Origin of the sequence: Tenacibaculum ovolyticum DSM 18103, from assembly GCF_000430545.1 — a bacterium.
Taxonomy (GTDB): domain Bacteria; phylum Bacteroidota; class Bacteroidia; order Flavobacteriales; family Flavobacteriaceae; genus Polaribacter; species Polaribacter ovolyticus.
On record NZ_KE387163.1, the window covers coordinates 173014 to 288356 of the forward strand.

The 115343-nt window shown below is 28.8% G+C and carries 103 protein-coding genes (2 of these 103 only partly in view); 44 read left to right on the forward strand and 59 right to left on the reverse strand.

What is annotated here, in order from left to right:
* From H518_RS0110740 to H518_RS0110780, 9 genes are all read left to right on the forward strand, one after another.
* Window positions 1–3306, forward strand: partial view of an ABC transporter permease/M1 family aminopeptidase gene (locus tag H518_RS0110740; RefSeq protein WP_028889053.1) — the 3' portion only. The gene continues 255 nt to the left of window position 1, outside the view; the window shows 3306 of its 3561 coding nt (coding positions 256–3561); its start codon lies beyond the left edge, outside the window; it ends in the stop codon at window positions 3304–3306.
* Window positions 3307–3508: 202 nt separating this feature from the next.
* Window positions 3509–4636, forward strand: coding sequence for a methionine aminotransferase (locus H518_RS0110745; protein ID WP_028889054.1), 1128 nt, complete (start codon window positions 3509–3511; stop codon window positions 4634–4636).
* 132 nt (window positions 4637–4768) lie between these two features.
* Complete coding sequence (locus tag H518_RS21290) at window positions 4769–4909, forward strand: hypothetical protein (RefSeq protein WP_169720517.1); 141 nt, start codon at window positions 4769–4771, stop codon at window positions 4907–4909.
* Between the two features lie 195 nt (window positions 4910–5104).
* Window positions 5105–5509: a MerC domain-containing protein gene (locus tag H518_RS0110755; protein WP_028889055.1), complete on the forward strand. Its 405-nt coding sequence runs from the start codon at window positions 5105–5107 to the stop codon at window positions 5507–5509.
* Window positions 5499–6164 (forward strand): GTP cyclohydrolase I FolE, encoded by a 666-nt coding sequence (gene folE, locus H518_RS0110760; protein ID WP_028889056.1) that lies wholly within the window; start codon window positions 5499–5501, stop codon window positions 6162–6164. The genes H518_RS0110755 and folE overlap by 11 nt, the downstream gene beginning before the upstream one ends.
* Before the next feature lie 2 nt (window positions 6165–6166).
* Entirely contained in the window at window positions 6167–6640 is a 474-nt protein-coding gene (locus H518_RS0110765; RefSeq protein WP_043706862.1) for a hypothetical protein, read from the forward strand.
* Window positions 6640–7137 carry a hypothetical protein gene (locus H518_RS0110770; RefSeq protein WP_028889058.1) on the forward strand — a complete coding sequence of 166 codons (498 nt, stop codon included), beginning with the start codon at window positions 6640–6642 and terminating at the stop codon, window positions 7135–7137. Before H518_RS0110765 ends, H518_RS0110770 begins: the two co-directional genes overlap by 1 nt.
* A 27-nt stretch (window positions 7138–7164) precedes the next feature.
* Window positions 7165–8364, forward strand: a complete 1200-nt coding sequence (locus tag H518_RS0110775; RefSeq protein WP_028889059.1) for a GTP-binding protein — start codon at window positions 7165–7167, stop codon at window positions 8362–8364.
* A 172-nt stretch (window positions 8365–8536) separates the two neighbouring features.
* Complete coding sequence (locus H518_RS0110780; RefSeq protein ID WP_028889060.1) at window positions 8537–9013, forward strand: nucleoside 2-deoxyribosyltransferase domain-containing protein; 477 nt, start codon at window positions 8537–8539, stop codon at window positions 9011–9013.
* Between the two features lie 559 nt (window positions 9014–9572).
* Here the strand turns inward: H518_RS0110780 and H518_RS0110785 are convergent.
* The 21 genes from H518_RS0110785 to H518_RS0110880 all read right to left on the reverse strand — a co-directional run bounded on the left by H518_RS0110785 (window position 9573) and on the right by H518_RS0110880 (window position 29582).
* Window positions 9573–9971: a hypothetical protein gene (locus H518_RS0110785; protein ID WP_028889061.1), complete on the reverse strand. Its 399-nt coding sequence runs from the start codon at window positions 9969–9971 to the stop codon at window positions 9573–9575.
* Window positions 9972–10152: 181 nt separating this feature from the next.
* Window positions 10153–10296 (reverse strand): hypothetical protein, encoded by a 144-nt coding sequence (locus H518_RS21090; protein ID WP_155995207.1) that lies wholly within the window; start codon window positions 10294–10296, stop codon window positions 10153–10155.
* 116 nt (window positions 10297–10412) lie between these two features.
* A complete protein-coding gene (locus H518_RS0110795) occupies window positions 10413–10850 on the reverse strand; it encodes a hypothetical protein (protein ID WP_028889062.1) in 438 nt (145 codons plus the stop codon).
* Window positions 10850–11494 carry a D-Ala-D-Ala carboxypeptidase family metallohydrolase gene (locus tag H518_RS0110800; protein ID WP_028889063.1) on the reverse strand — a complete coding sequence of 215 codons (645 nt, stop codon included), beginning with the start codon at window positions 11492–11494 and terminating at the stop codon, window positions 10850–10852. Before H518_RS0110800 ends, H518_RS0110795 begins: the two co-directional genes overlap by 1 nt.
* Before the next feature lie 2 nt (window positions 11495–11496).
* Entirely contained in the window at window positions 11497–11700 is a 204-nt protein-coding gene (locus H518_RS0110805) for a hypothetical protein (protein ID WP_028889064.1), read from the reverse strand.
* Window positions 11700–12125, reverse strand: a complete 426-nt coding sequence (locus H518_RS0110810) for a hypothetical protein (protein WP_028889065.1) — start codon at window positions 12123–12125, stop codon at window positions 11700–11702. The genes H518_RS0110805 and H518_RS0110810 overlap by 1 nt, the downstream gene beginning before the upstream one ends.
* Window position 12126: 1 nt before the next feature.
* On the reverse strand, window positions 12127–12294 hold the full coding sequence (locus H518_RS21230; protein WP_162143110.1) for a hypothetical protein: 168 nt from the start codon (window positions 12292–12294) through the stop codon (window positions 12127–12129).
* A 1-nt stretch (window position 12295) separates the two neighbouring features.
* Window positions 12296–13090 carry a hypothetical protein gene (locus H518_RS0110820; protein ID WP_028889066.1) on the reverse strand — a complete coding sequence of 265 codons (795 nt, stop codon included), beginning with the start codon at window positions 13088–13090 and terminating at the stop codon, window positions 12296–12298.
* Window positions 13091–13103: 13 nt separating this feature from the next.
* A complete protein-coding gene (locus tag H518_RS0110825) occupies window positions 13104–13862 on the reverse strand; it encodes a hypothetical protein (RefSeq protein ID WP_028889067.1) in 759 nt (252 codons plus the stop codon).
* A gap of 95 nt (window positions 13863–13957) precedes the next feature.
* A complete protein-coding gene (locus H518_RS0110830) occupies window positions 13958–15136 on the reverse strand; it encodes a rolling circle replication-associated protein (RefSeq protein WP_028889068.1) in 1179 nt (392 codons plus the stop codon).
* Between the two features lie 106 nt (window positions 15137–15242).
* Entirely contained in the window at window positions 15243–15488 is a 246-nt protein-coding gene (locus H518_RS0110835; protein ID WP_028889069.1) for a hypothetical protein, read from the reverse strand.
* Entirely contained in the window at window positions 15478–15696 is a 219-nt protein-coding gene (locus tag H518_RS21095; protein WP_155995208.1) for a hypothetical protein, read from the reverse strand. The genes H518_RS0110835 and H518_RS21095 overlap by 11 nt, the downstream gene beginning before the upstream one ends.
* Window positions 15697–16033: 337 nt before the next feature.
* Entirely contained in the window at window positions 16034–16597 is a 564-nt protein-coding gene (locus H518_RS0110840; RefSeq protein ID WP_028889070.1) for a hypothetical protein, read from the reverse strand.
* A 770-nt stretch (window positions 16598–17367) separates the two neighbouring features.
* Window positions 17368–17661 (reverse strand): hypothetical protein, encoded by a 294-nt coding sequence (locus H518_RS0110845; protein WP_028889071.1) that lies wholly within the window; start codon window positions 17659–17661, stop codon window positions 17368–17370.
* 69 nt (window positions 17662–17730) lie between these two features.
* On the reverse strand, window positions 17731–19665 hold the full coding sequence (drmB, locus tag H518_RS0110850) for a DUF1998 domain-containing protein (protein WP_028889072.1): 1935 nt from the start codon (window positions 19663–19665) through the stop codon (window positions 17731–17733).
* On the reverse strand, window positions 19665–23297 hold the full coding sequence (locus H518_RS0110855) for a helicase-related protein (RefSeq protein ID WP_028889073.1): 3633 nt from the start codon (window positions 23295–23297) through the stop codon (window positions 19665–19667). Before H518_RS0110855 ends, drmB begins: the two co-directional genes overlap by 1 nt.
* Window positions 23290–25737, reverse strand: coding sequence for a hypothetical protein (locus H518_RS0110860; protein WP_028889074.1), 2448 nt, complete (start codon window positions 25735–25737; stop codon window positions 23290–23292). Before H518_RS0110860 ends, H518_RS0110855 begins: the two co-directional genes overlap by 8 nt.
* Window positions 25738–26289: 552 nt before the next feature.
* Window positions 26290–27405, reverse strand: a complete 1116-nt coding sequence (locus tag H518_RS0110865) for an L-dopachrome tautomerase-related protein (protein WP_081411180.1) — start codon at window positions 27403–27405, stop codon at window positions 26290–26292.
* A 16-nt stretch (window positions 27406–27421) separates the two neighbouring features.
* Window positions 27422–28435 carry a zinc-binding alcohol dehydrogenase family protein gene (locus tag H518_RS0110870; RefSeq protein ID WP_028889076.1) on the reverse strand — a complete coding sequence of 338 codons (1014 nt, stop codon included), beginning with the start codon at window positions 28433–28435 and terminating at the stop codon, window positions 27422–27424.
* A 14-nt stretch (window positions 28436–28449) separates the two neighbouring features.
* Window positions 28450–29235: a glycine betaine ABC transporter substrate-binding protein gene (locus H518_RS0110875; protein ID WP_028889077.1), complete on the reverse strand. Its 786-nt coding sequence runs from the start codon at window positions 29233–29235 to the stop codon at window positions 28450–28452.
* 56 nt (window positions 29236–29291) lie between these two features.
* Window positions 29292–29582, reverse strand: a complete 291-nt coding sequence (locus tag H518_RS0110880; RefSeq protein ID WP_028889078.1) for a putative quinol monooxygenase — start codon at window positions 29580–29582, stop codon at window positions 29292–29294.
* 283 nt (window positions 29583–29865) lie between these two features.
* On the opposite strand from H518_RS0110880, the gene H518_RS0110885 reads away from it, so the two are divergent.
* On the forward strand, window positions 29866–30753 hold the full coding sequence (locus H518_RS0110885) for an AraC family transcriptional regulator (protein ID WP_028889079.1): 888 nt from the start codon (window positions 29866–29868) through the stop codon (window positions 30751–30753).
* Window positions 30754–30837: 84 nt separating this feature from the next.
* Here H518_RS0110885 and H518_RS0110890 read toward each other — a convergent pair whose 3' ends face one another.
* Together H518_RS0110890 and H518_RS20525 are read right to left on the reverse strand one after the other, a co-directional pair.
* Window positions 30838–31437 (reverse strand): DUF6642 family protein, encoded by a 600-nt coding sequence (locus tag H518_RS0110890; protein ID WP_028889080.1) that lies wholly within the window; start codon window positions 31435–31437, stop codon window positions 30838–30840.
* A 169-nt stretch (window positions 31438–31606) separates the two neighbouring features.
* The gene (locus H518_RS20525) at window positions 31607–34702 is read right to left on the reverse strand and encodes an FAD-dependent oxidoreductase (RefSeq protein ID WP_051263740.1); all 3096 of its coding nucleotides are present in this window, start codon (window positions 34700–34702) and stop codon (window positions 31607–31609) included.
* 557 nt (window positions 34703–35259) lie between these two features.
* Between H518_RS20525 and H518_RS0110905 the strand changes: the two genes are divergently transcribed.
* Both H518_RS0110905 and H518_RS0110910 read left to right on the forward strand, forming a co-directional pair.
* Window positions 35260–36459, forward strand: coding sequence for a multidrug effflux MFS transporter (locus tag H518_RS0110905; protein ID WP_028889081.1), 1200 nt, complete (start codon window positions 35260–35262; stop codon window positions 36457–36459).
* Window positions 36460–36462: 3 nt separating this feature from the next.
* Window positions 36463–37158, forward strand: a complete 696-nt coding sequence (locus H518_RS0110910) for a pseudouridine synthase (RefSeq protein WP_028889082.1) — start codon at window positions 36463–36465, stop codon at window positions 37156–37158.
* 63 nt (window positions 37159–37221) lie between these two features.
* Here the strand turns inward: H518_RS0110910 and H518_RS0110915 are convergent, their stop codons facing one another.
* The 5 genes from H518_RS0110915 to glmM form a co-directional block, all read right to left on the reverse strand.
* Window positions 37222–37701: an Lrp/AsnC family transcriptional regulator gene (locus H518_RS0110915; protein WP_028889083.1), complete on the reverse strand. Its 480-nt coding sequence runs from the start codon at window positions 37699–37701 to the stop codon at window positions 37222–37224.
* A gap of 88 nt (window positions 37702–37789) precedes the next feature.
* A complete protein-coding gene (locus tag H518_RS0110920) occupies window positions 37790–38836 on the reverse strand; it encodes a M14 family metallopeptidase (RefSeq protein ID WP_028889084.1) in 1047 nt (348 codons plus the stop codon).
* Between the two features lie 2 nt (window positions 38837–38838).
* A complete protein-coding gene (locus tag H518_RS0110925; protein WP_028889085.1) occupies window positions 38839–40308 on the reverse strand; it encodes an aminotransferase class V-fold PLP-dependent enzyme in 1470 nt (489 codons plus the stop codon).
* Between the two features lie 90 nt (window positions 40309–40398).
* Window positions 40399–41217, reverse strand: coding sequence for a hypothetical protein (locus H518_RS0110930; protein WP_407635133.1), 819 nt, complete (start codon window positions 41215–41217; stop codon window positions 40399–40401).
* A gap of 32 nt (window positions 41218–41249) precedes the next feature.
* On the reverse strand, window positions 41250–42641 hold the full coding sequence (gene glmM / locus H518_RS0110935) for a phosphoglucosamine mutase (RefSeq protein ID WP_028889087.1): 1392 nt from the start codon (window positions 42639–42641) through the stop codon (window positions 41250–41252).
* A gap of 601 nt (window positions 42642–43242) precedes the next feature.
* On the opposite strand from glmM, the gene H518_RS0110940 reads away from it, so the two are divergent.
* Together H518_RS0110940 and H518_RS0110945 are read left to right on the forward strand one after the other, a co-directional pair.
* Window positions 43243–43770 (forward strand): hypothetical protein, encoded by a 528-nt coding sequence (locus tag H518_RS0110940; RefSeq protein ID WP_028889088.1) that lies wholly within the window; start codon window positions 43243–43245, stop codon window positions 43768–43770.
* Entirely contained in the window at window positions 43770–44495 is a 726-nt protein-coding gene (locus H518_RS0110945; protein WP_028889089.1) for a CPBP family intramembrane glutamic endopeptidase, read from the forward strand. Before H518_RS0110940 ends, H518_RS0110945 begins: the two co-directional genes overlap by 1 nt.
* Before the next feature lie 222 nt (window positions 44496–44717).
* Here H518_RS0110945 and rpsA read toward each other — a convergent pair whose 3' ends face one another.
* The 10 genes from rpsA to H518_RS0110995 form a co-directional block, all read right to left on the reverse strand.
* Window positions 44718–46493 (reverse strand): 30S ribosomal protein S1, encoded by a 1776-nt coding sequence (gene rpsA / locus H518_RS0110950; RefSeq protein WP_028889090.1) that lies wholly within the window; start codon window positions 46491–46493, stop codon window positions 44718–44720.
* Window positions 46494–46687: 194 nt separating this feature from the next.
* On the reverse strand, window positions 46688–47764 hold the full coding sequence (locus tag H518_RS0110955) for an NADH:flavin oxidoreductase (protein ID WP_028889091.1): 1077 nt from the start codon (window positions 47762–47764) through the stop codon (window positions 46688–46690).
* A gap of 181 nt (window positions 47765–47945) precedes the next feature.
* Entirely contained in the window at window positions 47946–49526 is a 1581-nt protein-coding gene (locus tag H518_RS0110960) for a GMC oxidoreductase (RefSeq protein WP_028889092.1), read from the reverse strand.
* A 125-nt stretch (window positions 49527–49651) separates the two neighbouring features.
* On the reverse strand, window positions 49652–50308 hold the full coding sequence (locus H518_RS0110965) for a sterol desaturase family protein (protein WP_028889093.1): 657 nt from the start codon (window positions 50306–50308) through the stop codon (window positions 49652–49654).
* Complete coding sequence (locus tag H518_RS0110970) at window positions 50309–50800, reverse strand: hypothetical protein (RefSeq protein WP_028889094.1); 492 nt, start codon at window positions 50798–50800, stop codon at window positions 50309–50311.
* Between the two features lie 75 nt (window positions 50801–50875).
* Entirely contained in the window at window positions 50876–51490 is a 615-nt protein-coding gene (locus tag H518_RS0110975) for an IMPACT family protein (protein ID WP_155995209.1), read from the reverse strand.
* Window positions 51490–52353 (reverse strand): EamA family transporter, encoded by an 864-nt coding sequence (locus tag H518_RS0110980; protein ID WP_028889096.1) that lies wholly within the window; start codon window positions 52351–52353, stop codon window positions 51490–51492. The genes H518_RS0110975 and H518_RS0110980 overlap by 1 nt, the downstream gene beginning before the upstream one ends.
* Before the next feature lies 1 nt (window position 52354).
* Complete coding sequence (locus tag H518_RS0110985) at window positions 52355–52963, reverse strand: HAD-IA family hydrolase (RefSeq protein WP_028889097.1); 609 nt, start codon at window positions 52961–52963, stop codon at window positions 52355–52357.
* On the reverse strand, window positions 52956–54047 hold the full coding sequence (gene ribD / locus H518_RS0110990) for a bifunctional diaminohydroxyphosphoribosylaminopyrimidine deaminase/5-amino-6-(5-phosphoribosylamino)uracil reductase RibD (protein WP_028889098.1): 1092 nt from the start codon (window positions 54045–54047) through the stop codon (window positions 52956–52958). Before ribD ends, H518_RS0110985 begins: the two co-directional genes overlap by 8 nt.
* A gap of 5 nt (window positions 54048–54052) precedes the next feature.
* The gene (locus H518_RS0110995) at window positions 54053–54514 is read right to left on the reverse strand and encodes an NDR1/HIN1-like protein (protein ID WP_028889099.1); all 462 of its coding nucleotides are present in this window, start codon (window positions 54512–54514) and stop codon (window positions 54053–54055) included.
* A gap of 50 nt (window positions 54515–54564) precedes the next feature.
* Here H518_RS0110995 and H518_RS0111000 point away from each other — a divergent pair, with 50 nt between their 5' ends.
* From H518_RS0111000 to prmC, 3 genes are read left to right on the forward strand one after another with little or no spacing between them, the layout of a single operon-like run.
* The gene (locus H518_RS0111000; RefSeq protein WP_028889100.1) at window positions 54565–55056 is read left to right on the forward strand and encodes a GNAT family N-acetyltransferase; all 492 of its coding nucleotides are present in this window, start codon (window positions 54565–54567) and stop codon (window positions 55054–55056) included.
* Window positions 55057–55075: 19 nt separating this feature from the next.
* Complete coding sequence (locus H518_RS0111005) at window positions 55076–55909, forward strand: hypothetical protein (protein WP_028889101.1); 834 nt, start codon at window positions 55076–55078, stop codon at window positions 55907–55909.
* Between the two features lie 14 nt (window positions 55910–55923).
* Window positions 55924–56850 carry a peptide chain release factor N(5)-glutamine methyltransferase gene (prmC, locus tag H518_RS0111010; RefSeq protein ID WP_028889102.1) on the forward strand — a complete coding sequence of 309 codons (927 nt, stop codon included), beginning with the start codon at window positions 55924–55926 and terminating at the stop codon, window positions 56848–56850.
* A gap of 124 nt (window positions 56851–56974) precedes the next feature.
* Here the strand turns inward: prmC and H518_RS19710 are convergent, their stop codons facing one another.
* The 3 genes from H518_RS19710 to pdxR form a co-directional block, all read right to left on the reverse strand.
* Window positions 56975–58666 carry a flavin monoamine oxidase family protein gene (locus tag H518_RS19710; protein WP_051263741.1) on the reverse strand — a complete coding sequence of 564 codons (1692 nt, stop codon included), beginning with the start codon at window positions 58664–58666 and terminating at the stop codon, window positions 56975–56977.
* Between the two features lie 77 nt (window positions 58667–58743).
* On the reverse strand, window positions 58744–59994 hold the full coding sequence (locus H518_RS0111020; RefSeq protein ID WP_028889103.1) for a peroxidase, FMP-type: 1251 nt from the start codon (window positions 59992–59994) through the stop codon (window positions 58744–58746).
* A gap of 593 nt (window positions 59995–60587) precedes the next feature.
* Complete coding sequence (gene pdxR, locus H518_RS19715) at window positions 60588–62069, reverse strand: MocR-like pyridoxine biosynthesis transcription factor PdxR (RefSeq protein WP_051263742.1); 1482 nt, start codon at window positions 62067–62069, stop codon at window positions 60588–60590.
* Between the two features lie 158 nt (window positions 62070–62227).
* Here pdxR and H518_RS0111030 point away from each other — a divergent pair, with 158 nt between their 5' ends.
* The 14 genes from H518_RS0111030 (at window position 62228) to H518_RS0111095 (ending at window position 76694) form a co-directional block, all read left to right on the forward strand.
* A complete protein-coding gene (locus tag H518_RS0111030) occupies window positions 62228–62746 on the forward strand; it encodes a DinB family protein (RefSeq protein ID WP_028889104.1) in 519 nt (172 codons plus the stop codon).
* Window positions 62746–63036: a DUF1272 domain-containing protein gene (locus tag H518_RS0111035; RefSeq protein WP_028889105.1), complete on the forward strand. Its 291-nt coding sequence runs from the start codon at window positions 62746–62748 to the stop codon at window positions 63034–63036. The genes H518_RS0111030 and H518_RS0111035 overlap by 1 nt, the downstream gene beginning before the upstream one ends.
* The gene (locus tag H518_RS0111040; protein ID WP_028889106.1) at window positions 63037–63552 is read left to right on the forward strand and encodes a GNAT family N-acetyltransferase; all 516 of its coding nucleotides are present in this window, start codon (window positions 63037–63039) and stop codon (window positions 63550–63552) included.
* Window positions 63553–63554: 2 nt separating this feature from the next.
* Entirely contained in the window at window positions 63555–64214 is a 660-nt protein-coding gene (locus tag H518_RS0111045; RefSeq protein WP_028889107.1) for a pyridoxamine 5'-phosphate oxidase family protein, read from the forward strand.
* A 45-nt stretch (window positions 64215–64259) separates the two neighbouring features.
* Entirely contained in the window at window positions 64260–64730 is a 471-nt protein-coding gene (locus H518_RS19720; RefSeq protein WP_051263743.1) for a CAP domain-containing protein, read from the forward strand.
* A gap of 208 nt (window positions 64731–64938) precedes the next feature.
* Window positions 64939–65844, forward strand: coding sequence for an ATP-grasp domain-containing protein (locus H518_RS0111055; protein ID WP_028889108.1), 906 nt, complete (start codon window positions 64939–64941; stop codon window positions 65842–65844).
* Complete coding sequence (locus H518_RS0111060; protein WP_028889109.1) at window positions 65834–66523, forward strand: hypothetical protein; 690 nt, start codon at window positions 65834–65836, stop codon at window positions 66521–66523. Before H518_RS0111055 ends, H518_RS0111060 begins: the two co-directional genes overlap by 11 nt.
* Window positions 66524–66525: 2 nt before the next feature.
* On the forward strand, window positions 66526–67707 hold the full coding sequence (locus tag H518_RS0111065) for a class I SAM-dependent methyltransferase (RefSeq protein ID WP_028889110.1): 1182 nt from the start codon (window positions 66526–66528) through the stop codon (window positions 67705–67707).
* A 159-nt stretch (window positions 67708–67866) separates the two neighbouring features.
* A complete protein-coding gene (gene fdhD, locus H518_RS0111070) occupies window positions 67867–68670 on the forward strand; it encodes a formate dehydrogenase accessory sulfurtransferase FdhD (protein ID WP_043706865.1) in 804 nt (267 codons plus the stop codon).
* Window positions 68660–70954: an FdhF/YdeP family oxidoreductase gene (locus H518_RS0111075; protein ID WP_028889112.1), complete on the forward strand. Its 2295-nt coding sequence runs from the start codon at window positions 68660–68662 to the stop codon at window positions 70952–70954. The genes fdhD and H518_RS0111075 overlap by 11 nt, the downstream gene beginning before the upstream one ends.
* A 55-nt stretch (window positions 70955–71009) precedes the next feature.
* Window positions 71010–71639, forward strand: coding sequence for an SPOR domain-containing protein (locus H518_RS20530; protein ID WP_028889113.1), 630 nt, complete (start codon window positions 71010–71012; stop codon window positions 71637–71639).
* A gap of 57 nt (window positions 71640–71696) precedes the next feature.
* A complete protein-coding gene (locus H518_RS0111085) occupies window positions 71697–73166 on the forward strand; it encodes a hypothetical protein (protein WP_043706866.1) in 1470 nt (489 codons plus the stop codon).
* A gap of 6 nt (window positions 73167–73172) precedes the next feature.
* Window positions 73173–74849, forward strand: coding sequence for an RluA family pseudouridine synthase (locus H518_RS0111090; protein ID WP_205618011.1), 1677 nt, complete (start codon window positions 73173–73175; stop codon window positions 74847–74849).
* A gap of 138 nt (window positions 74850–74987) precedes the next feature.
* On the forward strand, window positions 74988–76694 hold the full coding sequence (locus tag H518_RS0111095) for a helix-turn-helix transcriptional regulator (RefSeq protein WP_028889116.1): 1707 nt from the start codon (window positions 74988–74990) through the stop codon (window positions 76692–76694).
* A 21-nt stretch (window positions 76695–76715) separates the two neighbouring features.
* Here H518_RS0111095 and H518_RS0111100 read toward each other — a convergent pair whose 3' ends face one another.
* Window positions 76716–76901 carry a hypothetical protein gene (locus tag H518_RS0111100; RefSeq protein ID WP_028889117.1) on the reverse strand — a complete coding sequence of 62 codons (186 nt, stop codon included), beginning with the start codon at window positions 76899–76901 and terminating at the stop codon, window positions 76716–76718.
* Window positions 76902–77264: 363 nt separating this feature from the next.
* Between H518_RS0111100 and H518_RS0111105 the strand changes: the two genes are divergently transcribed.
* The 3 genes from H518_RS0111105 (at window position 77265) to H518_RS21100 (ending at window position 79068) form a co-directional block, all read left to right on the forward strand.
* A complete protein-coding gene (locus tag H518_RS0111105) occupies window positions 77265–77486 on the forward strand; it encodes a hypothetical protein (RefSeq protein WP_028889118.1) in 222 nt (73 codons plus the stop codon).
* 74 nt (window positions 77487–77560) lie between these two features.
* Window positions 77561–78796 carry a radical SAM protein gene (locus tag H518_RS0111110; protein ID WP_081411181.1) on the forward strand — a complete coding sequence of 412 codons (1236 nt, stop codon included), beginning with the start codon at window positions 77561–77563 and terminating at the stop codon, window positions 78794–78796.
* A gap of 107 nt (window positions 78797–78903) precedes the next feature.
* Window positions 78904–79068 (forward strand): hypothetical protein, encoded by a 165-nt coding sequence (locus tag H518_RS21100; protein WP_155995210.1) that lies wholly within the window; start codon window positions 78904–78906, stop codon window positions 79066–79068.
* A gap of 76 nt (window positions 79069–79144) precedes the next feature.
* On the opposite strand, the gene lon is transcribed toward H518_RS21100, so the two are convergent.
* Window positions 79145–81619 (reverse strand): endopeptidase La, encoded by a 2475-nt coding sequence (gene lon, locus H518_RS0111120; protein WP_028889120.1) that lies wholly within the window; start codon window positions 81617–81619, stop codon window positions 79145–79147.
* 205 nt (window positions 81620–81824) lie between these two features.
* On the opposite strand from lon, the gene H518_RS0111125 reads away from it, so the two are divergent.
* The 5 genes from H518_RS0111125 (at window position 81825) to H518_RS0111145 (ending at window position 89156) form a co-directional block, all read left to right on the forward strand.
* A complete protein-coding gene (locus H518_RS0111125) occupies window positions 81825–82502 on the forward strand; it encodes a tetratricopeptide repeat protein (protein WP_028889121.1) in 678 nt (225 codons plus the stop codon).
* Window positions 82503–82507: 5 nt separating this feature from the next.
* Complete coding sequence (locus H518_RS0111130; RefSeq protein WP_043706868.1) at window positions 82508–83035, forward strand: YfiT family bacillithiol transferase; 528 nt, start codon at window positions 82508–82510, stop codon at window positions 83033–83035.
* 226 nt (window positions 83036–83261) lie between these two features.
* Window positions 83262–84053, forward strand: coding sequence for a carboxypeptidase-like regulatory domain-containing protein (locus tag H518_RS0111135; RefSeq protein ID WP_028889123.1), 792 nt, complete (start codon window positions 83262–83264; stop codon window positions 84051–84053).
* 103 nt (window positions 84054–84156) lie between these two features.
* On the forward strand, window positions 84157–87858 hold the full coding sequence (gene purL, locus H518_RS0111140; RefSeq protein ID WP_028889124.1) for a phosphoribosylformylglycinamidine synthase: 3702 nt from the start codon (window positions 84157–84159) through the stop codon (window positions 87856–87858).
* 89 nt (window positions 87859–87947) lie between these two features.
* Window positions 87948–89156 (forward strand): threonine/serine exporter family protein, encoded by a 1209-nt coding sequence (locus H518_RS0111145; RefSeq protein ID WP_028889125.1) that lies wholly within the window; start codon window positions 87948–87950, stop codon window positions 89154–89156.
* An 86-nt stretch (window positions 89157–89242) separates the two neighbouring features.
* Here H518_RS0111145 and H518_RS0111150 read toward each other — a convergent pair whose 3' ends face one another.
* On the reverse strand, window positions 89243–89668 hold the full coding sequence (locus H518_RS0111150; protein WP_028889126.1) for a MarR family winged helix-turn-helix transcriptional regulator: 426 nt from the start codon (window positions 89666–89668) through the stop codon (window positions 89243–89245).
* 80 nt (window positions 89669–89748) lie between these two features.
* Here H518_RS0111150 and H518_RS19730 point away from each other — a divergent pair, with 80 nt between their 5' ends.
* Complete coding sequence (locus H518_RS19730; protein ID WP_051263744.1) at window positions 89749–90474, forward strand: DMT family transporter; 726 nt, start codon at window positions 89749–89751, stop codon at window positions 90472–90474.
* Between the two features lie 437 nt (window positions 90475–90911).
* A complete protein-coding gene (locus tag H518_RS0111160) occupies window positions 90912–92330 on the forward strand; it encodes a cytochrome P450 (RefSeq protein WP_028889127.1) in 1419 nt (472 codons plus the stop codon).
* Here H518_RS0111160 and H518_RS0111165 read toward each other — a convergent pair.
* The 6 genes from H518_RS0111165 to H518_RS0111190 all read right to left on the reverse strand — a co-directional run bounded on the left by H518_RS0111165 (window position 92327) and on the right by H518_RS0111190 (window position 101478).
* Window positions 92327–93571: an Hsp70 family protein gene (locus H518_RS0111165; protein WP_028889128.1), complete on the reverse strand. Its 1245-nt coding sequence runs from the start codon at window positions 93569–93571 to the stop codon at window positions 92327–92329. The genes H518_RS0111160 and H518_RS0111165 overlap by 4 nt on opposite strands.
* A gap of 137 nt (window positions 93572–93708) precedes the next feature.
* On the reverse strand, window positions 93709–94455 hold the full coding sequence (locus tag H518_RS0111170; protein WP_028889129.1) for a head GIN domain-containing protein: 747 nt from the start codon (window positions 94453–94455) through the stop codon (window positions 93709–93711).
* 86 nt (window positions 94456–94541) lie between these two features.
* The gene (locus H518_RS0111175) at window positions 94542–96956 is read right to left on the reverse strand and encodes an ABC transporter permease (protein WP_028889130.1); all 2415 of its coding nucleotides are present in this window, start codon (window positions 96954–96956) and stop codon (window positions 94542–94544) included.
* A gap of 2 nt (window positions 96957–96958) precedes the next feature.
* Window positions 96959–99379 carry an ABC transporter permease gene (locus H518_RS0111180; protein ID WP_028889131.1) on the reverse strand — a complete coding sequence of 807 codons (2421 nt, stop codon included), beginning with the start codon at window positions 99377–99379 and terminating at the stop codon, window positions 96959–96961.
* Window positions 99380–99404: 25 nt separating this feature from the next.
* Window positions 99405–100106: an ABC transporter ATP-binding protein gene (locus H518_RS0111185; RefSeq protein ID WP_028889132.1), complete on the reverse strand. Its 702-nt coding sequence runs from the start codon at window positions 100104–100106 to the stop codon at window positions 99405–99407.
* A gap of 127 nt (window positions 100107–100233) precedes the next feature.
* Window positions 100234–101478 (reverse strand): efflux RND transporter periplasmic adaptor subunit, encoded by a 1245-nt coding sequence (locus H518_RS0111190; RefSeq protein WP_028889133.1) that lies wholly within the window; start codon window positions 101476–101478, stop codon window positions 100234–100236.
* Window positions 101479–101642: 164 nt separating this feature from the next.
* On the opposite strand from H518_RS0111190, the gene H518_RS0111195 reads away from it, so the two are divergent.
* The 3 genes from H518_RS0111195 (at window position 101643) to H518_RS0111205 (ending at window position 105347) form a co-directional block, all read left to right on the forward strand.
* Window positions 101643–103013, forward strand: a complete 1371-nt coding sequence (locus tag H518_RS0111195; RefSeq protein WP_028889134.1) for a sigma-54-dependent transcriptional regulator — start codon at window positions 101643–101645, stop codon at window positions 103011–103013.
* Entirely contained in the window at window positions 103014–104333 is a 1320-nt protein-coding gene (locus H518_RS0111200; protein ID WP_028889135.1) for a sensor histidine kinase, read from the forward strand. It begins immediately after the preceding gene.
* Window positions 104334–104915: 582 nt separating this feature from the next.
* Entirely contained in the window at window positions 104916–105347 is a 432-nt protein-coding gene (locus H518_RS0111205) for a helix-turn-helix domain-containing protein (protein ID WP_051263745.1), read from the forward strand.
* 225 nt (window positions 105348–105572) lie between these two features.
* On the opposite strand, the gene fabG is transcribed toward H518_RS0111205, so the two are convergent.
* The 9 genes from fabG to H518_RS0111250 all read right to left on the reverse strand — a co-directional run.
* The gene (fabG, locus tag H518_RS0111210; RefSeq protein ID WP_028889137.1) at window positions 105573–106319 is read right to left on the reverse strand and encodes a 3-oxoacyl-[acyl-carrier-protein] reductase; all 747 of its coding nucleotides are present in this window, start codon (window positions 106317–106319) and stop codon (window positions 105573–105575) included.
* A 93-nt stretch (window positions 106320–106412) separates the two neighbouring features.
* Window positions 106413–109382 carry a M16 family metallopeptidase gene (locus H518_RS0111215; protein ID WP_028889138.1) on the reverse strand — a complete coding sequence of 990 codons (2970 nt, stop codon included), beginning with the start codon at window positions 109380–109382 and terminating at the stop codon, window positions 106413–106415.
* 97 nt (window positions 109383–109479) lie between these two features.
* Window positions 109480–110352 (reverse strand): succinate--CoA ligase subunit alpha, encoded by an 873-nt coding sequence (gene sucD, locus H518_RS0111220; RefSeq protein ID WP_028889139.1) that lies wholly within the window; start codon window positions 110350–110352, stop codon window positions 109480–109482.
* 65 nt (window positions 110353–110417) lie between these two features.
* Complete coding sequence (locus H518_RS0111225) at window positions 110418–111344, reverse strand: UDP-3-O-(3-hydroxymyristoyl)glucosamine N-acyltransferase (protein ID WP_028889140.1); 927 nt, start codon at window positions 111342–111344, stop codon at window positions 110418–110420.
* Window positions 111345–111346: 2 nt separating this feature from the next.
* Window positions 111347–111913: an elongation factor P gene (efp, locus tag H518_RS0111230; protein WP_028889141.1), complete on the reverse strand. Its 567-nt coding sequence runs from the start codon at window positions 111911–111913 to the stop codon at window positions 111347–111349.
* Window positions 111914–111980: 67 nt separating this feature from the next.
* Window positions 111981–112766 (reverse strand): acyl-ACP--UDP-N-acetylglucosamine O-acyltransferase, encoded by a 786-nt coding sequence (lpxA, locus tag H518_RS0111235; protein WP_028889142.1) that lies wholly within the window; start codon window positions 112764–112766, stop codon window positions 111981–111983.
* A gap of 4 nt (window positions 112767–112770) precedes the next feature.
* Entirely contained in the window at window positions 112771–114162 is a 1392-nt protein-coding gene (locus H518_RS0111240; protein WP_028889143.1) for a bifunctional UDP-3-O-[3-hydroxymyristoyl] N-acetylglucosamine deacetylase/3-hydroxyacyl-ACP dehydratase, read from the reverse strand.
* Window positions 114155–115195 carry a UDP-3-O-(3-hydroxymyristoyl)glucosamine N-acyltransferase gene (gene lpxD / locus H518_RS0111245; protein WP_028889144.1) on the reverse strand — a complete coding sequence of 347 codons (1041 nt, stop codon included), beginning with the start codon at window positions 115193–115195 and terminating at the stop codon, window positions 114155–114157. Before lpxD ends, H518_RS0111240 begins: the two co-directional genes overlap by 8 nt.
* 56 nt (window positions 115196–115251) lie before the next feature.
* Window positions 115252–115343, reverse strand: the 3' portion of a protein-coding gene (locus H518_RS0111250) for an HD domain-containing protein (protein ID WP_043706871.1). 1159 nt of this gene lie beyond the right edge of the window; 92 of the gene's 1251 nt are visible here — the last part of the coding sequence; its start codon lies off the right edge, out of view; its stop codon occupies window positions 115252–115254.

The following is a 115343-nucleotide window of genomic DNA, read 5'->3' on the forward strand; positions in this document are numbered from 1 at the left end:
ATTTATAGCGCGTCTATTAAAAAAAGCCACTATTTTTGGAGTCGTTTTTTAGGTACGTTTATATTTAGTGTTTTAGCATTTTCGCCTTTTTTAGTTGGGTATATTTTTGGGAATTATTTTTCTGATTTAGATCCAGAAAGGTTGGCCAATTTTCAATTAATAACTTACCTACAACCTTGGTTATATATCGTATTGCCAAATGTATTTATTTGTGCTACCATTGTATTTTCTGTAAGTATTTTAACAAAAAATAGTATTGCAACCTATGCAAGTGCTGTGTTTATTTACATGTTGTACTTTATAAGTGCTATTTATTTAAACTCACCGTTATTAGCACAATCTGTACCTGCTTCACCAGAAAGCATGGCAATAGCAGCTGTGGCAGATTCTTTTGGTGTTGCTGCTTTTTTTGAACAGACTCAATATTGGACTCCTTTTCAAAAAAACACACAATTACTCTCTTTTTCAGGGTTATTTTTATTGAACAGGCTTGTATGGATTTTAATTTCTATAGGAATCTTATTTACTACTTATCGAGTATTCTCATTTCGTAAAACTATCAAAAAGATAAAGAAAGCACCAAAACAAAAAATAGCTAAAATTAAAACACTAATATATAAACCAGTAGTTGCCTTACACAATTTTAAAGCACAATTATTGGCATTTTATGCACTACTAAAGTTAGAATTGAAAAATATTTTTAAGAGTTTACCTTTTATTGTAGTGTTAATTATGTGGTTGTTTATAGTGTTTTCTGAATTATTTTCTACGGTAATTGGTGGTGGTGAATACGGTGTTAGCACTTATCCTTTTACCAATCAATTAATTGATTTATTCTTAGATCAGTTAACTCTTTTTAGTCTGATACTCATCATTTTTTATAGTGCAGAGATTGTTTGGAGAGAACGTGATTTAAATTTTAATATTATTATAGATGCAACACCAGTAAAAAATAGTGTCTTCTTTCTATCAAAATTTACAGCATTATTAGCATTGCCTATAATTTTAATTACAACGGGTATTATAATGTGTATGGTATTTCAAGTAAGTTTAAACTATACGAATTTTGAATTTAGCTTATATGCTTCTTTATATTATCATTATGGTATGCAATTACTTGTGTTTTGTATGATTTCCTTTTTTATAAACAGTTTAGCAAAAAGTAAATATATAGGAATGGGAATTTTTGGTTTCATTGTATTGCTAAGCTTAAAATCGCGTATGCTTGGTCTAGAACATCCATTAACAAGTCTTGGGTTTTTACCAAGAATAAAATTTAATAATATGGATGGTTTTAATGGTGTTTCAAACCTATTTAATCATTTAGTAATATATTGGTTAGCCTTGGGTTTACTACTAACTGTTTTATCCTTTAAAATTTGGAATAGGGGGTTAGTTGCTAGTTTTTCTGTTAAACTTAAGCAATTAACTTTAAATTTTACTAGCGCCCAAAAGTATGTTACATTAATACTAGTTGCATTTTTTTTAAGTGCAGGTAGTTTGGTTTATTACAATACAAACATTGTTTCTAAGTATGAAACAACGAATGATCAATTAGATTTTAGTGAAAACTATGAACGAAAATTTAAAAAATATGATAGCATAGAAAGATTATATCCAATTTCTAAAAAAACAAATGTAGATTTTTATCCATCAAAACGAATGTATACTGTATCTGCTGATTATGTATTAAAAAATAAAAGCAAACAACCATTATCTGAGTTATTTATAACAGAAAGAGTTTCATTACAAAATATTACGATAGAGAATGCTCAATTAGTAATGCACGACACCGTATACGGAACGTATTTGTTTAAGTACGATACACCATTACAACCAAATGATTCAATAAAATATAGCTTTAAATTAAAGAAAGAAGTAAAAGGTTATGAAACAGATAGATCAATTGTAAACAATGGTACATATATTAATCGTTTTGGGAATTTCGATCCTATTTTAGGATATACTACGGGTTTAGAAATTACCAATAGATCTGAAAGAAAAAGAAGAAATTTACCGAAACGAATTGAAGAAGATAATTCTGAAACTCATATTTTATTAGAAGATGTAAAACATGAAAAAATAAAGTTTGAAACTGTTATATCAACAGCTAATGATCAAACAGCTATTAGTTCTGGTGAACTATTAAAAGAATGGTCTAAAAATAACCGGAATTATTATCATTATAAATCTAAGAATAAGATTTTACCAGAAGTCGGTTATTTTTCAGCAAAATACAGTACAAGAAAAATAAATTATAAAGGAATTTCAATTGAACAATATTACGATGCTAATCACTATTTTAATATTAATGATATTGAAAACAGTGTAAAACAAACATTAGATTATTGTCAAGAAAATTTCGGGAAATATAACTTTAACCACGTAAGAATTGCAGAAGTGCCTGCACATTGGCCATTTGGAGGTTTTGCACATCCTGGTGTTATAAGTATGGTAGAAGACCGATTGTATTTAACAAATGTAAGTGATGATGAAACGTTTAATGTGGTTGCTAAAAGAGTGGTTCATGAAGTAGCACACCAATGGTGGGGACATACTTTATCTGCCAAACCTGTTGCTGGCGCTTCTTTATTAGTTGAAGGTTTTGCAAAATATACAGAAGCTGTTATACTAGAAAAAATGTACGGAAAAAGAGTGCTGTATACCTTAACTGAAAATGCAAGAAATAGATATTTTAGAGGTAGATCTTTTGCAAGCTCTGTTGAACAACCAGTTTATAAAGTAGACGGACAAAGTTATATTGCTTACGGTAAGGCGCTTACTGTTATGTTGGGATTAAGAGATTTAATTGGGGAGAATAAGGTAAATAAGGTAATGAAAACAATAACTACAAAATACAGATCAATTAATAAGTTAGCAGTAACTTCTGTTGAGTTATTAGACGAATTTTATAAAATAACACCAGTAAAACAACATACTTTAATTAATGATTGGTTTAAAAAATTAATTACGTACGATTTAGGAATAACGAAAAGTTCTTATAAGAAATTAGCAAACGGAACCTATGAAATTACAGCAAAAGTAAAAGCAAAACGTTTTGAAACATTGGTAAACGGAGAAATAAAAGAAATATCAATAAATGAATCTATTAAAATAGGCGTTTTCACAAAACATCCATCTACTGTAAAAGCTACGGATTCAATTTTATATTATAACTCAAATAAGCTTACCAAGGAGCTTACAGAACTAAAGATAATTGTAAAGGAGAAACCTAGCTATATTGCTATTGATCCATTCGGAACAAGATTGGATGAAAATTTAGTTGATAATTTGATGGAATTATAAAAGGTACTTTAGTAAATTAAATATCTAAAAAAGGCTTAGATAGTAACTATAGCGAGCATCAAATATCTTTAGATGCTCGCTATTTTTATGCTTATAAATAAAGTGTTTTTAGATAAATGAAGCGTTGATACTAAATATAATAAGTATACACATTTGTTTATTACAACCAATATAGTATTTTCGTACAAACCGATTTTTAACAATGTCAAAGTTACCAAACACAACTGCTAGTATATTTTCTGTAATGTCGCAATTAGCGCAAAAACATAATGCGATTAATTTATCACAAGGATTTCCTAATTTCCCTGTAGATGAGCGATTGTTGCAAATTTCAAATCGTTTATTAACAACAAATGTTCATCAATATACACCCATGGCAGGGTTGCCTTCATTATTAGACAAAATAGCTTCATTAACTCAAAAAAACTACCAACGAAAAGTTAATACTTCATCTGAAATATTAATTACAGCAGGTGCAACACAAGGTATTTATACTACGATTAATACTTTTATTACTTATAACGATGAAGTTATAATTTTAGATCCGAGTTATGATAGTTATGAGCCTTCTGTTTTAGTAGCAGGAGGAAAGCCAGTACGTGTTTCTTTAAATGATGATTATTCACCCAATTTTAACCGAATAGAAGCGGCAATAACATCAAAAACGAAACTGATAATTATTAATAATCCGCATAACCCTACTGGTAAAATTTGGAAAGAGGAAGAATTTCAAGCTTTAGAAACGATCTTAGATAAGCATTCAAATATCTTATTATTAAGTGATGAAGTTTATGAATACATATCGTTTAAACATCCGCATATTTCTATAAATAGCAGACCTAAATTGATTGATAAAACAATTATAGCTTCTTCTTTCGGAAAATCATTGCATGTTACTGGTTGGAAAGTTGGTTATTTAATTGCTCCAGAAAGCTTAATGAATGAAATTAAAAAGGTACATCAATTTTTAGTTTTTAGTATCAATAGTTTTTCGCAACATGTTATTTCTGAGTATTTAGATATTGTTGATTTTAGCAAAATTGCAACAATGTACGAACGTAAAAGAGCTTTGTTTCAAGATATTCTTAAAAACAGTCGATTTGAATTATTACAGTCTGAAGGAACCTATTTTCAAATTGCAAGTTATAAAGAAATCAGTGCTAAAAGTGATACTGAATTTGCTAAAGATTTAATTACAAAACACAATGTTGCTGCAATTCCTATATCTGTTTTTTATAAAGATGCAACCGATAAACAAATGCTTCGTTTTTGTTTTGCCAAAACTGATGAAACTTTAATTGCTGCGGCTGAAAAATTAACTAAAATATAAAAACGCTCTTATAGGGTAACATTCCGTATAAAATTAAGACACTCACCTTAATTTTCTGTAAATTACGGAATGCCATAACTATTTATTTGCTAAACAAAATATATTTATCATACTATTTAAAATCAAATAATCATGATAGAAGTTAAAGCAATTAAACCAGGGCCAAAGCCTAAGAAAAAAGATGGTACTCTTGATCGAAGAAGAAGAGATAACAAGAATACTCCAGGTAACAAACCTCCGTTAAAACCTAGTAAATCAACTACTAATGAGTAATCTACTCTAAAGCCTTCTTTAATTTATTATTCAGGAATGTTTAGCATACATTCCTGAATAATAAATGCTTTACGTTTTATGCTATTTTCAAGAAACGTTATCTTTCATAGTAGTCTTATTAAATAATACGCAACAAAGTTGCATTAGTGAATATTTTAATTAATTTTGCAACTCAGTTGTATTAATGGAATTATAATGATATTCACAAATCAAAAATCAGATAATTTAGGAGTTCTAACAAGCACATTATGCTTAATACATTGCATTGCCACTCCTTTTATTTTTATAGTACAAAGCTGCTCTATAACTTGCTGCGATAGCGCACCTGCTTGGTGGAGTTTTTTTGACTATTTCTTTTTAGCAATCTCGGTAATAGCCATTTATTATTCTACACAAACAACCGACATTAAATGGATGAAACCATCATTATGGATAAGTTGGTCTCTTTTATTTTTAATCATAGTAAATGAAAAAGTTGCATGGGTATCATTACATGAAAGCTTTGTCTATTTCCCTGCACTTTCATTGATAATCTTACATCAATACAATAAAAAATATTGTAAGTGTAACATAACAAAATGCTGTACAAATGAACAATAAAGAAGAAATTGAAATAATAGGGGATCATCATTATTCAAAAAGTATAAAAACCCCATTACGTGCTGATGCATTTGATAAATCTAATGATGAAAAGATTAAAAATATAGAGCATCATTTTAAAATGATAATGCATGAAATGGGACTAGATTTAACAGATGATAGTTTATCAGGTACTCCATATCGAGTAGCAAAAATGTATGCTAAAGAATTGTTTTATGGTTTAAACCCTGCTAACAAGCCAAAACTGTCAACATTTCAAAATAAATATGGATATAAAAAAATGTTAGTTGAACAGAATATTACCATTGATTCTGCTTGCGAACATCATTTTTTACCAATAACAGGATTTGCTCACGTGGCATACGTTCCTAAAGACAAAGTTATTGGACTATCTAAAATTAATCGATTGGTTGATTATTATGCACGTCGCCCACAGGTACAAGAAAGGTTAGTGCTGCAAATTTTAAACGATTTACAAGATGTTTTAGATACAAAAGATGTTATCGTCTCTGTAACAGCCAAACATCTTTGTGTTTCTTCTAGAGGCATAAAAGATCAAAGCAGCTTTACGACAACTTTAGAATATGGAGGATGCTTCTCAGAAACAGCAACTCGTAATGAATTTTTAAAAATAATAACACAACAAAAATTATAAAAATGATATTAAAAAAGGAAGTATTAAACGCACAAGAAAAATGGGGAGAAGGAGTTGTTAAAATTGGTTCTTTAAAAGATAAAACAGTAGAATGTGAGTCTTTTACAACTGAATTTCTTAAAAACCTATATTCTTTTGATTACGGACCAGTTTTATTTAAACCTACTAAGTGTGAAATAGAACAATTTAGGCCTACCCAATCAAAAGCTTTGTCATATTTTATTGCAGGCGAAAATAGGGCTTGTAATGAAGATAAAGGATTTGCACTTCAACCTTGGACAAAAGTAAGGTTTGAAAATTCAAATCTAATCTTAGAAGAAAACCGAGCAATCGCCATGGGTAATTACTTTTTTACCGATTTAAGTGGTAATGAAGCAAAAGTTGAATATACATTTGGCTACAAGCTAATTGCTGGAGAATTAAAAATAGATTTACATCATTCTTCATTTCCATACACTATAAATACCGCAGTGTAATGCAAAAGCATCTTTATTTTTTGTGTCCTACCGATTGCTTAGAATCTGTTATTAACAATACTTTTAAGCATGAAAATTATTTTTACACCTCGCTTGGAAATTCTTTTGTGGCTGAAAATAAAACAATTGAGTCGCTAAGTGAGGTAATTATAGAACATAATATTAAAGAAATATCTTTTGTGTTATCTAATAACAATCATATTATTAATGATGCATTGGGAGCGCAAGATTTTTTAAGAATAAAAGGACTAACTAGATTATACCGTCAAATTAAAAAACAAAAAGAACATTCAGATATGTTATGGAAAACAGACTATAATCAATTTATAATTCTTTCTTATTATTTAAATAAAAAAATAAATGAGTTACAATTAAAGTTAACAAATTTATCAAAAAGGCCTATTAAAATAGGAGGGAAGATATATAATAAGCATACCAATTCATTTACGAATATATATGCTGATTTAATTTGTTTACAAAAACATCATTTAAATTAAATAACACCATTTTTATCTATTAATAGAATGAAAAAATTACCTGTAACTGTATTAAGTGGTTTTCTAGGAGCCGGAAAAACAACATTACTAAATCATATATTACATAATAAAGAAGGCTTAAAAGTAGCTGTGATTGTAAATGATATGAGTGAAGTGAATATTGATGCTCAATTCATTGAAAATGAAAATGCACTCTCTAGAACTGAAGAAAAACTAGTAGAAATGTCTAACGGATGTATTTGCTGTACACTTCGTGAAGATCTTATGGTAGAGGTAGAAAAACTAGCATTACAGAACAAATTTGATTATCTTTTAATAGAAAGTACTGGTATAAGTGAGCCAGTACCAGTAGCGCAAACGTTTACTTTTGAAAGTGAGGATGGTAAAATAGATTTAAGCCGATTTAGTTATATAGATAATATGATAACAGTGGTTGATGCTTTTAACTTCTTAAAAGATTTTTCGAGTTCAGATTATTTAGCGACAAGAGAGCTTACTAATATTGATGGTGATGATAGAACTATTGTAAATTTATTAACCGATCAAATTGAATTTGCAAACGTTATTATAATTAATAAAATTGATTTAGTAACCAATGAACAAGTAGCAGAACTGCGAGCTATTATTAAAAAGTTAAACCCTGAAGCTCGAATTATTTCGACTAAAAATTCTAAAATTAAACTAGAAAATGTGTTAAACACAGGGTTATTTAATTATGAAAAAGCAGAAGCTTCTGCTGGTTGGATAAAAGAACTGGAAAACGAACACGTGCCTGAAACCGAAGAGTTTGGTATAAGTTCTTTTGTTTATAAAAGTAAAAAACCATTTCACCCTGAGCGTTTTTTAAACTATCTAAATCAAAGTTTTCCTCAAAATGTTATTAGGAGCAAAGGGCTGTTTTGGTTGGCTTCAAGATCTAATCAAGCAATATCATGGAGTTCAGCAGGTGGTTCTTGTAAAGCAGATCCGGCTGGAGTTTGGTGGGCATCTATGCCATTTCAAGAAAGAATTAATTACGCTTCTTTTAATGATAACAAAGACGGTATTGAGTCGGATTGGGATGTTCTTTTTGGTGATCGAAAAATAGAGTTAGTCTTTATTGGTCAACTTTTAAATAAAGAGAAAATGATCATTGAATTGAATGAATGTTTACTTACCAATAAAGAAATTCAGTTATGGAAAGATAAATCTTTTTCACAGGCTGATAAATGGCCAATTGCTATATAAAATAGGGCACTTATAAAAGTAAAATATTTTAAACTCTTGTTTAGTAATATTTTAAATGGTATTTCACAGGCGTTTTTGAATTATAATAATGCAAAAATAAAGATTATTTTGTTTATTTAGTAAGTAAGTGTATATTTGTGTTATAAATACGCAAAACATACATTTACTTAATATGGAAGAGATTAAACCGCCGAATAATATAGGGATAACTAAGAATTTAAGTGTTTTTTTAGCAGGTAGTATTGAAATGGATAAAGCTGAAAATTGGCAGCATACAATTATTCAACATTTTAATAAAGAAACAATTACATTTTACAATCCTAGAAGAGACAGTTGGGATGCCACTTGGAAACAAGAGATTAAGAATCCTAAATTTAAGGAGCAAGTAGTATGGGAATTAGATGCATTGGAGCAATCTGATATAATTGTAATGTATTTTGATCCTTTAACTAAATCTCCAATCTCATTATTAGAACTCGGGCTTTATGCTAAAAGTAAAAAAATGATAGTTTGTTGTCCTGAAGGTTTCTGGAGAAAAGGAAATGTAGATATTATATGTGAACGTTACGAAATACAGCAAGTACAAAACTTAAATGCTTTAATCAACTGTATAAAAGTTAGTCTTAATAATAATGCAAATGATTCTTAGTTGAGTTTGAACCATTAAAGATAAAGAAATAGAGGACGTATTTAAGTACAATAAAAATATGTAAAAAGTATTTTATTTTTTACTTTACAAAAAACTCTATTTAACATAATATTAATTATGAAACAAATAAAAAACGCTACTCAAAAAAGAATGCGCTTTCATCAATGCCTTATAAACCAATGCTTATAGTACAATTTTAAGGGTCAGAATTTCAATGAACTTGATTAATATTAAGGCAAACATAATGTTTTTTTTTTGATTCCTAAAATATAGCTTTAAATCACTCTTGTACATTCTTCGGAAATGAAGAACCAAATTTCCATCGCAGATGGGTTACTTTTCTTTTAATTGCAAATTTCCTTTTTTCCGAAAAAAAGAAAGCAAAACCGCGCTATCTTTCAGCATAAAGTTTTCCTTAACTTTATTCGAGCTAAAACAGTTATTACTTAAATAGTTTAGTGATTTGCTTTTTTTGGGCAAAAAAAAAGCCTCTGAGTTTAGAGGCTTTTTAATTTATTTTTTCTTACTACATAATTTCTAGGTTTTAATTATTACAATTTTAAGCCTCAGGTCTTGGCGGTGGCATCATTGGTGGAACTGGCTCAACATCTTTAAAAACAGAAACAAATTCATCACCGATATGCGTTAATTTCAATCCATTAAAATGCACAGAACCAACTGGCAAAGGTGTAACTAACTTATTAAAGAGTATGTTTTCAAATTTGTTTGAAGTTCTAAAATTTAGACCGACAAAATCACTAGTACCATCTGAGTAGTCCACAACAGCTTGAAGAAACATATTACCCTCTGTTAACAAATTTACACAAGCTAAAGTACCTAGTAAATATTGGTTAGGTTTTAACATATTTTGTACATCTCCTAGACCAGTTGCACGAAAAAATGAGAAAGGCTCTACCTTAAAAGTAGTACCATTTAATTCAATTATTTTACTTGACATTATTTATTGTTTTTATTTGCAATTCTTTGACACAACTCCGTTGGTAAATAGAAATTATTTTCTGATTTATATTTTATTTTATTTATTAGAAGTAACACGATAAGTATCAGAATTAAAATTAAAAACAAGAAACAAAATATTGAAAACATTATCAAAAGAGCTGTAATTACATTCATTGCTATTAGTTTTTACGTTCGTTTTTACTTCTTTTATATTTATACATCTCAGCAATAGCAAGGAATACAACGTATACCACCATTGGTAAAGGGGTATTTTCAACAACACTACCAACGACCCCAACGGATGCGGTAAAACTGTTTATCATTAGATTATTCATTTATTTATATATATTTGGGGTTAAAATTTAAAAAATATGACGGGAGCAACTTTTATAATTATAATATCTGTAATAACAATAACTATAACATTCATTTTAGGGTTCTATTTAGGAAAGATATCGGGAGCTAAAGAACGCAAGTGAGCCAATTCATGAGGCTCTAACTCAGCATTTAACCAACCAAATAAATCAATCTCATGACCATTACTGAAAATAGAATCATCAGTCCAAACACCTAACTCATGCCAATACATTCTTTGACCAAAAGCATTGTAAACCTTAGAAAAATTTGAAGAAGAAACACCTTGTAATAAATCATATATCTTTTCTTCATCAGTACCTGGTCTACCCATTGAATTATACAAACCCTCAGCGACACTCTTTGCTTCTACATCAGTATAAGTCGAACCACTTTCAGACAAATTCTTATAAATTGTCTCCGTTTTTCTTTTAAAATAATCAAAAGCAAATCTTACAACAACAACTAAAAGCAATATAACACCCCCATAAAAGAGGGCATTATTTTTTAAAAATTGTTTCATTATTTTCTGTCTTTAAATTTAAAGAATAGACCGACCGCAGAGAGTACAACTCCTATTATACCTAGCACCACCGTCGTACTTATAGACATGGATTTTTTTTTTAATTCTGAATCTTCCGACCCAGTCCAAAAATAATACCCACCTCCTACTTTTGCATCTCTTACATCAATATGGATAAAACCATCTTTTTCATAGATACCAAAGGCATTAACTCCAGCAGCTCGCAAACGTTTGTACAATTCGTTCTTTTCTTCTAATGCGGTTTTTAGTAATTCAACCAAACCAACACCTTTTAAATCTAAGGCTTTAGCATAAAAATGTTGACTATCACCTGAACGACCTTTGTGAATTTCCCAACGATAACTTCTAAAAGAAGAAGTAACTGTAATTGGTTTACCGAGTACATCTCTTAAGATTTGAAAAGCTTTAATTACTCGGTTGTCTATGGGGATATAAGCGAATAAATTCTTTTCTTCTTGAGTTACAAAACTTGACTTTCTTAGTTCACCTAGTGTTAGATTTTTTGTTATTTGACGACTGTCATCAAAACGAATAGGTGTATTTGTCGGATGCGCGAAATAATGCTTTTGTACATACTTACCGTATGATTCTTGGTAAGGTGATTTATTAAGTATTTCAGACATAATTATTCTGTTTTAAGTTCATCACTAGGCGCATCTTTTACACCCCATATCTTTTTACGTTCTACTTCAAAAGCTTGTAAATGTCTCATTGAAGCTGAAAAGGTTTCCATACCTCGTTCCATCTTTAAACCAAAGCTTAAAACCCTTGAAACATATTTACCCGCTGATAAGATTGCTTTTGTAAAACCTACTTTCTTTTTCAACATTATCTTCTAGTTTTAAATTGCTTGGAATTCTTTGCTCTTTGCTTCAAGGCATCACTGTTTAAATGCCCACAATAACCGCCATTTTTAGACTTGGTCGAAATAGTAATATTATGCTTCTTCAAATAAGCTTTACCCTCTTTAACATTATAATAAGCGTATTCTTTTCGCTCTAAAAATGTAACAGTATTAAAGATTTTAAACTTCAACCAAATAGCACCGCCATCTTTATCAACAATAGGACTCGCACCGTGCTGAAATCCACTAACCTTTATTAACTGACCTAGTGTATTAACAAACCAACCACTAACAGCGAAAGCACCATTTAAAGGTCTAACCGTACCTTTATCACTTGTAAACCCCTTTGAATCAAATTTGCTTAAAGAAGCACCACCATATTTCTTACCTTTTTTATATCTGAAAGCCATATTAAAATTTATTTGTTTTAGGTCTATTACTCAAATAAGAATAAATAAACACGATTAATACTAGAGGCAACGCAAACCAACCGTAAACTGGAATACCCAACCATTTTTTTGTTAAGAAAGCTTTAGCTTTTAGCCAAAATTCTTTCATTTTCTCTTTAAATTTTTCCACTTTATTTCTTCTTTAATTTTTTCCAAATCCATCTTAAACCTAGACCAACTGCAACAATAATTACAACTACTATAACCACGTACCAAGGTGATTTATAAATATCGTCCGCATTGCCATTTTTATCAGTTCCTAGATATTCACTATCAGTTGGCAATAGTACATGCGGAGCAACAGTAGTTGTAGTTATCGTTTGAGGTATCTTTGATGGTTTTACAGATGTAACAACATGTTTAGGAGATTTAGCCGAATAAACCATAGATGGTGAATTAGGTATAAAACTATGTGTAAAACGTACGTTTTTATAAGATGTAATACCCGATGTACGAATATTAAAAACCACCGAATTCATATCAAACAAACCAGAGTAAGATTGTCTAAACTCGTTTAAATATTCAGTTAACAATTCAAACATTAAAATAGAACGTTTGCGACTATTAGTTGAACTTTGTGTTTTAGCTACATTCTTTCTATACTGACTATCAGCAACTATATATTTATCAAAAGCGGTTAAATCTGATGTTCGCAACTGATTACCTTTTAGATATTTTTTTACGCCATAATCAATGATAGTTTTAACTTCATTCCTTGTACGTGTTTCTACAGTACTCCACTTGTCGGGCCCTATACCTAAAGAATTCAAAATTTTTGAAGCCCCCGGAACAAAAGAATTCAAAGTACTATAAGCTGACTCCTCAAAAGTTGTACCACCGCTAATAGAAGAAATAGGTGTACTCCATGCGGGATTCAAACCGCCACCTCCATAAGGTTCACGGATATTTAAATCGTATTTTATCATATAAAAAGGGGGTTTAATATGGTGTGTTAACCATGTAATACTTAATATCTTTTCTAGGCTCAGACTCATCTTCAAAAGTCACCGAATCAAGGTTTCGAACATCTAAGACAATACATTTTAAAAAACCATAAATTGGATCTTCTGTCTTATCATAACCAATTACACCATGGTCATCAATAGCCTTGTGTTTTAAAGATTCAGCATCTAAAATCTGCTTTTTTCCATTTCTTTTGATTTCTATTTCTGTAGGGATACTATCAATAGGGATGATAATAAACTGACCATCAACAAAAGAAACCTCTTCCTCATTTCGGTCAGCATTATATGTTTTTTCAGAAATAACATAAGGGAATGGAGAATCATTTAAACCTCCAAATATTAACATTGAAGAATCTTGAATACTAGAAAGAGAAGATAAACCAATATCAACCGTATCATTTTGAGCTAAAGCAATTTCACCACCGTAAGCAACATCAATTACAGCTTGCTCAATAACATCTACTGGTTGATTAGCTGCATTAGAGCCTTCTTTTACAGAAAAAATCTTAATAGCTCTACCAGTTGTTAAAGCTTCTATTTTATTCTGAGCCTCTAAAACCATACCTACAGATAAAGGATTAAATAATTTTTGATCGTCCACATCTTGACGACTAATCTCAACTTTAAGTAAAGCATCTGGAGATACATTTTTAAGTAAAACTAATTGAGGCTCATTGCCTATTTTTACTTGATGTTTTAAGGATTTCAAACCACTTAAATCTGTTTTTTTCATTTTAATGTATTTAAATTATTGTTTTAATTCTGATACAAAAATGTGATAAACAGCGTTTTTACTGTAGACGTAGCGTCCACTGTATTTAAAAGTTTTTACAGGGGTGCAAAAATGTCAAATTGATTTGCTTTGTATGGGTCGTAAGTAGTTAGCAATTGTTTTTCTTTCTTAATACGCTGTCTTTCTTCGCTAGTAGCTTTTTTACGAAGATTTGAAGCCTTTAAAGATTCCTCGATAGTTTCATGCGTTTTAACACGTATAAAAGGCTTAGAAATGATTTTTTTAGGTTTTATAAGGTTATTCATTAAAAAGAAATGCTTTTTAACTTCATTCCAGACGTTTAATGCCTCAGTAGATAAAACTTTATAAGTTTTACCTACAAAATGGGCGAAAAAGTCCTCAGCAACAACATTTTTAAAATGGTGTGTTCTCAGCAAATCATTAATTGCATAAAATGAAGCGTGACCCTCACTAGTTCTTGGATAGTCTAGTAGTTTTGTTGCATTAGCACACCCCCAAATAGCACCAAGTATAGGACGTTTGTTAAACTCCGCTTTAGTCATATACTTTAATAAATAGTTCGAAGCACTATTTTTGTCTTTTAAAGCATGAACATCAGTAGTATTAGGATTTTTATTACCATGCTTTTCAGCATAGGTATCTAAATAACCAAGTTTATCAATTTGTTTATTCCACAATTTACGATGGATAGTATGATGCAAATATCTATCAATGACTATATGAAAATGAATATTACCATTTTTTTGAGGTTCTGCCTTCCAAACATAATGTTTCACATCATATGTTTTCTGTAAATTTTCAAGATATCGGGTCAAACACTTTCTTAAATCAGTATCAGAATGTACTTGTTTTGATGGTAAGGTAAGCGTTACAAAAGCTAAGTATTGCTTACTTTTCTTTTTCAAAGATTTATCTTTTGATAAGGTAATCATAGAAACAAGGCATTCAATAGCCTTTTTAGCTTTTTTTTGTTGTGGTTTGCTCATTAGTCCTAGCTGCTTTAAAGTCTTTCCTTTTTTAGACATAACCATACGCTGACAATCGTACTTAAATTCATACTTTTTAACGTACTCTAAATAATCAGAAACTTTATGTTTGGTTTTATTTAGTTTTTTTAAAGAATTACCAAAAGCAGTTTTAATGTTTTGCTTTAATACTGATGTATCACCATTACGTTTAAAGCTTAAATAGGATACGTCAAAGAATTGCGTTATCCCATCGTTTTTTAAGACAAAGGTACAAGGAGCGTTCATAGGGATTTAAAGGGCTACGTTGAAATTTTCGATTTTACCGTTATGTTTTGCCAAGCCAATAAAAAAGAGGAGCTTCACTCCTCTCTAGCACAGCTATGGCAAGTTTTTAACTGAATAATTCGAGTTGATTAGTTGGTATTAAGGGTTTTACCTCTTTTTCTGCAAGTTGATTGTAAGGGAGTAACATTCTATCTATTGACCGAGGTTCTACAAACAATATCCTTTCAGATATATAAACCTTAGCCTGATAAACTGAATAAATATTGTTAGTATCATCTTTTAAAAGAATATCAATTTGCTCTTTTATAAGTTCTTGCCTTGCTGCGTAGGTTATGGGGTTCTTAGCTGACATAAATACCTAGCATTTTAGATTCAATATCCTCTAATTGAAGAATAGCTAAAGCACAACGACAATCTCTTAAAAGTGTTATATCCTCCTTAACAAGAATTAACCTACAATGTAAAGTAACAATAGAGCAATGCCTATCTGTAAAATTATAAGAAACCCTTTCCTCTAAACACTCTATTTCATTTTTTAATACTTGTATTGAATATTTCATGATTTAGCGGTTTAAGAAGTGAGTAATGAAGTAGTTGTAATCTATTACGAGAACCGTAACAAGTCCGATAAGTGCCAACAAAAAAAGCACTATGAAAGTTTTAAACTTTTTCATAATGCTCTATATTTTTAATTTATAAACTAATACGTAATCTGGTAGCAAGAAAGGAGAAGAATCCTTTAACCTTGTACATTTTACCATACCACCAAAAGAACCTAAATACTGGTACTGAGTTAAGCACGGTGAGCCCATTCGGACTTTAACAAACTTTTGTCCAATTTTTAAAGTGTTGACACGCACTGATAATACTGGCTTTGATAAAGACATAAATTTTTATTTATGTCATTGATACGCTGCCCTTTTTTTTATGAACTAATTTTAAAGAAGATTCTTTATAGATAGTTGATATATCACCTTTTTTCAAGTCTGATAATTTTTGATAAATAATAGTTAAAACTTGCAGATAGCCATTTAAACGAGATACAGAATTATAATCTTTTAATTTCTTCAAGGCTCTTATAAGATGTTGAGCCGAATCCTGAACAAGATTAAGTAATGTGTAAACAGCAGAAAACTTGATACAAGCATCTCCTCTACTTTGGTAAGAGTGGAAAAATTTTAAACGCTCTAAATAAGCATCAAGTGTTTGATGAACATTTAAACATTGTCGTTCATTCAATTTGAAATAATTTTCTAAGTAAACGGAATACAACTCTTTTTGAAGAGTGTTTATAACACGTATATTATCCACAATATACGAACTTATTTTACGAACATAATCTTCAGCTTTTCGCTTGTTTGTAAACTCTAACCTTTGACCTACATCAAATAATATATAGTAAGGATGTGAAGCTTTAGGAGTGTTCTCTTTTTTATAAACTGGTAATAACAATTTTTTCATTTGCAATAATTTTTATCACAAAGAAATTCTTTTTTTTAAGCATTTTTAGAAATAAACAAAAATCAAACATTTTGTAAACTTTTTGTTTGATTATTCTTGTAAATCAGTGAATATGGGTCACTCTATTTAACTCTCTATTAATTATAGTACAAATATAATATATAAGTAAAACGGCGAATAGAACTTTTTCTGTTCTATTTTACATAGATGCAGATATAGCGCCTTTAGGTCTATATCGTCAGCATGTTTCATTAATACTCGTAAGCTATAATTCTATATGGAGTTTATATTGAGCGACAGTCGAAATATTAAATATCCCAGAATGTTCTGAATTCTTAAGAAACTCTATTAATTGGGGCATTTAGCATTTGTTTTGGGCTTTCGTGAGAAATTCATATTCTGTATTTGAATATGCGATTCTCAATAAACATCGTAACTATACATTTGTAGCCATAATTAGACGTGGAGTTTATACAGAGCTTTTGTCGAAGTATAAAATTGCCTCTTGCCAAAATCGCTCGGATTGCTTTTTAAAATTTAAAAGCTGAAAAAAGCTTTTATTTTTAAACACAATTTGCCAACGCTTACAACCGCATAAAAGCTAACATTTCGTTTGGTATTATATTCTCGTTTTTGAAGATGATTCCGTTTATATTTTTTTCAGGAGCTTTTCGTTTAGCTATGCGCAACAGTACAAAATTACTCTGACGAGATAATTTCTGTACACTTGCTAACTTTGTAGTTCTAATTTAGCTTTTCATCATTTTGCGCTATCTTTTTAGTATATCAATCATATTATCTAAAGCATATTTACTTAATTCAGGAATTGCATTTGTAGATATTTTAATCTCCCAATTAGATAAACTAGGAACTAAACTGACTTCATTATCTAATATTAAAATTAAAGCGATAAACAAGTTATCTTTTAATTCTCCTAATTCTTCCTTTAATATTTTAATACTGCGTTGTGTAGTATCTAAATAAATGGATTTAAGGTGTATTTGATTATCTCCAATTAAATAATCAACTCCTACCCTACCGTTTTGTTTTTTCGAAATTTTCATTTGAGCTTTATTAAGCTCTGATTTAATAAATTTTTATTTAAAGTACCCATCCGTTAACAAAGTTTTATTTTAAACATCTTTAAAATAACCATAATCTTTATCAATTAAAATTCTTCTATCTAAATAACAATTAAACATCTCACAAGATGTTTCTGGCAACAAAGCGCAACTGAAACAAGCAGAAAGATTCAAATTACTTACACCTTGTCCATTGGTATGATAACATATTGGATCAGTTGCACAATCTTTTGCTCTTATTATAGCTGAGTTTATTAATTTGCCAATTTTATTATCATCACATATTGAAGTTAAACCTCCATAGCTTCCTTCAGAACCTGCAATAGTATAAATTAGAATACCATTCATTTTTAATTCATTATCTATGTACAAACGTTCTTGAATAGAAGTCGCTGGATAACCACACAAATACTCTAATTCTTTTATTATGAGATGAGAAAAAGTATGCAATAGGATGTATTTAGATGTTACATCTAATGAATCATTAAAATTTGAATCTAAATTATTATGATTCTCAATTATTTTAGATGTTCGTTCTTGTATTAAAGGATTAGATTTTATCCAATTCATTAATTTATTATCATCAAAATCAAAAAAAATGCCTTCACCATAACTTTCAATTGCAGGTAAATATTTTACGTTTAAACCTTTATTAGAGGTGAATTTTTTTATTATAATTTCTTTATTACTGTCTTCAATTTCATCATCTTTTAAAAAAGAGTCCGTTGAAATTGGTTCTTGTCTAGTGTATGAAGTTTGTACTGAAGTAAACTTTATTTTATCCATTCTGAAAATGGATTTTATTAAGCTATTTTGAAAATATGTGTCATCTATTTTTTCAAAAACTAATTCGTCTTTTCTATCTGACTTTTCATTATCTATGATAAATTTATATTCATCATATCTATATTCATTTTCTGATTGAGATAAAATAAAATCCTTTTCGTTAAATTTATTATCTATGAGGTTTTGAATAATACTCGAATCAATTTCTATATTTTTATATCTTTTTAGGTTTTTAGATATTTGTAAAGAATTTCCTCCATCGTCATATTCGTCCTTTATTAAATCAATAGTGAATTTATTTAATTCATCATTTGCTGGAATATATATACTTGATAATATGTTTGGGTAATAAACGCTATTACTTGACCTAATTACAGGTTTAAATAAAATATCGCTTTTAGAAGTATTAGGAAATAATTCCTGAATTTTAATTCTTAAATTGAATAAACCAGATAAAGTTGTGAAATTTAATTGTTCACCTTTCTTATTTTTTGCTATTATCCAAATTCCTTTTAAATCATCTAATTTATCAGAAGTTTTATATTCTAACACTAAATCACCAGGTACTTGAATTTTAGATAATGATAGAGTGTCATCTAAATTTTCATTTTCGGTACTATTCGATTCTTTCGTTTGTCCTTTTTTTAACATAGACCATTTATCCCAAGGAATATCAGCAATATCACCATTTGGTGCTGTTAAAATAAAACGAACTTGTTCTAAATCAAAAAATCTTCTAGCTTTTTTTCCTTTATCCCTATTTTTAGCATAGCAACTATGGCACTTTGGTGGATGGAAATATTCTTTGTGATTTGTATCTACATCATTTTTCCAATTTGAAAACCATTCATCAATTTTATCAAATTTATGGCAATTATTACAATAAAACCATTCAGGGAAATATTTTGCAGAAAGTACTTTATATTCATTTCCTCTGGGTAATCTATAACCTTGCTCTAAATCGTTTATAGGAATTCTAATAAGATTTTCTAATTCTTGAAAATACTTACTTACGCGGTTTTTAAACCTTTTGTCTTTGATTATATTATGTTCTTCAAATTTTTCGTTTACCTTCTCAAAAAAAGGCCATTCATTAAAAGGTTTAATTATAATTGAACCGTCTCTTGTCTCTATAATTGAGCCTACTCCTCCATAAGCACTTATTGCTTTTCTTGTTTGTATTTGTTCAAATTGGCCCATTATCTATTCGTTATTTTTATTATGCTATTAGTATCAATTTCTCTCATAGACATCATTAAACTCCATTCATCCAAATCTGATATTTTCTTAATCAATATTCTATAAGTTAATTCTCCTTCTTTTTCCTTCCATTTATCTACTAAATATTCTAGTTTTGATAACGCATATTTAAGTTGCTTTTTATTTTTTATTCTATTCGTTATGAATTCTTTTAATTCTTGATAATCTCCATCAAAATCTTTTGCTTGTTTATCTTCAAATAAACCTAATTTATGTCTAACAAAACAAACTAACAGACTTGCTAAAACTTTATCCAATGAAATTTCAGTAAAAGGCGTTACACTTAATGGTTCAACATATTTATAATAAGCTGTGTTAAAAGGAACATAGTTTTCGAAATATGATTTGTCTCTAGACCTATTTGCATCTAACAAGTTAATTACTATTCCTTGTACTTTCCTTCCTACACGACTTGAAGCTTGTATGTATTCTGCAACATTTTTAGGTTGTCCATTCATTAACATAACATTTAATCTTTCAATATCAATACCTACAGAAAACATATTGGATGCTAAAACCAAATCAACACTATTTTGAACGAAAGTCCAACCATCTTTGGCTATTAAATCAAATGGTTGTTCTAATTCATTAAGTAAATTTTTAATAGAATTACTTTCTATTCTACTCGTTAATTCTTTCGTTCTGCTAGAAAGTCCAAAATAATTAAATCCATAAGTTTGTTTATCAAACTTATATCTATTATGTAATAATTTTAAAAAATCTGTAATTTCTGCTGGAACTTTATTATAAATTTTACCCACATCACGAAGACTGTTATAAAACGAAACTATTGTCCAAAAGTTATTTTCGTGTTTTTTTATATCTTCTAAACTTAAATTCTCCTTTTCTCTAAAAAATTTAAAAAGTTTAACACGTGCTAAAAGCAAATTACCTAAAATTCTAATTTGAGAATTTAATGCTGTTTTACCTGTTGGCATAAAGCCAATGTGCTTTCTCTTACTGTCTTTAGAAACATAGGAAAAGAAATTATCATCATAAGTTGCTCCCATTGGAGGAAAAATATTTAATTCTCTATTTCCATAAAGCATTGCAACTTGATGTTTTGTATTTCTTGTTGTTGCTGTAGATGCAATGATTTTAGGTTTTCTATTTCCTTTTGTAGAAAGTAATTCGACAATAGATTCATAAAGCCCTGTTATAGAACCTAAAGGACCACTCAATAAATGTAATTCATCTTGAATAATTAAATCTGGTGGTAATTTGGGATTATTTAAGGGGATTGAATTAAATAATCTGTGTCCTTCTTTTCTATGAGATAACATTGCAAATTTGTCTACTGTTGCAAAAAGTAATGTTGGTGGATTATTGTAGATTTTATCATCTACAAAGTAAATTGGTAATTCATCATTAAACGCACAACTTTCATTAATACATTTTGTTGAAAAACTTGAAGCACTAGCTGTATATCCTAATTGATAATAACCTATTTTATTTTTTGAAACTAAATTGCATCCACACCAAGAACAATTTGATATTGGAAAAGAATTAACTTTTTTATAATCTCCTGCCTTCTTGTTATTTAATTTTATAATTTCATCAGATATTCTTTTGTGAATTATTTTAGCGTCTTTAAAATTATTAGGAGTTGTTGATGCTCCAACCCACATACCAATTGAAACTTTAGTATTTCCGAAATAATAAGCATTATTTATGTCAAATTGTTGTCTTAAAAAATCTAGAGATAGTATTAATTTTGTTGCTCTTTCAAATTGTTGAGCAGTCAATAATCTTAATGTATAGCGCATAATTACGGAAACACCATCAGCATTCGATTTATTTATAATTCTTCTGCTTATTATAGAAAAAGCAGTTAAAGCTAAATAGGCTTCTGTTTTTCCTCCTCCAGTTGGAAACCAAAGTAAATCTACAACTTCATTTCTATCGTCTGATTTCTCATTAATAATAGATTCAATATTTAATAGAAAAAAGGCAAGTTGAAAAGGACGATATTTTAAAGGTTTTGGTTTTTCAGAATTAAATTTTTCCCAATCGTTAAAATTTTCAAAAAAGTTTAAACTATTGTAATCAATGTCAGAATTTAAATCTAAATACTCAACACCTTTATCCCCGAAAATATTTTTATTAGAAATAAGCATTTGAATATACATTGCTGTATTTGCTATTAAAAAAGATTTGTAAGCAATTTCATTATTTGCTAGAAAGTCAATGTTTTTTATTAGCCTATCATAAGTGTTCTTTTGGTTATTTATAATTGTGTTTAGTGATTCTTTGTAATTACTTTTTGCTTTGGTTGGTTCTTGTTTTGTCTTTATCCAGTTTTGGTATTCATTAGCAAAAAGTTTCAACTTTTCAATAATAGTGTTTTTGTCAAGTTCACTCCAAATTGAAAGTTTTTTTAATTCTGTTATATCTTTTAAATCCTCTGGAAAATCTTTTCTAAAACTGTTGCTATAATTTTTAATATCTACTTCTGGCAAAAAAGTAGTCTTTAGTTCTGTTGGTTTTTTGGAGTTATCCCAATTAACAGCACAACCGTGACCAATTGCAAATGATTTTTCTTCTCTATATTGAAAATTAATTAAATTAAGTTCTTCATCAAAAGGGTTTGTTTCAGATAATTGTTTGTAAGGCTTAAAAATAGTTCCATTGATAACAATTTCACCTTGAAAAATAGCTTTTGTATTTAGCTTCTCGTTGCTAAAAGAAAACTTCTTTTTAGAATGCTGTTCACAATTTGCCATTAAAATCTTTATGAATTTACCATAATCAGTTTCATAAATTTTTTTGTAGTAACAAGTTAGAATTTTCTTGTTTTCATCATCTTGTTCTAAAGCATATTCTTTAGATTCATCTAGGTTAATTTCATTTAAATTTATAGTTTTTACTAGAGGTTTTTGTTTTACTCTTTTCCATAACCTTCCTAATAATAATTCTAAACCATTATAAGCTTTAGATTTCAATAACACCTTATTATTCTCTTCCGCAAAATGTTTTTTTAAGTTATAAAGATTAACAGTCTTAAAAAATGAACTTTTTGGATTTAAAAACATAAAACCATTTTCAAAAAATAACAAATCATTTAATGAATAATAATTATGTTTAGTAAATAATTCAAAATCACTTAAACTAATTTCTACTTTTGCTTCTTCTTTTGTTATCTGCTTATATTTTGCGAAATTGAAAGTTACATTTATACTTTCAGTTTCTTTTGGAACACAAAATGTTAAGCCAAAATTTGTTGGAAAATATTGGTTTGCTTCAGAATATTCTTTTTCAGCTTCAACATTTGATTTTTTATTGGAATCCTCATAGTCGATTTCAATAGTTTCATCATCAGATATTAAATTTTCTAAAATTTCTTCTTTTGCATCTTCAATTTCTACATTAGCATCGTTTTCTTGTTTTTCTCCAATAGATAATTCAGCCTCTCGTTCTGGAAATATAATTCCAGAAAAATATCTATTTAATGGATAATCCGATATAATTTCTTCTTCTGAATTAGAAACAAAAACATCAGAACCTGGACCAATAAGGTTATTTTGAATTGTATCTCTAAATATTAATCTTGGCTCTTCTAAATATTTACTCATCTTCTATTAATGTCTTTTTAACTACTTTTTTTTCTTGTATTGTTTCTGTTAATTTATTTAGAATATCTGTTGATATTTTTTTCAAAGAGTCACTAATTTCTGATTTATTAGAAGCAATATAATCTAATAAATCATTACCTAAAAGCCTCCCTGCTTGTTGTCTAATTGAATGGTCTTTTTTTGAGTATAAAACAAATTTATCAAACTCTTTATAAATTAATTCATTTGTGAAATTATTTTTCTCACAAAAATTTCTTATAAACTCTAACGTTTTTATCCTTGGGAATCTAGTTTGAGAATTATCTAAAAAATATAATCTAAAAGTATTATAATGGATTTTATATTCTTTATTAAATATTTTTTCATACAACCCCTCACAACCATTAAATTTTAAGGCTAAATGATTTAAAGTTTTCTTCCAACTATCAGAATAAAAATCAAAAGAATTCAATAAGTTTTCAGTATCAAAAATCTTTAAAATTCGCTTAAATTCATTTGGATTTGTGTTTTGATAAAATCGAATAATTGAGCCTTCATAAATTTCTCCTATTGATGTTTTTATTAAGTCTTTATTTTCAATTAAAAAGACACCTTTTGTTGAATCAAACTTATCAAATGAACCGTCAGAAAACTTTATCTCATAAATTACTTTTTCTTTTGGTAAATCGATGCTTTCATAAGGATTATTTTTAAAACTTTCACTCTCTAAATCAAATTTAAAAACATCATTTAATTCTCTTTTCTTTATTTCATTAGCTGAAATAAAATCTGTTTTAACGAATTTTAATCTGTCTTGATGCGTTAATCTTTTCTTTTCTTCAATATGATAACTATTTAAAATGTTTTCATAAGAAATCTCATCTATATTGTTATAACATAAAACTTCGCACTTACCATTTATTGATTTTAGTTTATTAAATAGTTCCTTGTTATTCAAATATGGTATTATAATTTTTTTGCTTTTAGAGTTTTTAGAATCATTTAACCACTTATCTAAATATTCTTTTTTAGAATCAATTCTTTTATCACTTATTAATACAATATTGTTTATTCTTTCTCTCTTAATTTGATTATTTACAGCATCATAATTTTTCTTTTCAACAAAGAGGTATAGATTTATTTCACTTTTTGATTGCTCTTTTATATAACCCCATTTCAAGTTTTTGTTTTCTATAACTTTTGCTATTTCTGTAAACTTAGACAATATCCTACGTAAATATTCATTTATTATATTTGAATTATAAATGTTATTATTATAAAACAAAGCATTTAATTCATCTTCAAATTTTTCACTTTTAAAAAAACTATCTAACCTATCAATATACTCTTGATAAACACCTTTTGATAAATTTGAATTAACTAAAATCATTCGAAAATAAAAGTTAGTATACTTCATTAAAAATGAAAGATTAACCTCACATTCATTTTTAATTAAATCAATTTCTTTTTTGAATTCAATAAATTTAGAATATAATAGGTCATTTGAAATATTAATCTTTTTTGGTAGATTAATCTCTTCATTATTAGCTAATTTCACTTCATAATTTGACCATAACCATTCTGTAAATTCATTTGGAGTATCAGGTTTTTCCGTACCAATTAAAATAATATTATTTACTTTTCCTTGATATTTAGCTTCGTGTAAAATAGATTCAAAATTTTGCAAATATTTTGAATCTCCAATCACTATGACTTCATCAAAATGATGATTAGAATTTAATAGGTGATTTTGAGCAGTTTTAAAAGTATTGCAACACTCTACAAGATAATTTAAAAAAGGTAAATCATTTCTTATTTTTCCATTCCTATTCGTATATCTAATAGGCAATTGTTTACTTTCTTTGAAGAATTTTTTATCAGCAATTACTAAAGTTTTGTTTTTGAAATCTGTTATAAAAGGAAATTTATCTCCAAAATTTTCTAATAAAAAAACAGAATAATCATCAATATTTTTAGCAGTATTTCTACCATTTAATAAATTTGGATTTAATTTAGTGTAGTTTCTTCCTTTTAAAGCAAAGTTATTTATATGCTCATTCTTTCCAGGGAACTTTAGGTTTATTTTTGTTATAGTATCGTTAACACTTTTGATTTCACAAACTCTCATTTTATTTTGAAACTTGCAGTATATTAAATCTCCTTTATCTAATTTGGGTTTTTCTTTTTCATAACTAAAATAGTTTTGAAATAATTTAATAAAAACTAAAGATTGAAAAATTGAACTAAATAAATTATCTCTATAACCATCTTTTGGTATATTTATAAATAAATCTTTTTTGTCCTTATCATTAAGTATGTACTTGTTTACTAAGTGATAAAGAACAAAGTCAAAAGTTGTATAGTCAATAAATTTTTCTTTATTAATTTGAAATTCATCAAATAAATAACTGTTTATCTCTTTAGAGATAATGTTCAAGTAGTCTTGAATATGATTTATCATTAAGTTCGCAATTTTCTTTAATAATAGGTACAACTCAAATATAATAACTTTAATATTTAGTTTTTTACGGAATTCCGTAATTAATTAAAAAATCGAGAGAACAATCTCATTCCATACACATTCCCACTTCACTCCTATCGTCGTTTCGGGCAAAGCGTATTCCATTACATTTTTAAAGAAAATTTTGAGAAGAAAAAAATGAAATAACTATTGGTATATATAATTTCGCTTTTACCAAAGCAAAGTAACATAACACAGAACATTATAGTACAAATGTATTTCATACATTAGATAGCTAAAATGATATTATGTTAAATATCCCACGTGATTAGTTTTCATAAGAAACCTTAGTACTTAGGTCATTAAATATTCGTATTTCTACTTCTCATTTAATTTTTAATATTCTGTACAATTTGCTGTCGTTGTAATTTATTTTAAACACAATTATCCATTACTTACCAAAGGCTAAAAAAAATCAAACTCTCAACAAAAAAATTAAATTATATTGTTGAGAGTTATTTGGATATTTTTTTTGATAATTATTATTTATTATCACCTAAAAGAAACTCCATTTACAATTGGTTTAAATCTAAAAATATAAAACGGTTTTGTAGATAAATCTTTGCCATTATTAAAAATAGCGCCTTTGTTTACTTGTGCTGCAGAAACGTACATATAACCATCTACATGATTATAACTTACACCATCTGGCCAAACCATATTTTTATCTTTAGTCATAGTTTTCACTCTTTTATCTTTTGCTAAAATTACAACTACACTTTTAGTCTCTAAAGCAGTGAGATAAATGTTCCCTGCTATATCTATACTCATTCCCCCATTGTTTGGTTTTTCAGAATAGGTTTCAATTTTACTATCTAATTCTGCTTCAGTAAAAACTTCGTTTACTAAATCTATTGTTTTAATTCTGTAAATTTTTGTTCCGTTTAGTGGGCCATAATAAATGTATTCAAAATTAGCATCGGCAGTAATACCATCATTACCAACTAATAGATTTTTACCATTTACTGCTAAATGCTTTCCTTCAATTATTGTAGGCGCGTTTTCTGGTAATGTACTACGTGTACCTTCTAACAAACGACGCGTTTTGCCGGTTTTCATATTTACAATAATAAAAGCAGCACGAGTACCATCTCCTCCATTACCAATACCTTCATCAGCTATAATAAAATAACCATTTTTGGTATCTACAACCATATCGTTTGGTTGTGATTCCTTTGGCACTGATGATTTTGGTAAATAATAGATACGCTCCAATGTGTTGGTATGTGTATTCCAACCCACAATTTTTGGTGTTACATTATTGCGCTGTGCCATATCTAACATCCATACGATTCCGTTTTTATCATTTCTAATTCCTAGAACATTACTTAAATAATTATCGTCTGTATCTCTTGGTGTATTCCATGCTTTATTAGGAAACGGTTTGCTTTCTTTGGATTTAGCATCCATAATCATTACTCTGTTTTCTGGTGCAAAAAAAGGATGATGACTATATACTAAATTACCAGAGTTTGTAAATGTAATATTACCAACTGCCTGATTTGTTGTTGCAAATATTTCAGCTTCAGTTATAGAATTTTGTGCATTTGTATTATTTATATAAAATAACACAATGGTTACAGCTACTAATACTTTTTGTATGCTCATTATATACGTGTTAAGGTTAGAATAAAATAACTGTTTTACCTATAGATTTACTTGACTCTTGTAGCTCATGCGCCTTTTTTAAATTCTCAACAGAAAACCCTTCAATAATTGTTGATAAAGTTGATTTTAAAGTACCATTGTCTAATAAATTTGCAACATTATTTAAAATTTCATGTTGTCTATCCATATCATCGGTGTTAAACATAGAACGTGTGTACATTAATTCCCAAGAAAAAGTAACACTCTTAGATTTCATAATATTTAAATCTAAAGGCTTAGTGCTAGCTGTAATAGAAACAATATGTCCTTGTGGTTTAATAATTTCTGCTGCTGTTTCCCAATACCCCTCTAAGTCTACAAAATCTAAAATGTAATTAACCTGAGGGTGCCCTATTTTTTCTAATTCTTCCTTTAAATGATGATGATTCACTACAAAATCAGCACCCAAATCTTTACACCACTGTATAGAGTCTGGTCTAGAAGCTGTTGCTATTACTGTTAGATTTCCAATTTTTTTGGCTAATTGGATAGCAATTGAACCTACTCCACCTGCACCTGCTAAAATTAAAACAGTTTTCCCTTTATCTGTTTCAGGATTTATTTTAATCCTATCAAATAATGCTTCATATGCGGTTAAACTAGTAAGTGGCATAGCTGCAGCTGCAGCAATTGAAAGATTTTTTGGTTTATGTCCAACAATACGCTCGTCAACTAATTGAAACTCTGCATTACTTCCACTTCTAGTAATATCACCAGCATAGTACACAGCATCTCCTACTTTAAATCTAGAGGTTTTTTCTCCTACTGCTTCTACAATTCCAACAGCATCCCATCCAATAACCTTTGGCATGTCTAAAACTTTATCGTTAGCTGCAGTTTGTCTTATTTTAAAATCTACTGGGTTAACAGAGTTTGCTTGTACTTTTACTAATAAATCAAATTCTTTAGGAGTTGGTTTTTCAGTTTCAAATATTATAAAACTGTTTTGTTCTTTTATTGGTAATGACTGTTTAAATCCTATTGCTTTCATTGTATTCAATATTTTTAATTGCGGTTGTTTAACCATTTTTTTGTTACTTCATCTATATTTTTACCTTCACGAGACACTTTGTAATCTAATTCTGCTATGATATCGTTGGTAAATTGTAAACTATCTAATTCTTCTAATTGTGCTTTTGTAAATAAATTTTCTTTGTCTCTACGTAATAATAAAACAGCTTTATCTACAGTACCTAAAAGTTCTTTTGGCTCTTTAAGTTCTCTAATATTATGCCTATAATGTAAAAATTGAGGTTTCCAAAGCGGAACAACTATCCACTCTTTATTTGCAACAGCATTCTCAAAAGTACTAAAGCAATTTTCTTCTGTACCGATATGAAATCTATAGCCTGCATGATTAAGTTTATAATCTTTCATCATCTGAATAGAAAAACGAGTGATTCCTGCTCCTGAATTTATCCCTTGAATGTTTTTATTCATTTTAGAAATTACACTTGGTTTTAGTAAATCTATAATTTCTGAAACCTCTTCTTCTGGAACATAATCTGGAACACCCCAAAGAGCATATGGTTTGTAATGTAATCCGAGTTCTAATAAAGGAACTTCTTTCTCAACATTACTTTTATATATTCCATGACTAGAAGGTAACCAGGCAGAAGCTAACATAGTTATTTCACCTGTATTTAAACGTTCAAAATTTTCTTGGTGTGGTGCATAAGATCGTTTTACATTAAACCCCATTTTTACTAATGTATTAGTAACTAAAGATGCTGCTATGCGATGAAAAGATAAATTGGTTACACCAAGAGTGATTTTTTTATTTGATTTCATGACTATTTAATATTGAAAAGAATAATTTATTAAAAATGAATGTATTCTTATAGTTATTAACCAATTACAGTCATTTCGTTTAGTGCAAACTCTTCAACAGCCCCATCAGTAACTTTTAAGTATTCCGCCAAATGCTCATTATTCATGTGTACTTGCCACAACTCTTTACTTTCCCAGTTTTCATGGAATAAAAAAAGATTAGGGTTTTCATTATCTTGATGTAAATCGTAATTAATACATCCTTTTTCTGATCGAGTAATAGAAATTAATTTTAGTAATTCTGATTTTACAAATTCCCTTTTTTCTTCTTTTGCTACTATTTTCGCTACAATTGTTAATCTGTTCATATATAATTTATTTTAAAAAAATGTTTTTATAACTAAATAAAGTTCTACAACTACTTTTTACTTTCTTAAATTCAAAAACTTTAATAATAGTTAAGAACAAGGATTCATTGTAATAAATAGAGTTGTTTTTTTATTACACTACAAAGTTACAAGTACAATACAGTACTTTTTAGGTACAAAAAAAGGATAGTTATGTATATTTAAAGGTTTACAGATAGAATTCTTGCTAAAACAATTCATTTTTATCTAAATTTGTATTGTTATATTTATAAAAAACACAATAATGCAAGTACTAGAAGCGTATAAACCTTTTGAAATACAAGAAATAGAATTAAGAGAATGGAAACAAAGACCTGTTAAGAATAATTTTTTTGAATTGGTTTTAATTAAAGATGGAGAAGGTACACAATGTATAAATTATAATGATTATACGTATGGTAAAGATAGTATATTCTTATTACCGCCTTTAAAATGCCATTCGTTTAGTATAGAAAAGTCTACAAAATTTGTGTTTTTAAAATTTACAGATTCATTTTTTAAAAACATAAATAATGTTTCAATAAATAGAAACGAATGGTTTAAAGAGGCTTCTTATATTTTATCCAATTACAATCAATTACCTGGAGATATTATTAAGAATGATGTTGATAGAAATCATCTTGAGAGCTTAATAGAGATAATTTTAAAAGAGTCTAGAAATTATGGAAATGAATCTATTTCCTTAATTACTAGTTTAATGACAAGTATTTTGGAATTATTAATTAGAAATATTAAAAAAGGAACTTATTTTGAAGTACCAAAAAACAATTCAGATGATAGAATTACAAGAATTCTAACATACATTAATGAAAACATCAATAAAACCGAACTATTAAAGATTGAAAATTTGGCTGATGTTTTTATGATGTCACCAACTTATGTAAGTGAATTTTTTAAGAAACAGGTTAGCATGTCGTTACGTGAATATATTATTAAAGCAAAACTGAAATTAGTAGAAATACGTTTGTTAAATTCTGATTATACATTAACACAAATTGCAGACGATTTGGGTTTTACAGATGTAAGTCATCTTTCAAAAACCTTTAAACGCTATACAGGAGTATCTATACGTGAGTTTAAAAATAATGGAGAATATATGCTTTTAAAACGTAGTGTATGTGCTGCAGGCTAATTAAAATTTACAGTCCTACAATCTTAATCTAAGAATTAAACCTACACGAATTAGACTTTATCTTTACATCAATAAAGTCTTATTTTAATAATACAATCTAAAATCAAGTAGTTTACATACTTTATAATATTTTTGATGTAACTCTTCTACAACATCTAACATATTTTCATCTTCTTTAAATAAGTTAAAGAAAGCGATATCTAAATTTGAACTAGTAATTCCATTAAAGGCATTACCATAACCAGAAATAGCTTTTGCACCCGTAATATCTAAAAAATATTGTGCTTCTTCTTCATCTAAATCTAACACTTTTGCATTTGAAAAATGTAAAATCTTTCCACTTAATCTTCCTTCAAAAATTTCTGCAATTTCTTGTAAACTATAATAATAGTCGTTTAAACAAATACTGTTTGCTTCACCTGTTATAACCATGTATATTATTTCATAGTCATTAAAATTATGATCATCTAAAAGCAATGCATTTAAAATATCTTCTAAACCTTCAATAGTGTCGCATGTTTTATAAATACTAGCCACTCCATATTGCATGGTTAATTGCGTTAGTTTTTTTTGTGTTTCGGTAACTTCGTTAGTTTCTATATCATGAACACCTTCTAAACAGTAGATAAAATAATCTGTATCTATAAATTGTTCTTGAGGTATTTTCTGTTTTTTATTTAACAAATTTCAGGATTTATGCAAAGTATATAAATCACAAAAATAAGATAAGTCTTTTATTATTTAACAAATAATATATTTATTAGTGCTTCACTCCTATTGTTCTTATGAAACAATTATAAACGTAAATTGGGACCCGAAGGTCCCAATTATTTATATTAAAATTAATAGATTACTACTCTACTTCAGATAAAATATGTTGAAGTACAGTTTGTTCCCATTCTAAAAAGTAATCTGAAGGAATCCAACTAGGGCGTTGTAAATTATAACGATGAAGCATTACTTTTTCTGCTTCACAAAAAGCACCTTCAACCCAACCTTGTTGATCTGAATAGGCTTCTCCTACAATAAAAACACGCTCATTGGCTTGTGGTTGTCTTATTTCTGGCATTTTATCAGCTACTACAAAACCTGATTTCCAAGCATGATATCCACCTCCATAAGGATCATGGCTCCAATCTTTATATGCTGAAGTATAAGGTGCTGGTATGTTTTCATTTCCATGCATTTCTTTTACTTCTTTCATTACTTCTGCAACCATACTTTGCGTTGCAGCTGGCACTTCTTTTTCTAAATATTCTTGAAGTCGTTTTCTTCGAGTAGCTGTAGCTAATAAGTAATTTGTAGGTTTCGTTTCAAACAACGCATCATTTTCCATTGCTTTCCAAAAAGAAACAGTTCTCATGTCATTATAACTCGCTAAAAATAAAGAATGATTGTTAGCGTCTGTTCCGAAATAATAACATTGTCTCATTGGTAAATCTGTTACTGATGGCGATTGATATTTAGCAGGATCTATTGGCCACCAAGGATTTTCGAAACCTAATAGTATTTTTAAAGCAGGCTCATTCATTACCGATTTAATATTATGATGTAATGCTTTACTTTCTGTTTCATAAGGATTAAACAAGAAGTTACTTTGATCTAGTAATTCTAATGACCTACGTGGCATTCCTAAAATAATATCATCTGCATACGCAACCCATTGGTTGGCTTCGTTACGTACTTGATAGTTATGTTTTTCTCCTGTTGCTACATTTTCAAAAATAAGCTTGTATTTTCTTGTTGTAGGATCACTTGCTGTAGTTTTTTCAAAATTTACCAATACATTGTTTGGTTTTATAGTTCCACCAGCATTTACAAAATTACTAGCGGTAACTTTTAACACTTTATCAAAACCACCTTCAATGGTATTATAAGTTACATCATCATCTGAAAAATCACCTACCATATACGGAAAAGCTTCCGCAGCATTCCAGTTTATGGTATTCGAATAATATCCTCCAGCATTTGCTAAAAATTCATAACATTCTTGCGAGCTTCTATCTTTTAATAAGTTCCAGAATCCTATTTCATAAACATATTTATTATAAAAAGGCCCCTCAAATCTATAAATTAAATCACGTTTTACACGTCTCCATTCTGCTTGTGGATCTGCACTAGCTTTTATAGCTTCAATACTTTCTCCATCGGCTATTAAAACACTATCTATAATATCATTAAATATAAAATTAGCAGATTTACCTTGGTATTCTTCTGCTACATCATACCTTGTTTCAAACCCTGGAACATCATAGTCTTTTGCATGATAGCGCTGTTTTCTTAAATAAATCAACTGATTATCAGAACTCCCCATTTCAAAAGGAATCGCATTTAACAAACCTTCTTCTTCATATTTATTTATAAGACCATTGATAATTGCTTGAGTAGTCATATAGCGCATTCCGCCTAACTCAGCAGTAACTTCCATACCTGGCAATTCAACAGAATCTAAACGACCACAAATTCGATCACTAGCTTCAAAAATATTTACCTTCAAATTTAAAGGATCTCCATTTGAATCTACACCAGTTCTTAATCGATAACCTGAATACAATCCTGAAGCTCCTGCTCCAACAATTGCTACATCTAAATCTAATCCTGGTTCTGGAGTGCTTGTAAACTTTTTATGCCCCTTACGGATTGGTTTTGTAGTTTTTGTTGTAGAACTTCTAAGTAATTGTTTTTTAAGATCTTTTTTATGTAAATGTGGTGCATAAGTATCAAAAGGAAACTTCCAATCAATTGTCATGTATTCTAAAAAGTAACGATCTTCTTCAGAAACAGTACCCAATAACATTTTAGAAATTAAGTCTCCAAGTGTAGGTATAAATTTGGCAGCCCAACCAGCAGTATATACTACTATATTTTTATTATTACTGATAGTATTTGGTAAGTAATCTAATAATATTTCATTTTTAGATTGTGATATAGCTACCATACATGTTGAAAGCAATGAAGGTTTTGGTTCAAGACCTGGCATGTGATTTTTTACCCAATCAGTAGTATAGCCAATATTCTTTAAATCTGGTTCATGTGTGCTTTCAGATGGGTGATCTATAATTTCATCGGCTACAGCATTTGCTACGCGAACATAACCTGGATTTGACCAAGGAACTTCATTAAATCCATAATACAATCCTGTTTCATTATTTTCATACACATAATAGGTAGTTCCTATTTCTGCTATGGTTGGATCTAATATTTTATAATATGATGAAGACATCGTCCAAATATCAATACCAACTTTTAACCCAAAATGACTTACCAAATCATTTACATATGGTCCTGGAGTTAATGCCAGTTTTTCGGCCTTATAACTAATTATTTCATCAGAATTTTGCGTGCTTTTAGTAGTAATAATAATGTCATCATTTGGTAAAGATTCAATATCTGTTACCGCTGTAAATTCTTTTAAGACTACATTATTGTTTTTTCTTAATTCAGCAAGCATAAACTCTTGCGTCGCATCAATATCTAAGATTCCGCCATCTGCCTGAAAGAATCCCTCGTAATCACTTGGTAGATCTTTAAAGTTAAAACGATCCATAATTTGCTCACCACTTTTAAACTGATCGTATGGAATACCCAATTCATCCATTACTTTGATGGCATCATTAATACCTCCTTCTGATGAGTTTAGCTCTGGATCACCAAACCACAAAGCTCCTACTTGTTCTAATAATTCTTTGTTAGCTGCATCATTAAAAGCTAACCATTGGTCTTTTGCTCTTAATGCTAATTGCGCCATAGGAACAGTATCGTACTGTACTCTAAATTGGCGCGATTTTCCTGAAGAACTAACTTCTTCGTTTACAAATTTAAACTGTTCTACTACAAGTATACGTTTTGTACTGTCTTGTTTACTTAAGTGATAGGCTGAAGACAATCCTATTGGACCTCCACCAACTACGATAACATCAAATAGTTGTTCTTTTGTTTGGTTTTTCATTTGTTTTTGGTTGTTTATAAATATATTACGTGTATAATATTTAGAGTTTAGTTAGCTCTCTATTGTTAAATTTAACACTTCAGAATTCATTGGTTTTATTAATTATCCCTCTCTTTTATAGGCTCATTATTTTTTAAATTGAATTACTAATTTTTTAATGATATCCACCTTAGTTAGATTTTCAACTCTAGCAACTGATAATTAATCACAAATTGATGTTACAATTTAAGCAGTTAAAAGCAAAAGAAATTAAAAAAAACCATAAAATAAGTATGGTAAAACCATACTTTTACATCGTATAAATACTTATTTTACAATTACTTAACAAAACATTAAGTAATAGTAAACTCTAGTTGATTTTGTAAGATTATTGTAGAATAAAAAGATATATCTCTACAATAAAAACGTATAAATTGGATGTAAATAATTACTCAAAAAAATTAAGACCATTTTCTTTTAACATAATATTACTTCTTTAATAATTATTTAACTTTTCTATGAATATATTCTATGTTAGAAGCAATCATAAAGCAAAATCTTAAGAGTACATTTGCAAAATGCAAAAAAACAATTCAAAATTAGAATTTATAGTACTAATGGCAGCATTAATGTCGTTAGTAGCTTTGTCTATCGATGCGTTATTACCAGCGATAAAACAGATAGGAATTAGTATTAATACTAAACAAAACTCTAGTAATAATCAGTTATTAGTAACAATGATATTCTTAGGCTTAGGGTTTGGTCAGCTTATTTCAGGACCTTTATCTGATAGTTTAGGTAGAAAACCTGTAATTTACTTCGGTTTTATCATTTTTGTAATCGCTAGTCTTATTTGTGTTAATGCAACGAGTATAGAAATGATGGTTTTTGGTAGAATATTACAAGGCATCGGTTTGTCAGCTCCTAGAACTATTAGTATTGCTATGGTAAGAGATAGTTTTGAAGGTAACTATATGGCAAAAATAATGTCGTTTATTGTTGTTATTTTTATACTGGTTCCTGTTGTGGCACCTGCTATTGGTAAATTAATGTTAGATGCCTATGGATGGAAATTTATATTTTACAGTCAATTAGTTTTTGGTTTCTTAGTAATGTTATGGCTATGGAAACGTCAACCTGAAACCTTAAAAAAAGAGAATACTACAAAACTCTCATTTAATCTCTTTATAGAAGGAACAAAAGAGTTTTTAAAACATAAACAAGCAATTGTATTTACATTAATATCTGGTTTTATAACAGGCTCTTTTATGGTGTATTTAAGTGCTTCACAACAAATTTTTCAGGTACAGTATAATTTGGTTGAAGAATTCCCTTACATTTTTGCAGGTTTAGCTATTTCTGTTGGGTTTGCTACTTTTTTAAATGGAACCTTTGTAATGAAATATGGAATGTTAAAGTTAATTTCTACTTTCTTAATAGTTTTCACTCTTATTCCTATTATTTATATCATTTTATTTTACGGTAAAGAAAACCCAAATATAAATGTGCTTTTATCATTTTTTGCATTACAGTTTTTTGCAATTGGCTTTCTATTTGGAAATTTGAGAGCTTTAGCAATGCAACCAGTTGGTCATATTGCTGGAGTTGGTGCAGCTATAAATGGTTTTGTATCTACGATTATGGCTGTTCCGATAGCTACATTTATTGGTAAATATGTTGTAACTACTACCTTACCACTTTTTGTTGGTTTTTTAGTTTGTGGAATAATATCTTTAATTCTACTTAATTTTATAAAATTTAAAGCAGTCAAAAATTAAATTATGAGCCTTACTATTCTTTTTGAAGATGACTATGTAATTTGTGTATCAAAACCCAATAATGTAGTTGTACACCACGCACATCATTCACGAAATGTTTCTGATGAGGACTCTTTGTTGCAATTATTATTTAAACAATTAAATCATAAATTTTATCCGATACATCGTTTAGATAGAAAAACATCTGGAATTATGTTATTAGCAAAAGAAACTAAATATGTGTCTAAATTTCAAGAGCTATTTACTAATAATGAGATTCAAAAAACTTATTTTGGAATTGTAAGAGGGCATTCTCCAGAGTCTAAAATTATAGATTCACCTGTAAAAGGAAGAGATGCTGATGTTTACAAAGAGGCTGAAACACATTTAAAAACAGTTCATAAAATCATTTTAGATATTCCTGTAAAACCTTATGATACATCAAGATATAGTTTAGTGGAAATGAAACCTACAACTGGTAGATTACATCAGTTACGTATTCATATGAACAAAATAAGTCATCCTCTTATAGGTGATCCAAAATATGGTGATAAAAACCATAATGTAATGTTTCAAGAAAACTTTAATTGTGAAAATATGTTTTTACATGCGCATTCACTTGATTTTATACATCCGTTTTCAAATAAAAAACTATTAATAAAAAGCAATTTTCCAGATGATTGGAATACTCTTTTTAAGAAATTTGAATGGAATATTTAAAATAAGTACAAAAAAAAGAGGTTGATAATATCAACCTCTTTTTTTTGTAATAAAATATATTAATTATATTTCTTTAAAAATAGCGTGCATTAAACGTTTCTTATCGTTAATACTTTCTTCTAAAGAAATCATCGTTTCAGTACGATTAACACCATTAATATCATCAATTAAATAAATAATATCTTTTGCATCATTAGTGCTCTTTGCTCTTACCTTACAAAAGATATTGTATTTACCAGCTGTAACGTATGCTACTGTTACATTTGGTATTAAACGTAAACTATCTAAAACGTGTTGAGTCATAGATGTTTTCTCTAAATACACACCGATATGAGCTATAAAAGTATATCCCATTTTATCATAGTTCAACGTTAATGTTGACCCCTGGATTATACCTTCATCTTCCATTTTTTTGACACGAACATGTATAGTACCAGCAGATACTAACAGTTTTTTTGCAATGTCTGTAAATGGGGTACGCGCATTTTCAATTAAAATGTCTAAAATTTGATGATCAATCTCATCTAGTACAAACTTCTTCATTCTTTTATTTTCTTCAAGTAATATTGCTAAAATATGATTTTTTTCTAATTTTTGAAGGGTTTTATTAATAAATATTCAGTTTTTTAGATTATTTGTTAAATTCTTTATGAGCTAAGTATTCAGATAAATCGCCTTCTTTTTCCTTAGTTAAAATCAGTGCAAATTTACTATTTTCTAATTTCTCAACATACTGATATGCTACATCTTTTTCATTATTTTTTGCTCTATAAATAACGTCATAGAAGTTCTTGATATTGTTTGGAATAGATAAATAATCTGAGTAATTTTTGAAGTTTTTTGATGTTGATATATGATAAATCCCCTGTAATAGCGCGTAGAAATTGTATTTTCTTACCAATTCACGTTCGTAATCATTCGGATAATGACCTGCTTCTATTAAAACGGTATTGTATCCTAGCTTCTGAAAATTATCTCCGGTGGCTGTTGGATAAAATTCATCAGTATAACGACCAATATAATTTGGTATTAATTGCTGCAATAATGCGTTCATTGATACAATCACATCCATCGTTTCTTTACGACCACTTGTAATTTTACGTGTTTCTTCTTCAGAAGGTGCTAAAAATGAAATAGTAGCAGGGTTTTTGGTACCTTCTACTCCAAAAATAGTTCTTTGATCATGTAAGTTAAAACAGAAATCTGGTTTAAACGCATCTAATGTTTTTCGTAATAATTTACTCTCTTTTGCACTTAAATCAACAGCATCTCTGTTTAAATCAACTCCATTAGCATTTATACGAGTATAAGCCTCTGCCCCATCAGGATTTAACATCGGGATAATTGTAATAGTACAATTATTTAAAATTGAACTAACAATGTCGTTATCTGCATATTGTTTTATAAAATTTAAAAAATCAAATACAGCTTTAGTACCAGTGCTTTCATTACCATGCATTTGACTCCAAATAAGTATTCTCTTTTTTCCTTTACCTAACTTCAGTTTATAAATTTCTCTATCTTCTTCAGATAAACCTATTACCTCAGAGCTAATATTTGACTCTAAATTATCATAAAGAGGCTTTATATCTTTTAAAGTAATATACCTACCAACTATTTTTTCTTCTTTAATTTTAGAATAATCATTTTCTAAAAAAATGGTATTTAATAAACTCATATTTATAGGGTAAACCAGTCAGCTATTAATTCTCTTTCAATAGGTTCAGATGAAATATGTACATAGTCATTTTTAATCATATAATATTTATAATCTTTCGACCATTCTTCAATATTATCGGTTAATGTTTTTAATGAATTACAAATAAACTGTATTTCTTTGTCTGTAACAGTTGGGTGTACAGATAAACGAACCCAACCTGGTTTATCAGTGTTACAACCTTCAGAAATTTGATCTTTTATTCTTGTTGATGTACTTAAATCAACATTTAATAAGAAATGCCCATAAGTTCCAGCACAAGAACAGCCTCCTCTTGTTTGAATTCCGAAACGATCATTTAATAACTTAACAACTAAGTTAAAATGGTATTTTTCATAATAAAAAGAAAAAATACTCAATCGATCTTTATGATTTGGAGCCAATATTTTTACGCCCTCAAGATTTTCTAAACAATTAAAAATAATTGGATTAATTTCATCTTCACGTTGTTTCATCTTATCAGTACCCATTTGGTTTTTTAACTGAATAGATAATGCAATTTTTATAGTTTGTAAAAAAGCAGGTGTTCCTCCATCTTCACGAGTTTCAACATCATCAAAATAATCATGACCTCCCCAAGGGTTTGTATAACTTACCGTACCTCCGCCTGGGTTATCAGGAATCATGTTTTTATATAATTTTTTATTAAAAATTAAAACACCAGAGCTTCCTGGACCTCCTAAAAATTTATGTGGCGAAAAGAAAATAGCATCTAAATATTCATCTTCTTTTTCTGGATGCATGTTCATATCTACATAAGGGGCTGAACAAGCAAAATCTACAAAACATAAACCACCATATTTATGAATTAATGAGGCTACTTTATGATAATCTGTTTTGATACCTGTTACATTAGATCCTGCAACGATTGAAGCAATTTTTATAGGTCTATCTAAATATTTTTTTATCGTTTTTTCAAACATATCTAAACAAACTAATCCAGCTTCATTACATGGTACTACAGCAACATCAGCAATCGTTTCTATCCATGAAGTTTGATTAGAGTGATGCTCCATATGACTCACAAAAACGATAGGACGCTTTTCTTCTGGAATTTCTGTATGCTCTTTTAAATTTTCAGAAACCTTTAAGCCTAAAATTCGTTGAAATTTGTTTACAACACCAGTCATTCCAGAGCCTTCTGTTATTAAGATATCATCTTTTGATGCATTAACATGGTTTTTAATGATGTTACGTGCTTCATGATATGCTAATGTCATAGCAGCTCCTGATGTTGAAGTTTCGGTATGTGTATTTGCTACAAATGGACCAAATTTATTTAACAACTGATTTTCTATTGGCATGTATAATCTACCACTTGCGGTCCAATCGGTATATACCATTTTTTGTTCACCATATGGCGATTGATATGTTTGATTAACTCCAACAATGTTTTTTTTAAACGTATCAAAATACTGTTCTAAATTTATCATCTGGTATTGTTTATGTAGTCTAAAATTAAAATTATACAAAGAAGTATGCTAAAATATTTATAATATAAACTTATTTCTAATTGCTGTTTATTATAGCCTAAATTTACCTCCTATTAAAATAGTGTTTTCAAAAAAGTAAAAACTTTGTGATGCACTATCAGCAGGACTAACTGACGTTTTAATATCTGGCATATATATATACCCTCCTTTAAGATCTGCTTGTACAAAAAAGTGCTTCAAAAAAGTAATATTTACCCCAGCTCCAATAGAAGCTCCATAACCTGATAAATGAAAGTCATCATGTCTTTCTTTTCCTAACAAAGAAGTATTTGTTCTTGGGTATAAAACACCAACACCTACTCCTTCTGTAAGGTTTATTTGTAAGTCTTCTAAATTTAACCCAAACCAATGACTTACATCATCAAAACGTTTTAATTCTACATTTACATAGTTCAAACCATCAGTATGTTCAAATCGTAAAAAATCGGCTGCTAAATTAATATTTTCGTTATTGTAAGTACCGTCGTATTTAGGATTACCTACATTAATATTACCTTTAATATTAACATCTTGATCGGCAATCATAACATATTTCATGTGATCTACTCCAATAGAAATAGTATAATTTTCTTTAAAAAAATACCCAATTCTATAATTTGTTTGAGGAATCGTTACTCTTCCTGGATGAAAATAATCTTTAAATGAAAATTTTGTTTGTCTATCTTGTGCTTTTACATTCGATAACGTAAAATCATAATTATCTCCTTTAAAACGGATATCAGAATCGGTGTAACTCGCCCAGTTCCATCCCCAATACACGAAAAATTTTCCTTTATTGGTAACTTTCTTTTTTTGAACTTCGTTCTCTTGTTCCTGTCCTACCATTATTGATGTTGCTAACAACAACATTAATAAACTGATTGCTCTTACTTTCAATTTTCTTACTTTATTATTTGTTCAATTTCTGTTATAAATCGTTCTGCAAGTGTATCTGCACTTTCTTGACTTGTACTTTCTGTATAAATTCTAATAATTGGTTCGGTATTCGATTTACGTAAATGTACCCACTCATTTTCAAAATCAATTTTCACACCATCAATCATATTAACATCTTCGTCTTTATATTTAGAAGCCATTGTTTCTAAAATTTCATCAACATTTATTTGAGGTGTTAATTGTATTTTATTTTTGCTCATAAAATAACTAGGATAAGAATCTCTTAATTCTTTACAAGACATTTTTTTACGTGCTAGGTGAGATAAAAATAAAGCAACTCCTACTAAAGAATCACGACCATAATGAGAATCCGGATAAATAATACCTCCATTTCCTTCTCCGCCAATTACAGTATCAGTATCTTTCATCATTTGTACTACATTAACTTCTCCTACTGCAGAAGCTGTATAAGTACCACCATGTTTTTCTGTTACATCACGTAATGCTCTTGATGATGATAAGTTAGAAACGGTGTTTCCTCCTCCTAATCTCCCTAATACGTAATCTGCACAAGCAACTAAAGTGTATTCTTCACCAAACATAGAACCATCTTCAGATATTAAAGCCAAGCGATCAACATCTGGATCAACAACAATACCTAAATCAGCTTTCTTCTTTACTACTAATTTAGAAATATCTGTTAAATTTTCTTTTAAAGGTTCAGGGTTATGAGGAAATTGTCCATTTGGCTCACAATATAATTCTACACATTTAACACCTAACTCTTTTAATAATGCAGGAATAAAAATTCCACCTGTAGAATTAACACCATCAACAACTACTTTAAATTTAGCTTTTTTAATAGCTTTTACATCTACTAAATCTAACTTTAAAACTTCTTTAATGTGTTTTTTTAAATATTTCTTATTTTTTCTATAACTTCCTAAATCATCAACTTCTGCAAACTCAAAATTTTCATTGTCTGCTAATTCTAAAATTTCTTCACCATCAGTTCCATTTAAAAATTCTCCTTTTTCATTTAATAATTTTAAAGCATTCCATTGTTTAGGATTATGAGAAGCTGTTAAAATAATTCCTCCATTTGCTTTTTCTAGTGGTACTGCAACTTCAACTGTAGGTGTTGTAGATAAACCTAAATCAATTACGTTAATACCTAAACCAACTAAAGTATTTGCTACCAAATTACTTATCATTTTACCAGAAATACGAGCATCTCTACCAATAACTACTTTTATCTTTTTTGCTTCTGGATTTCTTTTTTTTATGAAAGCTCCGTAGGCTGCTGCAAATTTAACAGCATCAACAGGTGTAAGGTTTTCACCTGTGTTACCTCCTATTGTTCCTCTTATTCCTGAAATAGATTTTATAAGTGTCATAGTGTGTTCTAAATTTTAATACAAATATAATGGTAATAAAGAAATTAATGGTGTATCGCCATAATTTTAACTGTAACATTAGTTACATTAAGCGTATAAAAAAAACGTTAAATGTACATTTAACGTTTTCTTATTTATTTATAAAGTTTTAACTTTATTTTACATACCTAAAAATTACTTTTTTGAACTCTTTACCCATTCTTAAATTCAAAATGGATTATATTATAACCTTTAGTAAATTCTTTAATAAAGTCTTTGTGCTGGGTTTCTTTTTGCCCAAATAATTCTATTACAATCTACAAATTGATAATAAAAATCTTTTTTTTAATTTAATAGTTACATTATCAGGGCCTTGATACATCTCTTAAATATAAGTTCCTTAACATAGTGTGTTTTAACTCATGAAATTATTTACAAGTACTTGTTGAGTAGTTTATGCCATAATTAATTGTTTAGTATTTAAAAAGTTGGATAAGAAATCTTGTGAAACTTTTTTGAGTTATTAGGCTTAAAAGCTCAATTGTAACATGTTTTTTCATAGAACAAACATATTCTTATAGAAATAAAAGACTAAAAACATATATTTGTATCAAAAAAAAATATGGAAAAAGATTTAATTAAAAACAACTTCCTATGCAATTTCTGTAAGGAAAGTATTGAAGAGAGTATCGCTTATTGTTCAAATTGTGGGCATCCCAAAAATGGAACTAGCAAAGAAATAGCTCAGTTTTTTGCAAAAAGAGCAATGCAAAAAAGTAAAAATATTGATAGTGATAAAAAAATTAAATCAGCAAAGAACACCTTGTTTGTTCTTTGTGGAATAATGGTTGTTTTTGGTTTATTCTCATACTATACTACAAATGATATTCTAGAATTAAGTATTGTTCTTTTTGTTGCCTTAATCTACTTATTGTTAGCTTTTTGGTCTGATAAAAAACCTTTTATAGCTTTATTGTCTGGTCTCTTATTGTATTTAACTTTAATAATAATTTCAGCCGTTTTTGATCCAATATCATTAGTTAAAGGCTTTATTTGGAAAATAATAATAATTTCATACTTAGGAAAAGGACTGTACTCTGCTTTTTATTCACGGAAAAATGATAATAGTAATATTGAAATACAAAAATAATGATTCAATGTAAAAATTGTAAAATTGTTTTTGATTCAAAAATCAATTTTTGTTCTACTTGTGGTGCAGAAATAACCTCAAAAAAAAGTACAACTTTAGATACTATTATAGCCTTTTATATAACAATTATTGTTTTTATAGGCATTTCTTATTATGTATTTAAAGCATATGATAATAGTTTTTGGAGTGAGGTTCTTATTGAAAGTATATTTATTATAATAGTAGTTGGCTACAGTATTTTTGATTTAAAAAACATAACCCCTTTATATAAGCTACCAAAAATTAATAAATGGTATTTAAACCTTTTTATTTTATTTACAATAATAAACGCTTTTATTGTTTACTATATTACAGGTTTTATTAACACCCTAACAAATAATTTTTCTAATAATTATTATGAGGATTATTTATATTTAGAAAACCCATTATTATGGTCTATTATATTTATTGCAATATTGCCTCCAATATTTGAAGAACTTGCTTTTAGAGGTTTTTTATTTAATTTGCTAAATAAAATAGTTTCAAAAAAATCGACAATAATTGCAACGTCCTTTTTATTTGCACTTGTTCATTTTTCATTTATATCTCTAATATGGATATTTCCTTTTGGGCTTTTTTTAGGTTATTTAAGATCAAAATACAAAAGTCTATGGATACCAATGATTATCCATTTTATTCATAATTTTATTATTCTAATGATTGATTACACTGTTTTCAACATGTAATAACTTAATATTAAGATGATAGATCACCATATAAAACTGTTTTGGGTAGTGTCATAATTTATACATGAAATTTTTATGGATATATTTATATTAATCAAATAATGGATATTATTATTTAAATAATTCTTATTGGGATGTACACTATTTTTTTTAAGGAAATATTTATTAAAATAAAAAAACCGCTACTTACGTAGCGGTTTTAAAATTTATGATTTCAGGAGATTATTTTCCTTCCATTTTTCTTTTTAATTCAGCTAATCCACCAATATCTCCTAAAGTAGTTTTTTCTACATCAGCAGCTTTTTTAGCAGCAACTTTAATGTTTCTCTTTTCTTCTTCTCTAAAGATAGAAGTATGAGAAGCAACAATTCTACGGTATTCTTTACTAAATTCAGTTACGATGAACTGTACAGTATCACCTTTTTCTAATTTAGTACCGTCTTCTTTCTCTAAGAAACGAGTTGGAGCAAATGCTTCGATTTCATCAGTAAAAGTTACTGTTGCACCTTTATCATTTTTCTCTTTAATCGTACCTTCGTGAGTAGAACCGATTGCATACGTAGCTTCATGAGCATCCCAAGGGTTATCTTGAGTTTGCTTGTGACCTAAGTTTAACTTTCTGTTCTCAACATCTAATTCTAATACTTGAACATCTAATTTATCACCAACAGTTACGAAATCTGATGGGTGCTTAATTTTCTTAGTCCAAGATAAGTCAGAGATATATACTAATCCGTCAATTCCTTCTTCTAACTCTACGAATACACCAAAGTTAGTGTAGTTACGTACAGTACCAGAGTGAGTTGAACCTACAGGGTACTTAGTAGTAATGTCAGTCCATGGATCTGGGTGTAATTGCTTCATACCTAATGACATCTTACGATCTTCACGATCTAATGTTAAGATTTGAGCTTCTACTTCGTCACCAACTTTTACGAAATCTTGAGCAGAACGTAAGTGAGTAGACCAAGACATTTCAGAAACGTGAATTAATCCTTCAACACCTTCTTCAACTTCTACGAATGCACCATAATCAGCTAAAACAACAACTTTTCCTTTTACTTTATCTCCAACTTTTAAGTCAGTATTTAAAGCTTCCCAAGGATGAGCAGATAATTGTTTTAAACCTAATTGAATTCTAGATTTGTTATCATCAAAGTCTAAAATTACAACGTTTAATTTCTGATCTAATTCAACAACCTCATTTGGATGGTTAATACGAGACCAAGATAAATCAGTAATGTGTACTAATCCGTCAACACCACCTAAATCAACAAAGACACCATAAGAAGTAATGTTTTTAACAACACCTTCTAATACTTGTCCTTTTTCTAATTGACCGATGATTTCACGTTTTTGATCTTCTAAATCAGCTTCAATTAACGCTTTATGAGATACTACTACGTTTTTAAATTCGTGGTTGATTTTCACAACTTTGAATTCCATAGTTTTTTCTACATACTGATCGTAGTCTCTAATAGGCTTCACATCAATTTGAGAACCTGGTAAGAATGCTTCAATACCAAATACATCAACGATCATACCTCCACGAGTTCTACACTTAACAAAACCGTTAACGATTTCACCAGTTTCGTGTGCATTGTTAACACGTTCCCATGCTTTAATTACACGCGCTTTTTTGTGAGATAATACTAATTGACCAGAAGCATCTTCTCTTTTGTCAACTAATACCTCTACTGTATCACCAACAGCTAAACCTGGGTTATAACGAAATTCGTTTAAAGAAATTACTCCTTCTGATTTAGAGTTAATATCAATAATCGCATCTCTTTCAGTAATTCTTGTAACTAAACCTTCGATTACATCACGTTCGTTAACGAAACCTACTGTACCTTCTAAAGCTTGTTCGAATTCTTTTAATTTAGATTCATCAACTTCATCAATACCTTCTTCGTATTTATGCCAATTAAATGTTGCTAAAAATTCTGCTGGATTTACTGTTACTGCCTCAGCAGCTGTGTTTTTTTCTTCAGACATGTCTGAACTAATTTTTGTATCTTTTTGTTAGCCAGATTATTAACAACACTAACGCAAAGAGAAATTAAACTTATATAAATTTGTTTTCTGCCTTTTATAAATCTGTTCTCGTAAAAAGGCGTGCAAATTTACGCTTTTTTATTTAAAGAACCTATAAAGCTTATGATTTTAAGTAAGTTGAATATTTAAAACAGTTAATTTTCTACAAAATTATCCCAACGTTTTAAATACTTTATAAACTTTTCACTTAAACCTTCTTTTTTTAGTTGAGTTTCAGATACTGGTGTTTTAATTGGGGTGAAATTGGGGTTATCAATAACTAACTTAGGAAAGTTATGATGTAATATAGCTGAAGTACCTATAGAAACAAAATCGACTCCAGCTTCTAAAATTTTTTGAACATCTAACCCATTGCTTATTTTTCCAGCAACAGTCCATTTTACATTTTTAAAATCTAAGTTTTTAAAATGTTCTAATAAGGTCATATTTTGATATTTCTCATCATATGGTAATTTAAAGCAATCCCATAAAGAGATATCTAAAAAATCAATATTTTCTCTATCTATTAGCTGTTTACAAACCCATTTAACTTCTTCAATATCCATTCCAAACCTTTCTGGAGACAAGCGCACTCCAAGTAAAAATGATTTTCCACACTTCGCTCTAATAGTATCTACTATTTCAAATAACAAACGAGCTCTATTTTCTAACGAACCTCCATATTCATCAGTTCTTTTATTTATTTCTGAACTTAAAAACTGCGTTAAAATATAACCATGAGCTCCATGAATTTCAACACCATCGTAACCACATTTTTTAGCACGAACAGCTGCAGCTATAAAATCATCTCTTAGCTGCTTCACTTCTACTACAGAAAGAGCTCGTGCATTATTTTCACTATTATTAGAAGGGCAAACAGGCTTTTGATCTAATAATTCGGAAGGAGAACGCATTCCTGCATGATGTAATTGAACTACAGCCAAACTTCCTTCTTTTTTAATAGCTGTTGTTAATCTTATATGTCCTTCATTTAAGCTATCATTAAAAATACCTAACTGTCTTGAAAACCCTTTTCCTACTTCCTGAACATGAGAGGCACAGGTCATAACAAAACCAAAACCTCCTTTAGCTCTCATTGTTAACCATTTCAACTCTTCATCAGATAACTCTCCATTCTCATAGCTTTGTGTATTAGTTAATGGGGCAAGCATAAATCTATTTTTCATTATAGATCCACAAGAGAAAGTAACTTTTGAATTTGATTTTATCATAGTCTAATATTTAACAGAAAAACAGATAAGAATTTAAAAAAGTGCTATTTTTCAATGAACAAAACTAATTTAATAAAGTTTAAAAATCTAACTAAATTTTATTTAACAGCGCTACTTTTATAATAATTATAACTGCATGCTGGTAACATACTTTATTAGTTTGTTATCTTTATTACCCAATCTAATTTAATTCACTTTTCGCAGGTATTTGGTCCATTGCTCGCTCTGCAATTGCTGTTATTGATAAAGAAGGATTTACTCCTGGGTTTGCTGAAATCATAGAGCCATCAATAACATATAAGTTTTGGTACCCGAATACTTTATTATTTTTATCTATTACTCCTTCTGAAGCATTTCCCCCCATTACCGCACCTCCTAAAACATGTGCCGTTGAAGGAATACCAGCAATTGTTTCTAACGCAAATGAAGTACCTACTCCGTTTATTGCTTTACTATATTCATCTACAAGCTTACGTGATTCTTTTATAAATGGGCTCGGTTTTTTTCCTGTGCTAACTTTTGAGCTCATAAAACCAAAAAAATTTCTCTTAAACAATAGTGTACTATCTAAAGTTTGCATAAAAAGAAGTACCACTGTTTTTTTTGCCCAACTATTCGTTACATAAATTTTAAAATATTTCATGGGTGATTTCACTAAAGACACAAATATCATTGCTAATCGAGAGAATACATTATTGTTCGTAACATAAGGCAAATGAAAAAATTTCCATGCGTTAGAGCCTTCTGCGTATCTAACTATTTCTAAATGACTATTCTCATCGGAATCTAAAATACTACCTATAGCTACACCTTTCGAGTAGTTTTTGTCTTTTTCGAGACTAGATACACTTATCAATGTTTCATTGTTAGTTCTTATATCCTGCCCTATTTTACTAGAAATATTCGGTAATGAGCTTTCTTTTAGTTTTAGCAAAAGTTTTATAGTACCTAATACACCACCTGAAAAAATAACAGCAGTACTTTTAATTTTATTTTTCTTTGTAAAGAATTTTGTGCTAGTTTTTAGTGCTATTTCGTAACCGGTAGCTCCATCTTTGGTATTTATAGGTTTTACATCATACACCTCATTCTCTGCTATTATTTCCGCTCCGTATTTTTGTGCTAAATACAAATAGTTTTTATCTAAAGTATTTTTAGAATTATTTCTACAGCCGGTCATACAGGCACCACAGAAGTTACAACCAGTTCTTTCAGGTCCCAAGCCGTTAAAATAAGGATCTGGTTTTGTTACATTTTCTTCTCCAAAATACACTGCTACGTTAGTTGCATCAAATTTATTTTTGATGTTTAGTTTTTGAGCAATTTTTTTTAAACCTAAATCTGCATCAAATAATTTAGGGTTTTTTGCTGCTCCAAGCATTTTTAGAGCTTCGTTATAATAAGGTGTTAATTCATTCTCCCAATCATTTAGTTTACTCCAGCTACCTGTTTTAAAAAAAGTTGATTTAGGTATTGGTAGTGTGTTAGCATATACTAAAGATCCACCGCCAACACCAGTCCCTGAAACTATTGCAATATGCCTAAAAATGGTTAATTTCATGATGCCGAAGAAACGCAAACTAGGCATCCAAAGCCACTTTCTAAAATTCCAGTTTGTTTTAGGGAAATCTTTTGGCTTAAACCATTTTCCTTTTTCGATAACTAAAACCTTATAACCTTTTTTTGATAACCGCAAAGCACTAACTGAACCTCCAAAGCCACTTCCTACGATAACATAATCATATTCCTTTTTTAAATTCACCTATAACCATTTTAAGAATCTAGTTAAAAACAGATAACATTCGATAGCAAGTTAAAAGAATTTACAGTAGGAATCAAGTTGTTTTATTTTCAATATAAATTGAATTAAAGTAGTTACTTATACAATTATGCTTCTTTTGTTTCCGTTTTAAAGACCTTATCCCATAAGGTCGTATAAAATCCATAATTTTTATTATTTAGCTCATGGTGTTCTTTATGAAAAGCATTCGTTGTAAAAATTAAAAAGAATCGCCTGCTTTTTTTTACATTTAAGTGTGTGATTACACCATAAAACCAATTGAAAATCAAAAAGAATATAAAACTATAAAGGTTAAAAGAAAATAAGATAGTTATTGTAGTTAGTAACAGCCCAAAAAATATAGATTCCCAAGGAGACATGTAATACAAACTAACAATATTAAATTTAACTGAATGTTCATGATGCTTAGCATGAATGTTTTTCAAGTAACTAACTGTATGTGAAAGCCAGTGTAATAGGTACATTAAAAAATCCATTAACAAAAAAACTGCTATAAACGATACTAAAAAGTTATTATTAGAAAATACAATTATTCCTTTATACCATAATAAGTAACCAGGAATGGCTATTAAAATATTTATGCCTAATGTTAGTAAAGAATAAAAAAACTCTTTTTTAGATGTGATTGTTTGGTGTTTGAATATATTATCCCAAATTTCACTTATAATTATATTTAATATGTAAGAGGCTGTATTAGCTGCTATCAATAAGGTGAAAAATATAAAAGGCTCTTTGAGATTCATTTAATTAAGAGTATTCTTTTTTTTAATACCATATATTTTTAATAAGCTAACTAAATCTTTTTTTATTTTATAAACTTCAGCTTTAGGAGTATCTTTTTTCACAATAATTGTAAACTTAGATGCTAAATCTCCTTTAAAATGTTCTTCAGTTCTTATATTAATATTTTGAGTAGCTATTGAGTTCGATTTAAAAATCACTTCAATAGTTTTGTTTTCTTTTTCATCATTCACAACAATTTTCAAAAATTCGTGAGTATCTAATAAATAAGCTGTTGAACATAATTTATAAGCTGTGCAAAATTGTATAAACTTAATTACTTTCTTTTTTTTAAACTCAACTTCATGAAACAAATAATTGTAATTTGTTTTTTCATTATTAAACTTATACAAGTCAATTCTATTATTCAAACACTTGTATGTTTCTTCTTTAGTTTGCCCTGAACAGGTTAAGTAAGTTCCTAATAAAAATAAAGCAATAAATAGCTTCTTCATAATTGATTGTTTTTAATACTATTGATTAAACATTGACGAATCTACACAATCATATGTTAAATTAAAAGCTAAATTTCATTCAACCACTTTAATCTCAACTTTAAAAAGATTATCAAAAATATCGAATATTGTTTGTGCATCTTTTTTACGAACTGCAATAGTGTATTGACAATCCATTTCTAATTTTTGTGCAATAATATTTAAGTTTCGCTCTTTAACAACACGTTGTACTTTGTTCATCATATCGTAACCAAAAGATAAAACATATTCAACATCAATTGTTTTCTCTTTAATATCAGAAGCTTCTAAAGCATATTGAGCAGAAGTACGATAGGCGTTTATCAATCCTCCTACTCCTAGTTTTGTTCCACCAAAGTAACGTACCGAAACAATTAAAATATTGGTAACATCAAAAGCTTGAATTTGTCCGTAAATAGGCATTCCAGCTGAATTACTAGGTTCACCATCGTCATTTGCTCGAAATCGAATTTTATCGGTACCAAATTGCCATGCATAACAAAAATGACGGGCAGAATGATGCTTCTTTTTTAAAACCTCTATCGCCTCTTTAACATCTTCTTCTGTAAATACAGGAAAAGCGTAACCAAAAAATTTACTATTTCTATCTTTAAATAATGTTTCTTCTGAAGGAACATCAATTGTTTTATATGTGTCTTTTATTTCACTCATTATGCCGAAGCTACTAATAAAATACTAATTATTGCTAAACCTATACCAATCCAATTCTTTTTAATCAATTTTTCTTTAAATAATAACAAACCAAAAACAGTAGTTAAAATAACAACAGATACATTGTTAATAGTAAATAATGTTGAGCTTTCTAAGCCTTCTGTTTGTAAGGCTTTTAATAAAAACTCCATTGAATAATAATTAGGAACTCCCAGTACGATTCCTCCTACAATATTTTTCCATTCAAAATTAACCTTCCCTTTAATTATTTGAATTATCATAAAAGAGAACCCCAAAACAAAAGCACATCCAAAAATAGTAGCTAAAAACATAGGGACAGCTCCATTAGAAACATAAGTAGTTTCTACATATTTTAACCCTGTATCAATACAGCCAGACCCTAAGAATAATAACAACGGAAATAGTAAGTTTTTTAATTTAACGGGGGTTACATCACTCTTTGCTGATGATAAATACACGGCTATTAACGCCATTAAAATTCCAATAACTTTTACAAATCCAACACTTTCATTATATACAATAATTCCAAAAATAATTGGAATAACAACCGACATCTTCCCTGCAACCGAAGCGACTGAAAGTCCATTTCTTTGAGCTGTAATACCCATAATATTAAATCCCGTGATGAATAAAAAACCTAAACAAAAAGCTCCTAAAAACCAAGATTGCTCTGGTATTTCTGTAACAGCCAAAGAAATATTAGATGTAAATAAACCAAAAGATAGTGCAATAGCATAGTTTACTACAATTGCTTGCTGGGTATTAATCTTAAAGATGTCAAATAACTTAAAAATTACAAATAATAAACTTGACACTAAGACACTTAATATTAAATATATCACGCTAAAATTCTTGTCTTTTTAATAAATCAACTACATCTTCTTCTCCTGGAACTAAATTCCACACGTGTATATCTAATGCTTTTGCAGCATCAGTATTTTCTTTTAAATCATCAACAAAAATTGTTTCAGAAGCTTTTAAATTATTTTCACTCAATACAAATTCATAAATATTCGTATTTGGTTTTCTAAAATTTATTTCATGAGATAAATAAAATTGCTCAAAACAGTTTTTAAATTCACCATATAAATCAGCTCCCCAATTATTCTGAATCCAAGAAATGTGTAAATCGTTAGTATTACTTAATAAAAACAACCTGTAATTACCTGAAGCAGCCAATTCTTTTAAAAATTTTAATCGGTGCTTTGGAAAATCTAATAAAATAGCGTTCCAAGCATTTATTAAGTCTTCACTACTTAATTGCGGAAACTTAGTTTTATAAAAACCTACAAACGCATCAGTAGTAATTAAACCCATTTCATATTTATAATAGGTTTCGATCATGTCTTGAGAAACATTTGTTACTCCTAACTTCGCTAATTCTTTATAAGTTGCTTCTTTATCTAAATTGATGAAAATATCACCAAAATCGAAAATAATATTCTTAATCATTTATATATGTTTTTAATACATCACCTTCGATGTTTTCTTCCTTTTCTAATTTACCTTTTAAAACAGGCGCTACTACTCCACTACCAAACACTGTTTTACCTACAAAAATTTTAGCTTCATCCCATAAATTAGCATCCACAAATGTTTGTAATGTTTGCGTACCTCCTTCAATAATTACCGATTGAACACTATGTTTTTGTAATATTTCACAAATTTGTTCCGCTACGCGGGATGAAAAATCTATTTGCTCAAAAAATTGTTCTAGATGGAGTTTATCATGAGCGGAGTCAAAAGGCTCTAACTGAGAATCATTTATTAATTCCTGACTATTATTTCTTTTTTCAGTTATAACAATTGTTTTTACACTTTTATCTAAAACAGTTGCATTTTCTGGAATCCGTAGGTTTTTATCTAATACAATTCTAATAGGATTATTTCCTGTCCAATTACGAACTGTTAGTGATGGGTTATCAGCGATTACCGTATTTGTACCTACTAAAATGGCATGTTCTTCACTTCGCCATTTATGAACCAGTTGTTGCGAATATTTATTCGAAATCCAAACAGGTTTTTGCTCGTTTTTTGTTAGCGGAGCTACATATCCATCAGTAGTTTCTGCCCATTTAAGTATAATATAAGGACGTTTTTTATTTTGAACAGTAAAAAAACGTTTATGATGCTTTTTACATTCATTTTCAAGAACCCCCACTACTACGTTTATTCCTGCTTTTTTTAAACGCTCAATTCCTTTACCTGCAACCAAGCTATTTGTATCTACGCAACCAATTACAACGTTTGGTATATTATTCTTTACAATTAAATCGGCACATGGTGGTGTTTTACCAAAATGTGAGCAAGGTTCTAATGTTACATAAATTGTTGCTTGCTTTAATAACTCTTTATCTTTTACTGAATTTATAGCATTTACTTCTGCATGACTACCACCGTAAGGATTTGTATAACCTTCTCCTATAATTTTATCGTCGTATACAACAACAGCTCCTACAGAAGGGTTCGGACGCGCAGTTCCAATACCATTACTAGCTAATTCTAAACAGCGTTTTATATATTTTTCGTGACTCAAAGGAATTACAATTTAATTTTAATATCTTCAGTTTTATCAATAGCATATACGTCAGAAAAACCTAAAACTTTATATTTTAAATCTCCTTTAAACTGAACTTTAACACTTTTATTTAAAATTGAGTTAATTAAGCCTCCTAAAAAACCATTTTTATTGTTACCAAATATTTTATTGGCTGGTATTGCTACTTTTAAAGGAATGCTAAATTCTTTACGAGCAGGAACTTTAAATTCTTCTGATGAAACTTGCGCAACTTCTACTCCATTTACAATTACCTTAATTTCGTCTGTAGCTAGTTTACCTCCAATATCATTCGGATTTTTAAAAAAGGCATTTGCTTTTAATCGAACAGTATCTAACGCTACAGATATAATTTTAACATCATCAACTTTTATAAATATTGGCTTCTTTTTTACAGAACAGCTAACAATAAATAACACAGCGATAAAAAACATTAAATTCTTCATATAGATTCTTATTTTTTAGGTAATTTGCGATACAAAAATAAGGTATTCCTATGACTACTTCTGATTTTATTATTCGAGAAATAAAACCTAGTGATAATGAGCAATTAGCACAGGTTATAAGAACTGTTCTTATTGAATTTGGTGCTCCTAAAGTTGGTACTGCTTATGAAGATAAAGCTACCGATGAAATGTTTGAAACTTACCTAGAACAAAACACTGCTTATTTTGTAATTGAGCATCAAAACAAAGTAGTTGGTGGTGTTGGTTTCGCTAGTTTAGACGGATCTGAGGGTAACGTTTGTGAACTTCAAAAAATGTATTTCTTACCGATTACTAGAGGAAAAGGATTGGGAAGTAAATTAATTAATTTTTGTTTAACAAAAGCAAAAGAACAAGGTTATAAACAGTGTTATTTAGAAACCATGCCTTACATGGATGCTGCACGAGCTTTATATGCAAAAAACGGATTCATAAACTTAGATAAACCAATGGGAAATACAGGGCATTACTCTTGTAATGTTTGGATGCTTAAAGATTTATAGAACATCAAAAAAAAATTAAATGAAGATTGAAAAAGTAAAAAATTATAATATAAAATTATTAGCAATTTTAGGAACAATTGGTGTCCTTTTTTTAGTTGTTGCCTTAATTTCATTTATAGCAATTGCAATTAATGAGTACAGTAGATATAATTATAACGAACCTGAAACCGGAATTTTATCCGATGAAAAAATTAAAAAACTTCAAAAAGAAAACAAACGAGAGCAAGTTATCTCTTATGAAACACCAATACTTATTGATACTTTAAATTTAAACTACATAATCCCTGTCTCTCATAAAACTTTAGATGAGAAAGAGGATATAACTGAAATTTTGAATGCTTTTTCAAGTTCTGATTCTGGAGAATTTCTAAAAAAAGATGAAAGGTATTCAAAGAGGTTTTACGGTGAATTTAATAATATTATTGTTTTTAATGCTAAAAAAAAGACAAATAATAAATTATTTAATGATCGAATAAATTTTGATAATATAAAAACTGAATATTTTAAAAATGACATACTAATTTTAGTAAAAGCATCTGAAAAAGATACTTTTAAAGATGGTGTGATAAATTTAAAGGATTTTAGCTCTTTGTATGTTTACTCCTTAAATGAAAAAAGAATGAGAAAGATTGGATTAAAAGGAATGAATGTTCATAATTTTAAGTTTATCAATAAAACTAAAGATTTATTAATAGAGTTTGGGGTTGACAAAAACAAAGATGGATTTTATGATAATTATAACGAACCTGTTCTAATTAAGAAATATGACTTTAAAAACGATAAACTAATTGAAGTAATTGATGAAAAAATTAAATCTGATTTGCAAAAATCATTAGAAGGCTCTAAACAATAAAGAAACTCTTAATGATGACACTTAAACAATACAAAATAACCTTTTCAAAACAACTCTCTACTATTTACCCTCAAACAGAAATAGATACTTTTTTCTATTATTTAATTGAGGAGTATTTAAGCTTGCAACGAATTGATTTAATAATGCAGCCTGATTTTGAAATAACTTCTGAAAAGGAACTACTTTTTAATAACGCTGTAAAAAGACTTCAAAAAGAAGAACCGATACAATACATTATAGGAAATACTGAATTTTATGGATTTCCTTTTTTAGTTAATGAAAACACTTTAATTCCAAGGCCAGAAACCGAAGAATTAGTAGAGTGGATTTTGAACGAAGTGAACTCTGTAGAAAAAACAAACATACTTGATATTGGAACAGGAACTGGTTGTATTCCTATCTCATTAAAAAAGAACTTACCTAATGCGAATATTTCTGCAATTGATGTATCTAAAAATGCTTTAGAAACGGCAACAGAAAATGCAAAATTAAACAATGTTACAATTAATTTCATTGAACAAGACATTTTAAAAACAACTAGTTTAAACGTTGTTACGAGTAAAACAAAGGCCTTTTCTACAGAAAAAGAGAGTACTTCACCGAAAACTCCTCATAATGACGTTAAATTTGATGTAATTGTTTCCAATCCACCTTATGTTAGAGAATTAGAAAAAGCTGAAATCAAAAATAATGTTTTAGAAAACGAACCACACTTAGCGTTGTTTGTTGAGGATGGCAATCCACTTATCTTTTATGATAAAATTGCTGACTTATCAAAAAATCATCTTACTAAGAACGGGTATTTATTTTTTGAAATCAATCAATACTTAGGAAAAGAAACTGTTGATATGTTAAAGGATAAAGGTTTTACAAATATTGAATTACGTAAAGATTTTTCAGGTAATGATCGAATGATTAAAGCTTCATTAATAAGTATATAATCAAATCACTCTTCTATTCAATTTAAATAGAAAATAAAAAAACATAAAACCTTCTCATTTTGAGAAGGTTTTATGTTTTTACTTCAAATTACATAATAAATTTGCAACCAACTTGTGATATTTTTTACTCCGTAGGAGGAACCAAAATACAAGCTGAATGATTTTCTGTAATAGATCCTAATCCGTAATTATACTTTAACATTTTTTCAGAAGATCGAAGTGAACCATTTACCCATCCTTGCATATCAGACCAAGTTTCATTACATGTAAAAATATCTTCATTATGTAATGGTTTCGTCATTCTAGAAATAACTTCTCTATCATTAGTATTAAGCCCCCATTGATGATATGCATGAGGAAAATCATTTTCCCCGTCCCATGAACGGTAACTCGTTAATACAGGTTCAGGAACATAATGTGTGTTAAACAAACTTTTAATTTGTTTTATGGCTTCTACTACTACTTTTTTTGAAGCAGGAAATAGGGTTTGTGGTTTTTTAGAATGTTCTTTTTGCAAAGGGCTGTCAAATTTCTCACCTACATTTTGTAATCCTTGCCAGAAAATAGTATTCGTAAAATCACAATAAATAGTTAATGCTGCTGGCTTACCGTTATCTGGAGCTCCAGGTTCTGTTTGTACTGTATAAAAGGGATAAATAGAATTAATAGGTAAATCAGCAAATGAAGGACCTGCTAATACTAAAGGTTGCCCTGTAGAACCGTCTGCCCACCAAGGTCTATCAAAATAAAGATTGATTTTTAGCAAACTCATAGGTTGAATAGAATTAATATCTTTCCAAAATGTTCTTGAATTTTTATTAAGATTCATCAATGGAGAGGCTGCAAATAACAAAGACATCGCTTTACTTGGAATTGCAAGAATAACTTGTTTGGCATCCATAATAGATGTCTTAGTATCTTGCTCGAAAACGTATGCAGAATTACCTTTTTCAGCGATACTTAAATTTACTTTATAAGCTCCTTTTTTACCATTAACCGTATTTACATTGATTCCTGTATGAATCACACCTCCTAGCTTAGTTACTTCATCTTCTAGTTTACGTATTAAGGAACTAAACCCACGTTTTAAAGTAAAATATTGTGGATTTTCTGGAAAGTCTTCCAAAATTTGCCAAGCTGCACCAGCATTTGGTAATCCTTGAAAAGGACCACGAAAACCAAGTACTTCGGTTAACATCATAAGGCATTCTTCTGAATATCCCATGCTTCTTATTAAACCACCAAGTTGCCATTTATAAAGAGGAATTCCGGCCCACTTAAAATCAAGCCTAAATGTTTGCCAAAACTCAGGTGTGGGCTTTGTAGGTACATTTTCGATTCCATTTACATTAAGAATTCTTTGATAAATCACCCCTAAAATTGCACCAGGGCTTTGATTTTGTTCTGCAGGTTCGAGGTCATATAATTCACCCCAAATAGCATTATTATTTTCTTCAGATTCAGCTACTGTAAAACTATGGCCTCTAAAAAAATATCTATTGGTTGTCATTGGAAAGTAAACCGCATCTTTACATAATCCAAGCGCAGTGAAAAGCGACATCAATTCGGTCATTGAATCTTCAAAACGCATTCCTCCTTCCTCTTCTTTTACTATAGATTTTTTATTATCATAAGGATCTTTAATAGCAACCAAATCGGAGTCGAGCCTACCACCTGTACGGTTTAAACGATCAAGAATAACAACCTTTCTTTTGCTATCTTGCTGAAGAAGTCTATAAGCAGTATATAAACCTGAAACACCTGCCCCTACAATTAACACATCTGTATTAGTTGTAAGTATTGAATCTGTTTTCATAAGTAATATTGTTTAAATTATTTGTGATTGTTAGTGTAACCATTTGAGTTGCTACATCTTTTTGAATTAAGTTGCCCTTATCCACGACGAGAATGTCCCATTGGGCAAACTACAGAACCAGTTTCTTTACTTATTTCATCTGGAGCATCCATTGGTAATTCAATCGATTTAAAACGCTTGTTTAACGGAATATCCTTCTCGCGTCGTAACGTATTAACCTGAATATGTGGCCACAATGTTGTACCTCCAGTTGAACCAAACATAAACTCGAAATCTACAATTTGCTCATATTGTAGTTGCTCAATAATATTCCCCGTTTCCTCGTCAACAATCTCCTCTAACCACATACGATAACGCATTCTTGTTACTTTACAATAACGATCAATCATTACGTTATTTATTGTACCACCCTGATGACCTGTCTCATGAAATGTATCTAATTCGATCATATCATATTTTTTAAATTTCAATCCTTCGTTAGCATCGCTCAACTTCAAATTTGGCTGAACTGTAAATGGAAACTTAGCACCAAAATCATCATAATTAAAAATACTTTCAAAATAAGCACGTCCACTATTAACACCTCCATCTTCTTGCTCTTCACGAGGTAACTCGGTCCATGCTGGCTTCTCGCGCGATCCTTGAATCAAGTCTTTCTCAGGATTAATTCCCATACTCGGTGATACTGCGAGGTATTGTTGTTCCCAAAGATTAGCTATATGAGGAGCACTATCTTTTCCCGACTCTTTTATATTACCCGTCAAATGAATGGTTGTACCGTGTGGAATTACACCTGATCGCGAAATTTGATACGGAGGCACATACTGTGGACCAAGCTCACCAGGTCCCATTACAGGTTCCCCTCCATCAGTCTCTATTGATTCTTCATCAGATGTATGCTTAAACATCGTTGGTGGGTTTTGATACGGACTATCAGAGCGCCAAGGCATCTCATGGTCTCCCAACCAAAGATACATACCGTTTTCAAAGTGCTGAAGCCCTCCTTCATTATCTACAATTGCTGTTTCATACTTAACGGCTGCATTAAATTGCTCATTAGACCCTGCACGATTACGAACAGGTGCATTCACTTTTGTGAACTTTAACTGCTCTCTATACTCTTGAGATTTAAAGTGGAAAACACCAAAGATAGTTTCTGAAGATGTTCCGGGTGAAGGCATAGGAGTGGTATGCAACCCAGTAGGTCCACCTTTCCAATTAACCCAAGTTCCATGGAGTTTAGATAAAATACCGAACTGTGGATCTTTTGGAAGTCCTTCCTCCCATTCTTTATAAGGTTTAACTGATGATTTTTGTGGATTTTTCATTTTGTTAGTTGTTTATGACAGGTTACTTTATATGTAGTTAATTTATTTTGTTCATTTGTTTTAATAAAACTCTATTCATATTATATTCATTTTCGGAAATTCAGTAATAACTACACTTAAATTTTTGAATAATTTTTGTGAATTTTCTTTATGTAATTTTACAAAAAAGCAAATTGACTTTTTTTTAACACATTAAAAATCAACTTATAATATTACTTTTCATTTTATGAACTAAAGTTAAAATTTGAAAACAGAAGAAGTAAAAAAAATGTCACGAACGTATGATTTTCCATTGTGAGCGCGAGTAATCATGTAGATATGAAAGTTTGACTTTATTTCATAAAGCTAATTTGTAGATTAATTAGCTAAAAGTTAATAGTGGTTTTTATTAAAACAGCTTCAACTTTTAATTATCAGGATAAAAAATACCTACTATTATTTACACATCCATTAAGTGTATCATTGAATGAAAATAATACACTGTACTCCATAATCATAAAAACACTGATAATTAAAATAAAAAAAACTACTTAAAAGTAGTTTATAAATAGTCAATTACATATTTTTTTTGAGTAACAATAAAATGCTTACAACTAATTTTTAAGTAACCTCATGGTGTTTGTTAACTTATAAATGAGCTCTTGTATTTCTTTATTATTATAAGCAGCGAAGCCAATTCTTATACCGTTGTGTTTTGTATTCGCAAAATCATAGCGTTGCCATTGCCCTATTGCTAGTTTTTGTGTTTCAGCTATTTCAGAAACTTTTTTCCATGAATATCGCTTATCTAAAACAAGCCATACAGCCATTCCTCCTTTAGGAATATCAAAATGAAAATAACCTCCTAAATGTTCCGTTAATAACGAACAAAACAAATCTCGTCGTTGTTTATATATCTTTATGACCTTTCTAATATGCCTATCTAAGTCACCAGATTTAATAAATTCAGCAAAAGTAAGCTCCAATAAAGCATCTCCTTGTCTATCTACATAGCGCCTGTGATTAGAAGCTTCATCTATAAACGTTTTTGAAGCTATTAAATAACCAATTCTAAAAACTGGAGCAACTGTTTTACAAACAGAACCTATATAAATAACATTTCCATTAACATCATGACTCGCTAGTGGTAAAATTGGTGAATGATTGTAGTTAAAATCATAATCGTAATCATCTTCTATAACTGCAAATTGATATATTTTAGAAAGGTTTAATAAATGAATTCGCCTTTCTGCAGATAATGTTACCGTAGTTGGATGGTGATGGTGAGAGGTAACATACAATGCTTTTATTACTTGTTTTTTACATAATTTTTCTAATTCAGAAATACATAAACCTTCTTTATCTACAGGAATACGCATGATTGTTGCTTTTCGTTCTAAAAAAGTTACATCTGCCGAAGGATAATTTGTTTCACCCACCACTATAACATCTTCTTTTTTTAATAATAATTGAGCACTAAGCCATATTCCCATTTGACTCCCTCTAGTTATCAATAAATTGTCTTTTGTTATTTGTAAACCTCTTGTTGCGTTTAAATACGCTACTAAAACTGCTCGTAAATTATCGTTTCCATAGGTAGAACCATAAGATAAATGCAAATGAATGTCTTTTTTACTTGCTATTTTCCTGTAAATCCTCCCTATTTCGATAGTTGGAGTTAATCTTCCATCAGAAATTCCATCATTCAAAAACAACGTCTCGTTTTCTTTTTTTTCTGGTAAGTTTAAATTCTCAAATCCATTACTGTAAAAAGAAAATCCTGTTGTGGTATTTTTTTTACTTTCACTAATACCTTCATTATTTTCACGCTGCAGCAAAGGTAAATCAGCTCTTACAAAGGTTCCTTTTTTAGGTATAGAAGCAATCCAACCCTGTAAATCTAACTCCTCATAAGAAGAAACAATTGTTTTTCGATGCACGTTTAAAAGTTCCGCTAAACTCCTAGTTCCAGGTAATTTGGTGTTTGCAGGAAGCTTACCTTGATTTATAAAATTAATAAACTGATTAGAAATTTGTATGTAAATTGATTGACTACTATTTCTATCTATTTTAAAACTGGTTTTATAAGGAAACATCTGGACTACTAGTTATTTTAATTCTGGATTACTTAAACACTCCATAAAACTACTAATTTTGATGAAATAAAATTATCATTACTTTTAAAAATAACAAATTTTAATAGAAGTGTTTAATTAGTTTTAAAAGAGAAGTAGAATTATAAAATAATAATATTATGATTAAACAAGATTTACAACAAACAGAATATAACGAATACTTTGGCAAATACATTGGTAAGGTTAGTGAAAACACCGAATTAATTACTGGTTTCGAAAACGATAAGAAAATGGTTATTGATTTCTTCACTGGCGTACCTAAAGATAAATTAGAATACCGCTACGAAGCAAAAAAATGGAGTATCAAGGAAGTTTTACAGCATATTATCGACACTGAACGTATATTTATGTATCGTTTGTTAAGAATTGCTAGAAAAGATACAACAGCATTAGCCGGGTTTGATCAAGATATTTACATAGATCCTTCTCAAGCAAATAATAAAACACTAGAAACATTAATTCATGAATTTACAATAACAAGAATGTATTCATTAAACTTAATTAATAGTATTTCTGATGAAAATTTACAAAATATAGGTACTGCTAGTGATAGTATTGTTTCTGCAAGAGCTTGTGCTTTTATTTTATTAGGACACAGTATTTGGCATATAGATATTATAAAGCAACGTTATTTATAATGCTGGCTATTAAACCTAATTGCGAACATTGCAATAAGGATTTACCAAACACTTCTACAGAAGCAATGATTTGCTCGTTTGAATGTACTTATTGTAAAAATTGCGCTATTCAAATATTCAAGAATGTATGCCCTAGTTGTAGTGGTAATTTTGTTGAACGTCCAATTCGTCCATCAATAATGATTAAAAAATACCCAGCTTCTACAAAACGAGTTTTTAAGCCAAAAGATTTAGAAATAACTAAAGTAAATTCAGAAGAGTTTAAAAGTATTCTTCCAGAAAAAAGATAAATGATTAATATAAAAACAGCAAAAGTAACTGACGCAGAAGTTTTAGCGCTATTAGGTAGAATAACATATTCTGAATCTCATGGGCATTTCATAGATGATAAAAACGATTTATTAAAATTCTTAAATAACTCATTCTCTATTACTGAAATTAAAAATCAACTTAAAAACACTAATAATCTTTTTTACATTTTATATGTTGATGATTTTCCTGTTGGTTATACAAAATTAGTATTAAATGAATTGCATGAAAGTGTAAAAGCTAACAGCTCTTGCAGATTAGAAAAAATTTACATTTTGAATGATTTTTTGCCTTTAAAATTAGGTCAACATTTATTTGATTTTATAGTAGGAAAAGCTATTGAGCATCAGTTTAAAAATATTTGGCTCTCTGTATACATAAAAAATTTCAGAGCAATTAATTTCTATAAAAAAAACGGATTCGAAATAACAGGAACGTTAGACTATATAGTAAATAATAAAAAATATGAAAACTTTGTTTACGCTAAAAAAATATAAATATGAAAGAATATTCAAAGTCTAAATTAAATAGAGTAAAACGTGGTCAAAACAGAGCAACATATGATGTTGAGAAGATTAACACTATTTTAGATGCTGGGTTTATTGGTTATGTAAGTTATGTATATCAAGGTCGTGCAATTACATTACCAATGGGATATGGACGAAAAGATAATAAAATTTACTTACATGGTTCTCAGGCTAACAGAATGTTATTAGCATTACTAGAAGCTAAAGAAATGAGCATGACTGTTATGCATTTAGATGCATTGGTTTTAGCAAGATCTGGATTGCATCATTCTGTAAATTACCGTTCTGCAACCTTATTTGGAACTGTTAAAAAACTAGAAGATTCTACAGAGAAAGACGAAGCTCTTTTTTGCTTTATGGAACATATGATGAAAGGTCGTTGGGACGGAATTAGAGAAATGCATCAAGAAGAATTAGACAGAACTTTAGTAATTGAAATGACTATAGAAACTGCTTCTGCAAAAATTAGAGATGTTGGTGTTGCTGATGAACCAGAAGATTATGACTTAGATGTTTGGGCTGGTTTAGTTCCATTAAAACAAATAGCCTTACCTCCTATTTCTGATGAAAAACTAAAGGATGAAATAGAAATTCCTAAGCATGTTATTGATTATTATACTAAAAATAAATAGTACTTTCGTTCGTTTTATTTAAAAACCCCCTTAAAATAATTAATTATGACCTTAAAAAACACGATTCTAGCACTATTCTCTACAATTTTATTTATTTCATGTAGTAGTGATTCTTCAACTGACGATTTAAATTTAGAAGAAAATTTAACAATCACACAAGAAATACACAAACTAGTTAATGAATACAGAGTAAGTAAAGGAAAAGTAACCGTGGAATTTAATGATGCTGCAGCCAAAATAGCTTTAACTCATACTGAATATATGATAAGTATAAATGAGATAAATCACGATAAATTAGATAATCGCTTTAAAGAATTGCAAACTTTAGATAATGCTAAAGCAATTGCTGAAAATGTTGCTTCTCGTCAAAAAACCGCTTCTGAAGTTGTACAAGGTTGGATAAATAGTGATGGACATAGAAAAAATATTGAAGGTAACTATTCTCACACTGGTATTGGTGTGAAAAAAAGTGCTAATGGGCATTATTTTTTTACTCAAATTTTTTATTCAAAATAAAATTATAGAGGTCAATAGATAATTACCTATACTTTAATTAAAACACCTTGAGAAATGTCTGATTGAGCACAACTTTCAACAAGCTAATAGCTCTCGATTGCACTCGAACTAACAATAAAAGTTTCGATACTTAACTTAAAGTCAAGTGTCTAATTAAATTTATTTAACTACTGACCTCTATAAAATTAATTGTTTTAAAAAATAAATCATGAAAAATTATGATGTTGTAATTCTTACTGATAAAGACCATGTACAACCAAAAGAGATTACTGTTTACAAGCAAAATGTCTTAGATGAAGATAATTATGTAAAAAATGCTCTAGAAAAATTAAACTTAAAAGTAGGACGATTTTCTTGGGATGATACTACTTTCGATTGGACAACCACCAAATATGTACTCTTTAGAAGTACTTGGGATTATTTTAATCGATATGCTGAATTTTCTATCTGGCTTAATAAAATAAGCAAGCAAACCACTTTATTAAATTCAGAAAAAACCATTCGTTGGAATATAGACAAACACTACTTATTAGATTTACAGAAAAAAGGAATCCATATTTGTGAATCTTATTTTATTGATGCATTAGAAACTAAAAGTTTACAAGAATTAGCTGTCGATCATCAGCTCACAGAGTTTGTTTTAAAACCCTGTATTTCAGGAGGCGGAAGACATACTTATAAGATTAACCAAAACAACATTCTTAAACACGAAACTATTTTTTCAGAACTTATTGCTAAAGAAGCGATGATTATTCAACCTTTTCAGCACAACATTGTTACAAAAGGGGAAATTTCATTAATGGTCATGAATGGAGATTTCACACACGCAGTTTTAAAAATTGCAAAAAAAGGAGATTTTAGAGTTCAAGATGATTTTGGAGGAACAGTAAGTGATTATTTACCTTCACAGGTTGAAATTGACTTCGCTGAAAATGCAATAAAAGCATGTAAAGAGCTTCCTATTTATGCCAGAGTTGATGTTTTTACAGATAACAATGGTAAATTAGCAATTGCAGAATTAGAGTTAATAGAGCCCGAATTATGGTTTAGAAGAAATTCAGAGGCTGCTAATGAATTAGCAAAGGGTATTAAAGCATTAATAAATGAAGAATAAACTACTAAAAGCACTAGGAGTTACAATAGCAATTATAATTGTTGCAATCGGTATATTTTATATTACCAATAATGAGAAAATGCCAATAGGTAATAAAGGGTCTGAAGCAGATACTTTAGCTAACAAAATGTTAAACGCCTTAAATTATGAAGCGTATAAAAGCACGCGTTTTATTGAATGGAGCTTTAGAGGCAAGCATTTTTACAAATGGGACAAACAACAAAATATAGTTGAAGTTTCTTGGGATAAAAATAAAGTAATCTTGCATACGAAATCGCCAGAAAAAAGTGAGATTTTTATTGATGGAAAATTAACAGATGATTTAGCTGTTTTAAAAAAAGCTACTGATTATTTTAATAATGATAGTTTTTGGCTAATTGCACCTTATAAAGTTTTTGAAAATGGTATTGAACGAAAGGTTATACAACACAAAAACAAAGATGCACTAATGATAACATACACAACTGGTGGTTCTACCCCTGGAGATTCTTATCTATGGATTCTAGATGATACAGGAAAGCCTGTTGCCTTTAAAATGTGGGTTTCAATAATTCCTACAGGAGGAATGCAAGCTTCTTGGAGTGATTGGGTAACAACTAAATCTGGAGCATTTTTACCTGCAAAACATGAATTACCTATAGGAATTTTAGATATGGGAGAAGTAAAAGGATATAATTAATTTTGAACACAACTATCTTACAAAAAGAAGTTCAGGTTTTTATAAACGAGAACTTAAAAGCAGATATCAATAAACTAATTTTAAAAGGAAGTCCTTTTGAAGGTGTTTCGATTCAAGAATTAGCTAATCAGATAATAGCCAAACAGAAATCAGAAATAAAACTTCCTACTTGGTTTAATACTGAAAAAATATACTACCCTAAAAAGATTAGTATTGAGCAAACTTCATCTGAAATTACCGCTGAATATAAATCAAAACTAATAACAGGAGATACTTTTATTGACATTACAGGAGGTTTTGGTATCGATTGCTATGCTTTTGCTAAACAATTTAAAAATGTTGTCCATTGCGAAATAAACGAAGAACTATCTGAAATTGTATCCTATAATTACCAGCAACTAAATATTAACAATATTACAACTATTGCCAAAAACGGAATAGATTACTTAAAAAATACAAATCAAAAATTTGATTGTATTTATATTGATCCATCAAGAAGAAATGATGTAAAAGGAAAAGTGTTTTTACTAAATGATTGTCTACCTAATGTACCTGAAAATTTAGAGTTTTTATTCACAAAAACTGATACAATACTTATTAAAAATTCTCCAATACTAGATATCACGTCTACAATTAATGAATTAAATTTTGTTAAAGAAATACATGTTATCTCTATAAAAAACGAGGTAAAAGAATTACTTTTCCTCTTAAAAAAAGAAGATAAAGAGATTATTGAGGTAAAAACACTTAATGTTTTGAAAAACAATAGTGAAGTATTTAACTTTAAACTCAAAAAATCCCTCGACACAACATACTCAACACCTTTAACTTTCTTATACGAACCTAATGCTGCTATTTTAAAATCAGGGGGATTTAATGAGGTCTCAAACCAGTTAAAAGTAAATAAACTCCATCAACACTCCCATCTTTACACCTCTAAAGAGTTAATAGAATTCTTCCCTGGTAGAACATTTAAAGTTGACACCATCATTCCATACAATAAAAAGAAAATAAAAAAACTTTTAACAACACCAAAAGCAAACATAACAACACGAAATTTCCCGAAAACTGTAGCTCAAATTCGATTAGAAACTAAATTAAAAGACGGAGGTGATACCTTTCTTTTTTTTACGACAAATGTTAATAATGAGTTAATTGTAATCAGTTGTACTAAAATCAAATAACAAATACCACAATATATACAGATACTTCCCGTTAAAAATATAGTAAACACAATAAGATTAGTGTGTTTTATTAATTAGGGGAAATAAAACACGCCATAAAGCCTTGTTGCAAAACAAGGCTTTTCATTTAACTTACTTTTAAGTACATTTGTTTACAACATGAAACAAGCAAGTATTTATCAGTCTATAAAATTATCTGAAAACTCCTCTCAAAAAGTTGAAGATAATCTTGTCATTGAAGCCCCTCTACAAATAAACATAAATAGTGAATCTTACACTGTCGTAATGAGAACCCCTGGTGATGACAAAGAACTTATTAGAGGACTTTTATACGCTGAAGATATATACAAAAGCAATGATCAATTAAGAATCGAAATTATTGAAATAAACAGTGATTCTTCATCAATTATAAACGCTATCATTCCTAAAGAAAAATTACGAAAAGGATACTTAAATAAAAGAACACTTTTATCAGTTTCGTCTTGTGGAATTTGCGGAAAAAAAGAACTGAAAGATTTAGAACCAAGTGGCAAACCTTTAAATATAAATAGTAATGAATCAGTTGATATAACATTTGATATGTTTTTAAAAATGAATGATTTACAGTTTTTATTTAAAAACACAGGAGGTAGTCATGCTTGCGCATTATTTGATAAAGAAAAAGAACTCTTAACAATAAAAGAAGACATAGGTCGGCACAATGCAGTTGATAAATGTATTGGTGATTTAATTAATAAAAACAGCTTAAAAAAAGTTAGCTACATGCTTGTAAGCGGACGCGTTTCTTATGAAATTGTATCCAAAGCTTTCTTTGCTAAAATCTCTATTATTATTGCTGTTTCTGCCTGCTCTTCTCTAGCTGTTGATTTTGCAAAAGAATTTGGAATCTGCTTAATAGGTTTCAGTAGAAATAAAAAAATGACTATTTACTCAAATCCTCAATACATTAACTATGAGCGATAAAAAAACACATGCTCAACCTCCAGAAAAATTAACAGGTATAAAACTTATAGATATCCCCAAGAAAGCTGTAGGTACAAAAGCAATACAATCTGCTCTGAACCATGTTTTTTCTGAAACAGGAGTATCTAAAGGGATTAGTTTACTTAAAAACATTAATCAGTTAGATGGTTTTGATTGCCCAGGTTGTGCATGGCCAGATCCTGATGAAAAAAGAGCTTTTTTAGCTGAATACTGTGAAAACGGAGCAAAAGCAGTTGCTGAGGAAGCAACTAAAAATAGAGTATCTCCTTTATTCTTTGCTACACATTCCGTTCAAGAAATGTCTGAATGGTCTGATTATGAAATAGGAAAAAGCGGACGCATTACCCATCCAATGATTTTACGTGAAGGTACTGACAATTACGAAGAAACAACATGGGAAGAAGCTTTTAAACTCATTGGTAAAGAGTTAAATCATTTAAAATCTCCTGATGAAGCAATTTTCTACACTTCAGGTAGAACTAGTAATGAAGCTGCTTTTTTATACCAACTTTTTGTTAGAAAATTCGGAACAAATAATTTACCAGATTGCTCTAATATGTGTCATGAAAGTAGCGGTAGCGCACTTTCTGAAACGTTAGGTATAGGTAAAGGTTCTGTTACTTTAGATGATTTTAATCATGCCGATTTAGTTATTGTTATTGGGCAAAACCCAGGAACAAACCACCCTAGAATGCTTTCAGCTTTAAAGGATACTAAAAAAAATGGAGGAAAAATAATAACCATAAATCCACTACCAGAAGTTGGCTTAATGAATTATGTAGATCCTCAGAATCCTTTAAAATGGATCGGATCGGGTGATAAATTAACAGATTTGTTTCTTCAAGTGAAAATCAATGGAGATGTTGCTTTATTAAAAATCATCTTAAAATTGATGAAAGAAAAAGAAATGAAGCAACCTAATACTGTTTTCGACCATCAATTTATCAAAGAAAAAACACATGGAATAGATGAATTTTTAAGCGAATTAGATAACTATACCATTAATGAATTACTCCCTCAGACAGGGCTCCCTTTAGAACAAATTGAAGAGGCCACCGAATTGATTATCAAAAATGATAAAATTATTATCTGCTGGGCAATGGGACTGACTCAACATAAAAACGGTGTAGATAATATCCGTGAAATTGTTAATTTACTTTTATTAAAAGGAAGTATTGGTAAAAAAGGTGCTGGTACATGCCCCGTAAGAGGTCACTCAAACGTGCAAGGTGATCGCACCATGGGAATATGGGAAAAGCCTAAAGACAGTTTTTTAGACAACTTAGAAAAAGAATTTCAATTTAAAGCACCTCGTAAACACGGCTACGATGTAATTGACGCTATTGAAGCAATGCATCAACAAAAAGCAAAAGTATTTATAGGTATGGGTGGAAACTTTATTTCTGCAACACCTGATACAGAATACACAGCTGAAGCATTAAAAAATTGTAATTTAACAGTACAAATTTCAACAAAACTAAATAGAAGCCACCTAATTCATGGTAAGCAGGCATTAATTCTTCCATGCTTAGGTCGTTCAGAAAAAGATATTCAAGAAACTGGAGAACAATTTGTTTCTGTAGAGAATTCTATGGGTGTTGTACATCAATCTAACGGGCATTTAACTCCCGCTTCAGAAAAACTACTTAGTGAACCTGCTATTGTAGCTGGTATTGCCAAAGCAACACTAATAAATACTAAAGTTAATTGGTTATCATTAGTTACGAATTATGATTTAATTCGTAATAAAATTGAGGCTACCATTCCTGGATTTGAAAATTACAACCAAAGAGTTCGAATAAAAGGAGGTTTTTATTTACCAAATAATGCTAGAGAAAATAGCTACACTCCTACTTTAACAGGAAAAGCAAACTTTTCTACAAATTTACCCTCAGACATAATTTTAGATAATAATCAATTTATGATGATGACGATTCGTACACACGACCAGTACAATACTACTATTTATGGTTTAGATGATCGTTATAGAGGTATATTAAACGAACGTAGAGTTATTTTTATGAATCCTGATGATATGAAAGAGCAAGGTTTATCTAAATTAGATAAAGTGGACTTAACCAGTCATTTTCAAGGAGAAAAAAGAGAAGCTATCGGTTTTTTAGTAATTCCTTATAGCATACCAAAACAATGTACAGCAACCTATTTCCCTGAAACCAATGTATTAGTACCTTTAAAAAACAAGGCTAGAATTAGCAATACACCTGCTTCAAAAACAGTAACAATTACTATAAAAAAACAGTAGTAAAAAAAGATTTGTATTTTCGTATAATATTTCTAATAAAAATCAACCCATAATTATGCCTTTTATAGAAGAAGAAAAGTTTAAGTTAATGCAAGAAGACTTAGATAACGCTAAATTAAAAAGAGAAGAAGCTGAAAATGAATTAAATAGTGTTAACGAAAATTTCACTTCTTTCAAAAAAAAATCTAAAAGAACTCCAATACTATTAGGATTACTACTAGGTTTAGCTTTAGGAACTTCTTATTACCTATACACCAATAATGGTGTAGTAAAAACTACTTCAACAGCAAGTAATGATATTGCTCTTATAAAAAAGAATGAAGGTCTTAGAATTCTAGATAGCGTTAAAAGAGCAACAAAAAGAGCAACAAAAAAAGTAATTAAAAGTGGTGTTAATGAAAATAATCTAGATTCAACCATTTCAGATGTAAGTGAAAACACAGCAGGAGAAACAATGTATTCTGTTCAAATAGGTATGTTTTCTAAAAAAAAGTATGCATTGCTATCTTCTAAAACAATTCCATCTATAGTAAGTAGTGCCGATGGTTATTTTAAGTATTCATTAGGGTTATTTACAACTTTAAACGAAGCTAAAAACTTAAAAAACGAATTAATAAAAGTTGGTTTTAAAGATGCTTTTGTAGCTTCTTATATTAACGGAAAAAGAAAAAAAATACACAATTAAATTTTATAACTAATGCTATTACAAATTAGTAAACGAGCACTTATAATATGTTTTATTATGAGTGTTCATTTTTTTTACGCGCAAACTACAACTCCTCAAAAAGAAACTCAAATAGGTTTTGGTCAAATAGATTACCTTCCTATTAAAATGCCTGGAAATGAAAAAGATATGGACTTTACTGGTGTTCATTATAATTTAAAACTTAATGACTGGAGCTATGCTGGTGTTGGAATATATGGTGCTGTTGGCGGAATTCGTGGTGGTTTTTTCACCTTGGGTATTAACGCTGGTATTCAACAAAAAATAACAGATAACTTATTTATAGATACAGGATTTCATTTTGGCGGCGGCGGTGGTGCTTCAGCTCCAGACGGCGGTGGTGCTTTTATCTTACCTCACTTAAATTTAGGTTATAATTTCAAGTACTTTTCTACAACTGCAGGTTATAGTTACATCAACTTTTTTGATAAAGGAACTATTAAAAGTAATCAATTTAATGTAGCTGTTCAAATACCACTATCTTTTGAAAATGCAAATTTTAAAGAACGTGAAAACTCTTTTAAAATAGATGATTTTAAAAACTCTTCATGGAATACACCTAGTGACAGAATTTCTTTATTAATGCATTTGAATAATTTATCTGTAACGAAAGGTAATTATAAAGGCAAAACAATAAGATTAGCTGGTTTTGAGTTGAACTCATATTTAACTGATAATATATTTTTCTTTGTAAAAGCTGACGGCGCATACCATGGCATTAAAGCTGGATACATGGATGTTCTTTTAGGTGGTGGTTATCATTTATCTATGAATAAAAACCGCACAAACATACTCGCTAAATTTGGTATTGGAGCTGGTGGCGGTGGCGGAGTTCAGACTAAAGGAGGTTTTTTAATTTACCCTGATATTTCGATAGAACAGAAGCTGTTTGATAACATTTATGCTTCAATCAATAAAGGTTATTTAATGAGTCCAGATACTCACTTCTCTTCTTCTACCCTAGGTTTTGGATTAAAATATTATATTGATAAGGACGGTACATCATCAAAAGGAAATGATTTTTCAATAGGAAAATTCAAAGGCCTAGAAACTATTATAAAACAAGATTTATACTTTAATGCTTCTAGAGATACAGGAATAAATGAAAATATGCATCAAATATCGCTGCAAATAAACTTTTTCCTAAATAAATACGTATATGCTTCAGGTCAAACATCATTTGCTAATTTTGGTGATGCAGGTGCTTATGCTGAAGGAATTGTAGGTTTAGGAATACAGTCAAATTCATTTTTTAACAATACAACATCAGTATTTGCACAATTATTAGGTGGTGCTGCTGGCGGTGGAGCTATTAGTACTGGGCAAGGTTTAATCGTAAAACCTAGTATAGGTGTTAATTATAAATTAGGAAATAAATTGAATTTACGCGGTGGTTTGGGATACGTTAAAGCTCGCGGTGGAAGTTTAAGTAGTACTTATTTAAATTTTGGAATAAACTATAACTTTTCATATTTAAGTGTTAAATAATTAATTGTGCAAACATATTTTCAATATTTTTCTAGCCCTATAAAAGATATTAAACTTCCAACCAAGTTTACCTTCCCTTTTTATTATGAGCCACATATACTATGTAAATTAGCTACAATAGAGGTGCAAAATTATTTAAAAACACAAACTGATTTTAAACATAATTTTGGGCTAGACAATTCTTTTGAAGGATTACCTATTGGAAAAATGTTTGGTGTTTTAATTGTTCAAAATAACCAAAATGAAATAGGATACCTCACAGCTGTATCAGGTAAACTGGGCGAAAAAAACAATCATATAAAATTTGTTCCACCTGTTTATGACATGCTCGCTAAAGATTCTTATTATTTAGAAGAAAAAAAAGAATTAAATAACATTAATACAGTTTTAGAGAGCTTAATTATAAATACAACCTACTTAGCCTTAGTATCAGAATACAAATCAACCACTAAAAAAGCGAATGATGATATTCTAAATAAAAAAGAAGCACTAAAATTTGGTAAAAAAGAGCGTAAAAAACGAAGAGAAACTGCAATTTCAAAACTATCTGCAACTGAATATGCTCTTTTTGAAAAAACATTAAGTAAAGAAAGTATTGATGCTAAATGTTTTTTTAATAATGTTACCAGGTACTGGGAGCACACTTTACAACCTATAAAAGATAAGCTTACTCTTTTTACAAATAAAATAACACTCTTAAAAGAACAACGAAAATCAAAATCAGTAGCACTACAACAATACATATCAGAACAATATCAATTTTTAAATTCAAAAAAAGAAATTAAAAATTTAGCAGAATTATTTACTAATACACCTGTACAAAATTTACCTGCAGGTTCTGGTGAATGTGCAGCCCCTAAATTATTACAATACGCTTTTCTAAATAATTTAAAGCCAATTGCAATGGCTGAATTTTGGTGGGGAGAATCACCAAATAAAGAAATACGAAAACATCAACAGTTTTATCCTGCTTGTCAAGGAAAATGTAAGCCTATCTTAACACATATGTTGTCTGGAATAGAAATGGATACAAATCCATTGCTACAAAACCCTGCTATCGGAAAAGAACTTGAAACTATTTTTGAGGATGAGCAATTAATTGTTATTTATAAACCTAACGAATTTTTATCAGTTCCTGGAATCCATATTCAAGATTCGGTATACTCACGAATCAAACAACAAGTAAAAAATATTTCTGGGCCAGTTATTGTTCATCGTTTAGATATGTCTACCTCCGGATTATTAGTTTTAGCAAAAAATAAAGAATCACATAAGTTTTTACAGAATCAATTCATTAATAGAACTGTTAAAAAGAGATATACCGCTTTGCTAGATGGTATTATTAAAGAAGATCATGGATCTATAGATTTGCCGTTGCGTGTTGATTTAGATGATAGGCCAAGGCAATTAGTTTGCTATGAACATGGTAAGCCTGCAAAAACTAAATGGGAAGTTATTGAACGTAAAAACGGTAAAACAAAAATCCACTTCTACCCTATCTCTGGGCGAACACACCAATTAAGAGTTCATGCCTCTCATGTATTAGGTTTAAACGCACCTATTTTTGGAGATGATTTATATGGTGTAAAATCTAATCGCTTACATTTACATGCAGATACGCTAGAGTTTTCTCACCCAACAACTAAGCAAAAAATGATTTTTAAAAAGGAAGCTGATTTTTAAACTCTTCACTCCTATTACCTTCTTAAAACGTTGGTTTTATTAACTTAACACAAAAAAGGAACTTGCGATTTACAGAAAAACATCTATTTTTACTTATTTTACAAGTCTAATTAATTTTTATTACGCCCCCGAAATGTTATGTTAAAATATCTTTATTTTTCTTTAGTATTCCTTTTTTCTTATACTTTATGTCATTCACAAGTTCACAACGAAAAAGAGCTAGAGCAGTTTAAAAAAAAATTTTACTTAAATAGAAAAATAGGTGTAGATAGTTCTTTATACTATATGAATAAGATGTTAAATACTAATATAGCTTCTTATAAAACATTTGCTTTTTCTGCAATAGAATATTTAAAAACAAGAGAAAAGCAATTTGTTGATATACAATTTTACAAAGATAGTATTCAAAATTATCTTCCAAAGATATCAGAAACGAAAAAGAATCATACAATACTTTTTGATATACATATATTATTAGGAAATACTAATAAAAGAAGAGAACTTATAAAACCAGCATTAGAAAACTATATAAAAGCTGAAAATTACGCTATCGCTGCAAATGATATTGAACGAATTATTAAAATAAAAGGAAATATTGCGTTAATATACCAAAACATGGGTGAGCTTAGCAAAGCCTTAAACCAAGCAAAAAAAACACTTAGTCTTATAGAAAAAAACAAAGATTTTTTAGCAGACAAATACCAACTTAGAAAATATAAAACAGTATTAAATGTAGGAGCAATATATACTACATTATTAGATAACACAATGAATCATCAATATGCAGATTCAACTTTGTTCCACTACAATTCATTACTTAAAGATAAAAATATTCAACTTAGTTCTTATCGTTATGCCAGAATTTATTATAGTTTAGGAACCGTTTATACTTTAAAAAAAGAGTATTCAAAGGCTAGTTATTTTCTTAAAAAGAGTATAGCACTTTTTAAAAAAAATAATTCGTTTTCCTACTTATATAAAAGTCATTATAATATTGGTTATAATTATTTAATGGCAAATAACTTAGAAAAAGCAAAAAAAAGTTTTTTTTCGGTACTTCAAATAAAAAAAGACACCCTTTTAGATACTAAATATGTAAACACACACAAATATCTTTTTGAAATATATTTAAAACAGAATAAAAATGATTCTGCTAGTTATTATTCAAATCGTTATCACAAATTACTTAACCTAGCATCAACAAAAGAGAATAAACAAATTATAGGGGCTGTTAAAGTAGACGCTGAAAATAATTATAATAAGAAAATTGATACATTAACAAAAAATACTACTAAAAAAACCTACTATTATATTGCAATTATTTTAGGTTTACTATTAGCACTAGTAGCAAGTATTTACTTAATTATTAAAAATACTAAAGAAAAAAAGGAAACTAAAAAAAGATTAAGTGAGTTATTAAGTAAGGTTTCAAAAAACGAAAAATTAAAAGACAAAAACTTTTCACTTCCTAAAAACTTAAACATAAAAAATGAGCAACACCAACAAATTATCAATGGTTTGTTAAAAATAGAAGACAAATTATACTATTTAAAAGAAGAATTTAATTTATATAATGCTGCAAAAAAAATAGGTACTAATACTACCTATCTCTCTAAAGTAATAAAAGAATACAAAAAGATGAGTTTTAGCGAATACACTAATGAGTTAAAAATAAATTATATTGTAAATGTAATGAGTAACGATAAAAAAGTAAGAGCTTATACTACTCAAGCTATAGGAGAAATTGGTGGCTATAAAAATGCGAAGTCTTTTACTAGAATCTTTAAAAATTACACAGGAATAACTCCTTATCAATTTATAGAAAAAATTAATAAGGAGTTATAATTTAATTGCTCTAAATACAATCTATAAACATATTGCAGGCTCTCCTTTCTTATTAATATATGTAGATCCTAATGGTAATTTAAAACAATTTTCTTCTCCATCTGTATCTGGTCCTCCTTTCAAATTAGGACCTTCAGCTTTAACATTATACTGCTCTTCCCTTGTTAATTGATAAGCCTTTAAAGTATCAATAAATAATAGTTTCATAATTTATCTGTTTTAGTTAGGTGAAGTTATGTTTTTTATTAAATAATTTTCACAAATTAAACCCCTTCAAAACAAAACAAATATAAATGACTGATAACTAATCATTTAAATATGTTTTTAGTTGCCACAATTTTAAAATAATACCTCCCTTTTTTATAAATAACAACCTTCGATACTTCTTTTATCTTATTAAAAAATCAATATTTGGAAAAAGAAACACCTAATAAATAGGTGTTATTTTTAAAATATAAAGATTTAATAAAACATATTAATATGGTCAAATATCTATAGGAAGCTGAAAATATAGGTATCATTTTTTTTACAAAAACTATAGAGTAAGCATTTAAACTAAAACTTATAAAAATGAAAAAAGCATTTTTTTTATCAAAAGGATTGGAGAAATTTTCAAACTTAGAAATTAACGATTTAGCACCTATTAAAGGGGGGGCGCTATATATTGAAGAGAAGATATATTACCCTACTAGTGGTGGTGGTAAATTATGTCCTTCTGGAATGGTTTGGAGTAATAGTCTAGGTAAATGTGTTACTGTTATTCTTAAAGATGTAAATCACGCAGTAAGATAATATTTCTTTTAAAATACTCAAGGAAATTGTAAAAAACACAATTTCCTTGTTGTTATATTAATAAATCATAAATCATGGATTTTAACTCATTAGCTATTAAAGTAGCTAGTCGATGCAACCTAAATTGCTCATATTGCTTCATGTACAATTTAGGAGACACTACTTATAAAAAACAACCTAAATTCATGTCGTATGAAACAGTTGATCATATAATTGAAAAAGCAAAAAATCATATAAAAAAATATAATAAAAAAGAGTTTTCTTTTCTATTTCATGGAGGTGAACCTTTGTTAGCTCCTAAAGAATTTTATATTGATTTTATTAATAAAGTTAAAAAAATACAAAACGAACTTAATGATGTATTTTTTTCTTTTGACTTACAAACAAACGGGGTTCTACTCGATGAAAGCTGGATTCAATTATTTAAAGAATTAAACATTTCTCCTAGCGTTAGTGTTGATGGTACTAAAAAAGCGCATGATATGTTTCGAGTAGATCATAAAGGTAATGGTAGTTATGATACTGTTTTTAAAAGCATCGGATTATTAATAAAAAAAATGACTTTTGCTGATATAGCATGTGTTATTAATATTAAAGAGACTCCAAAAGATATATATGAAAGTTTTAAAGAAATGAACGTTAGTTATGTGAATTTTTTAATCCCAGATTACACTCATGATAATTTTCCTTTTAATAGTAAAGAAGGCTTAATGGGAGACTGGTTAATTAAATTATTTGACATTTGGGTTAATGATACACAACGATATAAAATTCCATTATTTATAGGTTTATTAAATACTTTAATGAGAGTTAATGAGAATACAAAAAACGAGTCGACTGTTTTAATTATTGAAACTAATGGCGAAATTGAAGCTATTGATTCTTTAAAAGCCTGCGGTCATGGGTTTACTAAAACTGGCTTAAATATTAAAGAAGATAGTTTTCAAGATATTGAAAAAACATCTTTAGGTAAGTTATATTTTAATGATTTTAATTCTAAACTTTGTAAGCAATGTTTAGAGTGTCCTTTAAAAGAAGTTTGCAAAGGAGGTAGATTAGTTCATCGTTATAGTAAAGAAAACGGATTTAATAACCCTTCTATTTACTGCAATGATTTGATTAAATTGATAGCTCATATCCAGAAATTTTTTATCTCATGTTACCCTGATTTAAACAAAAAAGAGAACATAGAGGAAATATCACCTGATGAAATCATGAACTACCTTACTTCTATTCATGAAAATACTGAATCTATCTACAAAAAAGAATTAGAGCTCTTTTCTGAAATAAATATGAGAAGTGCGTCATAATAATTATGAGGTAAAAAATTCTAAAATATTTCTGACCAGCTCAATATATTAATTAATGCGAAACCTGAAAAGCATATAATAGAGTAAGGAACAAAAAAATAGAAAACATGTTAGAATCAATTTCAAAATTAGGTACTGTTTTAAACAAAAAAACGCAAAAAACAATTAATGGAGGTCAAGTACAATGTCCTAGAAACCATATTCTTGTTTGTAATTATTTTGGATGCTATTGCAAAGATTTAAACCAAATAGACCCTATTGAAACAAAGTAAACTTATTTATAATAAAAAAATCGGCTAATTAATTTATAAATTAATTAGCCGATTTTACACTTATATATAAACACTATTACACTAATTTCTTAGCATTTTTCACTTTTTGTTTAGTAAGAGCAATGTCGATAACCTCATGCATTTCAGTTACATAATGAAAAGTTAATCCTTTTAAGTAACCTTCTTTAATTTCTTCAATGTCTTTTTTATTATCAGCACACAAAATAAGTTCTTTAATATTTGCTCGTTTTGCAGCTAATATTTTTTCTTTAATCCCTCCTACAGGTAATACTTTACCTCGTAAAGTAATTTCACCTGTCATCGCTAACTTGTTTTTTACTTTACGTTGTGTAAATACCGATACTAATGAAGTTAACATTGTAATACCTGCACTTGGTCCATCTTTAGGAGTTGCACCCTCAGGCACGTGAATATGTACGTCGTATTTTTCTAACACTTCTGGTTTAATTCCAAACTCTTCAGCATTAGCTTTTATATACTTCATTGCTATTGTAGAAGATTCTTTCATTACTTTACCTAAGTTACCTGTAATAGAAAGGTTTCCTTTTCCTTTAGATAAAATAGATTCTATAAATAAAATATCTCCACCAACACTTGTCCATGCTAAACCTGTAACCACACCTGCAACATCGTTATTTTCGTATTTATCACGTTCTAAACGAGGAGCTCCCAAAATAGATTCAATATCTTCATTTGTTAAAGCTACATTATATTCCTCTTCCATTGCAATAGATTTAGCTGCGAAACGTACAACTTTAGCTACTTGCTTCTCTAAACCACGTACACCAGATTCTCTAGTATAGCCTTCAACTATTTTTTCTAATTGTTTCTTACCAACAGTTAAATGTTCAGGAGTTAATCCATGCTCTTTTAATTGCTTTGGAAATAAATATTTTTTAGCTATTTCAACTTTCTCTTCAATCGTATATCCAGTAACATTAATAATCTCCATACGATCACGTAATGCCCATGGTATTTGACCTAGATTATTAGCAGTAGCAATAAACAATACTTTTGATAAATCGTAACCTACTTCTAAATAATTATCGTAAAACTCAGTATTTTGTTCTGGATCTAATACTTCTAACATTGCTGAAGACGGATCTCCTTGATTACTTTGACTTAACTTATCTATTTCATCTAATACAAATACAGGATTTGATGTTCCAGACTTTTTAATGTTTTGAATTAAACGCCCTGGCATAGCACCAATATATGTTTTACGATGTCCACGAATTTCAGCTTCATCACGTAAACCACCTAGTGACATACGTACGTATTTTCGCCCTAATGCTTCTGCAACCGATTTACCTAATGATGTTTTACCAACACCTGGAGGTCCATATAAACAAAGAATTGGTGATTTCATGTCACCACGCAATTTTAAAACAGCTAAATGCTCTATAATACGTTCTTTTACTTTCTCTAACCCAAAGTGATCTCTATCTAATATTTTCTGAGCTCTTTTTAAGTCAAACTTATCCTCAGAAAACTCATTCCAAGGTAATTCTAACATTAGCTCTAAGTAATTACGCTGAACACCATACTCTGCCATTTGAGGGTTCATTCGTTTTAAACGACTTAACTCTTTTTCAAATGTATTTGCAACTTCTTTATTCCATTTTTTCGTTTTAGCTTTCTCTCTCATTTCATCTAACTCCTGATCATGAGAAACACCACCTAATTCATCTTGAATGGTTTTTAATTGCTGATGTAAATAATATTCACGTTGTTGCTGATCTAAATCAGAACGTGTTTTAGATTGAATATCATTTCGTAATTGTAATTTTTGAAGTTCCTTATCTAAATTCTTTAACGTTAATAACGCGCGTTCTTTTAAATTATCTTTTTCAAGTAAAACTTGTTTTTTAGCAACACTTAACTCCATATTAGATGAAATAAAGTTTACTAAAAACGAATTAGATTTAATATTTTTAATAGCAAAAGAAGCTTCTGAAGGTAACATTGGGTTTTCTTTAATAACCTCTAAAGCTAACTCTTTAATAGACTCTATAATAGCATCAAACTCTTTTTGATCATCAACCTCTTTATCATCTACAGCCTCATGAACCCTTGCCTTTAAATAAGGTTCTTCTTGCGTAATTTCATCTATTTCAAAACGTTTTTTTCCTTGAATAATAATCGTTGTATTACCATCAGGCATTTTAAGAACACGCAAAATTTGAGCTACAACCCCTGTTTTATGAATATCATTTAATCCAGGGTCTTCAACATCGCCATCTTTTTGTGCAACTACTCCAACTATTTTGTCACCTTTGTTTGCATCCTTTATTAACTGAATCGATTTATCTCTACCAGCAGTAATTGGAATTACAACACCAGGAAACAACACTGTATTTCTTAAAGGTAAAATAGGCAACTCAGCAGGTACCTTTTCTTTATTTATTATTTCTTCATCTTCAGGTGTTAATAATGGAATTAATTCTGAATCTTCATTAAAAGCATCTTGAAGCGACAAATTGTCTAAATGTATTATTTTTGATTTACTCATATCTTTTATATCTGTCATAGTGACATTTTTATGATGTAGCTAACATTATAAAACGCACTTTTTAAACTGTAAACATTTGATAAATAACTAAGTATATTAATTTTAGCTATTTTTATTACTTTAATAAGTCAATTGTTGTGCCAAGTAAAATTTCATTTATTTTGTAACTAATTACTAAGTGAGTCGTCATAATTAATATGTTTTACAAAAAGCTAACTAAACAATGAAAACTAAATTACTATTTATTTCTATCATTTTACTTATAATTAGTTGTTCAACTAATAAAAACTCAGATGATTTTATAAAAAGCGCCACAGGTCGTTATTTTTTTAATGCTGATGAAGTTATAACCGTTAAATTTAATGACAATAAACTACTGCTAACATGGCGTAACCAAAACTTAACGCCTTTAAAAATAAATGATACCACTTTTTATGTTAGCGAATTAAATGAGAAGTTAATTTTTAATACTTTTAAAAATAATATTGAATTAGCTAAAAAACGTGAACATAAAGATAAATTATATGTTTTTAATAAGTTAAAGGATGGAGAGAAAACACCTAGTGAATACCTTTCTTTAAATAATTTTAAAGCCGCTTTAAACGGTTATAAAACTATTAAACAAAACGACAGTTTAAATCCGGTAATTAGAGAAAACAACTTAAATCGTTTGGGGTATAACTATCTATCAAAAAAGGAATATAAGAAAGCAATTAGTGTGTTTAAAATTAATATAGAATTGTACCCAAAAAGCTCGAATACTTATGATAGCACAGGCGACGCTTATGCTAAAATGAAAGATACATTAAAAGCTATAACTTATTATAAAAAAGCATTAGCTGTGAATCCTGAAAACAGAAGCTCTAAAAGAGCTTTAAATAAATTAACAAAAAAAGAATAATTTTAATGGAACATTTAAAATTCCCGATTGGTAAGCCTAATATTCCTGCTAAAATAACAGCTACTCATATTTTAAAATGGATTGAAGTTTTAGATAGCTTTCCTGACAAATTAACAGCTTTGGTTGAAAATTTATCTGAAGCACAATTAGATATCTGTTACAGAAAGGAAGGCTGGTCTATAAGACAAGTTGTTCATCATTGTGCAGACAGTCATCATAATTCATACACTCGTTTTAAATGGACTTTAACTGAAGATACTCCCGTGATTAAAGCATATTACGAAGATCGTTGGGCAGAATTATTTGATTCTAAGTCTGCCCCTATTAACCTTTCTTTAAATTCATTAAAAGCGCTGCATGCTAAATGGGTATATCTTTTAAAAGGCTTAACAAATGATGATTTAAATAAGTTTTTTATTCATCCGGATGGACTTGAAAAAGTTAGTTTAAAAGAAAATATTGGTATTTATGCATGGCATTGTAATCATCATTACGAACATATAAATCAGTTAATAATTAAAAAAGAATGGTAGTAAAAACTAACTATAATTAATAATCTTGATTTACCTACGAACTACCAACAAGTACTCTTTTAAAGAAATTTATAGCTAAATATTCCTCTTAAGACCTAAATAAATTATTTTACAAACGATAAATATTTTTTTGAAGATATTTATCGTTTTTTCATTAGAAAAATTACTGCTATTCATTTCACAGTTTCTTAACTAGTTTCAGCCCAATAATTCTTATTTTTGCTTTATGCAAAAAACATATTTATTCCTTATCGTATTTATATTAGTATCAATAACTGGGTACTCTCAAACTCAAAAATTAAAAGGTCAGGTTGTTCATGCTGACACCAAAAAACCTTTAAGTGCAGCACATATTTTAAATCTAAATTCTGTTACAGGTACCATTACTAATGAAAAAGGTGTTTTTGAGCTTACCTCAAAAGCAAACGATACTATTTTAGTTTCTTTTTTAGGTTTCTCATCTATCAAACTAAAAGTTACAAACGACCTTTTAAAAGGGAATGAAGTAGTAATATCTTTAGTAGAAAAAGAAGAAGAGGTTAAAGAAATTGTTATTAAATCTACAAAACTTATTGGTGTTTTAGAAGTAGATGTTAAACAAGTTCCTAAAGATAGATTTACAAGAATACATATAAATGGGTTACCACAAACTTATGAAATTGGTAGACCTCAAAAAATATCATCTCCAATAGCTAAATTATTGAATCCTGTTGATTTAGTATATAATCTCTTTGGTAAAAAACCAAAGCAACTTAAAAAACTTAAAAAGTTAAAAAAAGAAGATGATTTACGTAAAATGTTAGCTGGTAAATTTGACAGAGAAGTTATGATGGAATATCTTGAAATGGATAGACAGGAATTAAATAAACTTTTATCAGATTGTGATTACTCTGAGTATTTCATAAAAAAAGCAAGTGATTTACAAATGATAGAAGCAGTATTAAATTGTTACGAAAATTATAAAGCTTTAAAGAAAGGTAAAATTGAAATAAATAGATTACCCGAGAACAGGAATTAACGAATTAAAAGCAGCAAAAAAATGCTGCTTTTTTTATACAATTATTTCGCGCAAAAAAAGTAAATTTGCATTTTTACAACAACAAGCAAACACAACCCTAAAAATGATTCATTTCTTTGGAAACAAAAACAGTAAAGTATTCGCTGTTCAAACAACAAAAGAATTAACAACAGAGACAACTTCTAAATTGACTTGGCTTTTTGCCAATCAACCTAAAATAGAACAAGCATCAATAGATGCTTTTTTTGTTGGTCCTAGAGCTGCTATGATTACTCCTTGGAGTACAAATGCTGTAGAAATTACTCAAAACATGGGTATCTCTGATATTATTAGAATTGAAGAATTCTCTGCAATTACTGAAGAGTTTTCTGATTTTGACCCAATGATTTCTGAGAAATTTAATTCTTTAAATCAAGATTCTTTTAATATTGATATTCAACCAGAATCTATTTTAGAAATAGATAATATTGCTGAATATAATACACAAGAAGGATTATCTTTAAGTAATGAAGAAGTAACATACTTAGAAAGTGTTGCAACTAAAATTGGAAGAAAATTAACAGATTCTGAAGTATTTGGATTTAGCCAAGTAAACTCAGAACACTGTCGTCATAAAATATTTAATGGAACTTTTGTTATTGATGGAGAAGAACAACCTACTTCCCTATTTAAAATGATAAAAGAAACGTCTAAACAATTTCCTAATGATATTGTTTCTGCTTATAAAGATAATGTTGCTTTTATAAAAGGACCAAAAGTTGAACAGTTTGCTCCTAAAACAGCAGATAAACCAGACTTTTATCAAACTTCAGATTTTAATTCTGTAATTTCTTTAAAAGCTGAAACGCATAACTTCCCTACAACTGTAGAACCTTTTAATGGTGCTGCTACTGGTTCTGGAGGTGAAATTAGAGATCGTTTAGCTGGTGGAAAAGGATCTTTACCTTTAGCAGGAACAGCTGTTTATATGACTTCTTACTCTCGTTTGGAAGCTTCTATTGATTCTGTTAAGAATACAAGGTATTGGGAAAACAAATTTGAAGCAAGAGATTGGTTATACCAAACTCCAATGGATATTTTAATAAAAGCATCTAATGGAGCTTCAGATTTTGGAAATAAATTCGGACAACCTTTAATTACAGGTTCTGTATTAACTTTTGAACATGAAGAAAATTCTTCTTCTAGTGAATCTAAACCTAGAAAATTAGGATTTGATAAGGTTATTATGCAAGCTGGTGGAATTGGTTATGGTAAAGCAGAACAAGCTTTAAAAGACACTCCTAAAGAAGGTGATAAAATTGTAATTCTTGGTGGTGAAAACTACAGAATTGGAATGGGTGGAGCAGCAGTTTCATCTGCTGATACAGGTGCATTAGATTCAGGAATTGAATTAAATGCAGTACAACGTTCTAATCCAGAAATGCAAAAACGTGCTGCTAATGCAGTTCGTGGAATGGTAGAAAGTGAAGAAAATTTTATTGTTTCTATTCACGATCATGGTGCTGGAGGGCATTTAAATTGTTTATCTGAATTAGTAGAAGATACTGGAGGTAAAATTAATTTAGATAAATTACCTGTTGGAGACCCTACCCTATCTGCAAAAGAAATTATTGGTAACGAATCTCAAGAAAGAATGGGATTAGTTATTGCTGAAAAGCATATAGATACTTTACAAAAAATTGCAGAACGTGAACGTTCTCCAATATATAATGTTGGTGAAGTTACAGGTGATGATCGTTTTACTTTTGAATCTGAATCAACAGGTGAAAAACCAATGGATTTAGCATTAGAAGACATGTTTGGTTCTTCTCCTAAAACTATTTTAACAGATAAAACTGTAAAAAGAAACTATAAAAATTCTAGATATAAAGTTAAGAACTTTAATAACTATTTAACGCAAGTTTTACAATTAGAAGCTGTTGCTTGTAAAGATTGGTTAACAAATAAAGTAGACAGATGTGTTGGTGGTAAAGTTGCCAAACAACAATGTGTTGGTCCATTACAAATTCCTTTAAATAACGTTGGTGTAATGGCGTTAGATTATAATGGAAAAGAAGGAGTAGCAACTTCAATCGGGCACGCTCCTATTTCAGGTTTAATTGATCCTGCTGCAGGAAGTAGGAATGCAATTACAGAATCTCTTACAAATTTAATTTGGGCACCACTAAAAGAAAACTTAAAGAGCGTATCGCTCTCTGCTAACTGGATGTGGCCTTGTAAAAATGAAGGTGAAGATGCTCGTTTATATAAAGCTGTTAAAGCTGTATCTGACTTCTCTATAGGTTTAGGAATCAATGTTCCAACCGGAAAAGATTCTTTATCTATGAAGCAAAAATATGCTGACGATGAAGTAATTGCTCCAGGAACCGTTATTATTTCTGCAGCAGGAAACTGTAATGAAATTAGTAAGGTAGTTGAGCCTCTTTTAAAAGTTGATGGAGGAAATATCTATTATATTAATATTTCTCAAGACAACTTTAAATTAGGAGGAAGTTCTTTTCACCAAGTTTTAAATACAATTGGAAACGAAACTCCTGATGTAAAAGATACTGCTTTTGTTAAAAAGACTTTTAATACAATTCAACAATTAATTAAAGATGATAAAATTACAGCTGGGCATGATGTTGCTTCAGGTGGTTTAATTACATCTTTATTAGAAATGTGTTTTGCTGATGTTAATTTAGGAGCAGATTTAAATATTACATCTTTACAAGAAGAAGATTCTATAAAAGTATTATTTGCTGAAAACGCAGGAATTGTTTTTCAAGCAGATGCTTCAGTTGAAACTATTTTATCAGAAAATAAAATTGAATTCTTTAATATTGGTACTGCAAATAATACAGGAACCGTAAGTATTAAAAACAACGAAGATACTTTCTCTTTTGATATAACCGAAACGAGAGATGTTTGGTATAAAACTTCTTATCTATTAGATCAAAAACAAACAGCTAATAACTTAGCTAAAGATCGTTTTGATAATTATAAAAATCAACCTTTAAAATACACCTTCCCTACTCACTTTACTGGTAAATTACCTGTAAATTCAAATGAAGGAAAGCGTCCGAAAGCAGCAATTATTCGTGAAAAAGGTTCTAACTCTGAACGTGAAATGGCTAATGCAATGTTTTTAGCTGGTTTTGATGTAAAAGATGTTCATATGACTGATTTAATTTCTGGTCGTGAAACTTTAGAAGATATTCAATTTATTGGAGCTGTAGGTGGTTTTTCTAATTCAGATGTTTTAGGTTCGGCAAAAGGTTGGGCAGGAGCATTTAAATACAATGAAAAAGCGAATACTGCTTTAAATAATTTCTTTAAAAGAGAAGATACTTTGTCTGTAGGTATATGTAATGGTGCACAATTATGGATGGAGTTAGATTTAATTAATCCTGATCATAAAGTTCATGGTAAATTAGTTCATAATGATTCTCAAAAACACGAAAGTTCTTTTACTTCTGTTAAGATTCAAGAAAATAACTCTATAATGTTATCTTCTTTAGCAGGAACGGAATTAGGAGTGTGGATTTCTCATGGTGAAGGTAAATTTAACTTACCTGAATCTGAAAGTAATTATAGTATTGTTGCTAAATACGGTTATGAAGGATATCCTAATAATCCAAACGGTTCAGATTTTAACACTGCAATGATGTGTGATACAACTGGACGACATTTAGTTACAATGCCACATATTGAACGTTCTACTTTTCAATGGAACTGGGCAGATTATCCTAATGGAAGAAAAGATGAAGTTTCTCCTTGGTTAGAAGCCTTTGTAAATGCTCGTAAATGGGTTGAAAACAAATAATTTTCAGCTTTAAATTATATATTTAAAAGGGCTTTTTTTAAAAGTCCTTTTTTTTTGTTTTTATATTTGAAAAATAAAATTACTTATAAATGAAAATTCCAAAAAAATATCAATTTATAGTTGAACTAGGAAAAGCTCTTCATATATATGGTATACCTTCATATAAAATTCAATCTTATTTAACCGAAGTTGCAAAAACTAAAGGAATTGTAGGTAGCTTCATGGATTTTCCTACATGGATAAGTTATGTTTTTTACGAAGATGAAAAATCTTATAACTATATTGAATGCATCCCTCCTGGTCAGCTAAACTTAGGAGCATTTGCTAAAATTGCAGAACTCACTAATAAAGTAATTAATTCTGAAATTGATAACGATTCAATAACTAATGAATTAAATATTATTCATTCTAAAACTAAAGAGGTAAATCATATATTTTTAACTTTTTCCTATGCTTTTGCGGCTGGTAGTTTTAGCCTATTAATAGGCTCAAATTGGGTGTCTTTTGCAGTTTCTTTATTTTTAGGAGCATTCATATACCTTCTAGTATATTTAGCTACAAAATCAAAATATATAGAAAATATATTCGAATCCTTCAGTGCTTTAATTGCAACCATTATAAGTTGTCTTTTAACTTTAGTTTTTCCAGAACTTAATTTAGGCTTAACCATATTAGCTTCTATCATTATTTTTATTCCAGGATTAGCAATTACTACTGCTTTAGAAGAAATAACTTCTAAAAATTTAGTTTCTGGAGGAGCAAAGCTTTTAGACTCAATTCTCTTATTATTTAAACAGTTTTTTGGTGTATTACTTGGTTTAGGCTTAATGACATCTTTCATTGATATCGATTTAACTTATCATACTTCTGAAACTCCAAAATGGGCTATATTTTGCGCAGTACCACTACTTTCAATTTCTCTTTTACCTATATTTCAAGTACGAAAGAAAGATATCTTTTTTGGTGTATTAACAGGGGCTTTGGCTTTTTTTATGACTGTTTTATTATCAGGGTATGGAATATTAGTGAGTACTTTTGTAGGAACCTTGGCTGTGGTTGGAATAAGTCGTTTATTTGGTAGAATTTCTAAAACACCAAAAACAGTATACTTAACGCAAGGTATTATAATGCTTGTGCCTGGAAGTAAATCATTTATGGGATTAAGTAATTCATTATTAAACTCTTCGATTGCAGGCTCTGTAAACTTATTTGAACAAGTAGCTTTTATACTAATGGGTATAATTGGAGGACTTCTATTTGCAGGTACATTTAGAGAAAGAAGAAATAAAAAAATCTAGATTATAATTTTTTGTAAATGCTCGTAAATAGCTTGAGAGTGAATAAATATTTAAAAAGCAGTTTTGAAATACTTAAAAACTGCTTTTTATTTTAAAATTAAGTCTTTTACTCTTTCTAATAAGTTAGCTAATTCCTTCCTCTCTATTTCGTCTAAATGTTCAGTACTTGATAATACTAATTCTGCAGAGAGTTTATTTAATTTTTTATATACTTTTTCTCCTTTTTCTGTTAGACTTAATAAATATATTCTTTTATCCTGGGAAGATTGTGTTTTGGTGATTAACGATTCATTTTTTAATTTTTTTACAACACGACTTAAATATCCTTCATCTAAATTCAATTGTTCATTTATAACAGTTGCAGATGAATTATGATGAAAAGACAATTCACTTAAAATATGAGCTTCCGTAAATGAATAATTACTGTCTAGAAAACTAGTTTGTAGCATACCTATCAATCTAGTATATCTTTTATTAAAATCTATTATTTTATTTATATCATTTATTTCCATAAACCAAATATATTAAAATTTACTTGCTAAAAGCAAGTAAATTTTAATATATTTGACCTAAGCAAGTAATTTAAAATGCAATGAAAAATAAAAGCGGTACTGGAATATTATTTTCATTTCTTTGGGCAACAGCAGCTATTGCAATGAAAATTGGTGTTTTATCAGCTGAACCATTGGTTTTAGCTGTTATTAGGTTTCTTATTTCTGGATTAATAATGATTACTATATCATCATTTATACTGAAAGAAAAAACACCTCAAAAAAAAGATTGGTATCAAATATCAATTTTTGGTTTGCTTAATATTAGTATTTACTTAGGCTGTCTTTTTACAGCTATTATAACTGTATCTGCTGGGTTGTTAAACTTATTTATAGCTATAAATCCAATTTTGATTACTTTATTTACCAGTTATTTTCTTAAAAGAAAAATTTCATTTAGTGAAAAAATAGGCTTTTCAATTTGCTTTATAGGCTTATTTATAGCCACAATACCAACAATAGTAGAATCAAAATCAAATTTTTGGGGTATCTTTTTATTAATTTCAGGAATGATTTCTTATTCTTTAGGAAGTGTATATTATAAAAAAATTGATTTAAAATTATCTGATTTAACAATTAATGGTTATCAAACTTTTATTGGCGGTCTATTTTTACTTCCAATCGCATATTATTATAAATCTCAAATTATTCTCTATGATATTAATTTTTATGTATCCTTAGTTTGGTTAATTGTTATAATCTCAATCTTCGCCAATAATATTTGGTTTAGTTTATTAAAGAAAGATACGGTAAAAGCTAGCAAATGATTGTTTTTAGCTCCTGTGTTTGGATATTTTTTATCATTTTTTATACTAGGCGAAGAAATAACTATACATGCTTATCTTGGAATTGTATTTGTTATTTTAGGTCTAAAAATAAGTCAATAAGTTATGTAATACAGGTAACATTATGTCTAACAACTAATTACATGGTATAATAAGATAAATTACTTAAAATTTAAGCTTAGCTAAGAAAAAGTAAGGGTGTTTATAGATAGAAAAAAAGTAAATTTTAGAGTTTTATTAACAAATGTTTATAAAAAAGTTATTTATTTCATCGTATATTTGCAGTACATAATACTATTAATCTATTTTTGAAGGGGTAGATTAAAAAAAATAAGAAGGCACGTTGTAATAATGTGTCTTCTTTGTTTTGCTTTATATTTAAAACTTTGCGCTATCTTGTACCTTATTACAAATAAAATATGACCAAAATAAATACTCTTCCTCGTACTTTAAATGATTTAAAAACACCAAAAGGTAGTTTTATTCTTGGTAATTTAAAAGACTTCAAAAAGAAAGATAAGCATCGAATTTTAGAAGATTGGGCTAAACAGTTTGGTGAACTATATACCATAAAATTAGGCCCTTTAAAAGTTTTAGTATCTGCTGATTCCGATTTTAACACAGCTGTTTTACGTCAAAGACCTGAGAAGTTTAGAAGACTTTCAAAAATTAACGAGGTGTTTGTTGAAATGGGTTTTCACACTGTTTTTAATGCTGAAGGAGAACATTGGAAAAAACAACGTAAACCTGTAACAGAAGCTTTAAATGTAAAAAAAGTAAAAGGCTACTACCCTATAATTCAAAATAAAACAGAAAATCTTATATCTAAAATTCAAAAATATAGCTCCTCTAAAGACACTGTTAATATTATAGAAGATTTTATTGCTTTTACCATTGATGTTACTACAGAAATAGCATTTGGTTATAAACTAAATACAATTCAAAATAAAGAAGATAGTTTTCAAAATCATTTAGAAATTATATTTCCAATGATTAATGACCGAATTACAGCTCCTTTTCCTTTGTGGCGGATATTTCCTAAAGCTAAAGATAAGCAATTAAAAAAATCATTAAAAGTTATAGAAAATATTATTCATCAATTTATTAGAGATGCAAAATATAGATTGGAAGAAAATGAAGAATTACGAAACAATCCTTCTAATTTTTTAGAAGCTTTATTAGTTGAAAGTGAAAAAGAAGATAGTGTTTTTGATGAAAAAACTTTGTATGGAAATGTTATTGCCATGCTATTAGCTGGTGAAGATACTACTTCAAATACCTTATCTTGGACACTTTATTATTTAGCCCAAAACCCAAAAATTGTTCAAGAAATAAGAAATGAATCTAACCTTACTTTTAAAGGTAGCATTCCAGAAAATTATGAACAATTAAATTATTTAAAATATACCAATGCAGCTATACAAGAAGCGATAAGATTAAAACCCACTACTCCAATATTATTTTTTCAAGCAAATGAAGATGTAGTTTTAAATAATTTATCGATTCCTAAAGATACTAGTATTATTCTACAGAATAGCTTTGCTTCTATGCAAGAAGATAATTTCTCTGATCCTACAGAATTTGCACCAAAGCGTTGGATAAAATCAGAATGTCCTTATCTAAATCATAAACCAAAAACAATAAAAGCTTTTGGAGGTGGTGCTAGGCTTTGCCCTGGTATGCATTTATCTATGATTGAAATGACAACTGTAATATCTAGTATTTGTAAACAATTTGATATAAATCTTGCAGTTTCTCCTTCAGAAGTCAAAGAAAATTTTGCTTTTACAGTGCAGCCAGAAAATTTAAAGGTTCAATTTAAAAAAATAAAAATTTAAAGAATATCTTTTTTAGCTTTTTCCAATAAACCTAAAGCTACAGAATCCATCGCATTATTTTCAATTAACATTGCATTAGAAAAAGTTTTTTTAAATAACTCTTTTATCAATGGCATTTTACTAGTTCCTCCTGTTAAAATAAGGTAATCAATGCCTGTTTTATTAACTCCAGCTTGCTTGCAACATTCACTAGCTGTATTAAGAATTTTATCTACACTATTTTCTATCGAACCTTCTAAAATATTTTTAGTAATACTTAAATCAACTGTATTAGGTATAAAACTACTATTAAAATATAATAATTCTTTTTCTGACAACTTAATCTTTGTATCTTCAATTTCACTTAATAATGAATGTGCATTCTTTTCATTTATTAATTTTTGAAACTGAATAATTTTTTCTGGATATTTTGAATTGGCTACCATTTTTCTCACTAACATTTCTGTTTTTTTTGAGTATAATGATGTTGTTATTTTATTCCAATCAGCAGCATCTCTATAAGGCGTACTTGGTAGTGTTATCCCTTTAAATTTATCAATAGTATTATAACCTAATTCTGGAAAAAATGCTTTTAAAGCAAATTGACTATCGAGATCTGTACCTCCCAAAGAAATACCTGATGTTGATAAAATATTTAACTCACTCTCTCCTTTATTAACCTCTACAATTGTAAAATCACAAGTTCCTCCTCCTAAATCTGCCACAATAGCTAGCGATTTATCTTTTAAACTTTTTTTATGATAATAAGCTGCAGCAATTGGTTCTTCTAGAAAAGAATAATTTTTATAGCCTACTTTTTTTAGAATACCCTCTAATTGTGCTATTCCTGAATTAGCACCATTAGTGTTTTCTGAAAGACGTACAGGTTTTCCTATTACGACATAATCTGTTTCTTTGTCTGTAAATTTTTCGGTTTTACTCTTTACATACTTTATATAATTAATAATAATATCTTGAAAAGAAATATTGTATCCAGGTCTCAAAACTGTTCTTTGTTCAAAAAAAGTAGTTCCTAAGATTCTTTTAAAGCTCTTCATATACCTACCATAACCATTATTTATGTAAGTATTCGTTGCTACATTTCCATAAATAGGGTTTTCTATTTCATTAAAAGGAAAAAAAACACAACTTGGTAATGATTTGTTATTTTCCTCTAACGGAACCATTAAGTCTTTTCCGTCTTTATAAATTGTACTAATAGTATTAGAAGTTCCAAAATCTAACCCGCAAACATTATTCATAAAACTAATTTAAAAAACCTGCAATTTAAATGAATCTTCACTTTAATAACAGTTAATATTTCTTTTTTTTAAGCATAAAAAAAAAGCTTACACAACACTGTTGCATAAGCTTCTTATAATAAAACTTCAATCAATAATTAATTTATATTATTAATTATTGATTCACCTATAATAATTCCTTTTTTCAATTCAGCACTACCTTTATAATTTATTGTTGATTCACCATATGAGGTTACTTTTATTCTTTTAGATACATTAAATTGAAAAGTTCCATCTCCGTAGGCTGTTATTTTAGTTTCTTTTGATAAAACATCTAAAGCCATTATTTTACTCGCACCATAAGCTGTTACCTTTTGTTTGTTAACGGTTCCTTTTTCTATATTTAAAAAACTATCTCCATAAATAGTTACATTAAGTTTATCTACATCAATTTTATTTACAGTAACTTCTGATTTACCATAAATACGTAATTTACATTCTTCTTGTATTAACGGACTCTGAAATGTTATTTTTTCTTCTCCTCTTAAAGAAAACGTTTTAACATCTAAATAAGTAATAATTAGTTTAACAACTCTACCTTTATATAAAGGTACTTTTCTTCTAGAATAGCTGTTAACCATCTTCTTATTTTTTGTGTAAGTTTTAGCTCCTTCTAAATATATTTGTAATGTTCCGTTCACTATTTCATACTTAAACTTTTCTTTAGAAACATTTATGTCTTCAATTTTAATGCTAGACTCAGTTCCTTTTTTAAAAATTGTTTCTATATGTGGACTTACAATTATTTTATTAAAATTTTGATTTAGTTTTATTGTTTCTTGTGCATTTATACTATTATTTATAAATAATAAGAATATTAAAAAAGTAAATAATTTAAATTTCATGATTTTTATTTTTAATAATTAGTTTTGAATAGGTATTTATTATACAAAAGACTCCATAATTTTTAGTCTGTGACTGTTTTTATAATTTATTCAAATTTTAAATATTTTATTAAATCTATTTTAGTTGCTCTATATGCTTTTAAACCAACGACCACAAAGACTAAAATAATTAAAATAATTGGTGTTATAACAAATGGAAATATTGGCATATCTATTCTGTACGCAAAATTATTTAACCAATTTGTCATAAAATAATAAGCTATAGGAATTAATATTACTGAAGAAATAAGTACAACATTTAAAAAGCTTTTTAATAACTGAAACATTATCTCTTTTACTGATGCCCCTAATGTTTTTCTAATAGCAACTTCTTTTAATCGTTGTTGAATTGTTAATGTTGCCAAAGCAAATAAACCTAGCAAAGAAATGATAATTACAATTGTAGTTAAAATTAAAAACAAAGTTTTCTGTTTTTCATATTTCACATAAGTTATTGCAAAACGTTTATTTAAAAACTGTGCATTAAAAGGATATCCCTGCTCTATATTCTTTTTCCAATAATTTTCTATATACTTTAAAGTTTCTTGTACATTATTAGGCTTAATTTTAAATTGCATCCACCAAAAGTTTTGTTTCATCCAACCAAATGTACTCCAATGTATTATTATTGTTGGTACGATTTTACTATCAAAACCATTTGTATGAGAATCTTTTACCATACCGACTACGGTTAAAATTTTAGGTACATTATTTTCATCATTAAAACCAGGTTTTATTTTTTTACCTATTGGATCATCATAAATATTGAACTCTTTCGCTAAAGTTTCATTTATAATAACGCTATTTATAGTATCTGATGCTCTATTTTCATTAAAAAAACGCCCCTTTAATAGTTTTATATTCATTGTTTGTAGATAATCAAAATCTACTGCATTCGCATATGTTTTTACAGAGATATCATTATATTCTACATCTGTTAAATTAGAGCTACCACCCCCTATTATAAAAGAATTACTAGTAACAACATCAATATTAGGATGTTTTATTAATTCTTGTTTCGCTACTAAATATTTTTTATATGCACCTTTATATTCATTCATCGAAACCACAACTACTTGGTTTCCATTAAAACCAAGATCTTTATTCATCATATAATCTACTTGATTATATATTATTAAAGATGCTGTAAGAAAAAAACCAGAAATTAAAAATTGAAAACCTAACATAATGTTTCTTGCTAAAACACCTTGTTTACTTCTAGATATATTTCCTTTTAATACTTCTACTGCTTTAAATTTAGAAAGATATATCGCAGGAATAACACCAATAATAATTGAAATAAATAAAGCTAAAGTTGCAACCTTTAAAAGTAGTTCAAAATTAAATATAGAAATTTCCTTATTCATAAAACTATTAAAAGAAGGTAAAACAAGTTCTACCAATAATAACGATAAAAGAAAAGCTATAATTCCTTGAAAAACGACTTCTAAAATATGTTGTTGTATTAGAAGTAACTTAGAAACCCCTAATGTTTTATTTACCCCTACTTCCTTTGCTCTTTGTGTTGCTGAAGCAATAGATAAATTAATGAAATTTACACAAGAAATAATAATTAGTAATATTGATAAAGACAACATTATAAGAATTAATTGATAATTTCCTTTTCCTTCTGGACCAGCTTGATTTCCAATTGTTTTTAGCCGAATATCTTTTAATGGTTCAAAAACAACAGTTGTTCCATATTTCTCCATAAACTTTTCAGGAGTAAGTCCCTCATTTTTTGCCTGTGGTACAGTAGCATTTTTATACCAAACATCATTTGCTTTTCTATTTATATCCTCTAAAACAGCTCTTTTATTTGTTTTTATAAATAATGTTTTAGAAAAACTTCCCCAACTTCCTTCCTGTTCTTTTCTATATTGGGTAACCATTTTTGGCATAAAATAGTGCTTTCCTATTATTTCATAAACAGTAGTTATAATAAAGGATCTATTTTGAAATTCAATGGTTTTACCAATGGCTGATTTTTTACCAAATAATTTTTCAGCTTCTTTCTCAGATATTGCTATATTATTTCTTCCTTTTTTAAAACTTTCTATATTTCCTTTAATAATTTCAAAAGGAAAAAAATTAAAGAAATTAGAACTCCCTTTTAATATCTTATCTATAAATAATTGCTTTCCTTCAACTTTAACAACTGAACTACTTAAATATATATTACTTAAATAAAAATCACGTATTTCGGGTATATCTTCTTTATATTTTGCGCCTTCTATAATAGAACTACTATCCCAAACATCACCATTAGACATTTTATGTATTGCTCTATAAATTTCATTAGAATTTATATTATTTGTATTATAACTTTGCTCATCATTAAAGTATAATAAAACTAATAATAGTCCTGCAAAGCCCACTGTTAAACCTAATATATTAACAACTAAATTTAACCAGTTTTTTAGACTGTTTCTAAAAAATATTTTAAACCATGTTTGTAACATATTTATTCGAATTTTAAATATTTTATTAAATCAATTTTGGTGGCCTTATATGCTTTTAAACCAACTACTATAAAAACTAAACCAATTAAAATAATTGGTGTTATAATAAATGGCAGTATTGGCATTTCTATTCTGTACACAAAATTGTTTAGCCAGTTTTGCATAAAATAATAAGCTATAGGAATTAATATTACTGAAGAGATAAGTACAACATTTAAAAAGCTTTTTAATAACTGAAACATTATCTCTTTTACTGATGCTCCTAATGTTTTTCTAATCGCAACTTCTTTTAATCGTTGTTGAATTGTTAGTGTAGCTAAAGCAAATAACCCAAGAAGTGAAATTAAAATTACGAATACAGATAGTATTAAAAACATTGTTTGCTGCTTTTGATATTTATCATAAGTTTCAGCAAATTTCTGATCTAAAAACTCATACGTAAATGGGAATTTTGCATCAACATTTTGCTTCCAAAACTCTTCAATATCAACAATTGTTTGATCTATATTCTCTGGTTTAATTTTAAACTGAATACTCGACATCCAACTTTTGGTAAAATCAAAATTATCCCAAAGAACAAAAAACATTGGAGCAATTTTAGTATCAAAACCATCAAAATGATAATCTTTTGTCATTCCTATAACTTCAAGTCCTGGCATATTATCTTCTTGCCAACCTAAATTAAGTATCTGACCTATTGGGTCATTATATATTCCTAATTTTTTAGCTGCACTTTCATTAATTATAATTTTACTAATAGTATCTGATGCAATATCCTCTGAAAAATTACGTCCTTTTAAAATTTTAATTTTCGCAAAATTTATGTAATTATAATCTACTGTATTAGATGCTGAATTAAAATCTATATCATTAATTTTATGATTTAAAGAAGTACCACTAACCCAACCATCTCCTGGAACAAACATACTTGAACTAACTGCTAAAATGTTTTTATTTTTTGATAATACATCTTTTGTTAATTCGTATTTTTTGTATTTGTTTTCTAAATTGTAAACCTTTACTGATAAAACCTGTTCTTTATCAAAACCAAGTTCTTTTTGCATCATATAATTAATTTGATTTCCTACAATTAACATACTAATTATAAAAAAACCTGATATTAAAAACTGAAGTCCTAACATTATATTTCTTGCTAAATTTCCTTTTTTACTTTTTGAAATACTCCCTTTTAAAACTTCTATTGCTTTAAAATTTGATAAATACAAAGCAGGAATACTTCCTATAAAAATTGATATTAAAATAGCTGTTATAAATAAAGTAGATAATGAACTAACATTTAATATAGAAATGTCTTTTTGTACAAAATCATTAAAAAAAGGTAATGTTAATTCGACAATTATTAATGCTAAAATAAATGAGATAATACCTTGAAAAACGACTTCAAATATATATTGTAATAATAATTGTCTTTTTGATAGACCAAGTGTCTTTTTAACTCCAACCTCTTTTGATCTTTGAGTAGCTGAAGCTACAGATAAATTAATAAAATTTACACAAGAAATAACAATTAATAGTATAGATAAACCTAATAAAACCATTAATAGTTGATAATTACCTGTACCACTAGGGCCAGCTCTTTTTGCTTTGCTATGTAAATACAACCTATCTAATTTATCTAACAAAACAGTTGGTACACCATAACGTTTATCAAACTCTTCTACTGTAATTCCATTTTCTTCTGCCGTAGGTTTAAAAGCTTTATTTATAATTATTTGGTTCATTTTTTGTTTTAAATCAGCCAAATTAGTTCCTTTAGTAACTTTGCAAAATAGTTCGTTATTATGATTTCCCCAATGAACCTCAAAATCTTCATCAAACTGAATTAACAAATCTGGTTCTTGATGTGAGTTTTTAGGAATGTTATATACACAAGCAACAATATAATTTTTAGTTCCTATTTTTACTGAATTTCCTACTGCCCTTTCTCCTTTAAATATACGCTCAGCATATAATTTAGATAATCCAATATGTGCTCTTGTTTCAGTAAATTTTTGAGTAGAACCATCAATAATTTCAAAAGGAAAAAAATTAAAAAACTGAGGATCTGTTATTGTTACTTTGTCTGTAAATTCAAAAGTATCATTAAACTGTACTACCCTACTTCTATAAAATGGTTGCACCATTAAAGCTTCAGTTACTTCTGGTAATTCTTTTGGGTATGTAAGGTACATCCCTGCATTTACTGTAAACCAAACTTCTTTCGATTTTGCCTGCTTTAAATTTACTCTATAAATCTCTTCTTTATTAGGATTCCATTGATTATAACTTTGCTCTTCATTTAAGTATAACAACACAATAAGTAATCCAGCCAAACCAAGTGTTAAACCACTAATATTAATTAATGCATTTAACCAGTTTTTTTGCTGATTTCTAAAAAATATTTTAAACCATATTTGTAACATTTGTTCTAGTATTTTACGTGAATATTTATTTAACTAAAACATCTACCTTATGTTCATTTGTTTTTTCAGAAATTATCTCTCCATCTTTTAATGTAATAACTCTAGATGAAAATTGAGCATCATAAGAGGAATGAGTTACCATTACAATAGTAGCACCTGTTGCATGTAGTTCAGTTAATAATTCCATTACATCATTACCACTTTTACTATCTAAATTTCCAGTTGGCTCATCTGCTAAAATTAATTTTGGATTTGTTACCAAAGCTCTAGCTACAGCAACTCGCTGTTGTTGACCTCCAGATAATTGTAATGGAAAATGTTTTGCTCTGTGTGCTATACCAATTCTTTCTAAAATCTCATTAACACGCTCTTTTCTTTCTGAAGCTTTTATTTTATTATAAATTAAAGGCAACTCAACATTTTCATAAACTGTTAATTCATCAATTAAGTTAAAATTTTGAAAAACAAAACCAATGTTTGCCTTTCGTAAGCCAGCGCGTTGCTTTTCATTAAACCTTGCAACTTCTGTTCCGTCAAAAAGATAACTTCCATTATTTGGAGCATCTAATAGCCCAATAATATTTAATAAAGTAGATTTCCCACAACCTGATGCTCCCATGATAGATACAAATTCACCTTCTTTTACTTCTAAACTTAATTTATTTAATGCAGTTGTTTCTACTTCTTCCGTTCGGTAAACCTTTACTAAATCTGTTATTTTTATCATTTTATATATTTTTAAATTTTGTTTTTATAATTATTCTCGATACAATTTTTCCTACTACGTCAGAAAAATTACTCGAACTAACATTAGCTTTGCTACTTTGATACTCTTTTGCTTTGAAACTTTTTACTCATTCAATATTTATTTCTTCTACATTCTTAAAATCATCATAACTAGATGTTATTACTTTATCGCCTTCTTTTAAACCTTCTAAAACTTCATAATAAAAAGGGTTTTCTCTACCTATTTTAATAGTACGTTTTACTGCTTTGTTTTCAGTATTTAATACAAAAACCCATGCTCCATTTGTGCTTTGATAAAACTGACCTTTTGGTATTAACAAAGCTTTACTGTTGTTAGATAGAAAAACTTTTGTTTTTAAAGACATTCCTCTTTTAATACTTTTAGGAAGTGTGTCATTTTTAAAAACAAGTTCCACTTCAAATTGCCCATTTACAACCTCTGACAAAACTTTTGATAATACAATATCATGATTTTTAGCATTTATACTAACGCTTCCATTAATATCTTTCTTTAGTTTAGAAATGTAGTATTCATCTACTCTTGCTTTTAATTTATATCCATCTAAAACATCCACCTTCCCTATTGACTGTCCTTGATTATAATTTTGTCCTAAAATTGGATTAAATGATGATAATAAACCATTAACAGGTGCTTTTACAACAAAATTCTCTTTGTTTTTACGTAGTAATTCTAAACTTTTTTGCATGTTATTAATAGAAATATCTATTCTAGATAATTGCACACCTCTATTCTTTTTCTCTTCAGAAACGCTTCTTTTAATAACTCCATTTCTTTCTTTTTGAAATGTGTATTCTTGATTAGATTTTTGATAATCATTCTTAGCAACTACTTCTTTAAAATACAGTGTTGAATCTAATTTATATTGACGTTTTGCACTTCTAAAATCATTTCCGATTCTTAATAATTGTTGATCTAAGTTTAATTGTTGATTCTTTATATTTACTCTAATATTTCTTAAATTATTAATTTGTTCAACAATAGCAGTCTCTTGAGTTAAATAATTTAACTCAGCATTAGGGTTGTAAACTTTTAATAAAGGTGTCCCTTTTTTTATCATCTGTCCACTTTCAACAAAAATTTCAGAAACTGAACCTCCTTGAATTACATTTACTAAAACAGATGTTTTAGGTGTTACAGTACTATTAAATAAAACAACATCTTCAAAATTACCTAGTGAAATTTTTCTAATACTTAAATTGTCTTTTTTAAGATTAACTTGTTTTTTACGAGTTAAATTCATTAGAGTAAAAATAAATAATAACACAATTGGAATTCCCCATAATAACATTTTTTTAGTTGTTTTATTCTTTGTTTGTAGCTGCTTATCCATTATAATTTGTCTTCGTTTGGCATAGTTAATTCCATAAATATGCCAACAGAAAACAAATACACAAAACACTAATAATCAACAACCTACACTTGTATATATTTTTTACCATGTTCGAAAGCGAACATTTTTTTGTTCATATTCAAACAATTGACTAACTATGTAGTATGAGAAAAAAGGAAGCAACCATATTAATAGTTGATGATGATGATGATATTTTATTTTCTGCTAGAATAAGTTTAAAAAAATATTTTACTGGAATAATAACAGCTAATAATCCTAAAAAAATAAGTAATCATTTAACTACAACAACTATAGATGTTGTTTTGTTAGATATGAATTATCGTATTGGTTATGAAGATGGTAAAGAAGGTTTATATTGGTTAAATCATATAAAAGAAATTAGTCCAGAAACTACTGTTATCTTAATGACTGCTTTTGGTAGCGTAAATTTAGCTGTTGACGCTATAAAAAAAGGAGCTACAGATTTTATTTTAAAGCCTTGGAATACTGAGAAATTATATGGAATTGTAAATGCTGGTGTAGAACTAGCTAGGTCTAAACGAAAAAACACACAGTTAGAAACTGTTCAAAAGTTAAACTATAAAGAATTTCATAATAAAACAGAACATATTATAGGTAGTTCATCAGCAATGCAATCTGCAATTGGTTTGGCTAATAAAGTTGCTCCTACTGATGCTAATATTTTAATTTTAGGTGAAAACGGAACTGGGAAATATGTCTTTGCCAAAGAAATACACTTAAAATCAGAACGTAAAAACGCTCCTTTTATTCATGTTGATTTAGGTTCTTTAAATGAAAACTTATTTGAAAGTGAGTTATTTGGTTATGTAAAAGGTGCTTTTACAGATGCTCATAAAGATACTATTGGACGATTTGAATTAGCAAAAGGTGGAACTATATTCTTAGATGAAATAGGTAATCTTCCACTCCACTTACAATCGAAATTATTAACCGTTGTTCAAAATCGGAAAGTAACTCGATTGGGTGAAGGAAATGAGCGTGCAATAGATGTGCGTATTATTTGTGCTACAAACGCAAATGTTCATGAAATGGTTGATGAACAAACCTTTCGTCAAGATTTATTATTTAGAATAAATACCATTGAACTTAACTTGCCTCCACTTAGAGATCGAATTGGTGATGTTGAATTGTTAGCTAATCATTTCTTAAATAAGTTGAATCAGAAATATCGAAAAAAAATAGATGGTTTTAATAAACAAGCTCTCAATGGATTAAAAAAGTATCATTGGCCTGGTAATATTAGAGAAATAGAACACATAATTGAACGTGCAGTAATTATAACTGATAATACTCAAATTCAAACGGAAGATTTGCACTTTTCTACTAAAAAATTAGAAGCTTCAATGTCTGCTAGTTTAAATTTAGAAGAAACTGAAAAATTATTAATTGAACAAGCCTTGCAGAAACATCAAGGTAATATATCAAGAGCTGCAAAAGATTTAGGTTTAACCCGAGCTGCGTTATATAGACGATTAGAAAAATATCAATTATAAATGGGAAAAACTCAATTTATTCAAATACTTATTAGAATTCTATTATTAATATTTAATGGTGTTTTAATTTTCTTTACTTATATTAAAGGTTATTCTGTTAATGTTATTGGGTTTTCATTATTATTTTTGTTTCAACTTTATTTATTTTTTGATTATTTAAAAAAACTTTTTGCTGATATCGAAAAATCTATTGATTGTTTGTTACATAATGATTATTCAAACACAATTTCATCAAAAAAAAGAGAAAACTCATTACATAACAAAACTTCATTATTATTAGAAAAACATAGAAAACAAAATCTTTTAAATACTTCTGAAGCCTTAATTCTTACAAACATTATAGAGAGTTTAAGTATTGGAGTTTTAATATTAAGGAAAGATGTTAATCAAAAAATTGAAGTTTTTCAAATTAATAAAGCTTTTACTGATTTCTTAAAAATTCCTAAGTTTTATAATTGGACCTTATTAAAAAATAAAATTGGGAATCTTTTAGAGTTCATTTTAAAATGGAATGCTTTAAAACATACTGTTAGTATAGATGTAAACGATACTGAAGAAAATTTTTTCTTAAAAACATCTGTAACACAAACAAATGAATATGAATATTTAATTCTTTCTTTAGAAACTATTCAACAATTAATAGACAAGAAAGAAAAAGAAGCGTGGTATAAGTTAATGAATGTAATGTCTCATGAAATTATTAATACTATTACTCCTATTAGTAGTTTAGCTGAAAATTTAGATTCTCTTTTACAAGAGGATGAGAAAGATGATGAAACTATGTTAGAATTATCTCAAGGATTGCAAATAATAAAAAAACGATCACATCATCTAACTACATTTGTTGATACTTATAGAAAATTAGCTGAATTACCGCTTCCGGTAAAAGAAAATTTTAATTTAACTAAAGTAATGCAAAACACATTTCAATTATTTGAACAAGAATTGAAATTAAAAAGTATTTTATTAGAATTTAACACTACTGAAAATATATTTGTTTATGCAGATAAAAAACAAATAGAGCAAGTTGTTATAAACTTACTATCTAATTGTTTATATGCTTTAACAAATATTGAGAACCCTGTAATTAAAGTTCAGCTTATAAAAGAAAAAAATAGGACTCACTTTTCTATTACCGATAATGGTATTGGTATTCTAAATGAAATAAAGGATAATATTTTCATACCTTATTTTACAACTCGTAAAGATGGTTCTGGTATTGGTTTAACATTAAGTAAGAGTATAATAGAATCACATAACGGATCTATTAAATTTACATCTATACCTAAAAAAACGTGTTTTACTATCACTTTACCTTAATTTACATTTGTAAACAACTGTTTCTCCCCTATCTTTTTAACATATTTAAATCATAAAGTACTTATTTAGAGAAGTATATAATATTTACATTAATTATTTAGTCTCTTAATTATCTTCTACTACTTTATGGTTGATATATAAGCTATTATTTACAAAAGTAATCTAATAGTAGCTGTATATATACAAAAATGGCTATAATAAGTAATAGTAATGAGTAATTCGCCGTTTACAATTAAATATTTAATAAGACTTGTGTATATAATATGAGGGTATTGTATTATAATAATTAAAACAACAATTGTAAACTACAAATGTAGTAATACTTTTCTTTTACATCTGTAATTAGCCTTACTGTACTGTTTCATCACCTAAAAGCACTTATATTATAGATTTACTCTATTAACCGCATCTAAACAACTGTAATTAAGTTATTTAACCGCTATTAACTACACTATTGCTTTAATCAATATTGATTAAACATATCTTAATAAATGAATATTCTTCCTCTTGTATATCAATTTACAATTGTATATCTTTACTTTATCAGATATCAATAATCATTAGTTTACAATTGTAACATTTATGGAACTACTACCTAGGTTAAAAAAAATAATTGAGCATTATAATTTAACATCATCAACTTTTGCTGATGCAATTGATGTACAACGCTCTAGTATATCTCACCTACTATCTGGCAGAAATAAACCGAGTCTTGATTTTGTTATGAAAATAATAAACAAATTTCCTGAGGTAGACTTATATTGGCTATTATACGGAAAAGGTAGTTTTCCTAAAATTGAAGAAATTATTGAAACTAAAATTAAAAAAGAAGTCGTTGAAGAAAATTTAACGGTACCTTCTCTATTTTCTGAAAATGTAACATCTGAACATGAGGTGGAAAAAAAATCAAATACGCAATTCTCAGCGACTGAAAAAAAGGACAAAAACACAAAAAAAATAAGCCGTATTGTTTTATTTTTTGAAGACGGAAGTTTTGAAGCTTACAATCAATAATTATATTAACTCTCTTTTTAACTTAAAAAATAATTAGTGTAAACTCTTTAGTTCTGATTAATAATTATCTCCTTTTTTCTTAAAAATTTGTAACTAAAAACAATTAATGTTAGAATAATAGATTTAAGTTTAGTTATGAAATGAAGATATAAACTTCTAGAAATAACAAAACCCTGCTATTATTAAATAGCAGGGTTTTATAATAAAAATATTATTTTGAATATTTTACGTTAACATTCCTCCATCAACAGATAAAGTTTGCCCTGTAATATATGCACTCATATCAGATGCTAAAAACACACAAGCATTTGCAATGTCTTCTGGAGTTCCTCCTCTTTTTAAAGGAATTTCATTACGCCATCCTTCAACTACTTTTTCATCTAACTTTGCTGTCATTTCAGTTTCAATAAACCCAGGAGCAACTACGTTACTTCTAATATTTCTTGAACCTAATTCTAAAGCTACTGATTTAGAAAAACCGATAATACCAGATTTTGAAGCTGCATAATTTGCTTGACCTGCATTTCCTTTTAATCCAACAACAGAACTCATATTAATAATTGAACCTTTGCGTTGTTTCATCATCGGACGAATAACAGCTTTAGTTAAATTAAAAACAGACTTTAAGTTTACTTCAATTACCTTATCAAAATCATCTTCTGAAATACGCATTAGTAAGTTATCTTTTGTAATACCTGCATTATTGATCAATACATCAATACTACCAAACTCAGTATGTACTTCTTTAGCTAATTCTTGAGCTGCATCAAAATCTGCTGCGTTTGATTGATATCCTTTCGCTTTTACTCCTAAATCTGTCAATTCTTTTTCTAAAGCAGTTGCTGCATCAACAGACGAACTATATGTAAAAGCAATATTAGCACCTTGTTTTGCAAACTCTACAGCTATACCACGACCAATACCTCTAGAAGCTCCGGTTATAATTGCTGTTTTATTTTCTAATAATTTCATTATCTAGTTGTTTTTAATAGGTCAAATATAAAAATAAAAATCCTGCTAAAGAACACTCTTCAGCAGGATTTTAATTAGTATAAAATTATTTTATTAAGATTTTATTTTTTTCTCATTTACATAATTAAATAAATAATCAACATCTAATTCTTTGATTTTACCTAACTTTTGTAAAGACTTCACATCTAAATCTTTCTTATTTCCTATAACCATTACATTATAAGATTCTCCCTTTACATTTTTATCAAAGAAAGCTTTTAAATCTTCTATTTTCATTGCCTTAATCGTGTTATACATTTGCTCACGATTATCGTTATCAATTCCTAACTTTTTTAATCTTTCATAAGACCAAAAAATACTTGACTTTGTAATACGCTGTGCGGCAATCTTTTTTAATGTAGATTCTTTTGCTGCATTAAATTGTTTTTCAGCTTCTGGCATGTTATTCATTAATTCTAACATTGCATCAACTGCTTGTGTTAGTTTATTTGCCTGTGTACCAACATATGCCATTACATAATTATTACCATCTTTTTTACGAGCACTACTATATGATGCAAATGCTGAATAAGCTAATGACTTACTTTCACGAATTTCTTGAAATACAATTGATGATAATCCGCTGCCAAAATAAGTATTAAATAATGTTGATGCTGCTAAGTTTTCTGGTTTAAAAGGTTCTCCTTTTGCTAAAAATAATAATTCTGATTGAACCATATCGTAATTTGTAAAAAACACATTACCTCCAGTTTCAGTTTCAACATACTCTTTTGCTTTAGGATATTCTTTTAATTTACCATATATTTTATGATGTGTATCTAAAGCAGTAACAGCTGCTTTTACATCTTTACCATAATAAAAAACACGTTGCTTATAATTCTTTAAATCTTTAAGGATACTTACTAACTCAACCGGATCAATTGCTTTTAACTCATCAACTTGCATTATGTTACGTAAACGAGAATCTTCACCATATTTACCATAATTCATTAAACCGTTCCAAAGAATATTTCCTTTTTGAGTTTTTCCGTTCTGACGTCCTTTATAAATTTTTTCTACATATTTATCAAATGCTCCTTGATCAGCTTTTGCATTATCCCATAAATGTTCTAATAATTCTAATCCTTTAGGTAAATTTTCTTTTAAACCTCTTAAACCAACATATGTTTTATCATCTTGAGCACTTACGTAATAATCTACTCCTAATTTATAAAACTCTTTTTTGATATCTTCAGCTGAATATTTATCAGTCCCTAAAAATTCTAAATAACCTGCAGCAAGACTTAATTTTTTATCATTGTCTTTACCCATGTCAAAAATAATATTCAAATCAAATAAATCATTATTCTTATTTTCAACATAAGATACTGAAATATCATTTTTAGTTTTCAGTTCTTTAATCGCTGTTTTATAGTCAACAAATTTTGGCTGTAATGGTGCTGATTTTTTCTTGTTAAATTCAGTAATAAATTCAGAGCTCTTACCTCTATTTAAATTAACGGGTGTAATTCCTGGGTTTTTAACCTTTACTATATTTTTATCTTCTCCTTTACGTTTGTATGTTACAACGTAGTTATTTTGATAAAATGTATTAGCAAAAGCAACTAATTCAGTTTTTGTAATTTTCTTTAGATCATCTAAAAACTTAACTTTATCTGACCAATTTTCATGGTGAATAAATGCATTAAAATAAGCACTTGCTAAAGCAGTATTATTTTCATATTGACGTGTTTGACTTAATTTTAAGTCATTTACAACGGCTTCAATCATCCATTCGTCAAATTCACCTTTCTTTAATTTCTCTATTTGAGCTAATAATAAATCTTTAACTTCATCTAAAGTTTGTTCAGATTTTGGAGAACCAGTAAATTCATGATAACCATAGTCATTTAAAAAAGTAGGAGAACAACCAGCTCTTTGAACTGCTTGCTTTTGATTTAAATTTAAATCAATTAAACCAGCATTACCATTTGCCATAATCATATCACAAAGTGTAACTAGTTTTTCTTCTTTTGTATTAACACCTTTTGAACGGAAAGCTATAGAAATACTTTCTGATGTTGGCCCAAATACTTCTTTAACAATTGGTGCTGTAAGAACCTCTTCTTTAGGTAATATTGGATGTGTTAATTCTTTCTTTTCGAACTTACCAAAAGTTTCATTTATCTTTTTAATAGTAGCATCAAAATCTAAATCTCCAACTAATACAATAGCCATATTATTTGGCACGTAATATTTATCGAAATAATTATTTATATCGATCATTGAAGGATTTTTTAAATGCTCCGCTTTACCAATAGTTGATTGTTGTCCATAAGGATGATTAGGAAATAAACCTTTTAACATTGCAGCATAACTCTTTCTAAAATCGTTATCCTGACCACGGTTAAACTCCTCAAAAACAGCTTCTAACTCAGTATGAAATAAACGTAATACTAATGAACTAAAACGTTCAGATTCTAAATCTAACCATTTATTTAACTCATTAGCAGGAATTTTGTTTTTATATACTGTTTCTTCAAACCATGTATGTGCATTGGTACCAGTAGCACCAAGTGATTCAATAATTTTTTTATACTCACCTGAATTTCCATATTTAGATGCTTCTAAAGAAACACTATCAATTTTTTTATAAAGAGCTAATTTCTTTTCTTCATTTTTTTCAGCTCTATGCTTTTCATATAAATCAGATATTTCACTCAAAAACTTTTTCTCTTTATCCCAATCAAGAGCTCCTATTTTATGCGTTCCTTTAAACAACATATGCTCTAAATAATGAGCTAACCCAGTAGATTTTTTAGGGTCGTAATTTGAACCTGCACGAACTGCAATATATGTTTGAATTTTTGGTTCATCAGTATTTTTACTTAAATATACTTTTAAACCATTATCTAAAGTATATAAGCGTAAGCCTGTTGGGTCATTTGAAACAGTTTCATATTTAAAACCATTTGTTCCTGTATGATTTTCTTTTTTCACTTCATTGTTTGAAGTTGTTGTTTTCTTACAGCTTATAGCAGTAATTAAAAACATACATGCTAATAGCAATTTAATTGTTTTCATTTTTATTTGGGTTTGATTAAATTAAAAAATCCGTTGAATTGACAATTCAACGGATTTTAAAGAAAAATATTTTAATATATTATCAGTTTTTACAAAATTATGCTAAAACTTTTGCTACCATTTCACCAATCTTAGCAGGAGATTCAACAACGTGAACTCCATTTTCAGCTAAAATTTTCATTTTTGCTTGAGCTGTATCATCATCACCACCTACAATTGCACCTGCATGCCCCATTGTTCTACCAGCTGGCGCTGTTTGACCTGCAATAAAACCAATAACTGGTTTACGGTTACCATCAGCTTTAATCCAACGAGCAGCTTCTGCTTCTAAATTACCACCAATTTCACCAATCATAACAATTGCTTCAGTTTCATCGTCATTCATTAGTAACTCAACAGCTTCTTTTGTTGTAGTTCCAATAATTGGATCTCCACCAATACCAATAGCTGTAGTAATACCATATCCTTGTTTTACAACTTGGTCAGCAGCTTCATAAGTTAAAGTTCCTGATTTTGAAACGATACCTATTTTACCTTTTTTGAAAATAAATCCTGGCATAATACCAACTTTAGCTTCATCAGGAGTAATTACTCCAGGACAGTTAGGTCCTACTAAAGTACAATCTAATTGATCTACGTAAGCTTTTACTTTTACCATATCAGCAGTAGGAATTCCTTCAGTAATACAAATAATTACTTTAATTCCTGCTTCAGCAGATTCCATAATAGCATCAGCAGCAAATGCTGGTGGTACAAAAATAATAGAAGTATCTGCTCCTACTTTTTGTACAGCTTCATCAACTGTATTAAAAACTGGTTTACCTATGTGCTCTTGTCCTCCTTTACCTGGTGTTACACCTCCTACGACGTTTGTACCGTAATCGATCATTTGACCAGCGTGAAAAGTACCTTCACTACCTGTAAAACCTTGAACTATAATTTTTGAATCTTTATTTACTAAAACACTCATTGGTATATTTTTATTTAATTTTAAGCTTCACAAAAATAGTTTTTTGTAATTGATTTGTGAAACTTTTATATCTTTTTTTGTTCTTTTACTAATCGTTTTATTTCAGCCAATTCTTTTAACTTACTTCTAGATTCAGAAACTGGTGTTCCGAAATACGATTTACCTCCTTCTACAGATTTTGTAACACCTGTTTGTCCGAGTATTACAGCTCCTTTACCTATAGTAATTCCGCTGTTTGTTCCAACCTGACCCCATATAGTTACTTCGTCTTCAATAATAACACAACCAGCAATACCAGTTTGTGATGCTATTAAACACTTTTTACCTATTATAGTATCATGCCCTACATGAACCTGATTATCAATTTTTGTTCCTGCTCCAATAGTAGTATTACCTGTTACGCCTTTATCAATTGTACAAGAAGCTCCTAAATCTACATTATCTTCTAAAATAACGCTTCCTCCTGAAATTAATTTATCAAAGCCTTCAGGCCTGTTTTTATAATAAAAAGCATCTGCTCCTAAAACAGTATTCGCATGAATTGTAACATTGTTTCCAATAATAGTGTTGCTATAAATAGCAACATTAGGATGAATCAAACAATTTTTTCCTATAGATACATTATCACCTATAAAAACATTTGGTTGAATAACAGTTCCTTCTCCAATAATTGCACTTTCAGAAATACTTTCTTTTGATGCTATAAATGGATTAAAATATTTTGTTATTTTATTAAAATCTCTAAAAGGGTCATCTGATATTAATAATGATTTTCCTTCTGGACAAGCTACTTCTTTATTAATTAAAATAGTCGTTGCTGCCGAGTTTAACGCTTTACTATAATATTTAGGATGATCTACAAAAACAATATCTCCCTTTTCTACCACATGAATTTCATTAATTCCTGTAATAGAAAAAGAAGATTTACCAACAAATTCACAACTTAAGAGTTGCGCTATTTGTTGTAAAGTTTGTGTGTTTTTAAATTTCAAAATTATTCTTTAACACGTTCTTGGTATGTACCTTTTGTTGTTTCAACCTTAATCTTATCTCCCTCATTTATAAAAAGAGGAACATTTACGATTGCTCCAGATTCAACAGTTGCTGGCTTTGTTGCATTCGTTGCTGTGTTTCCTTTTACTCCTGGTTCAGTATGAGTAACTTCTAAAATTACACTTGCAGGCATATCTACAGCTAAAGGCATATCATCTTCAGAATTGATAATAATAGTAACTACCTCACCTTCTTTCATTAATTCTGGTGCATCTAAAGCACTTTTTTCTAATGTAATTTGAGAATAATCTACTTGATTCATAAAGTGAAATGTCTCTCCTTCTTTGTATAAGTATTGAAATTTATGTGTTTCAACTCTAACATCATCAATTTTTCTTCCTGAAGGGAAAGTATTATCTACTACTTTACCATTCGTAACACTTTTTAATTTTGTTCTTACAAAAGCAGGTCCTTTTCCTGGTTTTACATGTAAAAATTCAACAACTTTATATATATCGTTGTTGTATCTCATACATAATCCGTTTTTAATATCTGATGTTGTAGCCATTGTATGTATTCTTTATATTTTTTATTTATTAAAACGCGAGCTTATTATATTAGTTATAAGCCTATAATTAATTTGATTTGAAGTACCCTTTCATGATACCACGATGTGAGTCTTTTATAAATTGAATAATTTCATCACGTTCTGAAGTTGCACTCATTTCTGCTTCAATTATATCAATTGCCTGAGAATTATTAAAGTTTTGTTGGAATAAGATTCTAAAGATATCTTGAATTTCTCTAATCTTCTCTATAGCATATCCTCTTCTCCTTAATCCTACTGAATTAATCCCAACATATGATAATGGCTCACGAGCAGCTTTTACATAAGGTGGTACGTCTTTTCTCACTAAGGATCCTCCTGTAACAAAAGCATGTTTTCCTACTGATGCAAATTGATGTACAGCTACCATACCTGCTAACACTACATTATCTCCAATAGTAACATGGCCTGCTAAGGTAGTATTGTTTGAAAAAATACAATTATCCCCCACTAAACAATCATGTGCAATATGGCAGTATGCCATTATTAAACAATTATTTCCAATAACCGTTTTCATTCTATCAGAAGTACCTCTGTTTATCGTAACACATTCTCTTATAGTAACATCATCACCAATTACAACTGTAGTTTCTTCATCATTAAACTTCAAATCTTGAGGTATTGCCGATATAACTGAGCCTGGAAAAATTCTACAATTTTTACCGATGCGAGCTCCCTCCATAATAGTAACATTAGAACCTATCCAAGTTCCTGAACCAATTTCAACATTCGAATGTATTGTTGTAAAAGGTTCTATCACTACATTTCTAGCAATTTTAGCTTGTGGATGTACGTATGCAAGTGGTTGATTCATAAAATTATTGTTTTTTTGCGATTTGTGCCATTAATTCTGCTTCAACAACTATTTTGTTATTTGCATATCCATAAGCTTGCATATGACAGATACCTCTTCTTATAGGCGTTATTAACTCACATTTAAAAGTTAACGTATCTCCTGGAAGTACTTTTTGTTTAAATTTAACTTTATCCATTTTCATAAAATAAGTTAAATAGTTTTCAGGATCTGGTACTGTATTTAGTACTAAAACCCCTCCACATTGTGCCATTGCTTCTACTTGTAAAACCCCTGGCATTACTGGTGCACCTGGAAAATGCCCTGTAAAGAAAGGTTCGTTCATAGTCACATTTTTCATACCAACGACATGTGTATCTGATAATTCGATAATACGATCTATCAATAAAAATGGAGGTCTGTGTGGTAATATGTCCATTATTTGATGAATATCCATTAATGGAGGCTGATTCAAATCATATTGAGGAACATTATTACGTTTCTCTTGCTTTATGATCTTTGCCAATTTTTTCGCAAACAATGTATTTACTAAATGTCCTGGTTTATTTGCTATAACTTTACCTTTAATACGAATACCTACTAAAGCTAAATCACCAATTACATCTAATAATTTATGACGTGCTGCTTCATTTGCCCAATGTAATTCTAGATTATCTAAAATTCCGTTAGACTGCACTTTTATATCCTCTTTATTAAAAGCTTTTTTTAATTTTTGCATTGTACTTTCTGATAACTCTTTATCAACATATACAATTGCATTATTTAAATCTCCACCTTTTATCAGATCATTTTCAAGCAACATTTCAATTTCGTGTAAAAAACTAAATGTTCTTGCATCAGAAATTTCTTCCTTAAAATCAGAAATTTTATTTAATGTAGCATTTTGAGTACCTAAAATTTTAGTACCAAAATCTACCATTGTAGTTACTTGATATTCATCAGCAGGCATTAAGATAATCTCACTTCCTGTAGCTTCATCTTTATATGAAATAATATCTTTTACCACATATTCTACAATGTCAGCATCTTGCTCTACAACTCCTGCTTCTTCTAAAGCTTTAATAAAAAACTTTGAAGAACCATCCATAATAGGAGGCTCAGAAGAATTTATTTCTATAATTAAATTATCAATATCTAACCCAACAGCTGCAGCTAAAACATGCTCAGAAGTCTGAATTTGAACCCCGTTTTTCTCAAGATTTGTTCCTCTTTGAGTATTCGTTACAAATTCTGCTTTAGCTTGAATAATTGGCATTCCTTCTAAATCAACTCTTGTAAAAGCAAATCCATGATTTATAGGTGCTGGTTTAAAAACCATTGTTACCTCATTACCTGTATGCAATCCTACACCAGTTAATGTAATTTCTTTTTTTATTGTTCTTTGTTGCTTACTCATTTTTTATTTTTTGAGCATTTAACTCTTTTTCTATTTTATCTATTGTTGATACCAATTTTGGTAATTTTTTAAAGTAAACATAAGATTTACTATAATCTGAATATCCAAAAGCTGGGGTTCCTTGAACTACATCGTTGTCTTTTATACTTTTCCCAATACCTGATTGTGCTTGTATTCTCACATTATTTCCTATAGATATATGTCCTACAATACCTACTTGTCCTCCAATCATACAGCTTTCTCCTATTTTAGTAGAACCTGCAATTCCTGTTTGTGAAGCAATTACTGTGTTTTTACCAATTTCTACATTATGCGCAACCTGTATTTGGTTATCTAACTTTACACCCTTTCTAATAATTGTTGATCCTAAGGTTGCTCTATCTATAGTCGAATTAGCTCCTATATCAACATTATCTTCTATAATAACGTTTCCAATTTGAGGTATTGTTTTATATTCTCCACTTTCTGTAGGTGCAAAACCAAATCCGTCAGATCCAACTACACTTCCTGAATGAATTTTACAATTCATTCCAATAATTGTTTCTGAATAAATTTTCACACCCGCAAATACAGTTGTGTTATCTCCTATTTTTGTATTGTCACCAATATAAGTATTTGGGTAAATTTTTACATTTTCTCCTAAAACAACATTTTCTCCAATATATGCAAATGCACCAATGTATTCATTTTCTCCTACAGAAGCTGAATCTGCAATAAAATGAGGGTTCTCTCGCCCTTGTTTATTATTTTTTACTTCATTATAAAACTCTAATAACTTTGTAAATGCCTGATAAGCGTCATTTACTTTTATTAAAGTTGTTTTCAACTCTTTTTCTGGTTTAAAAGATTCGTTTACTATAACAACAGATGCCTCTGTAGTATATAAGTAAGAATTATACTTCGCATTAGATAAAAAACTTAATGCTCCTTTTGTGCCTTCTTCGATCTTAGAAAGTTTAGAAACTTCTGCTTCTGGGTTTCCTTCAACTTCCCCTTCTAAAATATCTGCTATTTGTTTTGCTGTAAATTTCATTGAATGCAAAAGTAATTATTTTTGTTTAATTACATCTTGTTAGAATTATTTAACAATTAAACTATTTTTTTGGGGTAACATAAATAATGTTTTATCACTGGTTTAGACAATGCTTTTAAATTTAATTGATCTGATGCTTTTGCGATAT

Excerpts from the sequence above, each read along its gene's own strand:
- H518_RS20525 (WP_051263740.1), bottom strand. The coding sequence starts at position 34,702 with ATGAAAAACCAAACAAAAGAACAACTATTTGATGTTATCGTAGTTGGT.
- H518_RS21090 (WP_155995207.1), bottom strand. The coding sequence starts at position 10,296 with ATGATAAACAGTTTTACCGCATCCGTTGGGGTCGTTGGTAGTGTTGTT.
- H518_RS0111170 (WP_028889129.1), bottom strand. The coding sequence starts at position 94,455 with ATGAAATTTAAATTATTTACTTTTTTAATATTCTTATTATTTATAAAT.
- lpxA (WP_028889142.1), bottom strand. The coding sequence starts at position 112,766 with ATGAATCAACCACTTGCATACGTACATCCACAAGCTAAAATTGCTAGA.
- glmM (WP_028889087.1), bottom strand. The coding sequence starts at position 42,641 with ATGACACTTATAAAATCTATTTCAGGAATAAGAGGAACAATAGGAGGT.
- efp (WP_028889141.1), bottom strand. The coding sequence starts at position 111,913 with ATGGCTACAACATCAGATATTAAAAACGGATTATGTATGAGATACAAC.
- H518_RS0111240 (WP_028889143.1), bottom strand. The coding sequence starts at position 114,162 with ATGAGTAAGCAACAAAGAACAATAAAAAAAGAAATTACATTAACTGGT.
- H518_RS0111150 (WP_028889126.1), bottom strand. The coding sequence starts at position 89,668 with ATGGAAATAAATGATATAAATAAAATAATAGATTTTAATAAAAGATAT.
- prmC (WP_028889102.1), top strand. The coding sequence starts at position 55,924 with ATGACACTTAAACAATACAAAATAACCTTTTCAAAACAACTCTCTACT.
- H518_RS0111190 (WP_028889133.1), bottom strand. The coding sequence starts at position 101,478 with ATGGATAAGCAGCTACAAACAAAGAATAAAACAACTAAAAAAATGTTA.
- H518_RS0110835 (WP_028889069.1), bottom strand. The coding sequence starts at position 15,488 with ATGTCAGCTAAGAACCCCATAACCTACGCAGCAAGGCAAGAACTTATA.
- H518_RS0110870 (WP_028889076.1), bottom strand. The coding sequence starts at position 28,435 with ATGAAAGCAATAGGATTTAAACAGTCATTACCAATAAAAGAACAAAAC.
- H518_RS21100 (WP_155995210.1), top strand. The coding sequence starts at position 78,904 with ATGTTAGAATCAATTTCAAAATTAGGTACTGTTTTAAACAAAAAAACG.
- folE (WP_028889056.1), top strand. The coding sequence starts at position 5,499 with ATGAACAATAAAGAAGAAATTGAAATAATAGGGGATCATCATTATTCA.
- H518_RS0110755 (WP_028889055.1), top strand. The coding sequence starts at position 5,105 with ATGATATTCACAAATCAAAAATCAGATAATTTAGGAGTTCTAACAAGC.
- H518_RS19730 (WP_051263744.1), top strand. The coding sequence starts at position 89,749 with ATGAAAAATAAAAGCGGTACTGGAATATTATTTTCATTTCTTTGGGCA.
- rpsA (WP_028889090.1), bottom strand. The coding sequence starts at position 46,493 with ATGTCTGAAGAAAAAAACACAGCTGCTGAGGCAGTAACAGTAAATCCA.
- H518_RS0111200 (WP_028889135.1), top strand. The coding sequence starts at position 103,014 with ATGGGAAAAACTCAATTTATTCAAATACTTATTAGAATTCTATTATTA.
- H518_RS0110840 (WP_028889070.1), bottom strand. The coding sequence starts at position 16,597 with ATGAAAAAATTGTTATTACCAGTTTATAAAAAAGAGAACACTCCTAAA.
- fdhD (WP_043706865.1), top strand. The coding sequence starts at position 67,867 with ATGAAACAAGCAAGTATTTATCAGTCTATAAAATTATCTGAAAACTCC.
- H518_RS0111215 (WP_028889138.1), bottom strand. The coding sequence starts at position 109,382 with ATGAAAACAATTAAATTGCTATTAGCATGTATGTTTTTAATTACTGCT.
- H518_RS0110955 (WP_028889091.1), bottom strand. The coding sequence starts at position 47,764 with ATGATAAAATCAAATTCAAAAGTTACTTTCTCTTGTGGATCTATAATG.
- H518_RS0111005 (WP_028889101.1), top strand. The coding sequence starts at position 55,076 with ATGAAGATTGAAAAAGTAAAAAATTATAATATAAAATTATTAGCAATT.
- H518_RS0110845 (WP_028889071.1), bottom strand. The coding sequence starts at position 17,661 with ATGAAAATTTCGAAAAAACAAAACGGTAGGGTAGGAGTTGATTATTTA.
- H518_RS0110865 (WP_081411180.1), bottom strand. The coding sequence starts at position 27,405 with ATGAGCATACAAAAAGTATTAGTAGCTGTAACCATTGTGTTATTTTAT.
- H518_RS0110800 (WP_028889063.1), bottom strand. The coding sequence starts at position 11,494 with ATGTCTGAAATACTTAATAAATCACCTTACCAAGAATCATACGGTAAG.
- H518_RS0111040 (WP_028889106.1), top strand. The coding sequence starts at position 63,037 with ATGATTAATATAAAAACAGCAAAAGTAACTGACGCAGAAGTTTTAGCG.
- H518_RS0110880 (WP_028889078.1), bottom strand. The coding sequence starts at position 29,582 with ATGAACAGATTAACAATTGTAGCGAAAATAGTAGCAAAAGAAGAAAAA.
- H518_RS0110995 (WP_028889099.1), bottom strand. The coding sequence starts at position 54,514 with ATGAAGAATTTAATGTTTTTTATCGCTGTGTTATTTATTGTTAGCTGT.
- H518_RS0110830 (WP_028889068.1), bottom strand. The coding sequence starts at position 15,136 with ATGAACGCTCCTTGTACCTTTGTCTTAAAAAACGATGGGATAACGCAA.
- H518_RS0110860 (WP_028889074.1), bottom strand. The coding sequence starts at position 25,737 with ATGATAAATCATATTCAAGACTACTTGAACATTATCTCTAAAGAGATA.
- drmB (WP_028889072.1), bottom strand. The coding sequence starts at position 19,665 with ATGGGCCAATTTGAACAAATACAAACAAGAAAAGCAATAAGTGCTTAT.
- H518_RS0111100 (WP_028889117.1), bottom strand. The coding sequence starts at position 76,901 with ATGAAACTATTATTTATTGATACTTTAAAGGCTTATCAATTAACAAGG.
- H518_RS0111165 (WP_028889128.1), bottom strand. The coding sequence starts at position 93,571 with ATGAATAATGTTTGCGGGTTAGATTTTGGAACTTCTAATACTATTAGT.
- H518_RS0111195 (WP_028889134.1), top strand. The coding sequence starts at position 101,643 with ATGAGAAAAAAGGAAGCAACCATATTAATAGTTGATGATGATGATGAT.
- H518_RS19720 (WP_051263743.1), top strand. The coding sequence starts at position 64,260 with ATGACCTTAAAAAACACGATTCTAGCACTATTCTCTACAATTTTATTT.
- H518_RS0110770 (WP_028889058.1), top strand. The coding sequence starts at position 6,640 with ATGCAAAAGCATCTTTATTTTTTGTGTCCTACCGATTGCTTAGAATCT.
- H518_RS0111020 (WP_028889103.1), bottom strand. The coding sequence starts at position 59,994 with ATGAAAAATCCACAAAAATCATCAGTTAAACCTTATAAAGAATGGGAG.
- sucD (WP_028889139.1), bottom strand. The coding sequence starts at position 110,352 with ATGAGTGTTTTAGTAAATAAAGATTCAAAAATTATAGTTCAAGGTTTT.
- H518_RS0110920 (WP_028889084.1), bottom strand. The coding sequence starts at position 38,836 with ATGAGTTTATTAAATACCATTTTTTTAGAAAATGATTATTCTAAAATT.
- H518_RS0111030 (WP_028889104.1), top strand. The coding sequence starts at position 62,228 with ATGATTAAACAAGATTTACAACAAACAGAATATAACGAATACTTTGGC.
- H518_RS0110780 (WP_028889060.1), top strand. The coding sequence starts at position 8,537 with ATGGAAGAGATTAAACCGCCGAATAATATAGGGATAACTAAGAATTTA.
- H518_RS0110970 (WP_028889094.1), bottom strand. The coding sequence starts at position 50,800 with ATGAAGAAGCTATTTATTGCTTTATTTTTATTAGGAACTTACTTAACC.
- H518_RS0110940 (WP_028889088.1), top strand. The coding sequence starts at position 43,243 with ATGGAAAAAGATTTAATTAAAAACAACTTCCTATGCAATTTCTGTAAG.
- H518_RS0110795 (WP_028889062.1), bottom strand. The coding sequence starts at position 10,850 with ATGAAACAATTTTTAAAAAATAATGCCCTCTTTTATGGGGGTGTTATA.
- H518_RS0111125 (WP_028889121.1), top strand. The coding sequence starts at position 81,825 with ATGAAAACTAAATTACTATTTATTTCTATCATTTTACTTATAATTAGT.
- H518_RS0110820 (WP_028889066.1), bottom strand. The coding sequence starts at position 13,090 with ATGATAAAATACGATTTAAATATCCGTGAACCTTATGGAGGTGGCGGT.
- H518_RS0111075 (WP_028889112.1), top strand. The coding sequence starts at position 68,660 with ATGAGCGATAAAAAAACACATGCTCAACCTCCAGAAAAATTAACAGGT.
- H518_RS0110965 (WP_028889093.1), bottom strand. The coding sequence starts at position 50,308 with ATGAATCTCAAAGAGCCTTTTATATTTTTCACCTTATTGATAGCAGCT.
- H518_RS0111180 (WP_028889131.1), bottom strand. The coding sequence starts at position 99,379 with ATGTTACAAATATGGTTTAAAATATTTTTTAGAAATCAGCAAAAAAAC.
- H518_RS20530 (WP_028889113.1), top strand. The coding sequence starts at position 71,010 with ATGCCTTTTATAGAAGAAGAAAAGTTTAAGTTAATGCAAGAAGACTTA.
- H518_RS0110745 (WP_028889054.1), top strand. The coding sequence starts at position 3,509 with ATGTCAAAGTTACCAAACACAACTGCTAGTATATTTTCTGTAATGTCG.
- H518_RS0110925 (WP_028889085.1), bottom strand. The coding sequence starts at position 40,308 with ATGATAAATTTAGAACAGTATTTTGATACGTTTAAAAAAAACATTGTT.
- pdxR (WP_051263742.1), bottom strand. The coding sequence starts at position 62,069 with ATGTTTCCTTATAAAACCAGTTTTAAAATAGATAGAAATAGTAGTCAA.
- fabG (WP_028889137.1), bottom strand. The coding sequence starts at position 106,319 with ATGAAATTATTAGAAAATAAAACAGCAATTATAACCGGAGCTTCTAGA.
- H518_RS0111095 (WP_028889116.1), top strand. The coding sequence starts at position 74,988 with ATGTTAAAATATCTTTATTTTTCTTTAGTATTCCTTTTTTCTTATACT.
- H518_RS0110985 (WP_028889097.1), bottom strand. The coding sequence starts at position 52,963 with ATGATTAAGAATATTATTTTCGATTTTGGTGATATTTTCATCAATTTA.
- H518_RS0111085 (WP_043706866.1), top strand. The coding sequence starts at position 71,697 with ATGAGTGTTCATTTTTTTTACGCGCAAACTACAACTCCTCAAAAAGAA.
- H518_RS0110810 (WP_028889065.1), bottom strand. The coding sequence starts at position 12,125 with ATGGCTTTCAGATATAAAAAAGGTAAGAAATATGGTGGTGCTTCTTTA.
- H518_RS0110885 (WP_028889079.1), top strand. The coding sequence starts at position 29,866 with ATGCAAGTACTAGAAGCGTATAAACCTTTTGAAATACAAGAAATAGAA.
- lon (WP_028889120.1), bottom strand. The coding sequence starts at position 81,619 with ATGACAGATATAAAAGATATGAGTAAATCAAAAATAATACATTTAGAC.
- H518_RS0111000 (WP_028889100.1), top strand. The coding sequence starts at position 54,565 with ATGACTACTTCTGATTTTATTATTCGAGAAATAAAACCTAGTGATAAT.
- H518_RS0110785 (WP_028889061.1), bottom strand. The coding sequence starts at position 9,971 with ATGTCAAGTAAAATAATTGAATTAAATGGTACTACTTTTAAGGTAGAG.
- H518_RS0110975 (WP_155995209.1), bottom strand. The coding sequence starts at position 51,490 with ATGAGTGAAATAAAAGACACATATAAAACAATTGATGTTCCTTCAGAA.
- H518_RS19710 (WP_051263741.1), bottom strand. The coding sequence starts at position 58,666 with ATGAAAACAGATTCAATACTTACAACTAATACAGATGTGTTAATTGTA.
- H518_RS0110915 (WP_028889083.1), bottom strand. The coding sequence starts at position 37,701 with ATGAAGAAGTTTGTACTAGATGAGATTGATCATCAAATTTTAGACATT.
- H518_RS0111130 (WP_043706868.1), top strand. The coding sequence starts at position 82,508 with ATGGAACATTTAAAATTCCCGATTGGTAAGCCTAATATTCCTGCTAAA.
- H518_RS0111035 (WP_028889105.1), top strand. The coding sequence starts at position 62,746 with ATGCTGGCTATTAAACCTAATTGCGAACATTGCAATAAGGATTTACCA.
- H518_RS0111055 (WP_028889108.1), top strand. The coding sequence starts at position 64,939 with ATGAAAAATTATGATGTTGTAATTCTTACTGATAAAGACCATGTACAA.
- H518_RS0111045 (WP_028889107.1), top strand. The coding sequence starts at position 63,555 with ATGAAAGAATATTCAAAGTCTAAATTAAATAGAGTAAAACGTGGTCAA.
- H518_RS0111110 (WP_081411181.1), top strand. The coding sequence starts at position 77,561 with ATGGATTTTAACTCATTAGCTATTAAAGTAGCTAGTCGATGCAACCTA.
- H518_RS0111175 (WP_028889130.1), bottom strand. The coding sequence starts at position 96,956 with ATGTTACAAACATGGTTTAAAATATTTTTTAGAAACAGTCTAAAAAAC.
- H518_RS0110905 (WP_028889081.1), top strand. The coding sequence starts at position 35,260 with ATGCAAAAAAACAATTCAAAATTAGAATTTATAGTACTAATGGCAGCA.
- H518_RS0111160 (WP_028889127.1), top strand. The coding sequence starts at position 90,912 with ATGACCAAAATAAATACTCTTCCTCGTACTTTAAATGATTTAAAAACA.
- purL (WP_028889124.1), top strand. The coding sequence starts at position 84,157 with ATGATTCATTTCTTTGGAAACAAAAACAGTAAAGTATTCGCTGTTCAA.
- H518_RS0110930 (WP_407635133.1), bottom strand. The coding sequence starts at position 41,217 with ATGTTGTTGTTAGCAACATCAATAATGGTAGGACAGGAACAAGAGAAC.
- H518_RS0110910 (WP_028889082.1), top strand. The coding sequence starts at position 36,463 with ATGAGCCTTACTATTCTTTTTGAAGATGACTATGTAATTTGTGTATCA.
- H518_RS0110775 (WP_028889059.1), top strand. The coding sequence starts at position 7,165 with ATGAAAAAATTACCTGTAACTGTATTAAGTGGTTTTCTAGGAGCCGGA.
- H518_RS0110765 (WP_043706862.1), top strand. The coding sequence starts at position 6,167 with ATGATATTAAAAAAGGAAGTATTAAACGCACAAGAAAAATGGGGAGAA.
- H518_RS0110855 (WP_028889073.1), bottom strand. The coding sequence starts at position 23,297 with ATGAGTAAATATTTAGAAGAGCCAAGATTAATATTTAGAGATACAATT.
- lpxD (WP_028889144.1), bottom strand. The coding sequence starts at position 115,195 with ATGAAATTTACAGCAAAACAAATAGCAGATATTTTAGAAGGGGAAGTT.
- H518_RS0110875 (WP_028889077.1), bottom strand. The coding sequence starts at position 29,235 with ATGAAATCAAATAAAAAAATCACTCTTGGTGTAACCAATTTATCTTTT.
- H518_RS0111105 (WP_028889118.1), top strand. The coding sequence starts at position 77,265 with ATGAAAAAAGCATTTTTTTTATCAAAAGGATTGGAGAAATTTTCAAAC.
- H518_RS0110945 (WP_028889089.1), top strand. The coding sequence starts at position 43,770 with ATGATTCAATGTAAAAATTGTAAAATTGTTTTTGATTCAAAAATCAAT.
- H518_RS21095 (WP_155995208.1), bottom strand. The coding sequence starts at position 15,696 with ATGAAATATTCAATACAAGTATTAAAAAATGAAATAGAGTGTTTAGAG.
- H518_RS0111205 (WP_051263745.1), top strand. The coding sequence starts at position 104,916 with ATGGAACTACTACCTAGGTTAAAAAAAATAATTGAGCATTATAATTTA.
- H518_RS21290 (WP_169720517.1), top strand. The coding sequence starts at position 4,769 with ATGATAGAAGTTAAAGCAATTAAACCAGGGCCAAAGCCTAAGAAAAAA.
- H518_RS0111185 (WP_028889132.1), bottom strand. The coding sequence starts at position 100,106 with ATGATAAAAATAACAGATTTAGTAAAGGTTTACCGAACGGAAGAAGTA.
- H518_RS0111135 (WP_028889123.1), top strand. The coding sequence starts at position 83,262 with ATGCAAAAAACATATTTATTCCTTATCGTATTTATATTAGTATCAATA.
- H518_RS0110825 (WP_028889067.1), bottom strand. The coding sequence starts at position 13,862 with ATGAAAAAAACAGATTTAAGTGGTTTGAAATCCTTAAAACATCAAGTA.
- H518_RS0111060 (WP_028889109.1), top strand. The coding sequence starts at position 65,834 with ATGAAGAATAAACTACTAAAAGCACTAGGAGTTACAATAGCAATTATA.
- H518_RS0111145 (WP_028889125.1), top strand. The coding sequence starts at position 87,948 with ATGAAAATTCCAAAAAAATATCAATTTATAGTTGAACTAGGAAAAGCT.
- H518_RS0110805 (WP_028889064.1), bottom strand. The coding sequence starts at position 11,700 with ATGTTGAAAAAGAAAGTAGGTTTTACAAAAGCAATCTTATCAGCGGGT.